The 115,343-nt window shown below is 51.3% G+C and carries 94 protein-coding genes, 6 tRNA genes and 11 pseudogenes (1 of these 111 only partly in view); 67 read left to right on the forward strand and 44 right to left on the reverse strand.

Annotation, left to right across the window (positions count from 1 at the left end):
* Positions 1 to 355 precede the first annotated feature (355 nt).
* Together MON37_RS12360 and MON37_RS00255 are read left to right on the forward strand one after the other, a co-directional pair.
* Positions 356 to 463, forward strand: a pseudogene (locus MON37_RS12360) (IS5/IS1182 family transposase); the annotation flags it as partial.
* 201 nt (positions 464 to 664) lie between these two features.
* Complete coding sequence (locus MON37_RS00255) at positions 665 to 1,285, forward strand: NAD(P)H-binding protein (protein WP_039409362.1); 621 nt, start codon at positions 665 to 667, stop codon at positions 1,283 to 1,285.
* Positions 1,286 to 1,671: 386 nt separating this feature from the next.
* Here MON37_RS00255 and MON37_RS00260 read toward each other — a convergent pair whose 3' ends face one another.
* Positions 1,672 to 2,952, reverse strand: coding sequence for a LysM peptidoglycan-binding domain-containing protein (locus tag MON37_RS00260; protein WP_009312686.1), 1,281 nt, complete (start codon positions 2,950 to 2,952; stop codon positions 1,672 to 1,674).
* 282 nt (positions 2,953 to 3,234) lie between these two features.
* On the opposite strand from MON37_RS00260, the gene def reads away from it, so the two are divergent.
* The 3 genes from def (at position 3,235) to MON37_RS00275 (ending at position 5,665) form a co-directional block, all read left to right on the forward strand.
* Complete coding sequence (def, locus tag MON37_RS00265; protein WP_029609881.1) at positions 3,235 to 3,738, forward strand: peptide deformylase; 504 nt, start codon at positions 3,235 to 3,237, stop codon at positions 3,736 to 3,738.
* A gap of 145 nt (positions 3,739 to 3,883) precedes the next feature.
* Positions 3,884 to 4,810 (forward strand): methionyl-tRNA formyltransferase, encoded by a 927-nt coding sequence (gene fmt / locus MON37_RS00270; protein ID WP_039409366.1) that lies wholly within the window; start codon positions 3,884 to 3,886, stop codon positions 4,808 to 4,810.
* A gap of 333 nt (positions 4,811 to 5,143) precedes the next feature.
* Positions 5,144 to 5,665: an O-acetyl-ADP-ribose deacetylase gene (locus tag MON37_RS00275; protein WP_039409370.1), complete on the forward strand. Its 522-nt coding sequence runs from the start codon at positions 5,144 to 5,146 to the stop codon at positions 5,663 to 5,665.
* Positions 5,666 to 5,796: 131 nt separating this feature from the next.
* Here MON37_RS00275 and MON37_RS00280 read toward each other — a convergent pair whose 3' ends face one another.
* A complete protein-coding gene (locus MON37_RS00280) occupies positions 5,797 to 6,081 on the reverse strand; it encodes a PepSY domain-containing protein (protein WP_003760535.1) in 285 nt (94 codons plus the stop codon).
* A 172-nt stretch (positions 6,082 to 6,253) separates the two neighbouring features.
* On the opposite strand from MON37_RS00280, the gene rsmB reads away from it, so the two are divergent.
* The 9 genes and pseudogenes from rsmB (at position 6,254) to MON37_RS00320 (ending at position 17,049) form a co-directional block, all read left to right on the forward strand.
* Positions 6,254 to 7,513, forward strand: coding sequence for a 16S rRNA (cytosine(967)-C(5))-methyltransferase RsmB (gene rsmB / locus MON37_RS00285; protein WP_039409374.1), 1,260 nt, complete (start codon positions 6,254 to 6,256; stop codon positions 7,511 to 7,513).
* Positions 7,479 to 8,072, forward strand: coding sequence for a DUF4390 domain-containing protein (locus MON37_RS00290; protein ID WP_003742625.1), 594 nt, complete (start codon positions 7,479 to 7,481; stop codon positions 8,070 to 8,072). Before rsmB ends, MON37_RS00290 begins: the two co-directional genes overlap by 35 nt.
* A gap of 3 nt (positions 8,073 to 8,075) precedes the next feature.
* The gene (locus tag MON37_RS00295; RefSeq protein ID WP_039409376.1) at positions 8,076 to 10,199 is read left to right on the forward strand and encodes a sensor histidine kinase; all 2,124 of its coding nucleotides are present in this window, start codon (positions 8,076 to 8,078) and stop codon (positions 10,197 to 10,199) included.
* Entirely contained in the window at positions 10,192 to 11,475 is a 1,284-nt protein-coding gene (locus MON37_RS00300) for a sigma-54-dependent transcriptional regulator (protein ID WP_003763191.1), read from the forward strand. The genes MON37_RS00295 and MON37_RS00300 overlap by 8 nt, the downstream gene beginning before the upstream one ends.
* Positions 11,476 to 11,852: 377 nt before the next feature.
* Positions 11,853 to 12,783, forward strand: a pseudogene (gene dprA, locus MON37_RS00305) (DNA-processing protein DprA); the annotation flags it as partial.
* Between the two features lie 134 nt (positions 12,784 to 12,917).
* Positions 12,918 to 13,073: pseudogene (locus MON37_RS12365) on the forward strand (DprA-like winged helix domain-containing protein); the annotation flags it as partial.
* Positions 13,074 to 13,098: 25 nt separating this feature from the next.
* Positions 13,099 to 13,554: a Smg family protein gene (locus MON37_RS00310; protein WP_003742632.1), complete on the forward strand. Its 456-nt coding sequence runs from the start codon at positions 13,099 to 13,101 to the stop codon at positions 13,552 to 13,554.
* 84 nt (positions 13,555 to 13,638) lie between these two features.
* On the forward strand, positions 13,639 to 15,945 hold the full coding sequence (gene topA, locus MON37_RS00315; RefSeq protein ID WP_039409382.1) for a type I DNA topoisomerase: 2,307 nt from the start codon (positions 13,639 to 13,641) through the stop codon (positions 15,943 to 15,945).
* A gap of 138 nt (positions 15,946 to 16,083) precedes the next feature.
* Entirely contained in the window at positions 16,084 to 17,049 is a 966-nt protein-coding gene (locus tag MON37_RS00320) for an IS30 family transposase (protein WP_242883583.1), read from the forward strand.
* 54 nt (positions 17,050 to 17,103) lie between these two features.
* On the opposite strand, the gene MON37_RS00325 is transcribed toward MON37_RS00320, so the two are convergent.
* Complete coding sequence (locus MON37_RS00325; RefSeq protein ID WP_003742639.1) at positions 17,104 to 17,325, reverse strand: hypothetical protein; 222 nt, start codon at positions 17,323 to 17,325, stop codon at positions 17,104 to 17,106.
* A gap of 270 nt (positions 17,326 to 17,595) precedes the next feature.
* Between MON37_RS00325 and rsmD the strand changes: the two genes are divergently transcribed.
* The 21 genes from rsmD (at position 17,596) to MON37_RS00430 (ending at position 38,834) form a co-directional block, all read left to right on the forward strand.
* Positions 17,596 to 18,162: a 16S rRNA (guanine(966)-N(2))-methyltransferase RsmD gene (gene rsmD / locus MON37_RS00330; RefSeq protein ID WP_039410333.1), complete on the forward strand. Its 567-nt coding sequence runs from the start codon at positions 17,596 to 17,598 to the stop codon at positions 18,160 to 18,162.
* Positions 18,163 to 18,283: 121 nt separating this feature from the next.
* On the forward strand, positions 18,284 to 18,535 hold the full coding sequence (locus MON37_RS00335) for a YfhL family 4Fe-4S dicluster ferredoxin (protein WP_003679513.1): 252 nt from the start codon (positions 18,284 to 18,286) through the stop codon (positions 18,533 to 18,535).
* Between the two features lie 99 nt (positions 18,536 to 18,634).
* Positions 18,635 to 18,718, forward strand: a tRNA-Tyr gene (locus tag MON37_RS00340).
* 36 nt (positions 18,719 to 18,754) lie between these two features.
* A tRNA-Gly gene (locus tag MON37_RS00345) sits at positions 18,755 to 18,828 on the forward strand.
* Between the two features lie 11 nt (positions 18,829 to 18,839).
* Positions 18,840 to 18,914, forward strand: a tRNA-Thr gene (locus tag MON37_RS00350).
* A 40-nt stretch (positions 18,915 to 18,954) separates the two neighbouring features.
* A complete protein-coding gene (gene tuf / locus MON37_RS00355) occupies positions 18,955 to 20,139 on the forward strand; it encodes an elongation factor Tu (protein WP_003742643.1) in 1,185 nt (394 codons plus the stop codon).
* Between the two features lie 6 nt (positions 20,140 to 20,145).
* Positions 20,146 to 20,221 (forward strand) — tRNA-Trp (locus tag MON37_RS00360).
* A gap of 119 nt (positions 20,222 to 20,340) precedes the next feature.
* Entirely contained in the window at positions 20,341 to 20,613 is a 273-nt protein-coding gene (gene secE, locus MON37_RS00365) for a preprotein translocase subunit SecE (protein WP_003779769.1), read from the forward strand.
* Positions 20,614 to 20,615: 2 nt separating this feature from the next.
* On the forward strand, positions 20,616 to 21,149 hold the full coding sequence (gene nusG / locus MON37_RS00370) for a transcription termination/antitermination protein NusG (protein WP_003760509.1): 534 nt from the start codon (positions 20,616 to 20,618) through the stop codon (positions 21,147 to 21,149).
* Positions 21,150 to 21,255: 106 nt separating this feature from the next.
* A complete protein-coding gene (gene rplK, locus MON37_RS00375) occupies positions 21,256 to 21,690 on the forward strand; it encodes a 50S ribosomal protein L11 (protein ID WP_002220151.1) in 435 nt (144 codons plus the stop codon).
* Positions 21,690 to 22,385: a 50S ribosomal protein L1 gene (rplA, locus tag MON37_RS00380; protein WP_003742647.1), complete on the forward strand. Its 696-nt coding sequence runs from the start codon at positions 21,690 to 21,692 to the stop codon at positions 22,383 to 22,385. The genes rplK and rplA overlap by 1 nt, the downstream gene beginning before the upstream one ends.
* A 227-nt stretch (positions 22,386 to 22,612) precedes the next feature.
* Positions 22,613 to 23,113: a 50S ribosomal protein L10 gene (gene rplJ, locus MON37_RS00385; protein WP_003760504.1), complete on the forward strand. Its 501-nt coding sequence runs from the start codon at positions 22,613 to 22,615 to the stop codon at positions 23,111 to 23,113.
* A gap of 58 nt (positions 23,114 to 23,171) precedes the next feature.
* Positions 23,172 to 23,543, forward strand: a complete 372-nt coding sequence (gene rplL / locus MON37_RS00390; RefSeq protein WP_003677916.1) for a 50S ribosomal protein L7/L12 — start codon at positions 23,172 to 23,174, stop codon at positions 23,541 to 23,543.
* A gap of 187 nt (positions 23,544 to 23,730) precedes the next feature.
* Positions 23,731 to 27,909, forward strand: coding sequence for a DNA-directed RNA polymerase subunit beta (gene rpoB / locus MON37_RS00395; RefSeq protein ID WP_039409753.1), 4,179 nt, complete (start codon positions 23,731 to 23,733; stop codon positions 27,907 to 27,909).
* A gap of 165 nt (positions 27,910 to 28,074) precedes the next feature.
* Entirely contained in the window at positions 28,075 to 32,250 is a 4,176-nt protein-coding gene (rpoC, locus tag MON37_RS00400) for a DNA-directed RNA polymerase subunit beta' (RefSeq protein WP_003760500.1), read from the forward strand.
* Between the two features lie 457 nt (positions 32,251 to 32,707).
* A complete protein-coding gene (gene rpsL / locus MON37_RS00405; RefSeq protein WP_002218431.1) occupies positions 32,708 to 33,079 on the forward strand; it encodes a 30S ribosomal protein S12 in 372 nt (123 codons plus the stop codon).
* A 117-nt stretch (positions 33,080 to 33,196) separates the two neighbouring features.
* Positions 33,197 to 33,667 (forward strand): 30S ribosomal protein S7, encoded by a 471-nt coding sequence (rpsG, locus tag MON37_RS00410; RefSeq protein WP_003745196.1) that lies wholly within the window; start codon positions 33,197 to 33,199, stop codon positions 33,665 to 33,667.
* Between the two features lie 18 nt (positions 33,668 to 33,685).
* A complete protein-coding gene (fusA, locus tag MON37_RS00415; RefSeq protein WP_003760496.1) occupies positions 33,686 to 35,791 on the forward strand; it encodes an elongation factor G in 2,106 nt (701 codons plus the stop codon).
* 88 nt (positions 35,792 to 35,879) lie between these two features.
* Complete coding sequence (tuf, locus tag MON37_RS00420) at positions 35,880 to 37,064, forward strand: elongation factor Tu (protein ID WP_003742643.1); 1,185 nt, start codon at positions 35,880 to 35,882, stop codon at positions 37,062 to 37,064.
* A 17-nt stretch (positions 37,065 to 37,081) separates the two neighbouring features.
* A complete protein-coding gene (gene rpsJ / locus MON37_RS00425; protein WP_002642322.1) occupies positions 37,082 to 37,393 on the forward strand; it encodes a 30S ribosomal protein S10 in 312 nt (103 codons plus the stop codon).
* Positions 37,394 to 37,826: 433 nt separating this feature from the next.
* Entirely contained in the window at positions 37,827 to 38,834 is a 1,008-nt protein-coding gene (locus MON37_RS00430) for an IS5 family transposase (protein WP_242883552.1), read from the forward strand.
* Between the two features lie 73 nt (positions 38,835 to 38,907).
* Here the strand turns inward: MON37_RS00430 and MON37_RS00435 are convergent.
* Positions 38,908 to 39,853 (reverse strand): annotated as a pseudogene (locus MON37_RS00435) (hypothetical protein).
* 254 nt (positions 39,854 to 40,107) lie between these two features.
* Here MON37_RS00435 and ubiG point away from each other — a divergent pair.
* The gene (ubiG, locus tag MON37_RS00440) at positions 40,108 to 40,827 is read left to right on the forward strand and encodes a bifunctional 2-polyprenyl-6-hydroxyphenol methylase/3-demethylubiquinol 3-O-methyltransferase UbiG (protein WP_039408409.1); all 720 of its coding nucleotides are present in this window, start codon (positions 40,108 to 40,110) and stop codon (positions 40,825 to 40,827) included.
* Between the two features lie 168 nt (positions 40,828 to 40,995).
* On the opposite strand, the gene MON37_RS00445 is transcribed toward ubiG, so the two are convergent.
* The 8 genes and pseudogenes from MON37_RS00445 to MON37_RS00480 all read right to left on the reverse strand — a co-directional run.
* Positions 40,996 to 41,484, reverse strand: a complete 489-nt coding sequence (locus tag MON37_RS00445; RefSeq protein WP_039408411.1) for a TlpA family protein disulfide reductase — start codon at positions 41,482 to 41,484, stop codon at positions 40,996 to 40,998.
* The gene (locus MON37_RS00450; RefSeq protein WP_039408413.1) at positions 41,481 to 41,867 is read right to left on the reverse strand and encodes an acyl-CoA thioesterase; all 387 of its coding nucleotides are present in this window, start codon (positions 41,865 to 41,867) and stop codon (positions 41,481 to 41,483) included. The genes MON37_RS00445 and MON37_RS00450 overlap by 4 nt, the downstream gene beginning before the upstream one ends.
* Positions 41,867 to 42,229, reverse strand: coding sequence for a hypothetical protein (locus MON37_RS00455; protein WP_019270038.1), 363 nt, complete (start codon positions 42,227 to 42,229; stop codon positions 41,867 to 41,869). Before MON37_RS00455 ends, MON37_RS00450 begins: the two co-directional genes overlap by 1 nt.
* Before the next feature lie 190 nt (positions 42,230 to 42,419).
* Positions 42,420 to 44,529: pseudogene (locus tag MON37_RS00460) on the reverse strand (TonB-dependent receptor).
* 262 nt (positions 44,530 to 44,791) lie between these two features.
* Positions 44,792 to 45,298, reverse strand: coding sequence for a pantetheine-phosphate adenylyltransferase (gene coaD, locus MON37_RS00465; RefSeq protein WP_039408415.1), 507 nt, complete (start codon positions 45,296 to 45,298; stop codon positions 44,792 to 44,794).
* A 129-nt stretch (positions 45,299 to 45,427) separates the two neighbouring features.
* On the reverse strand, positions 45,428 to 46,114 hold the full coding sequence (locus MON37_RS00470; protein WP_003741466.1) for a Bax inhibitor-1/YccA family protein: 687 nt from the start codon (positions 46,112 to 46,114) through the stop codon (positions 45,428 to 45,430).
* Between the two features lie 176 nt (positions 46,115 to 46,290).
* Positions 46,291 to 47,256, reverse strand: a complete 966-nt coding sequence (locus MON37_RS00475) for an IS30 family transposase (protein WP_242883703.1) — start codon at positions 47,254 to 47,256, stop codon at positions 46,291 to 46,293.
* A gap of 170 nt (positions 47,257 to 47,426) precedes the next feature.
* Positions 47,427 to 47,594, reverse strand: a pseudogene (locus MON37_RS00480) (IS5/IS1182 family transposase); the annotation flags it as partial.
* Between MON37_RS00480 and pyrE the strand changes: the two are divergent.
* The 4 genes from pyrE to MON37_RS00500 all read left to right on the forward strand — a co-directional run bounded on the left by pyrE (position 47,553) and on the right by MON37_RS00500 (position 50,488).
* Positions 47,553 to 48,194 carry an orotate phosphoribosyltransferase gene (pyrE, locus tag MON37_RS00485; RefSeq protein WP_003741470.1) on the forward strand — a complete coding sequence of 214 codons (642 nt, stop codon included), beginning with the start codon at positions 47,553 to 47,555 and terminating at the stop codon, positions 48,192 to 48,194. The pseudogene MON37_RS00480 and the gene pyrE sit on opposite strands and share 42 nt — an antisense overlap.
* 111 nt (positions 48,195 to 48,305) lie before the next feature.
* Positions 48,306 to 48,791: an MJ0042-type zinc finger domain-containing protein gene (locus MON37_RS00490; RefSeq protein ID WP_003759233.1), complete on the forward strand. Its 486-nt coding sequence runs from the start codon at positions 48,306 to 48,308 to the stop codon at positions 48,789 to 48,791.
* The gene (gene argA, locus MON37_RS00495) at positions 48,788 to 50,098 is read left to right on the forward strand and encodes an amino-acid N-acetyltransferase (protein WP_039407103.1); all 1,311 of its coding nucleotides are present in this window, start codon (positions 48,788 to 48,790) and stop codon (positions 50,096 to 50,098) included. The genes MON37_RS00490 and argA overlap by 4 nt, the downstream gene beginning before the upstream one ends.
* Before the next feature lie 314 nt (positions 50,099 to 50,412).
* Positions 50,413 to 50,488, forward strand: a tRNA-Thr gene (locus tag MON37_RS00500).
* 58 nt (positions 50,489 to 50,546) lie between these two features.
* Here the strand turns inward: MON37_RS00500 and MON37_RS00505 are convergent.
* The 8 genes and pseudogenes from MON37_RS00505 to MON37_RS00555 all read right to left on the reverse strand — a co-directional run bounded on the left by MON37_RS00505 (position 50,547) and on the right by MON37_RS00555 (position 60,260).
* Positions 50,547 to 52,013 (reverse strand): KAP family P-loop NTPase fold protein, encoded by a 1,467-nt coding sequence (locus MON37_RS00505; RefSeq protein ID WP_039407155.1) that lies wholly within the window; start codon positions 52,011 to 52,013, stop codon positions 50,547 to 50,549.
* Between the two features lie 700 nt (positions 52,014 to 52,713).
* Positions 52,714 to 53,007, reverse strand: a pseudogene (gidA, locus tag MON37_RS00510) (tRNA uridine-5-carboxymethylaminomethyl(34) synthesis enzyme MnmG); the annotation flags it as partial.
* A gap of 160 nt (positions 53,008 to 53,167) precedes the next feature.
* Positions 53,168 to 54,523, reverse strand: a complete 1,356-nt coding sequence (locus MON37_RS12280; protein WP_052242822.1) for a tetratricopeptide repeat protein — start codon at positions 54,521 to 54,523, stop codon at positions 53,168 to 53,170.
* 140 nt (positions 54,524 to 54,663) lie between these two features.
* Positions 54,664 to 56,559 (reverse strand): tRNA uridine-5-carboxymethylaminomethyl(34) synthesis enzyme MnmG, encoded by a 1,896-nt coding sequence (mnmG, locus tag MON37_RS00535; protein WP_039407107.1) that lies wholly within the window; start codon positions 56,557 to 56,559, stop codon positions 54,664 to 54,666.
* Between the two features lie 427 nt (positions 56,560 to 56,986).
* Positions 56,987 to 57,706: a UMP kinase gene (gene pyrH, locus MON37_RS00540; protein ID WP_003686859.1), complete on the reverse strand. Its 720-nt coding sequence runs from the start codon at positions 57,704 to 57,706 to the stop codon at positions 56,987 to 56,989.
* Positions 57,707 to 58,137: 431 nt separating this feature from the next.
* Positions 58,138 to 58,992, reverse strand: coding sequence for a translation elongation factor Ts (tsf, locus tag MON37_RS00545; protein WP_039407120.1), 855 nt, complete (start codon positions 58,990 to 58,992; stop codon positions 58,138 to 58,140).
* Between the two features lie 123 nt (positions 58,993 to 59,115).
* Positions 59,116 to 59,844, reverse strand: coding sequence for a 30S ribosomal protein S2 (rpsB, locus tag MON37_RS00550; protein WP_003759405.1), 729 nt, complete (start codon positions 59,842 to 59,844; stop codon positions 59,116 to 59,118).
* A gap of 173 nt (positions 59,845 to 60,017) precedes the next feature.
* Positions 60,018 to 60,260 carry a hypothetical protein gene (locus MON37_RS00555; RefSeq protein ID WP_019270049.1) on the reverse strand — a complete coding sequence of 81 codons (243 nt, stop codon included), beginning with the start codon at positions 60,258 to 60,260 and terminating at the stop codon, positions 60,018 to 60,020.
* Positions 60,261 to 60,337: 77 nt separating this feature from the next.
* Here MON37_RS00555 and MON37_RS00560 point away from each other — a divergent pair, with 77 nt between their 5' ends.
* From MON37_RS00560 to MON37_RS00570, 3 genes are all read left to right on the forward strand, one after another.
* The gene (locus MON37_RS00560; RefSeq protein ID WP_039407125.1) at positions 60,338 to 60,928 is read left to right on the forward strand and encodes a 5-formyltetrahydrofolate cyclo-ligase; all 591 of its coding nucleotides are present in this window, start codon (positions 60,338 to 60,340) and stop codon (positions 60,926 to 60,928) included.
* A gap of 95 nt (positions 60,929 to 61,023) precedes the next feature.
* Complete coding sequence (locus MON37_RS00565; protein WP_039407128.1) at positions 61,024 to 61,611, forward strand: GNAT family N-acetyltransferase; 588 nt, start codon at positions 61,024 to 61,026, stop codon at positions 61,609 to 61,611.
* A gap of 375 nt (positions 61,612 to 61,986) precedes the next feature.
* Positions 61,987 to 63,462 carry a malate:quinone oxidoreductase gene (locus MON37_RS00570; RefSeq protein ID WP_039407131.1) on the forward strand — a complete coding sequence of 492 codons (1,476 nt, stop codon included), beginning with the start codon at positions 61,987 to 61,989 and terminating at the stop codon, positions 63,460 to 63,462.
* Positions 63,463 to 63,800: 338 nt separating this feature from the next.
* Here the strand turns inward: MON37_RS00570 and amgK are convergent, their stop codons facing one another.
* Entirely contained in the window at positions 63,801 to 64,805 is a 1,005-nt protein-coding gene (gene amgK / locus MON37_RS00575; RefSeq protein ID WP_039407134.1) for an N-acetylmuramate/N-acetylglucosamine kinase AmgK, read from the reverse strand.
* 69 nt (positions 64,806 to 64,874) lie between these two features.
* On the opposite strand from amgK, the gene MON37_RS00580 reads away from it, so the two are divergent.
* The 5 genes from MON37_RS00580 to MON37_RS00600 all read left to right on the forward strand — a co-directional run bounded on the left by MON37_RS00580 (position 64,875) and on the right by MON37_RS00600 (position 71,749).
* Complete coding sequence (locus MON37_RS00580; protein WP_167333225.1) at positions 64,875 to 67,283, forward strand: LPS-assembly protein LptD; 2,409 nt, start codon at positions 64,875 to 64,877, stop codon at positions 67,281 to 67,283.
* Positions 67,280 to 68,266 carry a peptidylprolyl isomerase gene (locus tag MON37_RS00585; RefSeq protein WP_039407140.1) on the forward strand — a complete coding sequence of 329 codons (987 nt, stop codon included), beginning with the start codon at positions 67,280 to 67,282 and terminating at the stop codon, positions 68,264 to 68,266. The genes MON37_RS00580 and MON37_RS00585 overlap by 4 nt, the downstream gene beginning before the upstream one ends.
* 983 nt (positions 68,267 to 69,249) lie before the next feature.
* Positions 69,250 to 69,750 (forward strand): phosphatase PAP2 family protein, encoded by a 501-nt coding sequence (locus tag MON37_RS00590; protein ID WP_242883707.1) that lies wholly within the window; start codon positions 69,250 to 69,252, stop codon positions 69,748 to 69,750.
* On the forward strand, positions 69,750 to 70,700 hold the full coding sequence (locus MON37_RS00595) for a YheT family hydrolase (RefSeq protein ID WP_039407146.1): 951 nt from the start codon (positions 69,750 to 69,752) through the stop codon (positions 70,698 to 70,700). The genes MON37_RS00590 and MON37_RS00595 overlap by 1 nt, the downstream gene beginning before the upstream one ends.
* A 74-nt stretch (positions 70,701 to 70,774) precedes the next feature.
* Positions 70,775 to 71,749 (forward strand): S49 family peptidase, encoded by a 975-nt coding sequence (locus MON37_RS00600; protein WP_039407148.1) that lies wholly within the window; start codon positions 70,775 to 70,777, stop codon positions 71,747 to 71,749.
* Positions 71,750 to 72,136: 387 nt separating this feature from the next.
* Here the strand turns inward: MON37_RS00600 and dnaJ are convergent.
* Positions 72,137 to 73,272 (reverse strand): annotated as a pseudogene (gene dnaJ / locus MON37_RS00605) (molecular chaperone DnaJ).
* Positions 73,273 to 73,633: 361 nt separating this feature from the next.
* On the opposite strand from dnaJ, the gene leuS reads away from it, so the two are divergent.
* From leuS to MON37_RS00625, 4 genes are all read left to right on the forward strand, one after another.
* Positions 73,634 to 76,444, forward strand: coding sequence for a leucine--tRNA ligase (leuS, locus tag MON37_RS00610; protein WP_039407160.1), 2,811 nt, complete (start codon positions 73,634 to 73,636; stop codon positions 76,442 to 76,444).
* A 637-nt stretch (positions 76,445 to 77,081) separates the two neighbouring features.
* A complete protein-coding gene (locus MON37_RS00615) occupies positions 77,082 to 77,432 on the forward strand; it encodes a helix-turn-helix domain-containing protein (protein ID WP_039406616.1) in 351 nt (116 codons plus the stop codon).
* Positions 77,336 to 78,232: an IS3 family transposase gene (locus MON37_RS00620; protein ID WP_242883710.1), complete on the forward strand. Its 897-nt coding sequence runs from the start codon at positions 77,336 to 77,338 to the stop codon at positions 78,230 to 78,232. The genes MON37_RS00615 and MON37_RS00620 overlap by 97 nt, the downstream gene beginning before the upstream one ends.
* Positions 78,233 to 78,391: 159 nt before the next feature.
* A complete protein-coding gene (locus MON37_RS00625) occupies positions 78,392 to 79,303 on the forward strand; it encodes a helix-turn-helix transcriptional regulator (protein ID WP_039406506.1) in 912 nt (303 codons plus the stop codon).
* 107 nt (positions 79,304 to 79,410) lie between these two features.
* Here MON37_RS00625 and MON37_RS12370 read toward each other — a convergent pair.
* Together MON37_RS12370 and adhE are read right to left on the reverse strand one after the other, a co-directional pair.
* Positions 79,411 to 79,519 (reverse strand): annotated as a pseudogene (locus tag MON37_RS12370) (IS5/IS1182 family transposase); the annotation flags it as partial.
* Positions 79,520 to 79,730: 211 nt separating this feature from the next.
* Positions 79,731 to 82,346, reverse strand: a complete 2,616-nt coding sequence (gene adhE, locus MON37_RS00630) for a bifunctional acetaldehyde-CoA/alcohol dehydrogenase (RefSeq protein ID WP_039406503.1) — start codon at positions 82,344 to 82,346, stop codon at positions 79,731 to 79,733.
* Between the two features lie 450 nt (positions 82,347 to 82,796).
* Between adhE and MON37_RS00635 the strand changes: the two genes are divergently transcribed.
* Positions 82,797 to 83,774, forward strand: a complete 978-nt coding sequence (locus MON37_RS00635; protein WP_242883714.1) for an IS30 family transposase — start codon at positions 82,797 to 82,799, stop codon at positions 83,772 to 83,774.
* Between the two features lie 45 nt (positions 83,775 to 83,819).
* On the opposite strand, the gene MON37_RS00640 is transcribed toward MON37_RS00635, so the two are convergent.
* Entirely contained in the window at positions 83,820 to 84,827 is a 1,008-nt protein-coding gene (locus MON37_RS00640; protein WP_039410361.1) for a lysozyme inhibitor LprI family protein, read from the reverse strand.
* A 124-nt stretch (positions 84,828 to 84,951) separates the two neighbouring features.
* Positions 84,952 to 86,172 carry a sodium/glutamate symporter gene (gltS, locus tag MON37_RS00645; protein ID WP_039410363.1) on the reverse strand — a complete coding sequence of 407 codons (1,221 nt, stop codon included), beginning with the start codon at positions 86,170 to 86,172 and terminating at the stop codon, positions 84,952 to 84,954.
* Between the two features lie 408 nt (positions 86,173 to 86,580).
* Here gltS and MON37_RS00650 point away from each other — a divergent pair, with 408 nt between their 5' ends.
* A complete protein-coding gene (locus MON37_RS00650) occupies positions 86,581 to 87,531 on the forward strand; it encodes a bile acid:sodium symporter family protein (RefSeq protein ID WP_009312770.1) in 951 nt (316 codons plus the stop codon).
* 231 nt (positions 87,532 to 87,762) lie between these two features.
* Here the strand turns inward: MON37_RS00650 and MON37_RS00655 are convergent.
* The 4 genes and pseudogenes from MON37_RS00655 to rpmE all read right to left on the reverse strand — a co-directional run.
* A pseudogene (locus MON37_RS00655) lies at positions 87,763 to 88,362 on the reverse strand (glycosyltransferase family 39 protein); the annotation flags it as partial.
* Position 88,363: 1 nt separating this feature from the next.
* A protein-coding gene (locus MON37_RS00660; protein WP_242883587.1) for an IS630 family transposase occupies positions 88,364 to 89,211 on the reverse strand; the annotation gives its coding sequence in 2 pieces (ribosomal slippage) (positions 88,364 to 88,896 and positions 88,896 to 89,211; 849 coding nt in all).
* Positions 89,212 to 89,259: 48 nt separating this feature from the next.
* Positions 89,260 to 90,318, reverse strand: a pseudogene (locus MON37_RS00665) (ArnT family glycosyltransferase); the annotation flags it as partial.
* A gap of 169 nt (positions 90,319 to 90,487) precedes the next feature.
* Positions 90,488 to 90,703, reverse strand: coding sequence for a 50S ribosomal protein L31 (rpmE, locus tag MON37_RS00670; RefSeq protein ID WP_003741450.1), 216 nt, complete (start codon positions 90,701 to 90,703; stop codon positions 90,488 to 90,490).
* Between the two features lie 282 nt (positions 90,704 to 90,985).
* Between rpmE and MON37_RS00675 the strand changes: the two genes are divergently transcribed.
* Positions 90,986 to 91,501 (forward strand): acyltransferase, encoded by a 516-nt coding sequence (locus tag MON37_RS00675; RefSeq protein WP_070636022.1) that lies wholly within the window; start codon positions 90,986 to 90,988, stop codon positions 91,499 to 91,501.
* Between the two features lie 239 nt (positions 91,502 to 91,740).
* Here the strand turns inward: MON37_RS00675 and cysS are convergent, their stop codons facing one another.
* From cysS to MON37_RS00700, 5 genes are all read right to left on the reverse strand, one after another.
* Positions 91,741 to 93,162 carry a cysteine--tRNA ligase gene (cysS, locus tag MON37_RS00680; RefSeq protein ID WP_039408547.1) on the reverse strand — a complete coding sequence of 474 codons (1,422 nt, stop codon included), beginning with the start codon at positions 93,160 to 93,162 and terminating at the stop codon, positions 91,741 to 91,743.
* 13 nt (positions 93,163 to 93,175) lie between these two features.
* Entirely contained in the window at positions 93,176 to 94,078 is a 903-nt protein-coding gene (locus tag MON37_RS00685; protein WP_039408550.1) for a NotI family restriction endonuclease, read from the reverse strand.
* Between the two features lie 2 nt (positions 94,079 to 94,080).
* A complete protein-coding gene (locus MON37_RS00690; protein WP_039408553.1) occupies positions 94,081 to 95,238 on the reverse strand; it encodes a DNA cytosine methyltransferase in 1,158 nt (385 codons plus the stop codon).
* Between the two features lie 89 nt (positions 95,239 to 95,327).
* Complete coding sequence (gene obgE / locus MON37_RS00695; RefSeq protein WP_039408556.1) at positions 95,328 to 96,482, reverse strand: GTPase ObgE; 1,155 nt, start codon at positions 96,480 to 96,482, stop codon at positions 95,328 to 95,330.
* A 195-nt stretch (positions 96,483 to 96,677) separates the two neighbouring features.
* Positions 96,678 to 97,376: a thiol:disulfide interchange protein DsbA/DsbL gene (locus MON37_RS00700; protein WP_039408558.1), complete on the reverse strand. Its 699-nt coding sequence runs from the start codon at positions 97,374 to 97,376 to the stop codon at positions 96,678 to 96,680.
* Positions 97,377 to 97,575: 199 nt separating this feature from the next.
* Between MON37_RS00700 and murJ the strand changes: the two genes are divergently transcribed.
* Positions 97,576 to 99,117 (forward strand): murein biosynthesis integral membrane protein MurJ, encoded by a 1,542-nt coding sequence (gene murJ, locus MON37_RS00705; protein ID WP_039408559.1) that lies wholly within the window; start codon positions 97,576 to 97,578, stop codon positions 99,115 to 99,117.
* A gap of 76 nt (positions 99,118 to 99,193) precedes the next feature.
* On the opposite strand, the gene MON37_RS00710 is transcribed toward murJ, so the two are convergent.
* The gene (locus MON37_RS00710; RefSeq protein WP_039408560.1) at positions 99,194 to 100,198 is read right to left on the reverse strand and encodes a quinone-dependent dihydroorotate dehydrogenase; all 1,005 of its coding nucleotides are present in this window, start codon (positions 100,196 to 100,198) and stop codon (positions 99,194 to 99,196) included.
* Positions 100,199 to 100,350: 152 nt separating this feature from the next.
* On the opposite strand from MON37_RS00710, the gene MON37_RS00715 reads away from it, so the two are divergent.
* Positions 100,351 to 101,004, forward strand: coding sequence for an HAD-IA family hydrolase (locus MON37_RS00715; RefSeq protein ID WP_204827804.1), 654 nt, complete (start codon positions 100,351 to 100,353; stop codon positions 101,002 to 101,004).
* A 99-nt stretch (positions 101,005 to 101,103) separates the two neighbouring features.
* Here MON37_RS00715 and MON37_RS00720 read toward each other — a convergent pair whose 3' ends face one another.
* Entirely contained in the window at positions 101,104 to 101,934 is an 831-nt protein-coding gene (locus tag MON37_RS00720; protein ID WP_039408566.1) for an ATP-grasp domain-containing protein, read from the reverse strand.
* A gap of 412 nt (positions 101,935 to 102,346) precedes the next feature.
* Between MON37_RS00720 and MON37_RS00725 the strand changes: the two genes are divergently transcribed.
* The 5 genes from MON37_RS00725 (at position 102,347) to MON37_RS00745 (ending at position 107,856) form a co-directional block, all read left to right on the forward strand.
* Complete coding sequence (locus MON37_RS00725) at positions 102,347 to 103,462, forward strand: ABC transporter substrate-binding protein (protein ID WP_039408567.1); 1,116 nt, start codon at positions 102,347 to 102,349, stop codon at positions 103,460 to 103,462.
* Between the two features lie 674 nt (positions 103,463 to 104,136).
* Positions 104,137 to 105,183 (forward strand): FecCD family ABC transporter permease, encoded by a 1,047-nt coding sequence (locus MON37_RS00730; RefSeq protein WP_003779571.1) that lies wholly within the window; start codon positions 104,137 to 104,139, stop codon positions 105,181 to 105,183.
* Positions 105,184 to 105,253: 70 nt separating this feature from the next.
* Positions 105,254 to 106,477 carry an ABC transporter substrate-binding protein gene (locus MON37_RS00735; protein WP_003755726.1) on the forward strand — a complete coding sequence of 408 codons (1,224 nt, stop codon included), beginning with the start codon at positions 105,254 to 105,256 and terminating at the stop codon, positions 106,475 to 106,477.
* A 12-nt stretch (positions 106,478 to 106,489) separates the two neighbouring features.
* A complete protein-coding gene (locus MON37_RS00740; protein ID WP_003779566.1) occupies positions 106,490 to 107,257 on the forward strand; it encodes an ABC transporter ATP-binding protein in 768 nt (255 codons plus the stop codon).
* A gap of 167 nt (positions 107,258 to 107,424) precedes the next feature.
* Positions 107,425 to 107,856, forward strand: a complete 432-nt coding sequence (locus tag MON37_RS00745) for a plastocyanin/azurin family copper-binding protein (RefSeq protein WP_003743313.1) — start codon at positions 107,425 to 107,427, stop codon at positions 107,854 to 107,856.
* A 79-nt stretch (positions 107,857 to 107,935) separates the two neighbouring features.
* Here the strand turns inward: MON37_RS00745 and MON37_RS00750 are convergent, their stop codons facing one another.
* Positions 107,936 to 108,832, reverse strand: coding sequence for a LysR family transcriptional regulator (locus tag MON37_RS00750; RefSeq protein WP_039408571.1), 897 nt, complete (start codon positions 108,830 to 108,832; stop codon positions 107,936 to 107,938).
* A 122-nt stretch (positions 108,833 to 108,954) separates the two neighbouring features.
* On the opposite strand from MON37_RS00750, the gene MON37_RS00755 reads away from it, so the two are divergent.
* Positions 108,955 to 109,356 (forward strand): DoxX family protein, encoded by a 402-nt coding sequence (locus MON37_RS00755; RefSeq protein ID WP_003755717.1) that lies wholly within the window; start codon positions 108,955 to 108,957, stop codon positions 109,354 to 109,356.
* A gap of 96 nt (positions 109,357 to 109,452) precedes the next feature.
* A complete protein-coding gene (locus MON37_RS00760) occupies positions 109,453 to 110,058 on the forward strand; it encodes a nitroreductase family protein (RefSeq protein ID WP_039408573.1) in 606 nt (201 codons plus the stop codon).
* Between the two features lie 79 nt (positions 110,059 to 110,137).
* Here MON37_RS00760 and MON37_RS00765 read toward each other — a convergent pair whose 3' ends face one another.
* Entirely contained in the window at positions 110,138 to 110,410 is a 273-nt protein-coding gene (locus MON37_RS00765; RefSeq protein ID WP_029609564.1) for an oxidative damage protection protein, read from the reverse strand.
* A 219-nt stretch (positions 110,411 to 110,629) separates the two neighbouring features.
* Here MON37_RS00765 and MON37_RS00770 point away from each other — a divergent pair.
* The 3 genes from MON37_RS00770 (at position 110,630) to MON37_RS00780 (ending at position 113,424) form a co-directional block, all read left to right on the forward strand.
* Positions 110,630 to 110,705: transfer RNA gene (locus MON37_RS00770), tRNA-Phe, on the forward strand.
* 430 nt (positions 110,706 to 111,135) lie between these two features.
* On the forward strand, positions 111,136 to 111,876 hold the full coding sequence (locus MON37_RS00775) for a Slam-dependent surface lipoprotein (RefSeq protein WP_039408576.1): 741 nt from the start codon (positions 111,136 to 111,138) through the stop codon (positions 111,874 to 111,876).
* Positions 111,877 to 111,984: 108 nt separating this feature from the next.
* Positions 111,985 to 113,424: a surface lipoprotein assembly modifier gene (locus tag MON37_RS00780; protein WP_039408579.1), complete on the forward strand. Its 1,440-nt coding sequence runs from the start codon at positions 111,985 to 111,987 to the stop codon at positions 113,422 to 113,424.
* 136 nt (positions 113,425 to 113,560) lie between these two features.
* On the opposite strand, the gene MON37_RS00785 is transcribed toward MON37_RS00780, so the two are convergent.
* The 5 genes from MON37_RS00785 to argG form a co-directional block, all read right to left on the reverse strand.
* The gene (locus MON37_RS00785; protein ID WP_039408582.1) at positions 113,561 to 114,190 is read right to left on the reverse strand and encodes a DUF421 domain-containing protein; all 630 of its coding nucleotides are present in this window, start codon (positions 114,188 to 114,190) and stop codon (positions 113,561 to 113,563) included.
* 12 nt (positions 114,191 to 114,202) lie between these two features.
* On the reverse strand, positions 114,203 to 114,652 hold the full coding sequence (locus tag MON37_RS00790) for a DUF3290 family protein (protein ID WP_003677016.1): 450 nt from the start codon (positions 114,650 to 114,652) through the stop codon (positions 114,203 to 114,205).
* Positions 114,653 to 114,747: 95 nt separating this feature from the next.
* The gene (locus MON37_RS00795; RefSeq protein ID WP_003677014.1) at positions 114,748 to 114,963 is read right to left on the reverse strand and encodes a hypothetical protein; all 216 of its coding nucleotides are present in this window, start codon (positions 114,961 to 114,963) and stop codon (positions 114,748 to 114,750) included.
* Complete coding sequence (locus MON37_RS00800; RefSeq protein WP_003765071.1) at positions 114,956 to 115,171, reverse strand: DUF4177 domain-containing protein; 216 nt, start codon at positions 115,169 to 115,171, stop codon at positions 114,956 to 114,958. The genes MON37_RS00795 and MON37_RS00800 overlap by 8 nt, the downstream gene beginning before the upstream one ends.
* A 71-nt stretch (positions 115,172 to 115,242) precedes the next feature.
* A protein-coding gene (gene argG / locus MON37_RS00805) for an argininosuccinate synthase (RefSeq protein WP_003765076.1) crosses the window boundary here: on the reverse strand, positions 115,243 to 115,343 show its end. The gene runs 1,243 nt beyond the window's last position; the window shows 101 of its 1,344 coding nt (coding positions 1,244-1,344); the start codon falls outside the window, past its right edge; the stop codon is at positions 115,243 to 115,245.

Genomic DNA, 115,343 nt, shown 5'->3' on the forward strand with positions numbered 1-115,343 from the left:
CCACAAAGTAAGCTCGCGCTTACCGCCCTCTCCCTAACCCTCTCCCACGGGGAGAGGGGATAGAGGATACTGAAATCCAACCATTTTTGGCTTCTCTGCCACTTGGAGTTTACCCGCCACCCCATCCCCTCTCCCCGTGGGAGAGGGCTAGGGAGAGGGCAAAGCACAAACCAGTAAGTCAATTCCGCGGGCAAAACCCATGCTACGACTGAAATCCAACCATTTTTGGCTTCTCTGTCGCTTGGATTCTCCCTACCAACCCATCCCCTCTCCCCGTGGGAGAGGGTCAGGGAGAGGGCACGACCCCAAACCGGTAAGTTAATTCCGCAGACAAAACCCATGCTACGGCTATTGTTATAGTGGATTAAATTTAAATCAGGACAAGGCGACGAAGCCGCAGACAGTACAGATAGTACGGCAAGGCGAGGTAACGCCGTACTGGTTTAAAGTTAATCCACTATATAAAACTCGTTTTGCCTGTTTTTCAGACAATCTCAGTTCTGTCGCAAGAGAAAACCGAAAAAAGGCAGCGTGGGCTTTGCCCACGACCACGCAGCATCAAACACAACAAAGTCGTCTGAAAATCAACCAGCCTGTCCCAACCACTCAACAAAGTAAACAGATTATTGAACCCCTAACCATCCAACACACAAAGGAGCTCCCCATGCAACTCATCTTCGGTGCCAACGGCTCGTCCGGCCGCGCGTTCATCAGCACACTCACCCATCCTGCCGACACCGTCGCCGTATTAAGAAAGCCGCCTGAAGACTCGTTCTTTAGCGAACACCGCATTCAGACGGCCACCGCCGACGCGCTCGATGCCGACGCGCTCGACAAAGTGTTCGCACAATACCGCCCCGACAGCGTCATCAGCTTCGTTGGCGGCAAAAACGAACAAGGTATACGCAGCGACGCACTGGGCAACATCAACATCATTGCCGCCACCCAGGCTACCAACCCGCAAGCCCGTTTCATCCTGATTACCAGCATGGGCTGCGGCGAACAATGGGACATGATGAGCGAACCCTTCAAACAAGCCCTCGGCGAAGCCGTCCGCGCCAAAACCGAAGCCGAAATCTACCTCAAACAAAGCAGCCTGAACTGGACCATCCTCCGCCCCTGCGGATTGGACAACAGCGAAGACAACCGCCACATCCTGACCGACCACCCCGACGGCATCCCTAAAAACTACATGAGCCGAAACGGACTCGCCGCCGCCGTCGCCGCCGTCCTGCAAGACCCCGAAAGCATCGGTAAGGTTTACACCGTCGGTTCAGGCAGTTAACACAGCGCCCATAGCCAAACAGGTCGTCTGAAAAGGTTTCAGACGACCTGTTTGGCGCATGACTGATTCGATAGGTAACAATATATCCGCTTATGACTTGGTAGAGATGAGCGGCAGAAGTTTATCGGCACATTCAAGAAACAAGTTATCTTGAGGATAAAGCGGATTGGGCAGATAGAGCGGGCGATAGCAAGAAATATCGACATTGTCATTCCCGCGCGGGCGGATATTTGGAGGTTTGAGATTACGGCAATCTTCATAATTTTTTGAAAAACTCAGGATCAGACTCACGCTGATTAGGAATGACGGTACGGCGTTGCTTATTCAAATTTTTATAAAAAACGTCGTCTGAAATTTTCAGACGACGTTTTGTTGTCGGCAATCGATCAATATTTATTGATATTGCTGTGGATATTGTATTGGTTGTGTTCCGTATCGTGGGAATCTTGCGGCTCGTTGCGGACGTGCGGTTTGTCGTCAGACATGTTGTCCAAGTCGCGGCCGGGTTCGGATACGGTGTCGCCGATGTTGATGCTGGTCAGGTTTTCCAAAATGATGGCGGACGAGAGATGTTCGCCGGTGCGGTATACCATGGCCAATGCGGTTTCTTCGGCAGGGATGGAAACATATTTAACGATGTTCTTACGGCCTTTTTTGCCTTCTTCCAAATCGACTTTCACTTGGCGGTCGCGTTTGTAAATGCTCAAGACCGTGCCTTTGTCCAAGCCGTCGGCGGAACCTTTGTTCAGGGTAACGGTTTGGAATTGTCCGGCTTCGTGTACGCCGTCGAGGATGGAGATGACTTTACCGTCGATGTGTTGCGTCGGCGCGTGCGGCATGATTTGGAAAGGCTCGGTTTCGCCGTCCATTTTCAGCAGGAAATCGCCTTTGCGGATTTCGGAAACGGCTTCTTCCACAATCATAGGCTGCGCGGTTTGGGTCGGCACTTTCGCCAGCGGGTGCAGGCGGGTGTAGTATTCGCCGTCTTTCAGGTATTTGCGGTCTTCGTCAGAAGCAGAGTCCAGCGCGCTGTTGGTGTAGGGCAGGGTGCTGACGATACCGCTGAAGACGACTTCTTGACCGAGGTATTTACGGGTATCGGGATCGGTCAGGTCTTTGACGGCGCGGTAAACCAGATAGCGGCCGGGTTCGGTAACCCCGTAGGCGTACACGCGTTCGCCTTTGCTGTACATGATGCGGTTGTCAGGACCGTCGATCAGGCGCGGTGCGTCTTGGGTCTTCATTTGGTCGATGAACTGCGGATGTTGCATGAACATGCGGTAGAAGTTCACGTTGACGGTTTGGATGCCGTAGCCTGAAGAGGTTTCGCGGACGCGCGGGCTGAGTTTGATGACCGGAATGCCGTCATTGCCTGCGGAGCCGTTTTCGAAGCCCAGTTGCGGGCGGCCGTTGACGTAGCGCAAAACCAACACCTGACCCGGATAAATCAGATGCGGATTGCGGATTTCGCCGCGGTTTGCGCCCCAAAGGCGGTTCCACTGCCACGGGCTGTACAGATATTTGCCGGAGATGCCCCAGAGTGTGTCGCCGTTTTTCACGACGTAGCGTTGCGGCGCATCGGGGCGCACTTTTAATGAAGCTGCTTGAGCGTGGGCGGAAATTGCCATGCCCGCGACACAAAGCAGGGTTATAATACGTTGTTGCATAACCGTTCCCCTTGAAATTGATTCGGTTTGTCTTTAAATGATAAACGGAGAAAATGAAATGGCCGGGAGTTTGCAAAAAAACCGCCGTCCCCCTTTAAAAAACGTCAATAGGCGTTTCGTGCGCATTGAACAGAAATTCATTGACGCATATTTTATCATTGAATGTTAGTGTCATCACGGGAATTGTGAAGACAGGCGCAAAATTTGTATGAAAACACACACAATCTGCTGCCGGACGCGTTTGAATGCGCGTCCCAAGTATTGAAAAACGAAGAGAAAATTATGGCTTTACTGAATATCCTGCAATATCCCGACGAGCGTCTGCACACCGTGGCGAAGCCTGTCGAGCAAGTCGATGAGCGCATCCAAAAGCTGGTTGCCGATATGTTTGAAACCATGTACGAAGCGCGCGGCATCGGGCTGGCGGCGACGCAGGTCGATGTGCACGAGCGCGTCGTCGTGATGGATTTGACCGAAGACCGCAGCGAGCCGCGCGTGTTCATCAACCCCGTCATTGTTGAAAAAGACGGCGAAACCACTTACGAAGAAGGCTGCCTGTCCGTGCCGGGCATTTACGACACCGTTACCCGCGCCGAGCGCGTCAAGGTTGAGGCTTTGAACGAAAAAGGCGAGAAATTCACGCTGGAGGCGGACGGGCTGTTGGCGATTTGCGTGCAGCACGAGTTGGATCACCTGATGGGCATCGTTTTTGTCGAACGCCTGTCGCAGCTCAAACAGGGTCGGATTAAGACCAAACTGAAAAAACGTCAGAAACACACCATCTAAAAGCCGAATGATACGGTCGAACAGGTCGTCTGAAAGAGGGGAAGCGGCAGCAAGCCGTTGTTTTTCAAACTTTCAGACGACCTGTCGCAATGTTTGCCGTTGCGCTATATAGGTCGTCTGAAACCCATTTCCAAGGAGTTTCCCCATGAAAGTCATCTTTGCCGGTACGCCCGATTTTGCCGCTGCCGCCTTAAAAGCCATAGCCGCCGCCGGTTTTGAAATCCCGCTGGTGTTGACCCAGCCCGACCGTCCTAAAGGACGCGGGATGCAGCTTGCCCCGTCTCCCGTGAAGCAGGCCGCATTGGAGTTGGGTTTGCGCGTGGCGCAGCCTGAAAAACTGCGCAACAACGCCGAAGCCCTGCAAATGCTCAAAGAGGTTGAAGCCGACGTGATGGTCGTTGCCGCCTACGGACTGATTCTGCCGCAAGACGTGTTGGATACGCCGAAACACGGCTGCCTCAACATCCACGCCTCGCTGCTACCCCGTTGGCGCGGCGCGGCGCCGATTCAGCGGGCGATTGAAGCGGGCGATGCCGAAACGGGCGTGTGCATCATGCAGATGGACATTGGTTTGGACACCGGCGATGTGGTCAGCGAACACCGTTACGCCATTCAACCGACCGATACGGCGAATGAAGTACACGATGCGCTGATGAATCTCGGTGCGGCGGCGATTGTTGCTGATTTGCAACAATTAAAAACAGAAGGCCGTCTGAAAAGCGTCAAACAGCCTGAAGAAGGCGTGACTTATGCACAAAAATTAAGCAAAGAAGAAGCGCGTGTCGATTGGAACGAAAGCGCGGCAGTGATTGAACGCAAAATCCGCGCCTTCAACCCCGTCCCCGCTGCATGGGTGGAATATCAAGGCAAGCCGATGAAAATCTGGCGGGCTGAAGTAGTCGCGCAACAAGGCAGGGCGGGCGAAGTGTTGTCTTGCTCGGCTGACGGCTTGGTTGTCGCCTGTGGCGAGAACGCGCTGAAGATTACCGAATTGCAGCCTTCGGGCAGCAAACGGATGCCGATTGCGGCGTTTGCGGCAGGGCATAAGATTGAGGTTGGGACGGTTTTATAGAAGCCGTTTCGTAAACTAATTTAGAGCCAGCCCATCCCCCATTTCTTAGCTGCCATGCCTTCCCCGCCTACGCGAGAATGAGCTATGGCGGGAATCCATTGGAAAATCCAAGAAACGGATGCTCGAAAAGCGTTGTTGAAGTTCAAAGATGGATTCCCGCCTGCGCGGGAATGACGGTTGGCGGTAGGTGCTGTATCAAAAAACAGCGGGCCGGTTATCAATTTTCAGACGACCTTTCTTCTGATGATTCAGAGGTCGTCTGAAAATATCGGGCAGGGAAACGTTTGGTTTTGTTGAACTGACGACAAGATTCCCCACGTTTAGGAGCAGATCATGGCAGTGTTTGAAGTAGTCGAAGGCGATATTACAAAACTTGAAGTCGATGCCATCGTGAACGCCGCCAATTCCTCGTTGTTGGGCGGCGGAGGCGTGGACGGCGCGATTCACCGCGCGGCGGGACGGGAATTGTTGGAAGCGTGCAGAAAGTTGAACGGCTGCCGCACGGGCGAAGCGAAAATCACCCAAGGCTACCGGCTGCCGGCGAAATTTGTGATTCACACCGTCGGGCCGGTTTGGTTCGGCGGACACCGCAGCGAAGCGGTCAAGCTGGCGGAGGCGTATCAAAATTCCCTGCTGTTGGCGCAAGAACACGGCATCCGCAGCATCGCCTTCCCCTGTATCAGCACGGGCGTGTACCGTTTCCCCGCCGACTTGGCTGCCGAGACTGCTTTGGCGATTTTGAAAAAAACCTTGCCGCAGTGTCCGTCTGTCGAAAAAATCATTTTCTGTTGCTATTCGCCGCAGGATGCCGAACGCTATCGGGCATTGTTGGAACGGGACGGGGCGGTCGTCTGAAATTCCCGAATCAGGCAAAACGGCAGATTAAATGTTTTTCAGACGACCTTAGGCAAGCTTGGGGTCGTCTGAAAACAGAAAAGCCGGACAGACAGTCCGGCTTCCTATAAGAATCCATTATCAAGAATCGATTAATCGTCGCAGTGGTTGTCGGTGTCCACTTTGATGACGCGGCCGCTTTGTGAGGAAACGTCGACATCGTATTCGGTACAGCCTCTGCGGATTTCGATTTCCCAGCGTCCGTCGCTGTGGTCGATGTCGGTAACGCGGCCGCCGCCGACGCGTTTCTTGGCGATTTTGACGGCTTGCGCTTGGGAGATGGCGCGGGAATGTTTGTGCGGTGCCGCCGCGGCGGTCAGGCTGCCGGAAACGAGTGCGGCGGAAACGGCAAGCAGGGAGAGGGCGCGCAAAGTCATGATGAATCCTTATGTGTGTTGAAAAGAACGGACTATATGGATATTGTCATGAGCGGGCAATCGGATTAACACAATTTGAATTTTGCCCCGAACACCGCCCGAACCGCTTGTAAGGCGTTTACATTTTTAACGAACAAATCGAACCGAAGCAGGTATTTAAGGAATTGAATTTATGAGTATGTCCCTCGCCCAAAAACTCGCCGCCGACAGCATTGCGGCGGTCGCCGAAGGGCACAACCTTCAGGATGTGTTGGCGCAAATCCGCGCGGCGCATCCCGAGCTGACGGCGCAGGAAAACGGCGCGCTGCAGGATATTGCCTACGGCTGCCAGCGTTATTTGGGCAGTTTGAAGCATATGCTCGCGCAGATGCTGAAAAAGCCGATTGACAATCCGCAGCTCGAAAGCCTGCTTTTGGCGGCGATGTACCAACTGCATTACACGCGCAACGCGCCTCATGCGGTGGTCAACGAGGCGGTCGAGAGTATCGCGAAAATCGGGCGCGGGCAGTACCGTTCGTTTGCCAACGCGATTTTGCGGCGTTTTTTGCGCGAACGCGACAAGCTCGCGGCTTCGTGCAAAAAAGACGATGTGGCGAAGCACAACCTGCCGCTGTGGTGGGTGGCATACCTGAAAAACCATTATCCGAAACATTGGCACAACATCACCACCGCGCTGCAATCGCATCCGCCGATGACGCTGCGGGTCAACCGCCGCCACGGCAATGCCGAATCGTATTTGGGAAAGCTGGCGGCGGAAGGGATTGCGGCTAAGGCGTTGGACGAATATGCGGTTACGTTGGAAGAAGCTGTGCCGGTGAACCGGCTGCCCGGTTTTGCCGAAGGGCTGGTGTCGGTGCAGGATTTCGGGGCGCAGCAGGCGGCGTATCTGTTAAACCCTAAAGACGGCGAACGGATTTTGGACGCGTGCGCCGCGCCGGGCGGGAAGACGGGGCATATGTTGGAACTGGCGGATTGTCATGTTACCGCTTTGGATATAGATGAAGGTCGTCTGAAAAGGGTGAAGGACAATCTCGACCGCTTGGGGTTTCAGACGACCGCTCTGGCTTGCGCCGATGCGCAGGACTTGGCGGCGTGGTATGATGGAAAGCCTTTCGACGCCATCCTTGCCGACGTGCCGTGTACCGCTTCGGGGGTGGCGCGGCGCAATCCCGACGTGAAATGGCTGCGCCGTCCGACCGATGCCGCCAAAACCGCCCGTCAGCAGGAGGCATTGCTGGACGCGCTTTGGCAAACCCTGACGAAAAACGGCAGAATGCTGCTTGCCACCTGCTCGGTGTTCGTCGAAGAAAACGACGTTCAGTTGCAAAAATTCCTCAACCGCCACGCCGATGCCGAGCTGATCGAATCGCGTGTGCTTTTACCGAACAAACATCAAGATGGCTTTTATTACGCGCTTATCAAAAAGCAGTAAACGGCTGTTTGGAACGCTGTTGCTCGCCCTGTCGCTGAATGCGGCGGCGGAGGGTATCAGCGTGACCCGCTCCGAGGCGAAACTGACCGAAACCGGGCAGCTTTCCGTCAGCAGCCGTTTCCGCACCGATTTGCCCGACCAGCTCAAACAGGCGCTCCGGCAGGGCGTGCCGTTGAATTTCACTTTGAGCTGGCAGCTTTCCGCGCCTTCCATGCCGTCTTACCGCTTCAAGTTTGACCAGCTGCTCAACAGCGACAACACCATCCACTACAAACTTTCCTTCCATCCGCTGACCAACCGCTACCGCATAACCGTCGGCACGTTTTCCACCGAATACGACACGCTTGAGACCGCCTTGCGCGGCGTAGGGGCGGTCGCCAACTGGAAAGTGCTGTCCAAAGGCGCGTTAAGCGGCGTCGCAGCGAAAGACACACAAGCCGAAATCCGCCTGCTGCTTTCAACAGCGAAGCTGCCCAAACCCTTCCAAATCAACGCATTGACTTCTAAAAACTGGCACTTGGATTCCGGCTGGAAGTCTCTGACCATCTCTCAGGAGTAAACCATGCGCCGCTTTCTCCTGATTGCCGTGTTGGCGGCGGTGGGACTGCTCTACGGACTGACCATTGCAACGGGCAGCACCAGCCCGCTGGCGGAATATTTCTGGTGGATTATCGCCCTGTGTGCGCTGCTGATGCTGGTGTTGGCATCGGTTTTGACGCGCTACGTCCTGCTCCTCATGCGCGACAAAAGCAAGGGTGTGTTCGGTTCGCAGATTGCGCGGCGGCTGTCGGGGATGTTTACGCTGGTGGCGGTATTGCCGGGCGTGTTTCTGTTCGGCATTTCCGCGCAGTTCATCAACGGCACGATTAATTCGTGGTTCGGCAACGATACCCACGAAGCCCTCGAACGCAGCCTGAACTTGAGCAAATCCGCGCTGAATCTGGCAGTGGACAACGCAGTCAGTAATGCTACGCCGGTGCAAATCGACATGATCAGCACCGCGTCTGTGGACGGCGATTTGGGCAAGGCGCTGAAAAATGCCGCCAAATCGGGCGGCTTTACCCAGCTTTCGCTCTATGATGTCAAAACCCACAAAACCGAGAAAAGTGTCAATCCGCTGAAACTAAACCAACCCGAACTCGACAAAGAAGGATGGGAGAAGCTGGAGCAGACCGGCTCGATACGCAGTTTGGAAAACATAGAAAATGTCTTGTACGCGCAAGGCTGGATGTTGATCGGCGCGCACAACGGACGCGATTATGCCTTGTTTTTCCGTCAGCCCATCCCGCAGGATGTGGCGCAAGACGCGACGCTGATTGAAGCGGCGCGGGCGAAATACGCCGAATTGAGCTACACCAAACAAGGCCTGCAAACCTTCTTCTTGGCGACTTTGCTGGTTGCCGCTCTGTTGGCGATTTTCCTTGCCTTGGTAATGGCGCTGTATTTCGCCCGCCGCTTCGTCGAGCCGGTATTGTCGTTGGCAGAAGGCGCAAGGGCGGTGGCGCAGGGCGATTTCAGCCAGAAACGCCCCGTGTTCCGCAATGATGAATTCGGCAGGTTGACCCAGTTGTTCAACCACATGACCGAACAGCTTGCCATCGCCAAAGAAGCCGACGAGAACAACCGCCTGCGCGAAGAAGCGGCGCGCCACTATCTCGAATGCGTGTTGGAAAGCCTGACCACGGGCGTGATTACTTTGGATGCCGAAGGTCGTCTGAAAACCTTCAACAAAGCAGCCGAACGGATTTTGGGCATTGAATTGGTGCCGCTGTGGGGTAGCAACTGGCACGACTGGCGCGGACAATCGCCGCAGCAGACCCTGCTTGCCGAAGTGTTTGCCGCCATTGAAGAAACCGCCAATGCCGCCAAGCCCGTCCAAGTCGAATACGCCGCCCCCGACGATGCGCGGATTCTCTTGGGCAAAGCCACCATCCTGCCTGACGACAACGACAACGGCGTGGTGATGGTGATCGACGACATCACCGTCCTTATCCGCGCCCAAAAAGAAGCCGCATGGGGCGAAGTGGCGAAACGGTTGGCGCATGAAATCCGCAATCCGCTCACGCCTATCCAACTTTCCGCCGAGAGATTGGCATGGAAATTGCATGATAAATTGGACGAACAACACGCCCAAATCCTCAGCCGTTCGACCGACACCATCGTCAAACAGGTGGCGGCATTAAAAGAAATGGTCGAAGCCTTCCGCAATTACGCCCGCGCCCCGTCGCTGAATTTTGAAAAACACGATTTGAACCGTTTGGTCGAAGAAGTGTTGCTGCTGTACGAGGGCGGGGCGTGCCGCTTTGTTCCAAACTTGTCCGACAAACCGCAGCCGATTTCCGCCGATACCACCGCCATGCGGCAGGTGTTGCACAATATTTTCAAAAACGCGGCAGAGGCGGCGGAAGAGGCAGAAGTTCCTCAAGTGAATGTCAGCGTCGGTGAAGATAACGACGGACAGGTTTTATTGACCGTTTGTAACAACGGCAAAGGTTTCAGCAAGGAAATGCTGCATAATGCCTTCGAGCCGTATGTTACCGACAAGCCGACAGGTACGGGACTGGGATTGCCCGTTGTGAAGAAAATCATCGAAGAGCACGGCGGCCGCATCAGCCTGAGCAATCAGAACGAAGGCGGCGCGTGTGTGAAAATAGCCTTACCCCGATTGGTAGAAACTTATGCGTAGCAGTGATATTTTAATTGTAGATGACGAAGTAGGTATCCGCGACTTGCTCTCGGAAATCCTCCAAGACGAAGGTTATTCCGTGGCTTTGGCGGAGAACGCCGAAGAGGCGCGCCAACTGCGCCACCAGACCCGTCCCGCCATGGTGTTGTTGGACATCTGGATGCCCGACTGCGACGGGATTACCCTGCTCAAAGAGTGGGCGAAAAACGGGCAGCTCAATATGCCCGTAGTGATGATGAGCGGACACGCCAGCATCGACACCGCCGTCGAAGCCACCAAAATCGGCGCGCTCGACTTTCTGGAAAAACCGATTGCCCTGCAAAAGCTGCTCTCTACCGTCGACCGCGCCCTCAAACACGGCGAAATGCAGATGGCGGCGGGCTTGTCCTTCGATAAACTCGGCAACAGCCCCGCCATTCAAGAATTCAAGCAACAACTTGAGCCTGCCGTGAAAAAAAGCGGCCCCGTGCTGCTCAGCGGCGAAACCGGTTCGCCGTTTGAAATCGTTGCCCGCTATTTCCACAAAAGCGGCACGCCTTGGGTCGGACTCAGCCGCGTCGAACTCATTGCCGATGCGCCTTTGGAACTGCTGCAAAAAGCATCGGGCGGCACGCTCTATCTCGGTGATGCCGCGCAGTACAGCAAAAACATCCAAAACGGCATCAGTTTCATCCTCGGCAAGGCAGACCGTTACAACGTGCGCGTCATCGTCGCCGGCAGCCATGCCGCCGATGAAAGCCCGGCAGACGCCATAGCCGATGCCAAGTTGTCCGAACTGCTTTCCGGCAACGTCATCAGCATCCCGCCGTTGCGTAGCCAATCCGAAGACATCGCTTTCTTGGTCAACCAAGTCATGACCGAATTGGCGGACAGCGAAAAAATCCAGCCCGTCAAATTCAGCAACGGCTCGCTGACCGTCCTCTGCCAATACAACTGGCCGGGCAATTTCGACCAGCTCCGCAGCGTCGTGAAAAACCTGATGCTGGAAGCGGACGGACAGGAAGTCCACGAGCAGGCGGTCGTTGCCGCATTGGGGCAAAAACGGGCGACAGTCGCCACCGAAATCGTCGGCGGTTTCAACTTCAATATGCCTTTGCGCGAACTGCGTGAAGAATTGGAACGCCGCTATTTCGAGTACCACATCGCCCAAGAAGGGCAAAACATGAGCCGCGTCGCCCAAAAAGTCGGCCTGGAGCGCACACACCTCTACCGCAAACTCAAACAATTAGGCATCAGCGTTTCCCGCCGCAGCGCAGCGGAAAAAGCAGAAGAGTAGGGCGGTAGTAGGATAAGAGGTCGTCTGAAAGCATACGGCACGCTGCGGTATGTTTTCAGACGACCTTGTTTGCCATTAATCTGTTCGCTTTTGCCGTAGAGCCGACTCACTTTTGACACAATGGGCGACAACCATTCAAATGACAGATTTTCCTGCCGTATCGTGTAGAATATAAAAATATTACAAAAGTTACTAACGGGCTGTCGGCTGTTTGGCAGCATCCGCATGACGGTGAACAGGTACGAAACCGGAATCAGGTGTGGGAACGCCGTATCGGTTTAAAGTTCGCCGGCTTTATCGTTAAATACTGACATTTATCTGTTTTCAGACGACCTCCCGAACAAAGGTCGTCTGAAAACAACAAGGGGACACAATTAATGACGGAAAACGACCGCCTTGCCTGGCTGCAACTGGCGTTTACGCCTTATGTCGGCGCGGAGGGCTTCTTGCTCCTACTACAACGTTTCGGCAGCGCGAAAGCCGCGCTGGATGCTCCTGCGGAGCAAATCGCCACGATAGTGCGCCACAAGCAGGCAGCCGAATCTTGGCGCAACGGCGAAAAACGGGCGTTGGCGCAAAAGGCTGCGGAAGCGGCGCTGCAATGGGAAAAGCAGGACGGCTGCCGTTTGTTGCTGCTGCAAGATGATGATTTTCCTGAAATGCTGACGCAGGGCATTACCGCGCCGCCGGTTTTGTTCTTGCGCGGTAACGTGCAACTGCTGCACAAACCTTCCGCCGCCATTGTCGGCAGCCGCCATGCCACGCCGCAGGCGATGCGGATTGCCAAAGATTTCGGCAGAGCGTTGAGTGAACAGGATATTCCCGTCGTGTCGGGTATGGCTTCGGGTATCGACACCGCCGCCCACCAAGGCGCATTGCAGGCGGGCGGCGACACCATCGCCGTATGGGGGACGGGCATAGACCGCATTTACCCGCCGTCCAATAAAAACCTTGCCTATGAAATCGCCGAAAAAGGATTGATTGTCAGCGAGTTTCCTTTGGATACGCGGCCGTTTGCGGGCAACTTTCCGCGCCGCAACCGCCTGATCGCCGCGTTGTCGCAGGTTACGCTGGTGGTCGAGGCCGCGTTGGAATCCGGTTCGCTGATTACTGCCAAGCTGGCGGCGGAGATGGGACGTGAGGTGATGGCGGTGCCCGGTTCGATAGACAATCCGCACAGTAAGGGCTGCCACAAGCTGATTAAAGACGGCGCGAAATTGGTGGAATGTTTGGACGACATCCTTCACGAATGTCCGGGGCTATTGCAAAATGCGGCAGTTCCATCATATTCTATAAATAAGAAAAACAAAAAAACGGAAAAACGCACTGCCGTCAGAGAGACGTCGTCTGAACCTGTTTTACCGTTTTCAGACGACCTTCATGTCCGAAAACAGCCGGCGCAAGCCAATACGGTTGCCGCGCCGACAGCGGAAGATGGGCTGCTGGACGCCATGGGTTACGACTCCGTTCATCCCGATATATTGGCGCAGCAAACCGCATGGGCGGCGGCAGACGTTTACGCTCGACTGCTGGAATACGAACTCGACGGCATCGTCGCCGCCTTGCCGGGCGGACGCTATCAGCGCATAAAAGCATAATTGATTCATTCATTAAGGAACCAGCATGACAGAAGTCATTGCCTATCTCATCGAACACTTCCAAGATTTCGACAATTGTCCGCCGCCGGAGGATTTGGGCCGCCTGTTGGAAGATGCGGGTTTTGACGTAACGGAAATCGGCAATACGCTGATGATGATGGAAGTGTTGTTCAACACGTCCGAATTCGCCGCCGCACCGTTCGACAGCCATGCCCTGCGCGTGTATTGCAACGAGGAAGTGGAAAATCTGCCGCAGGAAGTCATGGGGCTGATGCAGTATCTGGTTGCCGAACGCGCCATCACTTACGAGCAGCGCGAAATCGTCATCCACGCCCTGATGCACATCCCGCCCGAAGAAATCACGCTCGATACGGCGAAAGTGCTGGTGTTGCTCTTGTTGTGGGCGCACAAAAGCGAATTGCCCGTCTTAATCGGTGACGACCTGATGGGCGCGCTCAACGGCAAAGCAACCATGCATTAAACCTTTTCAGACGACCTTTTGACGCAGCTTGTTCAGAAAGGTCGTCTGAAACGCATCATCCAATACATTAAAAGAGAACAAACAATGGCGAAAAACCTCTTAATCGTCGAATCACCGTCCAAAGCCAAAACCCTGAAAAAATACCTTGGCGGCGATTTCGAAATTCTGGCCTCCTACGGCCACGTCCGCGACCTCGTCCCCAAAAACGGTGCCGTCGATCCCGAACACGACTTCGCCATGAAATACGAGCTGATCAAACGCAACGCCAAACACGTCGATGCGATTGTCGCGGGAGCCAAAGAAGCCGAAAACATCTACCTCGCAACCGACCCGGATAGGGAAGGCGAAGCGATTTCCTGGCATCTTTTTGAAATCCTCAAATCCAAACGCGGTCTGAAAAACATCAAGCCGCAGCGTGTCGTGTTCCACGAAATCACCAAAAACGCCGTGCTCGATGCCGTCGCCAACCCGCGCGAAATCGAAATGGACTTGGTTGATGCGCAACAAGCCCGCCGCGCTTTGGACTATCTGGTCGGTTTCAACCTCTCGCCATTGTTGTGGAAAAAAATCCGACGCGGTTTGAGCGCGGGCCGTGTGCAAAGCCCCGCCCTGCGTTTGATTTGCGAACGCGAAAACGAAATCCGCGCGTTTGAAGCGCAGGAATATTGGACGGTGCATCTCGACAGCCACAAAGGCCGCAGCAAGTTCACCGCCAAACTCGCCCAATACAACGGCGCGAAACTCGAACAATTCGACCTGCCGGACGAAGCCGCGCAAGCCGACGTGTTGAAAGAACTCGAAGGCAAAGAGGCCGTCGTTACCGCCATCGAAAAGAAAAAGCGCAGCCGCAATCCCGCCGCGCCATTTACCACTTCTACCATGCAGCAGGATGCCGTGCGCAAACTCGGCTTCACCACCGACCGCACCATGCGTACCGCCCAGCAGCTTTACGAAGGTATAGACGTAGGGCAGGGTGCCATCGGTCTGATTACCTATATGCGTACCGACAGCGTGAATTTGGCCGATGAAGCGTTAACCGAAATCCGCCATTACATCGAAAACAAAATCGGCAAAGAATATCTGCCGAGTGCCGCCAAACAATACAAAACCAAATCCAAAAACGCCCAAGAAGCGCACGAAGCCATCCGTCCGACTTCCGTGTACCGCACGCCCGAAAGCGTCAAACCCTTCCTGAGCGCAGACCAGTTCAAACTCTATCAAATGATTTGGCAGCGCACCGTCGCCTGTCAGATGACGCCCGCCAAATTCGACCAAACCACCGTCGATATTACCGTTGGCAAAGGCGTATTCCGCGTAACCGGACAAGTGCAAACCTTCGCAGGCTTCCTCAGCGTTTACGAAGAAAGCAGCGACGATGAAGAAGGCGAAGACAGCAAAAAACTGCCCGAAATGAGCGAAGGCGACAAATTGCCCGTGGACAAACTCTACGGCGAGCAACACTTCACTACCCCTCCGCCGCGCTACAACGAAGCCACGCTGGTTAAAGCCCTCGAAGAATACGGCATCGGCCGCCCCTCGACCTACGCCAGCATCATCTCCACGCTCAAAGACCGCGAATACGTTACCCTTGAGCAAAAACGCTTCATGCCCACCGACACAGGCGACATCGTCAACAAATTCCTGACCGAACACTTCGCCCAATACGTCGACTACCACTTCACAGCCAAACTCGAAGACCAGCTCGACGAAATCGCCGACGGCAAACGCCGCTGGATTCCCGTGATGGACAAATTCTGGAAACCGTTCATCAAACAAGTGGAAGAAAAAGAAGGCATCGAACGCGCCAAATTTACCACGCAGGAACTCGACGAAACCTGCCCGAAATGCGGCGAACACAAACTGCAAATCAAGTTCGGCAAAATGGGCCGCTTCGTCGCCTGCGCCGGCTATCCCGAGTGCAGCTACACGCGCAACGTCAACGAAACCGCCGAGGAAGCCGCCGAGCGCATCGCCAAAGCGGAAGCCGAGCAAGCGGAACTCGACGGACGCGAGTGCCCTAAATGCGGCGGTCGCCTAGTGTACAAATACAGCCGCACTGGCAGCAAATTCATCGGCTGCGCCAACTACCCCAAATGCAAACACGTCGAGCCGCTGGAAAAACCGAAAGATACCGGCGTCCAATGCCCGCAGTGCAAAAAAGGCAACCTCGTCGAGCGCAAATCCCGCTACGGCAAACTGTTTTACAGTTGCAGCACCTATCCCGACTGCAACTACGCCACCTGGAACCCGCCCGTCGCCGAAGAATGCCCGAGCTGCCATTGGCCGGTCTTGACCATCAAAACTACCAAACGCTGGGGCGTGGAAAAAATCTGCCCGCAAAAAGAATGCGGCTGGAAAGAACAGATTGAACCGCCTGCACCGAAAGAGTGAGATTAGGTTGGTTTAAAGAGAAAAGGTCGTCTGAAAAAATTTCAGACGACGGCGGATTCGCATTTGAAGTGCAACTTTCCATAACAGAAAAAGGCCAGTATGCGGTAGCATACGGCCTTTCCTGCAAGAAAGATTGCCATGAGCTACACACAACTGACCCAAGACGAACGATACCATATCCAATACCTGTCCCGCCACTGCACCATCGCCGAAATCGCCAAACAGCTCAACCGCCACAAAAGCACCATCAGCCGAGAAATCAAGCGGCACTGCATCCAAGGACAGCAATACAGCGCCGAAAAAGCACAGAAGCAAAGCCGGCTGACCAAACAGCACCGGCGAAAACCCTATAAGCTCGATTCGCAGCTGGTTCAACACATCGACACCCTTATCCGCCGCAAACTCAGTCCCGAACAAGTATGTGCCTACCTGCATAAACACCACGGGATCACACTCCATCACAGCACCATTTACCGCTACCTTCGCCAAGACAAAAGCAACGGCGGCACTTTGTGGCAACACCTCAGAATATGCAGCAAACCCTACCGCAAACGCTACGGCAGCACATGGACCAGAGGCAAAGTGCCCGACCGCGTCGGCATAGAGAACCGACCTGCTATCGTCGACCAGAAAACCCGCATCGGCGATTGGGAGGCCGACACCATCGTCGGCAAAAATCAGAAAAGCGCGTTATTGACCTTGGTCGAACGCACTACCCGCTACACCATCATCTGCAAATTAAAGAACTTAAAAGCCGAAGACACTGCCCGGGCGGCCATTAGGGTATTAAAGGCATATAAAGCCAGAGTCCACACCATCACCATGGATAACGGCAAAGAGTTCTACCAACACACCAAAATAGCCAAAGCCTTGAAGGCGAAAACCTATTTTTGCCGCCCTTACCATTCTTGGGAGAAAGGGCTGAATGAGAACACCAATGGACTCATCCGGCAATATTTCCCCAAACAAACCGATTTCCGAAACATCAGCGATCGGGAGATACGCAGGGTTCAAGATGAGTTGAACCACCGGCCGAGAAAAACACTTGGCTACGAAACGCCAAGTGTTTTATTCTTAAATCTGTTCCAACCACTGGTACCCTAGTGTTGCACTTGAAATCCGAATCCAAGGACCTTTTCAGTTTCATTAGGAAGGGATTTAACGCCTTGCAAAAACCAACGTGGCAAGAAAGAACAAGCTGACAATCAAAGCAACGGTTTTGCCGATCAAGGGCAGGCAAAAGACGAACCAAAGCAGACCGCGCCCCAAGTTCGGAATCAATCCCAAGTGGCGGTAATATTCGTCAAAAAAATGGGCGTGGGCGGTGAAGGCAATCACGCCGCCGATATAAACACCCAAAATAATTTTCCAAAGCGGCATTGTCAGCCATCCATATTTTCATTAAGTATTATGGCCAATAGACTGAAAAAGCGGTGGGAAAGTTCTAATGGCGGACGTAAGCGACCTTTTTATTTGAGAAAATATTTTATGATTTATAAAATTTTGTAAGTTTAGCATCATAAAAAATAAAATTTCACGATGCGTCAATTTGTTTTCATGCTGCCTTAAATGAAAAAAACGCTGCGGTATAATGGCTGCTTTGTCATTCTTTAGAGGTCGTCTGAAACTGTTGGACGATTCGTTTTAATCATGAGCAAACACAGCAAACATTCAAATCAAGTCCGCATCATCGGCGGGCAATGCAGGGGACGGAAACTGGTTTTTGCAGATGCGGACGGTCTGCGGCCGACGCCTGACAGTGTCCGCGAAAAACTTTTTAATTGGCTGGGTCAGGATTTGACCGGTCTGAATGCGTTGGATTTGTTTGCTGGAAGCGGCGCGTTGGGATTTGAGGCCGCGTCCCGTAACGCGAAGAGGGTGGTGCTGGCGGATAATAATCGCAAAACTGCCGATATGCTGCGGCAAAACGCCAGAGCATTGGGTTTGGATAAACTGGAAATCCTCAATACCGATGGCCTTGCGTATCTGCAGAGGTCGTCTGAAAAGTTTGATGTGGTCTTTTTGGATCCGCCGTTTGCGTGGCGGGATTGGGAAAATTTGTTTGCTTCTTTGAAAAACAGCTTGAAAAACGGGGCAATGGTCTATATTGAAGCAGGGGAGCTGCCCGATTTCCCCGAGTGGCTGGAGCCTTATCGCGAAGGACGGGCGGGTAAGAGCGGTTTTGTGCTCTTGCAGTTTGTCCAAGTAGCTGAATAGTAAGAGATTTGAGAATCATTACCAGGGTGTAAACATTCGCCTAAACGGATTGTTTTTGACGCGTTTGTGCTATAATCCGCGCCCAATCGGTTTTGATAATTTAAATGAAAAAGGAAAAGAAATGTCGCTCTTTATTACAGATGAGTGCATTAACTGTGACGTTTGCGAGCCGGAGTGCCCCAATGACGCCATCTCGCAAGGCGAGGAAATTTACGAAATCAACCCTAATTTGTGTACGCAGTGCGTAGGCCATTACGATGAGCCGCAATGTCAGCAGGTATGCCCCGTGGACTGCATCCTGATTGATGAAGAGCATCCGGAAACGCACGAAGAGCTGATGGCAAAATACGAAAAAATCATTCAGTTCAAATAAATTCTTTTTTAAAGCAATAAATTGAGTGATTTTAAGAAAACAAAATTAAAAAAGAACTTGACGAAAATCTGAGTCACGAATAAACTTGCGTTCTCTTTTGGTGGGATTCCCGAGCGGTCAAAGGGGGCAGACTGTAAATCTGTTGCGAGAGCTTCGAAGGTTCGAATCCTTCTCCCACCACCAAATTCCAATGTGTTGGGGCATTGATGCAGTAAGTCTGCGGGTGTAGCTCAATGGTAGAGCAGAAGCCTTCCAAGCTTACGGTGAGGGTTCGATTCCCTTCACCCGCTCCAATAGTCTATTGGCCCATGTAGCTCAGGGGTAGAGCACTCCCTTGGTAAGGGAGAGGCCGGCAGTTCAAATCTGCCCATGGGCACCAAATACCATTTTCTCAGTATTTTAAAGATAGGAAATTTGCCATGGCAAAGGAAAAATTTGAACGTAGCAAACCGCACGTAAACGTTGGCACCATCGGTCACGTTGACCATGGTAAAACCACTCTGACTGCTGCTTTGACTACTATTTTGGCTAAAAAATTCGGCGGTGCTGCAAAAGCTTACGACCAAATCGATAACGCTCCCGAAGAAAAAGCCCGCGGTATTACCATCAATACCTCACACGTAGAATACGAAACCGAAACCCGCCACTACGCACACGTGGACTGCCCGGGCCACGCCGACTACGTTAAAAACATGATTACCGGTGCCGCACAAATGGACGGCGCAATCTTGGTATGTTCCGCTGCCGACGGTCCTATGCCGCAAACTCGCGAACACATCCTGTTGGCCCGCCAAGTAGGCGTACCTTACATCATCGTGTTCATGAATAAATGCGACATGGTTGATGATGCCGAACTGCTGGAACTGGTTGAAATGGAAATCCGTGACTTGCTGTCAAGCTACGACTTCCCAGGTGACGACTGCCCGATCGTACAAGGTTCTGCACTGAAAGCCTTGGAAGGCGACGCCGCTTACGAAGAAAAAATCTTCGAACTGGCTGCCGCATTGGACAGCTACATCCCGACTCCAGAGCGTGCCGTGGACAAACCGTTCCTGTTGCCTATCGAAGACGTATTCTCCATCTCCGGTCGCGGTACCGTAGTAACCGGCCGTGTAGAGCGCGGTGTCATCCACGTTGGTGACGAGATCGAAATCGTAGGTCTGAAAGAAACCCAAAAAACCACTTGTACCGGTGTTGAGATGTTCCGCAAACTGCTGGACGAAGGTCAAGCAGGTGACAACGTAGGCGTATTGCTGCGCGGTACCAAACGCGAAGAAGTGGAACGCGGTCAAGTATTGGCTAAACCGGGTACCATCACTCCGCACACCAAATTCAAAGCGGAAGTGTACGTATTGAGCAAAGAAGAGGGTGGCCGTCATACTCCGTTCTTCGCCAACTACCGTCCTCAATTCTACTTCCGTACTACCGACGTGACCGGCGCGGTTACTTTGGAAGAAGGTGTAGAAATGGTTATGCCTGGTGAGAATGTAGCCATCACTGTAGAACTGATTGCGCCTATCGCTATGGAAGAAGGTTTGCGCTTTGCGATTCGTGAAGGTGGCCGTACCGTAGGTGCAGGTGTGGTTTCTTCTATCATCGCTTAAGTTTAGAGGCCAATAGCTCAATTGGTAGAGTATCGGTCTCCAAAACCGAGGGTTGGGGGTTCGAGACCCTCTTGGCCTGCCAAATAAAAAATTAACCGGCCCTGTGCCGGTTAATTTTTTTGCATTTCTTTTTTAGTAATTAATTTAAACCATTGCATGAGTGAGATAGCGCGACTTTGATGCTGTGGTGAGTGAGTAAAGATGACTGAACATACATCTGAACATAAAGCAGAAAAGTCGGGTCAGCTTGTAACATCCGGCAATCATTCTACGCCGCCTAAGCGAGAAGGGCTGCTTTCCTATTTTAAAAACTCATGGTCTGAGTTTAAAAAAGTTGTTTGGCCTACGCGGGATGATGCAGTTAAGATGACGATCTTCGTCGTTATATTTGTAGCAATCTTGGCAGTATTTATTTACGCGGCAGACAGTGCTATTTCTTGGCTGTTTTTTGATGTGTTGTTGAAGAGGGGGTAAAAATGTCAAAACGTTGGTATGTTGTGCAGGCTTATTCCGGCTTTGAGAAAAATGTCCAGAAGACCCTAAAAGAGCGTATCGCTCGCGAAGGCATGGAAGGTTATTTCGGTCAGATTCTTGTTCCGGTTGAAGAAGTGGTCGATATTAAAAATGGTCGTAAAACCATTAGCGAGCGTAAGTTCTATCCGGGCTATGTTTTGGTCGAAATGGAAATGACCGATGATTCATGGCATTTGGTGAAAAGTACCCCTCGAGTTTCAGGCTTTATTGGTGGTACGGCAAATAAGCCTACTCCGATTTCTCAAAGAGAGGCTGATGCGATCTTGCAACAGGTTCGTTCTGGGGTTGAGAAGCCTAAACCTAAAGTTGAATTTGAAGTGGGGCAGCAAGTTCGTGTAAACGAAGGGCCTTTTGCTGACTTCAACGGTATTGTGGATGAAGTGAATTATGAGCGTAATAAATTGAGGGTTTCTGTTCAGATTTTTGGTCGTGAAACTCCGGTTGAGTTAGAGTTTGGGCAAGTGGAAAAGATTTAAGCTTTTAAATCCCTTGAAAAAAAATCTCTAAGTAAATATAATACTGAATTCTTTTTTGGGAAGCGGAAATGGTTCCGCGCTATACCCGTTTTTAGGAGTCCTATAAGTGGCAAAGAAAATTATCGGCTATATCAAACTGCAAATTCCTGCAGGTAAAGCCAATCCATCTCCCCCAGTTGGTCCTGCTTTGGGTCAACGTGGTCTGAATATTATGGAATTCTGTAAAGCATTTAATGCTGCAACTCAAGGCATGGAGCCTGGTTTGCCGATTCCTGTTGTGATTACTGCATTTGCGGATAAGTCATTCACTTTTGTGATGAAAACTCCCCCGGCCTCTATTCTGTTGAAAAAAGCCGCTGGTCTGCAAAAAGGTAGTTCTAATCCTCTGACAAATAAAGTGGGTAAATTGACCCGTGCTCAGTTGGAAGAAATTGCTAAAACTAAAGAACCTGATTTGACTGCTGCTGATTTGGATGCCGCTGTTCGCACTATTGCTGGTTCTGCTCGTTCAATGGGTTTGGATGTGGAGGGTGTTGTATAATGGCTAAAGTATCTAAACGCTTGAAAGCTTTGCGCTCTTCTGTTGAAGCCAATAAATTATATGCAATTGATGAAGCAATTGCTTTGGTAAAAAAAGCAGCGACTGCTAAATTTGACGAGTCTGTTGACGTATCTTTCAACTTGGGTGTTGATCCGCGTAAATCTGACCAAGTTATCCGTGGTTCAGTTGTTCTGCCTAAAGGTACCGGTAAAACAACCCGCGTAGCAGTATTCACTCAAGGTGCAAATGCTGATGCAGCTAAAGAAGCTGGTGCTGATGTTGTCGGCTTTGAAGATTTGGCTGCTGAAATCAAAGCAGGTAATCTGAACTTTGACGTTGTTATTGCATCTCCTGATGCAATGCGTATCGTTGGTCAGTTGGGTACTATCTTGGGTCCGCGTGGCTTGATGCCAAACCCTAAAGTGGGTACTGTTACTCCTAATGTGGCTGAAGCAGTTAAAAATGCAAAAGCAGGTCAAGTGCAATATCGTACAGACAAAGCTGGTATCGTTCATGCAACTATCGGTCGTGCTTCGTTCGCTGAAGCTGATTTGAAAGAGAACTTTGATGCGTTGCTGGACGCTATCGTTAAAGCCAAACCCGCTGCTGCTAAAGGTCAGTACCTGAAAAAAGTTGCTGTATCCAGCACTATGGGTTTAGGTGTTCGCGTTGATACATCAAGCGTGAATAACTAATCTAAGAAATTTTCAAGCAACTCTATTTTTGAGTTGCTTGAATTTGGGCTACTTAGAATTAAGTAGATGTCCAAGACCGTAGGGATCGCAAGATTTAATCGTAACTGCCCTACGCAGACGGTAGTCCTGAAACACATTACAAGATTGCTTGTAAGATGTCTTTTTAGGTTACCGCGCTGGTGGGATATCATTCCGATATCCTGTTTATAAACAGTGGGAGGTAGACCTTGAGTCTCAATATTGAAACCAAGAAAGTAGCCGTAGAGGAAATCAGCGCAGCAATTGCTAACGCTCAGACTCTCGTGGTTGCTGAATATCGCGGTATCAGTGTTTCCAGTATGACTGAGCTTCGTGCAAATGCGCGTAAAGAAGGCGTTTACTTGCGCGTTCTGAAAAACACATTGGCTCGTCGTGCAGTAGAGGGTACTTCATTCGCAGCTTTGGCTGATCAAATGGTTGGTCCATTGGTTTATGCTGCTTCTGAAGATGCTGTTGCTGCTGCTAAAGTGTTGCACCAATTCGCGAAAAAAGATGACAAGATTGTAGTTAAAGCCGGTTCTTACAATGGTGAAGTAATGAATGCTGCTCAGGTTGCTGAGTTGGCTTCTATTCCGAGCCGCGAAGAGCTGTTGTCCAAACTGTTGTTCGTTATGCAAGCTCCTGTATCAGGCTTTGCACGCGGTTTGGCTGCTTTGGCAGAGAAAAAAGCAGGCGAAGAAGCCGCTTAATCAATTTTGTTTCTGTTAATCAATTATTTTTTAATACAATATTTGGAGTATAAATAGCATGGCTATTACTAAAGAAGACATTTTGGAAGCAGTTGGTTCTTTGACCGTAATGGAATTGAACGACTTGGTTAAAGCTTTTGAAGAAAAATTCGGTGTTTCTGCTGCTGCTGTTGCAGTTGCAGGTCCTGCTGGTGCTGGTGCTGCTGCCGCTGAAGAAAAAACTGAATTTGACGTAGTATTGGCTTCTGCCGGTGACCAAAAAGTTGGCGTGATTAAAGTAGTCCGCGCAATTACTGGTCTGGGTCTGAAAGAAGCTAAAGACATCGTTGATGGCGCGCCTAAAACTCTTAAAGAAGGTGTTTCTAAAGCTGAAGCTGAAGACATCCAAAAACAATTGGAAGAAGCCGGCGCTAAAGTCGAAATCAAATAATTTGATGCTTCCTGTGAAGGCTGGCAGTTCTCTGCCAGCCTTATTTTGCTTATTGTTATTAGGTTGATTTGTTATTTACATTTATTTGCAATTTATTCGCAAGTTAAGTTTAAATAAATGTAAATAATACAAACAATAGGCGTTATTTCAGACGACCTCTTTTTTAAAATTGCTTTTCGGAGTGTATATGAACTATTCGTTTACCGAGAAAAAACGTATCCGTAAGAGTTTTGCAAAACGAGAGAACGTATTGGACGTTCCCTTTTTGTTGGCAACACAAATTGATTCTTATGCGAAATTTCTGCAATTAGAAAATGCTTTTGATCAGCGCACTGACGATGGTCTGCAGGCAGCATTTAATTCTATTTTCCCTATTGTAAGCCACAATGGTTATGCGCGTCTGGAGTTTGTGCATTACACGTTGGGTGAGCCTTTGTTCGATATTCCTGAATGTCAATTGCGCGGAATCACTTATGCAGCCCCTTTGCGCGCGCGTATCCGACTGGTTATTTTAGACAAGGAAGCGTCTAAACCGACAGTCAAAGAAGTTCGTGAAAATGAAGTGTACATGGGCGAAATCCCATTGATGACTCCAAGTGGTTCGTTTGTCATTAACGGTACCGAACGTGTAATTGTTTCTCAGTTGCACCGTTCTCCCGGTGTGTTTTTTGAGCATGACCGCGGCAAGACCCATTCCTCCGGTAAATTGTTGTTCTCTGCTCGAATCATTCCTTACCGTGGTTCATGGTTGGATTTCGAATTTGACCCGAAAGATTTGTTGTATTTCCGTATCGACCGTCGCCGTAAGATGCCGGTTACGATTTTGTTGAAGGCTTTGGGCTACAACAATGAGCAGATCTTGGATATTTTCTACGATAAAGAAACGTTCTATCTGTCTGAAAATGGTGTTCAAACCGATTTGGTTGTAGGTCGTCTGAAAGGTGAAACTGCCAAAGTTGATATCTTGGATAAAGAAGGCAACGTATTGGTTGCTAAAGGTAAACGCATTACCGCAAAAAATATCCGTGATATTAGCAATGCGGGATTAACCCGTTTGGATGTGGAGCCGGAAAGCCTGATTGGCAAAGCTTTGGCCGCGGATTTGATTGACCCTGAAACGGGTGAAGTATTGGCTGTAGCCAACGATGAAATCACTGAAGAATTATTGGCAAAATTTGATATTCATGGTGTAAAACAACTTACTACGCTTTACATTAATGAATTGGATCAAGGTGGCTATATTTCCAATACTCTTCGTACTGATGAGACTGCTGATCAGCAAGCTGCACGTGTTGCGATTTACCGCATGATGCGCCCGGGCGAACCGCCTACCGAAGAGGCTGTCGAGCAATTGTTTAACCGCTTGTTCTTTAGCGAAGACAGCTACGATTTGTCTCGCGTAGGCCGTATGAAATTCAATACGCGGACTTATGAACAAAAATTGTCTGAAGTACAACAGCAGTCTTGGTATGGCCGTTTGTTGAATGAAACTTTCGCAGGTGCTGCCGAAAAAGGCGGTTATGTTCTGAGCGTCGAAGATATTGTCGCCTCAATTGCTACTTTGGTTGAATTGCGTAACGGTCATGGCGAAGTAGACGATATTGACCACTTGGGTAACCGTCGCGTGCGTTCGGTAGGTGAGTTAACTGAAAACCAATTCCGCAGCGGTTTGGCTCGTGTGGAACGTGCCGTAAAAGAACGCCTGAATCAAGCGGAATCAGAAAACTTAATGCCGCATGATTTGATTAATGCGAAACCTGTTTCTGCTGCCATCAAAGAATTCTTCGGCTCAAGCCAGTTGAGTCAGTTTATGGACCAGACCAATCCCTTGTCTGAAGTAACCCATAAACGCCGTGTATCTGCGTTAGGCCCGGGTGGTTTGACCCGTGAACGTGCCGGTTTCGAGGTGCGAGACGTGCATCCGACCCACTATGGCCGCGTATGTCCGATTGAAACACCTGAAGGTCCGAACATCGGCTTGATTAACTCATTGTCCGTTTATGCGCGTACCAATGATTATGGTTTCTTGGAAACTCCTTACCGCCGCGTTATCGACGGCAAAGTAACCGAGGAAATCGATTACTTGTCTGCTATCGAAGAAGGCCGCTATGTGATTGCACAGGCGAATGCTGATTTGGACAAAGACGGTAATTTGATTGGTGACTTGGTAACTTGTCGTGAAAAAGGCGAAACCATTATGGCAACGCCTGATCGTGTCCAATATATGGACGTGGCAACCGGACAAGTGGTATCTGTAGCGGCATCTCTGATTCCTTTCTTGGAACACGATGATGCGAACCGTGCATTGATGGGTGCCAACATGCAACGTCAGGCCGTACCGTGCCTGCGTCCTGAAAAACCGATGGTTGGTACCGGTATCGAACGTTCTGTTGCTGTTGACTCTGCTACTGCAATCGTTGCCCGTCGTGGCGGTGTAGTTGAGTATGTCGATGCCAACCGTGTTGTGATTCGTGTTCATGACGATGAAGCGACTGCCGGTGAAGTGGGTGTCGATATTTACAACTTGGTTAAATTCACTCGTTCTAACCAATCTACCAATATCAACCAACGTCCTGCCGTCAAAGCCGGCGACGTTTTGCAACGCGGCGATTTGATTGCTGACGGTGCATCCACTGATTTGGGCGAATTGGCTTTGGGTCAAAATATGACTATCGCCTTCATGCCGTGGAACGGTTATAACTATGAAGACTCGATTCTGATTTCCGAAAAAGTAGCTGCAGACGACCGCTATACTTCGATTCACATTGAGGAATTGAATGTCGTTGCCCGCGATACCAAGCTGGGTGCGGAAGATATCACCCGCGATATTCCGAACTTGTCCGAACGTATGCAAAACCGTTTGGATGAATCCGGTATCGTTTATATCGGTGCGGAAGTGGAAGCCGGCGATGTGTTGGTTGGTAAAGTAACGCCTAAAGGCGAAACCCAACTGACTCCGGAAGAAAAACTGTTGCGCGCCATCTTCGGCGAAAAAGCATCCGACGTAAAAGACACCTCTTTGCGTATGCCTACCGGTATGAGCGGTACGGTTATCGACGTTCAAGTCTTTACCCGCGAAGGTATCCAACGCGATAAACGTGCCCAATCCATTATCGATTCCGAGCTGAAACGTTACCGTCAAGACTTGGGCGACCAGTTGCGTATTTTTGATAACGACGCATTCGACCGTATTGAGCGTATGATCGTCGGCCAAAAAGCCAACGGCGGTCCGATGAAGCTGGCTAAAGGCAGTGAAATCACTACCGAATATCTGGCGGGTTTGCCTAGCAAACACGATTGGTTCGATATCCGTTTGGCTGATGAAGATTTGGCCAAACAATTAGAACTGATTAAATTGAGTCTGCAACAAAAACGCGAAGAAGCGGACGAATTGTACGAAATCAAGAAGAAAAAACTGACCCAAGGCGACGAATTGCAGCCTGGCGTACAAAAAATGGTGAAAGTCTTTATCGCCATCAAACGCCGTCTGCAAGCCGGTGACAAAATGGCGGGCCGCCACGGTAACAAAGGTGTGGTATCACGCATTCTGCCGGTGGAAGACATGCCTTACATGGCGGACGGTCGTCCTGTGGACATCGTACTGAACCCGTTGGGCGTACCTTCTCGTATGAACATCGGTCAGATTTTGGAAGTTCACTTGGGTTGGGCGGCAAAAGGTATCGGCGAGCGTATCGACCGTATGCTGAAAGAGCAACGCAAAGCCAGCGAGCTGCGCGAGTTCTTGAACAAACTCTACAATGGCAGCGGTAAGAAAGAAGATTTGGATGCCCTGACTGATGAAGAAATCATCGAACTGGCTTCCAATCTGCGTAAAGGTGCATCTTTCGCATCGCCGGTATTTGATGGTGCGAAAGAATCTGAAATCCGCGAAATGCTAAATTTGGCTTATCCGAGCGATGATCCTGAAGTCGAAAAACTGGGCTTTAACGACAGCAAAACCCAAATCACACTGTATGACGGACGCTCTGGCGAACCGTTTGACCGCAAGGTAACAGTAGGTGTGATGCACTATCTGAAACTGCACCACTTGGTTGACGAAAAAATGCACGCGCGTTCTACCGGTCCGTACAGTCTGGTTACTCAGCAGCCTCTGGGCGGTAAAGCTCAGTTCGGTGGCCAACGTTTCGGTGAGATGGAGGTTTGGGCGCTGGAAGCATACGGTGCAGCCTACACACTGCAAGAGATGCTGACCGTGAAGTCCGACGACGTAACAGGCCGTACCAAAATGTACGAGAACATCGTCAAAGGCGAGCACAAAATCGATGCCGGTATGCCTGAGTCCTTCAACGTATTGGTTAAAGAGATTCGCTCACTGGGCTTGGATATCGATTTGGAACGTTACTAAACAGAAGTTTTCAGACGACCTCTCTAGGTCGTCTGAAAAAGCGGTTGCAGAATAAGAATGAATGAATCGAAATCTGAAAATATCAGGTCGTCTGAAACCGTAACGTACCGTTTCCAATATTGAAAATCCGCCATGCGGTAAAAATACTTCCTTCAAGGAGCAAAAATGAATTTGTTGAACTTATTTAATCCGTTGCAAACTGCCGGCATGGAAGAAGAGTTTGATGCCATCAAAATCGGCATTGCTTCTCCCGAAACCATCCGTTCATGGTCTTACGGCGAAGTTAAAAAGCCTGAAACCATCAACTATCGTACGTTCAAACCTGAGCGTGACGGTCTGTTCTGCGCCAAAATCTTTGGTCCGGTCAAAGACTACGAATGCTTGTGCGGAAAATATAAACGCTTGAAATTTAAAGGTGTAACCTGTGAAAAATGTGGCGTGGAAGTGACTTTGTCCAAAGTACGCCGTGAACGCATGGGTCATATCGAATTGGCCGCACCTGTTGCACACATTTGGTTCTTGAAATCCCTGCCTTCTCGTTTGGGCATGGTGTTGGACATGACTTTGCGCGACATCGAGCGCGTATTGTACTTTGAAGCATTTGTTGTGACCGACCCCGGCATGACTCCGCTGCAACGCCGTCAATTGCTGACTGAAGATGACTACTACAACAAACTGGACGAATACGGCGACGATTTCGATGCCAAAATGGGTGCAGAAGGTATCCGCGAATTGTTGCGCACCTTGGATGTAGCAGGCGAAATCGAAATCCTGCGCCAAGAGCTTGAATCGACCGGTTCAGATACCAAAATCAAAAAAATCGCCAAACGCTTGAAAGTGTTGGAAGCCTTCCACCGTTCCGGTATGAAACTGGAGTGGATGATTATGGACGTGCTGCCGGTATTGCCGCCTGATTTGCGTCCTTTGGTTCCGTTGGATGGCGGTCGTTTTGCCACTTCCGATTTGAACGATTTATACCGTCGCGTCATCAACCGTAACAACCGTCTGAAACGCCTGCTGGAACTGCACGCTCCTGACATCATCGTCCGCAACGAAAAACGTATGTTGCAAGAAGCGGTTGACTCGCTGTTGGATAACGGCCGTCGCGGTAAGGCCATGACCGGTGCCAACAAACGTCCGCTGAAATCATTGGCAGACATGATTAAAGGTAAGGGTGGTCGTTTCCGTCAAAACCTGCTGGGTAAACGTGTGGACTACTCCGGTCGTTCCGTGATTACCGTAGGTCCATACCTGCGTCTGCACCAATGCGGTTTGCCGAAAAAAATGGCTTTGGAACTGTTCAAACCGTTCATTTTCCATAAACTGGAAAAACAAGGTCTGGCCTCTACCGTTAAAGCAGCAAAAAAATTGGTAGAACAAGAAGTACCGGAAGTATGGGACATCTTAGAAGAAGTCATCCGCGAACATCCGATTATGCTGAACCGTGCGCCGACCCTGCACCGTTTGGGTATTCAAGCGTTTGAACCTATCCTGATTGAAGGTAAAGCCATTCAGCTGCATCCGTTGGTATGTGCCGCGTTTAACGCCGACTTTGACGGTGACCAAATGGCGGTACACGTTCCATTAAGCTTGGAAGCGCAAATGGAAGCGCGTACCCTGATGCTGGCTTCAAACAACGTATTGTCTCCTGCCAACGGCGAACCGATTATCGTACCTTCCCAAGACATCGTATTGGGCTTGTACTACATGACCCGCGACCGCATCAATGCTAAAGGTGAGGGCAGTCTGTTTGCTGATGTGAAAGAAGTGCATCGTGCATACCATACCAAACAGGTTGAGCTGGGTACGAAAATCACCGTACGTCTGCGTGAATGGGTGAAAAACGAAGCCGGTGAATTTGAGCCAGTCGTTACCCGTTACGAAACGACAGTCGGTCGTGCATTGTTGAGCGAAATCCTGCCTAAAGGCCTGCCGTTCGAATACATCAACAAAGCGCTGAAGAAAAAAGAAATTTCCAAACTGATTAACGCATCGTTCCGCCTGTGCGGCTTGCGCGATACGGTTATTTTCGCCGACCACTTGATGTATACCGGTTTCGGATTCGCAGCCAAAGGCGGTATTTCCATTGCTGTTGACGACATGGAAATTCCGAAAGAAAAAGCAGCCTTGTTGGCTGAAGCCAATGCCGAGGTTAAAGAAATCGAAGACCAATACCGTCAAGGTTTGGTAACCAACGGCGAACGCTACAACAAAGTGGTGGATATTTGGGGTCGTGCCGGCGATAAAATCGCTAAAGCGATGATGGATAACTTGTCCAAACAGAAAGTTATCGACCGTGATGGTAATGAAGTCGATCAAGAGTCATTCAACTCCATCTATATGATGGCGGACTCTGGTGCCCGTGGTTCTGCGGCTCAGATTAAACAGTTGTCTGGTATGCGTGGCTTGATGGCAAAACCAGACGGCTCGATTATTGAAACGCCGATTACCTCAAACTTCCGCGAAGGTCTGACTGTATTGCAATACTTTATTGCGACCCACGGTGCGCGTAAGGGTTTGGCGGATACCGCATTGAAAACCGCGAACTCCGGTTACCTGACCCGTCGTCTGGTAGACGTAACTCAAGACTTGGTCGTTGTTGAAGACGATTGTGGTACTTCAGACGGCTTTGTTATGAAAGCGGTCGTACAGGGCGGTGATGTGATTGAAGCATTGCGCGATCGTATTTTGGGTCGTGTTACCGCGTCTGACGTTGTCGATCCGTCAAGTGGCGAGACCTTGGTTGAAGCCGGTACGTTGTTGACGGAAAAACTGGTGGATATGATTGATCAATCCGGTGTGGATGAGGTCAAAGTCCGTACCCCGATTACTTGTAAAACCCGCCATGGCTTGTGTGCGCACTGTTACGGTCGCGACTTGGCACGTGGCAAATTGGTCAATGCCGGTGAAGCAGTTGGCGTGATTGCCGCTCAGTCTATCGGTGAACCGGGTACCCAGCTGACCATGCGTACGTTCCACATCGGTGGTGCGGCATCCCGTGCGGCAGCAGCCAGCCAAGTTGAAGCCAAATCCAACGGTACCGCACGATTCAGCAGCCAAATGCGTTATGTTGCTAACAACAAAGGCGAATTGGTTGTCATCGGCCGCTCTTGCGAAGTCGTTATTCATGATGACATCGGTCGTGAACGTGAACGTCACAAAGTGCCTTACGGTGCGATCTTGATGGTTCAAGATGGTGAAGCCATTAAAGCCGGTCAAACGTTGGCAACTTGGGATCCGCATACCCGCCCGATGATTACCGAACACGCAGGTTGGGTGAAATTCGAAAATGTTGAAGAGGGTGTAACCGTTGCCAAACAAACTGACGATGTAACCGGTTTGTCCACTTTGGTGGTTATTGACGGCAAACGCCGCTCCGGCAGTGCATCCAAACTGCTGCGTCCTACTGTAAAACTGTTGGATGAAAACGGTCTGGAAATCTGCATTCCAGGTACCTCCACCCCGGTATCTATGGCATTCCCTGTGGGTGCAGTGATTACCGTGCGCGAAGGTCAGGAAGTTGGTAAAGGCGACGTATTGGCGCGTATCCCGCAAGCCTCTTCCAAAACCCGCGACATTACCGGTGGTCTGCCGCGCGTTGCCGAGTTGTTTGAAGCACGCGTGCCGAAAGATGCAGGTATGTTGGCAGAAATCACCGGTACCGTTTCATTCGGTAAAGAGACTAAAGGCAAACAGCGTCTGATTATCACTGATGTAGACGGCGTAGCATACGAGACTTTGATTTCCAAAGAGAAACAAATTCTGGTGCACGACGGTCAAGTGGTAAACCGCGGTGAAACCATCGTAGATGGAGCGGTTGATCCGCATGATATTCTGCGTTTGCAAGGTATCGAAGCACTGGCACGTTATATCGTTCAAGAAGTGCAAGAGGTTTACCGTCTGCAAGGTGTGAAGATTTCCGATAAACACATCGAAGTCATTATCCGTCAGATGCTGCGCCGTGTGAATATTGTCGATTCAGGTGAAACCGAATTCATTACCGGTGAGCAAGTCGAACGCGGTGATGTCATGACAGCCAATGAAAAAGCTTTGGAAGAGGGCAAAGAACCGGCACGTTACGAAAACGTATTGTTGGGTATTACCAAAGCCTCCTTGTCAACCGACAGCTTCATTTCTGCCGCATCGTTCCAAGAAACGACCCGCGTTCTGACCGAAGCCGCCATTATGGGCAAGCAAGACGAGTTGCGCGGTCTGAAAGAGAACGTAATCGTAGGTCGTCTGATTCCTGCCGGTACCGGTTTGACCTACCACCGCAGCCGTCGCCAGCAATGGCAGGAAGCAGAGCAAGAAGCTTCCGAAATCGAAGCAACAGATGAATAATCCGTAGGATGTTTGTTTGAAAGAAAACCGCAAGGCAATATCACTTGCGGTTTTCTTTTTCAGACGACCTGTGTGGATTATAGTGGATTAACTTTAAACCAGTACGGCGTTGCCTCGCCTTGCCGTACTATCTGTACTGTCTGCGGCTTCGTCGCCTTGTCCTGATTTAAATTTAATCCACTATATCAATGCCGTTGTGAAAAGTACGGTAGGAAGGGTGGCTCTAATGGAGTTGCGAACTGACTTATTTTTGATAAAGGTCGTCTGAAATAGGGAGTGCAGAGTTTGAGAACTCTTTATCCATTTCAGACGACCTCAGTTGTTAAATAGTTCTTAGTAAATACAAAATACCAACTTTTCTCTACCGTTTGCTTGACTAAACTCTTGCAATAAAAATATAATTTCACTCTTGCCGACATGGTGTCGGCAAGTATTTAACTCAACAGGACGAGAAAATATGCCAACTATCAACCAATTGGTACGCAAAGGCCGTCAAAAGCCCGTGTACGTAAACAAAGTGCCTGCACTGGAAGCCTGCCCGCAAAAACGCGGCGTGTGCACCCGTGTATACACGACTACCCCTAAAAAACCTAACTCTGCATTGCGTAAAGTATGTAAAGTTCGCCTGACCAACGGTTTTGAAGTCATTTCATACATCGGTGGTGAAGGCCACAACCTGCAAGAGCACAGCGTCGTACTGATTCGCGGCGGTCGTGTAAAAGACTTGCCGGGTGTACGTTACCACACTGTACGTGGTTCCTTGGATACTGCAGGTGTTAAAGACCGTAAGCAAGCCCGTTCTAAATACGGTGCTAAGCGTCCTAAATAATTACAGGGACTTAAATAGGCACGTCGGCCGCCTAAGCTGAACAACGGCCGAGTAAGTGAATACTCTATTGGGTATTCATGGGAATTGACCCGACTGAATAGATTAAAGGAAATTAAAATGCCAAGACGTAGAGAAGTCCCCAAGCGCGATGTATTGCCTGATCCTAAATTCGGCAGCGTCGAGCTGACTAAATTCATGAACGTATTGATGATTGACGGTAAAAAATCTGTTGCCGAGCGTATCGTTTACGGTGCATTGGAGCAAATCGAGAAAAAAACCGGCAAAGCAGCAATCGAAGTATTCAACGAAGCCATTGCAAACGCCAAACCTATCGTGGAAGTGAAAAGCCGCCGTGTAGGTGGTGCAAACTACCAAGTTCCTGTTGAGGTTCGTCCTTCACGCCGTCTGGCTCTTGCAATGCGCTGGGTTCGCGATGCGGCCCGCAAACGTGGTGAGAAATCCATGGACCTGCGTTTGGCAGGCGAGTTGATTGATGCGTCCGAAGGCCGCGGCGGTGCGTTGAAAAAACGTGAAGAAGTACATCGCATGGCTGAAGCCAACAAAGCATTCTCTCACTTCCGTTTCTAATTTTGAAAGGCTAATAAAATGGCTCGTAAGACCCCGATCAGCCTGTACCGCAACATCGGTATTTCCGCCCATATTGACGCGGGTAAAACCACTACTACAGAACGTATTTTGTTCTATACCGGTTTGACCCACAAATTGGGCGAGGTACATGATGGCGCGGCTACTACCGACTACATGGAACAAGAGCAAGAACGTGGTATTACCATTACCTCCGCTGCCGTTACTTCCTACTGGTCCGGTATGGCGAAACAATTCCCAGAACACCGCTTCAACATTATCGACACACCAGGACACGTTGACTTTACCGTAGAGGTAGAGCGTTCTATGCGTGTATTGGATGGTGCGGTAATGGTTTACTGCGCGGTGGGTGGTGTTCAACCGCAATCTGAAACCGTATGGCGTCAAGCCAACAAATACCAAGTGCCACGCTTGGCGTTTGTAAATAAAATGGACCGTCAAGGTGCTAACTTTTTCCGCGTTGTCGAGCAAATGAAAACCCGTTTGCGCGCAAACCCAGTACCTATCGTCATTCCGGTAGGCGCAGAAGACAGTTTCACCGGTGTTGTTGACCTGCTGAAAATGAAATCCATCATTTGGAATGAAGCCGATAAAGGTACAACCTTTACCTATGGCGACATTCCCGCTGAATTGGTTGAAACTGCTGAAGAATGGCGTCAAAACATGATTGAAGCCGCAGCTGAAGCCAGCGAAGAATTGATGGACAAATACTTGGGCGGCGACGAGCTGACCGAGGAAGAAATCGTAGGCGCATTGCGTCAACGTACTTTGGCAGGCGAAATTCAGCCGATGTTGTGCGGTTCCGCATTTAAAAACAAAGGTGTTCAACGTATGTTGGACGCAGTTGTAGAATTGCTGCCTGCTCCTACCGATATTCCTCCGGTTCAAGGTGTTAACCCTAACACTGAAGAAGCCGACAGCCGCCAAGCCAGCGATGAAGAGAAATTCTCTGCATTGGCGTTCAAAATGTTGAACGACAAATACGTTGGTCAGCTGACTTTCATCCGCGTTTACTCTGGCGTAGTGAAATCCGGTGATACCGTATTGAACTCTGTAAAAGGCACTCGCGAACGTATCGGCCGTTTGGTACAAATGACTGCTGCAGACCGTACTGAAATTGAAGAAGTACGCGCTGGCGATATCGCAGCCGCGATCGGTCTGAAAGACGTTACTACCGGTGAAACCTTGTGTGCGGAAAGCGCGCCGATTATCTTGGAACGCATGGAATTCCCTGAGCCGGTAATCCATATTGCCGTTGAGCCGAAAACCAAGGCCGACCAAGAGAAAATGGGTATCGCCCTGAACCGTCTGGCTAAGGAAGACCCTTCTTTCCGTGTCCGTACAGACGAGGAATCCGGTCAAACCATTATTTCCGGTATGGGTGAGCTGCACTTGGAAATTATTGTTGATCGTATGAAACGCGAATTCGGCGTGGAAGCGAATATCGGTGCGCCTCAAGTGGCTTACCGCGAAACCATCCGCAAAGAAGTTGAAGCCGAATACAAACACGCCAAACAATCCGGTGGTAAAGGTCAATACGGTCACGTTGTGATCAAAATGGAACCTATGGAGCCGGGTGGTGCAGGCTACGAATTTATCGACGAAATTAAAGGTGGTGTGATTCCTCGCGAATTCATTCCGTCTGTCGATAAAGGTATCCGCGATACCCTGCCTAACGGTATCGTTGCAGGTTACCCAGTAGTTGACGTACGCGTACGTTTGATCTTCGGTTCTTCACACGACGTCGACTCCTCTCAACTGGCCTTCGAATTGGCTGCTTCCCAAGCCTTCAAAGAAGGTATGCGTAAAGCCAATCCTGCTCTGCTTGAGCCAATCATGGCAGTTGAAGTGGAAACCCCTGAAGAATACATGGGTGACGTAATGGGCGACTTGAACCGTCGTCGCGGCGTCGTATTGGGTATGGATGATGACGGTATCGGCGGTAAAAAAGTCCGTGCCGAAGTACCTTTGGCAGAAATGTTCGGTTATTCTACCGACCTGCGTTCTGCAACCCAAGGCCGCGCTACTTACTCTATGGAGTTCAAGAAATATTCTGAAGCTCCTGCCCACATAGCTGCTGCTGTAACTGAAGCCCGTAAAGGCTAATCAGGCAAATAGGTCGTCTGAAAGGCTGAAATGATTTTTCAGACGGCCTCTGTTCTTTAATCGATCTTTAATGTAAAGGAATTAGCTCATGGCTAAGGAAAAATTTGAACGTAGCAAACCGCACGTAAACGTTGGCACCATCGGTCACGTTGACCATGGTAAAACCACCCTGACTGCTGCTTTGACTACTATTTTGGCTAAAAAATTCGGCGGTGCTGCAAAAGCTTACGACCAAATCGACAACGCTCCCGAAGAAAAAGCCCGCGGTATTACCATCAATACCTCACACGTAGAATACGAAACCGAAACCCGCCACTACGCACACGTAGACTGCCCGGGACACGCCGACTACGTTAAAAACATGATTACCGGTGCCGCACAAATGGACGGCGCAATCTTGGTATGTTCCGCTGCCGACGGTCCTATGCCGCAAACTCGCGAACACATCCTGTTGGCCCGCCAAGTAGGCGTACCTTACATCATCGTGTTCATGAATAAATGCGACATGGTTGATGATGCCGAACTGCTGGAACTGGTTGAAATGGAAATCCGTGACTTGCTGTCAAGCTACGACTTCCCAGGTGACGACTGCCCGATCGTACAAGGTTCTGCACTGAAAGCCTTGGAAGGCGACGCCGCTTACGAAGAAAAAATCTTCGAACTGGCTGCCGCATTGGACAGCTACATCCCGACTCCAGAGCGTGCCGTGGACAAACCGTTCCTGTTGCCTATCGAAGACGTATTCTCCATCTCCGGTCGCGGTACCGTAGTAACCGGCCGTGTAGAGCGCGGTGTCATCCACGTTGGTGACGAGATCGAAATCGTAGGTCTGAAAGAAACCCAAAAAACCACTTGTACCGGTGTTGAGATGTTCCGCAAACTGCTGGACGAAGGTCAAGCAGGTGACAACGTAGGCGTATTGCTGCGCGGTACCAAACGCGAAGAAGTGGAACGCGGTCAAGTATTGGCTAAACCGGGTACCATCACTCCGCACACCAAATTCAAAGCGGAAGTGTACGTATTGAGCAAAGAAGAGGGTGGCCGTCATACTCCGTTCTTCGCCAACTATCGTCCTCAATTCTACTTCCGTACTACCGACGTAACCGGTGCGGTTACTTTGGAAGAAGGTGTAGAAATGGTTATGCCTGGTGAGAACGTAGCCATTACTGTAGAACTGATTGCACCTATCGCTATGGAAGAAGGTCTGCGCTTTGCGATTCGCGAAGGTGGCCGTACCGTAGGTGCAGGTGTGGTTTCTTCTATCATTGCTTAATTGAAGGATATCGATAAATGGCAAACCAAAAAATCCGTATCCGCCTGAAAGCTTATGATTACAGCCTGATCGACCGTTCTGCTCAAGAAATCGTTGAAACTGCAAAACGTACCGGTGCCGTTGTAAAAGGTCCGATTCCGTTGCCGACTAAAATCGAACGTTTCAACATTCTGCGTTCTCCACACGTGAACAAAACTTCTCGTGAACAATTGGAAATCCGCACCCACTTGCGCCTGATGGACATCGTGGACTGGACTGACAAAACTACCGATGCACTGATGAAACTGGACTTGCCAGCCGGTGTTGATGTAGAAATTAAAGTTCAATAATTGTTGCTTTTATGAAACCGAACGGGTATCCCGTTCGGTTTTTTGTTATCCATGTGTGTTGTAAAAATTAACAGCACTGTTACACTTTCGGCTTTTGTTTGAAGATCTGATTGGGAAGTGATTCGGTATTATCAAGAATGTCGATAGACGTAGGAAACACGCTCTGTTCTTGACAACGCTGGATAGTTTTTAAAGGAACATTTAAGCAAAAACAAAAGCTGTCCGAGGTAGAAAAAAGTATAAACAACATGACAATTTCCTATATCTAAGGTCGTCTGAAAGCCATTTATATCTTTCAGACGACCTTTATGGATTTAACCAAAAGGAGTCGGTTTTTAACGATTTTCGGGAGGCTGGAGTTTCTCTACCTGAGACCTTTGCAAAATTCCCCAAAATCCCCTAAATTCACACCAAGACATTTAGGGGATTTTCCATGAGCACCTTCTTCCGGCAAACCGCACAAGCCATGATCGCCAAACACATCGACCGCTTCCCATTATTGAAGTTGGATCAGGTGATTGATTGGCAACCGATCGAACAATACCTGAATCGTCAAAGAGCCCGTTACCTTCGAGACCACCGCGGCCGTCCCGCCTATCCACTGTTGTCCATGTTCAAAGCCGTCCTGCTCGGACAATGGCACAGCCTCTCCGATCCCGAACTCGAACACAGTCTCATCACCCGCATCGATTTCAACCTATTTTGCCGTTTTGACGAACTGAGCATCCCCGATTACAGCACCTTATGCCGCTACCGCAACTGGCTGGCGCAAGACGACACCCTGTCCGAATTGCTGGAACTGATTAACCGCCAACTGACCGAAAAAAACCTAAAAGTAGAGAAAGCATCCGCCGCCGTCATTGACGCCACCATTATTCAGACCGCCGGCAGCAAACAGCGTCAGGCCATAGAAGTCGATGAAGAAGGACAAGTCAGCGGCCAAACCACACCGAGTAAAGACAAAGATGCCCGCTGGACAAAGAAAAACGGTCTCTACAAACTCGGTTACAAACAACATACCCGTACCGATGAGGAAGGCTATATCGAGAAACTGCACATCACCCCCGCCAATACCCATGAGTGCAACCACCTGTCGCCTTTGCTGGAAGGCATTGCCGAAGGTACGACCGTCTATGCCGATAAAGGCTACGACAGTGCGGAAAACCGGCAACATCTGAAAGAACATCGGTTGCTGGACGGCATTATGCGCAAAGCCCACCGCAACCGTCCGCTGACGGAAGCGCAAACCAAACGCAACCGATATTTGTCGAAGACCCGTTATGTGGTCGAGCAAAGCTTTGGTACGCTGCACCGTAAATTCCGCTACGCCCGGGCAGCCTATTTTGGTCTGCTCAAAGTGAGTGCGCAAAGCCATCTGAAGGCGATGTGTTTAAACCTGTTGAAAGCGGCTAACAGGCTAAGTGTGCCTGTTGCCGCCTAAAAGGCGGCCCGGATGCCTGATTATCGGGTATTCGGGGAGGATTAAGGGGATATTTGGGTAAAATCAGGAGCAATTAGGGGCGGAAATAGACGAAAACCTGTGTTTGGGTTTCGGCTGTCGGGGGGAAGGGCTTTTTTGCAAAGGTCTCTACCTGAATGTCTTTTGGATGGTCAGCGATAAATGATTTGGTCGCTTTGAGAATTGCTTGGATGTGAGGATCAGTCCATGGGACGATTTTATTGTATTCATCACGTTTGTCAGACCAGATAATCACACCATCAGTATATTTTTACTGATTTCCAGCATTTTCTTCCAACGTTCGGCATCGATAAATTGTTTGAAATACGGGCTGTTGCTTGCGGAATAATATTGCGGCCAGAGGTGGCCGATGATTTTTTTGTCGGGATAACGTTTTCTAATCTCGGCGACGGTGGTTTGGACGTCTTTTTCCCATTGCGCCAAATTGGGCGTGGTGATGTAGAACACGGGATTGGCTAATCGCTAATGGCTGCACTCATCTGACGGCGTTTGCTGAACTGCCGCCATTTTGCCAATACTACTTCATTGTCCGCCTGAGTTTGGTAGTAGCGGATGGCGTGTAAGTGTTCGTCGGGCAAGCCGTAGTTGCTGATGTAGGCGCGGGGATTTTCTTCTTTGAAAATCTGGTACATACGGGCAAAGTCGGCTTTAAGTTCCTGAGGCGTGAGGATTTGTCCGTCTTTTTCGGCAAACCAGGTTTCGATGTCGGTGGAGATGGTGCGGTAGCCTTCGCGATAGGACTGGCGCGCCAATTCGCGAGTGCGTTTTTCGTTCAATATGCCGTGTTTGCGCTTGCCGGCAGGATCGGGCATCACCAGCTCGGATTCGTAAATCAAGAATACTTTGGACAATTTGTCGGCGGTCAGGTCGGGTTTGCCGACGTAGTCCATGCGGTCGTAAATGATAAAGTCTTTGCCGGAGGCAAGCGCGGAGGCGGCGGCAAGGAAGAATAGGGATGCGGCGCAGATGAATGGTTTCATTGGATTTTCTTTTGAATGTAGAATGGGGGCGTTTGCTGCTTCGGCAATGCGTGGGCAAGTTTATATAAATTAATGGGAAAGGTCGCGGCAAACAAGGCGGAAGGGGTAAAAACAAGTCAAAGGTCGTCTGAAAAGGGGAAGCGGCGTTTTCAGACGACCTTTTGGCGGCTGGCGGCGGTTTGTCTCTGTTCCATCCTGCCGCTTTGCTATAAAATCAAAACCCTCTTCAACCCGAAATCCAAATCAGGAAAATCATGATGGAAGCAGCCGGACAACACAACGTCGATGCGGACGAAATCGCTAAATTCAGCCAAATTGCGGATAAATGGTGGGATAAAAACGGCGAGTTCAAACCTCTGCACGACATCAATCCGCTACGCTTGGGCTATATCAATTCATTCGCTCAGTTGGTGGGCAAACGTGTTTTGGATGTCGGCTGCGGCGGTGGGATTTTGTCGGAAAGCATGGCAAAACGCGGCGCGGCGCACGTTACCGGCATTGATATGGCGGAAAAATCGTTGCAAACCGCCCAAGCCCATGCCGCTGCCGAAGGAGTGGACAATATCGATTACCGCTGCATCCGCGTCGAAGACCTTGCCGCCGAACAGCCGCACAGTTTCGATGTTGTAACCTGTATGGAAATGATGGAACACGTTCCCGATCCCGCCGCCATCGTCAAAGCCTGTTCGGAGCTGGTGAAGCCTGACGGCAGGGTGTTTTTCTCCACCATCAACCGCAACCCTAAATCTTATCTCCATCTGATTGTCGGCGCGGAATATGTGTTGAACGTCGTTCCCAAAGGGACGCACGATTGGCAAAAATTCATCACGCCCGCCGAGCTGGCGCGAATGTGCAGGCAGGCAGGTTTGGACGTTATCGACACCAAGGGCATGACCTACAATCTTTTGACCCGCCGCTATTCTTTATGCGACTCGACAGAAGTGAATTATATGATTGCCTGCCGCCCGGTTTGAGAAGGTTCTTTGTCCGAATCATGATAAAAGGTTATGAAGAAAGGCACACAAAAACAATATTGCTGAAACTGCTACCGTTTTCACACCAATCAGCATTTGCGAGAAAAGGAATCCACACGTTATCCCAATAAATACATAAGGGTGCATCATTGCGCCCTTTTTTGATTGCTACTTCGCCAATTCTTTGTCGATTTCCTGATAAAGCGCGGCGAAGTCGGGTTCTCCGACAAAGGTTTTCAGGATTTCGCCTTTTTTATTGATCAAGAAAGAAGTCGGGTAAACCTGCGTACCGAACGCTTGGGCGGCGGCTTTATCGGCATCAAACATGACGGTAAAAGGCAAGCCGTATTCTTTGACGTATTGGTTTACGCTTTCCAGCGGGTCTATCGGCTGGGCAATACCGAGGACTTGGAAGTCTTTTCCTTGGTAGTCTTTGGACATTTTGATGACTTTGGGCATTTCGCTGACACAGCCCGGGCAGGAGGGAAACCAGAAATTGATGAAGCTGACTTTGCCTTGCAAATCGGCATTGGACACCGGTTTGCCTTGCAGGTCAGACAAAGAGAATGCGGGAGTAGGTTTGTTATCCGGAATGAGGACAATGGCGAGCAGCGCGCCGATAATGGCGACGGAGGCAATGGTAATGAGTTTTTTCATGCTTCGGCGTATTGTTTTAAAAGGGTAAAGAGAGGTTCGGGAATGCTGATGCTTCGCCCGCTTTCTGCGCTAACGACCATCAAAGTGATTTCAGCTTCGACAGCATTTTTACCGCTGGGCAAAACGATGTTTTGAGTAAGGATAATATGGCGTGAGGTCAGCTCTTTCAGACGACCTTCAAAACGCAATATGTCGCCATCGACGGCGGCGCGGCGATAACGGATGTCGGTGCGGACAACCACCAGCATCAAGCCGTCGATTTCGGACAATAAACCGTGTTCCTCAAAAAACGCCCAGCGCGCTTCTTCGAGAAATTCGAGATAGCGCGCGTTATTGACATGACCGTAGCCGTCAAGATGGTAATTGCGGACGCGGACGTTCATCAGTTCAGATTAAAGGGTTGAAAGGCTTCACGGGCGAGCGGTTCTTGCTCGAGGTCGGTAATGACGGTAGAAAGCTGGATGTCGAACCATTCGTTGAAAATATCTGCATCCAAATCAGGCCATTCGCTTTCATCTTCGCACCAATCGGCAAGTTCGGCAGCGAAAATGTCTTCAAACCGCGCTTCGATTTCATCCCATACTTCGTCGGCGGTTTCACACGGACGGACGAGATAAGAATTGGCATCGGCTTGAATATCTTCAAGCGTCAAACCGTCAAGATGATTGCCGGGCAGGGTTTGCAGCCAGTTCCAAAAAGGATCGAGCGGGATGAGCAGGAAGACGCTGCGGTTGACTTCGTACATGATGTTTTCCTTGGTTTCAGATAAGGGAATGATATAGCAAAGGCCGCGCAAACGCTATCTTTGCGGACTGCCACATTCTTTGCAGACTTAAGCGCCCCGCCTTATTCATGAGCGTATAGAAGGTAAAAGGTCGTCTGAAAACTCGAAACACGAGTTTTCAGACGACCTTTGTTCCATTTCCTGCCTGGAATTAGAAACTGTAATTCACCCGCGCCGTATAAGTGCGCGGCGCGCCGGGCATGGCGTCGGAACGCCAGTATTTTTGATTGAACAGATTGCCGACGGCGAAAGTGAGGTTCAGATTTTTGCGGTTCCAGCCGAACATGGCGTCGGTGCGGACGAAGCCGGGAAGCGTGGTAACTTCTTTGTTTCTTGAATCGTAGCCGTAGCGTTTGCCCGTACCGGTTACGCCGATTTCGCCGTAGAGGTTTTCGGTCGGCGTGTAACGGAAGAACAGGTTGCCGGTAACGTTGCTGGTGTTGTCCAAATGGATGCCCACTCGGTCGGGATTTTCTTTGTCTTCAACGACTTTCGCCTGCATCACGCCCAACGAGCCGCGCAGATAGAGTTTTTTGGGGATGATTTGTCCGATGGCGGACAGTTCCACACCGCGCGAACGGTGTTTGCCGCCGACAGCCCAAGTGTAGGGATCATTTTGCGCGTCGGGACGGTAGCGGATATTGAAGCGTTCGATTTGGTAGGCGGACAATGTGGTGCTGAGTCGGTCGTCCAGCCAACTGCTTTTGACACCGGTTTCGTATTGGCGGGTGTATTCGGGGTCGGCGTTGAACACGGCGGAAGACGAAGTGTCGATGCTCAAATAGCTGCCGCGTCCGCCATAAGGTGCGAAGCCTTTGTTATATGAGGCGTAGAGCGTGTGGGCAGGCGTTACGTTCCACACTGCGCCGATATTGGGGCTGAACGAGTGGCCGCTGTATTGGCGGCTGCTGCCGGTGAGTTTGTTTTCGGAATTAAAGGTGTATTTGTCGTAACGGCCGCCAAGGACGAATTTCAAATCGGGCGTAGCGGAGAAGATGTTTTGCACGAAAATGCCGTAGGAGTCGGCTTTGTGGCGGTTTTGGGTGAGGACGGGCTGCAATCTGCCCGAAGCCGGCCAGCTTGCGCGGTCGTAGGGGTCGATGGAGGCGGAGAAGGCGCGGTTGTAACCCAATGTCGGGTTGCGGTGTTCGCGGCTGTAATCCAAGCCTACGGTCAGGTGGTTTTCAAAACGGCCGATGTTGTAGTCGCCGTTGAGCGTGAAGTTGGACGACAGGGTTTTGTTATCGGTCTGCTGCCAGGCGTAATTGCGCTTGATTAGGCTGCCGTTTTCGCTGCCTGCATAGAAATGGTCGAAATCCTGCGCCGGCGTGCGGTGGGCGAGCTGCCATTGGGCGCGCCATTTGTCGTTGAAGGCGTATTCGAGGTCGGAACGCCAAACTTGCAGCTTGTCTTTGACAAAATCGTTCGGGTGGGCGAAACCCATGCGGTAAGGCAGTCCGAAGCGGTCATACACGGACTTGGTCGGACTGCGGTCGGGCGTGCGCTCCACGTTGTCGTAGGTGTATTGCCCCGTCCACTTCAAGCCGTTGTCGAGTTTGACGGTAATGCTGGGCGAAACCATGACGTTTTTGCTGTCTATGCCGCTGCGGAACGAATTGGCGCGTCCGACTTCGCCGGTGAGGCGGATGGCGACGTTTTTGTTCAGCACTTCGTTGATGTCCATATTCAGGCTGCGGTTTGCCCACGAGCCGTAAACCGCACCGATGTTGCGGCTTTGTTTGAAGTTGGCGTATTTGCTGACCATATTGATGACGCCGCCGCCGTTGGTGCGGCCGTAAAGCACGGAAGACGGACCTTTCAGGATTTCCACGCGCTCGATGTTGGCGGTGCTGCGGCGGACCTGCCCGCTTTCGCGCACGCCGTCGCGGTAAATGTCGGATGCGTCGGCTTGAAAACCGCGCAGGAAAATGCTTTCGCCGCGCATATCGTAGGCAGCGTCAATACCGGCGTTGCCTTCGAGGATAGAACTCAAATCGTTCGTGCCGTAGTTTTTGTTTTTCTGGATGTTGAGCGTATCGGACGGTTTGCGGCGTTTCTTTGATGAGCTGGCCGTTGCGGGTAACGGCGGCTTCGTCGTAGTTGATGTAGCCTTTGAGTACGCTGGTGTCGGACTGTCCGACCACGGTAACGGTGGGCAGGGTGGCGGTGTAATGTTCGCTATCGGTGGTATCGGCGGCATACAGCGGGAAGGCGGAGGCAATCAGGGCGGGAAGCAGGGAAAGGCGGGCAGAATATTGCATGTTCAACTCGAAAGGTGAAGGGATGCGGCATTATAGGAAATATTTTTGCTTAATCGAAATAATTGATAATAATTATCTTTATTTATGACAAACCGTGTTTATATTTTGCAACAAATCAGCCACCAAAAATTATATTTAAATTGAATTTAATCATTTGATTATTCAATGTGAATTTAGAATTACACAAACACTGCCATAAATCGAAAGATCGTCTGAAAACCCATATCAAGCTTTCAGACGACCTTTTCATCAACCACAGATTTCAAGTTTCATAATCCTGCACGATTTTTTCGTACACGGCTTCGGGCAGGTAGCGGCGTATTATGTCGTGCCAACCATCGGGGCCGACCAGGCCTTTGACCATAGTGGAAGACACTTCGGCGATTTCGCGCGGTGGCATCAGGAAAACCGTCGAAATTTCGGGTGCAAGGTCGCTGTTGATATAGCGCATGGAGCGTTCGTATTCATAGTCGGCGGCAGAACGGATACCGCGAACGATAAACCCTGCTCCGATTTCGCGCGCGTAGCGAACCAGGAAGCGGTTTTCAAATACGCTGATGCGGACATTGGGAAAGCCTTCCGTAATCGCTTCGAGCATATCGCGGCGTTCGTCTATGGTGTAGGTATTGTGTTTTTCAGGATTGATGCCGATGGCGACGACGAGTTCGTCAAAAAGAACCTGGGCTTCTTGTATCATCCAAAGATGGCCGAGGGTCGGCGGGTCGAAGCTGCCTGCGTAAACGGCACGGCGCGGGGGGATAGTGTTCATGGGTAGTGGTGTGAGTGATGGCAGCCGTCAGGATAGCGGGCGGGGAATGGAATGTCAAAAAGGTCGTCTGAAAATCAGAAAACCTGTTTTCAGACGACCTTTGAATTCTTTCGTCAGATGCGCAAACGGTTAATCATCGCCGCTGAACGCCAGCAAAATACGCAGCAGGCTGCTGAAGATATTGTAGATGGAGATGAAGATGGTCAGAGCCGCGCTGATATGGCTGTCTTCGCCACCGTCAATCACCGTGCGTACCTGCCACATAATCATCAGCGAGCTAAACAGGACAAACGCTGCCGAAACGGCGAGGCTCAATGCCGGGATTTGCAGGAAGAAGTTGGCAATCATCGCGATCATCAACACCACCGCGCCGACGGTCAGGAAGCGGCCTAGCGAATTCATATTGACATTGGTGCGGCGCGCCATTGCAGACATGGTGAAGAATACCCCGGCAGTCATGGCGGCAGCGATGCCGACGATTTGCGTACCGTTTGGAATAGCGAGCGTATATTGCAGAAGCGGGCTGATCAGCACACCCATGCCGAAAGTGAAGATCATCAGGAGGGTTGCGCCGACATTGCTGTAACGGTTTTTCTCAATGAGGAAAGTCATGCCGTAGAAGAACACCAGCACGGCAACCAGCCCCATCCAGCCCTGACCGAACAGAGAGAATAGATTCAGTCCGAACTGACCGCTGAAATATGCGCCGGCGACGGCGGGAATGAAAGACAGACCGAGCAGGCGGTAAGTTTTTTGCAGGACGGTATTTTTAGCAACCTGTCCCGTGGCGGTATAGTCGTAAACGTCGTTTCGCATGGCGTTTGCTCCTGAAAATGGTTTGAAAACAAATAAATTCGGATTCTAACAGTAAATCATCGGCTTGGGCATATCAAGTATGCCGCCGTCGCCGCTTACCGATAGATAATGGCGGATGGCAGATTTTAAAGGGCTTGAATGAAAGAGGTCCTTGGATTCGGATTTCAAGTGCAACACTAGGGTACCAGTGGTTGGAACAGATTTAAGAATAAAACACTTGGCGTTTCGTAGCCAAGTGTTTTTCTCGGCCGGTGGTTCAACTCATCTTGAACCCTGCGTATCTCCCGATCGCTGATGTTTCGGAAATCGGTTTGTTTGGGGAAATATTGCCGGATGAGTCCATTGGTGTTCTCATTCAGCCCTTTTTCCCAAGAATGGTAAGGGCGGCAAAAATAGGTTTCCGCCTTCAATGCTTTGGCTATTTTGGTGTGTTGGTAGAACTCTTTGCCGTTATCCATGGTGATGGTGTGGACTCTGGCTTTATATGCCTTTAATACCCTAATGGCCGCCCGGGCAGTGTCTTCGGCTTTTAAGTTCTTTAATTTGCAGATGATGGTGTAGCGGGTAGTGCGTTCGACCAAGGTCAATAACGCGCTTTTCTGATTTTTGCCGACGATGGTGTCGGCCTCCCAATCGCCGATGCGGGTTTTCTGGTCGACGATAGCAGGTCGGTTTTCTATGCCGACGCGGTCGGGCACTTTGCCTCTGGTCCATGTGCTGCCGTAGCGTTTGCGGTAGGGTTTGCTGCATATTCTGAGGTGTTGCCACAAAGTGCCGCCGTTGTTTTTGTCTTGGCGAAGGTAGCGGTAAACGGTGCTGTGATGGAGTGTGATACCGTGGTGTTTATGCAGGTAGGCACATACTTGTTCGGGACTGAGTTTGCGGCGGATAAGGGTGTCGATGTGTTGAACCAGCTGCGAATCGAGCTTATAGGGTTTTCGCCGGTGCTGTTTGGTCAGCCGGCTTTGCTTCTGTGCTTTTTCGGCGCTGTATTGCTGTCCTTGGATGCAGTGCCGCTTGATTTCTCGGCTGATGGTGCTTTTGTGGCGGTTGAGCTGTTTGGCGATTTCGGCGACGGTGCAGTAGCGGGACAGGTATTGGATATGGTATCGTTCGTCTTGGGTCAGTTGTGTGTAGCTCATGGCAATCTTTCTTGCAGGAAAGGCCGTATGCTACCGCATACTGGCCTTTTTCTGTTATGGAAAGTTGCACTTCAAATGCGAATCCGCCGTCGTCTGAAACCAGAAAACCTGTTTTCAGACGACCTGCATTTTCCTCATGAATCCTTTATAATCTCTTCCTTTATAAATCAATATAGTGGATTAACTTTAAACCAGTACGGCGTTGCCTCGCCTTGCCGTACTATCTGTACTGTCTGCGGCTTCGTCGCCTTGTCCTGATTTAAATTTAATCCACTATATCTTTTGAAAGAAGCAAAATGTCCGATTTCCGTCAAGATTTCCTTAAGTTTGCGCTGGCGCAGAATGTATTGAAATTCGGTGAATTTACGACCAAGGCAGGTCGTCAGTCGCCTTATTTTTTCAACGCCGGACTGTTTAACGACGGCGCATCGACGCTGCAACTGGCGAAGTTTTACGCGCAGGCGATTATTGAGAGCGGCGTAAAATTCGACATGCTGTTCGGCCCTGCTTACAAAGGCATTATTTTGGCGGCGGCGACGGCGATGATGCTTGCGGAAAAAGGCGTGAACGTGCCGTTTGCCTACAACCGCAAAGAAGCGAAAGACCACGGAGAAGGCGGCGTATTGGTCGGTGCGCCGCTCAAAGGCCGCGTATTGATTATCGACGACGTGATTTCTGCGGGAACATCTGTGCGCGAATCGGTCAAACTGATTGAAGCGGAAGGCGCAACGCCCGCCGCCGTCGCCATCGCGCTCGACCGCATGGAAAAAGGCACGGGCGAATTGTCCGCCGTTCAGGAAGTGGAAAAACAATACGGCTTGCCCGTCGTCGCCATTGCCAATCTGAACGACCTGTTCACGCTCCTGCAAAACAATGCGGAATTCGGCGGCTTCCTCGAGCCGGTCAGAGCCTACCGCGAACGCTACGGCGTTGCCTAAAATCCGATAAACAAAAGGTCGTCTGAAAACGGGCAATCCCTTTTCAGACGACCCAACCCAATCAAACACACATTAAAACAACACATTCCACACTTTACACGGAAAACCCCTATGCCCGCCTGTATCTGCCCACACTGCAAAACCTCACTTTGGGTCAAAGACACCCAGCTCAACGTCGCACAAGGCTTTGTCGTTTGCAATAAATGCGAAGGCCTGTTCAAAGCCAAAGACAGCCTGGCGCCGTCTTCCGCCCCCGCCAATCCCGACACGCTGCCCAACGCCGTTACCGACGTTCGCCTCGTACACGACATGGGCGGCAACATCCGCAACCGCAAACAACTCTCCCGCCACGAAATCGCCAGCCTGCTCGACAGCGCCGAACGTGCCAAAAAAGCCAAAGAAGAGGCGGCACGGCGCACCGAAGAGGAAAAGCGACGGGCAGAAGAAGAAAAACGGCGGACTGAAGAATTCCAAGCCCTGATGGCGGCAGCCGCTGCCAAACCCGCCAAATCCGAAGAAGGCTTCAACTGGACGCTGGCGGTACTGGTCGCGCTGACCGTCCTCATCATGCAGCTTTTCTATCTGGTCTTGCTATGAACACATCTCCGGGCTTTGTCGCCGATTTTCGCGAAGCCGCGCCCTATATCCACTACCTGCGCGGCAAAACACTGGTTATCGGCATCACCGACAGCCTGCTCGAAGGCGACACCCTGAACCGGCTCGCCGCCGATTTCCACCTGCTCGCCGGCTTGGGTGTACGGCTCGTGTTGGTACACGGTACGCGCCATTTTCTCAACTGCCTCGCCGCCGACAGACAATTCGTTCCGCAATACCACCGCAACCGCCGCATTACCGACGATACCACCCTGCGCGACGCCAAGCAGGCAGTCGGCATGATACGCAGCGACATCGAAGCCGCCCTGTGCAGCAGTGCATCCGCGCCCTTACGCAACAAACCGATTCCCACCGCTTCGGGCAATTTCCTCACTGCCCGTCCGCTCGGCGTCATTGACGGCATAGACATGGGCTACACCGGCATCGTCCGCAAAACCGACACAGACTCCATCAACCGCCGCCTCGACGACGGCGCCATCGTCCTCATCAGCCCGCTCGGACACTCCTACGGCGGCAAAACCTTCAACCTCAGCATGAGCGAAGCCGCCGAAGCCGTCGCCGTCGCCCTTCAAGCCGAAAAACTCGTGTACCTGACCGAAGAAGCCGGCATTTGCAACGCCGACGGCGTCCTCATGTCCACCCTGTCCTCAGGCGAAGTCCGCCACCTGATAGAAACCGCGCACAACGTCCCCGTGCGCCTGCTTCAAGCCGCCGTCAACGCCGTCGAAAACGGCGTCAGCCGCGTTCAAATCCTCAGCGGGCGCGAAGACGGCGGACTGTTGCGCGAACTCTTCACCCGAGAAGGCTGCGGCACCGCCATCGCCCGCGATTCCTTCGTCTCCATCCGCCAAGCCCACAGCCGCGACATCCCCCGCATCATCGCCCTGATCCGCCCGTTGGAAGAACAAGGCATCCTGTTGCACCGCAGCCGCGAATATCTCGAAAACCACATCTCCGGCTTCTCCGTCCTCGAACACGACCGCAACATCTACGGCTGCGTCGCCCTCAAAACTTTCGACGACCCCGAAATCGGCGAACTCGCCTGCCTCGTCGTCTCCCCCGAAGCCCGCGACGGCGGCTACGGCGAAATGCTGCTCGACCACCTCTTCCAAAAAGCCCGCGCCATGGGCATCCGCCGCCTGTTCGCCCTCTCCACCCACACAGGCGAATGGTTTGCCGAACGCGGTTTTCAGACGACCTCTCCCGACGCATTACCCGAAGAACGCCGCCGCGACTACCTCGCCAACGGCCGCAATTCGCAGGTGTTCGTCCGCCATCTTGAACCTTGATGCAACACACTTTGCTCCCCCCGTTCATCCAACCTTGCAGGCGAACCTATCATCCAGATTTAGCTTGTTCACTGTTAAATATTATATTCGGACGGAGGCTGACAGTTTGCCGATTCCGGATAAACCTGCCCAACCCATTGCCGTTTCCGTGCGTGCGGAAAGTGGAAAAGTCAAACAACAAAACACTATCCCCATACGGCCTTTTTAAAAGAGGTCGTCTGAAAACACGGCATATATTTTCACCGAGCAACAACCTTATCGGGAAATGCGAACTTGCCGAACATCCCGTTTATGTATATGATAACGAACACCGTGCCGGTGTAGCTCAGTCGGTAGAGCAGCGCATTCGTAACGCGAAGGTCGGGGGTTCGATTCCCTTCTCCGGCACCAGATTGGATAAAGAAAGGTCGTCTGAAAACTTGGTTTTGGGTTTTCAGACGACCTTTCTTTATTGTGGTGTTTGTTCAAGGCTGAGGACTCGGAAGGTGTCTTTTAAAATAGTAAGAACTCCATCTATTCTATATGGATAAATATTTTCGTTATCAAGAAAATCTTTATTTATCTGCTCTTGCCATGATCTTCTATCATGAAGGGTACTAACGTCAAAATGTATATTTGCAGTGCCATATAGAATGAGCATCATAGCAATTACATTTGTATTTGTATGAACCACACCAAAACTATTATTTGGAATATTCGCCAAAGACTGAATATTAAACAATCGAGCAAAATCTTTGCTATCAGTACGATTTTTATTAATATCGTCCATTAAACTCGGATAGAAGCAGAAGATAAATACACCTGTAATGCGAAGCAAGGCATATTGCCAGATTACCTTATTAAGTCCACCACTTAAAGAATGATATATCTCTAAAAATCGGACTAGTCGTTCCGTTTCTCTAAGCGATATATTGTTCCGTTCTATCATATCGCTGATAAAACCTATTATTGTTGGGGAACGTTCATCAATTAAAGCCTGAAGTTCACTAGCCATACGACTTTTTCGTATCAACTGTTTGAAATGTTCAACTGCAACCAAAGCCCGGTCTTCCTCGAACCGAGCCACAACTTTATCCGGCAAAGCAAAGCTGTACTTCAAAAACTTATCCAAATATTTTTGCGCATCTACTTCCATCCCATACCGATGATTAATCGCCGCACGCAGTTGCTTGGTGTTTGTCACCAGCACGACTTTGACGTTTTCAACATCAAAGACATGTTTGATGACTTCCAGCATATCGACGGCGTAATCGGGACGGCAGCGGTCGAGTTCGTCGATAAACAGGATAATCGGTTTTTCCGCTGCCAATTCTTTCAGGCAGGCTTTGAGCGTTTCCAGATTTTTTTCCGCTTCGATTTGCTCTTTCAACAAGGCTTCGACGGTTGCATCGATGGTATGGCTGGCGATTGTGGCAGCAGCATCGGTTACGGTTTCGGCCAAACTGTCTGCTTCTTGGTCGTCATTCATTATCTGTTGAAGCTCTTCTGCCAAATCGTCTGTATTTTGCTTTAGAACATGACCAACCGCTGCCTTGGCAACGGTTTTCATCAAGAATCCTGCGGCTTTCGTGATTCTCCTAATGCGATCTTTATGTTCTTCAATAAGCTTTTCGTCAGAACCTTCAGGCGTACATGCTTTGATGATTTCGGCAAGCAATGCCAGCAGAGGCTCTCCGCTGTGGTCTGAACGGAAGGCGTCGATATAGACGGGCCGGTAATCGGGATGCTGCTCCTGCATGAGTCGAATCAGCTTTTGGCAAAATTCGGTTTTACCCGTTCCCCAGCCGCCGTCGATGACCATAGGGGAAAGGTCGATATCTGAGGTAAGCAGCCTGATGATGTTTTCAGCTATCGGCTTACGCTTGAATTCGTCTTGTGTAACGAAAGTGGTTTTTTCTGAAGTTTGGGTTTCCATGTCATCCCTTTGTTTAATCATAAATTCAAATAAGAATACCCGTATCGTCATTCCCGCACAGACGGGAATTCAGACCGCAATCATTCAACCGTAGGCCGGATACTTGTATCCGACACAGTCGTCCAAGATGTCGGATTCAAGAATCCGACCTACGACTACTTTAATTAAATTTATTTGCGCAATGAATCATAATTAAATTAAATTTATCATTATTCATATTTACATAAGAAAGCACAATTTAACCTTTGTTTCTAGTATGATTAGAAATAGAATTTGAGAACACAATATTCCTTTGGTTTATTGCATATCTCTCCTTCCAATTTTTGAATGTTTCAAAAACTTTAGTATCTCATTTGATCTTTTGGAATCTTCTTTGAAAGTAGAGTTGGAGGTAAAGATGAAAAGTTTAATTACTTATGCAATGGGACTCTACGGTTATGTGGGGGAGTGAGATTATACCAAAGAGATGTGTACAAAGCCGTATCGGTGAGAACCGATGTCCCCTACCAATAACATAAAGACCGTTTGAAAACTATGTTTTGTTTTTAGACGGTCTTTATTCTGTTTTTCTATTAGCCAATTATAGGTTGGATTTTGTATCCGATAATTGGACATAACATGATCGTAAGTCGGATACCCTCCGACTTACGATTTATTTTTCAGACGGCCTTTCCACATTTTGCGCTATCGGCAGACAAGCCTACTTCGCCCCCTTAAACCCGCGCTTCAAATGCACCATCAGCAACGCCACCGCCGCAGGGGTGACGCCGGAAATTCGGCTTGCCTGTCCAACGGTTTCGGGTTTGTGCTGGTTGAGCTTTTGCTGCACTTCGGCGTATAAACCTTTGACTTTGCTGTAATCGATATCCTCGGGCAGCTTTAAGGTTTCGATGTCGCGGCGGCTGTCGATTTCTTCGTTTTGGCGGTCGATATAGCCTTGGTATTTGACTTGGATTTCGACTTGCTCAATCACGTTTTCAGGCAGCCTGCACTGGCCGAATGTCAAACGGACTAAGGCGGTTGAAGAAGCCCTCAACCGCTGGACGAGAAAAGCATTGGATGATGAGATGTCGGGTGATTTGTTTTTAGTGGCGCTCGCCAATAGCATTTAAGCATTGCGCTTGAATTGCGAATACAAGGGCATCACAAGCCGTTCAATAACCTTTCTGATTTAAATAGCGGTATTGGTTGCAGGCTTCTTGAACTCCACCATCACATGCTTTACCGAACCATTCCTTGCTAAGATGCAAATCTTGGCGCACGCCTTGTCCGATGTGATACATCTCACCCAAATTATATTGGGCTTCGGCATGTCCCTGTTCCGCCGCTTTACGAAACCATCTGAACGCTTCGGCATCGTCTTGGCGTACGCCTTGTCCGTTGTCATACATAACACCCAAATTAAATTGAGCATCGGCATCCCCCTGTTCCGTTGCTTTGCGAAACCATCTGAGCGCTTCAGCATAGTCTTGGTGCACGCCATATCCGTTGTAATACATCGCCCCTAGATTATTTTGGGCATCGGCATTCCCCTGATCCGCCGCTTGGCGATACCATTTGACTGCTTCGGCATAGTCTTGGCGCACGCCATATCCGTTGTAATACATCGCCCCTAGATTATTTGGGGCATCGGCATTCCCCTGTTCTGCTGCTTTGCGAAACCATCTGAGCGCTTCAGCATAGTCTTGGCGCACGCCATATCCGTTGTAATACATCGCCCCTAGATTATTTTGGGCATAGGCATCCCCCTGTTCTGCCGCTTGGCGATACCATTTGACTGCTTCGGCATAGTCTTGGCGCACGCCTTGTCCGTTGTCATACATAACACCCAGATTATATTGGGCTTTGACATACCCCTGCTCCGCCGCTTCGCGAAACCATCTGAATGCTTCGGCATAGTCTTGGCGCACGCCTTGTCCGATGTGATACATCAGACCCAAATTATATTGGGCTTCAGCATGTCCCTGTTCCGTCGCTTTGCGATACCATCCGAGTGCTTCGGCATGGTCTTGGCGCACGCCTTGCCCGTTGTTATACATCACACCCAGATTATATTGGGCTTTGACATACCCCTGATCCGCCGCTTGGCGATACCATTTGACCGCTTCGGCATAGTCTTGGCGTACGCCTTGTCCTTTTTCATACATAACACCCAAATTATATTGGGCATAGGCATCCCCCTGTTCTGCTGCTTTGCGATACCATCTGAGTACTTCGGCATAGTCTTGGCGCACGCCTTGTCCGTTGCCATACATAACACCCAAATTAAATTGGGCGTCGGCAAACCCCTGCGCTGCCGCTTGGCGATACCATTTGACCGCTTCGGCATAGTCTTGGCGTACGCCTCGTCCGTTTTCATACATCACACCCAAATTATATTGGGCATAGGCATATCCCTGTTCCGCCAACTGCAGGGTTTGCCGGAAATCCAATGCGTCATCCGCCCAAACTGCCTGATTCAAACCCAAAGCCAGCAATGCGGTTGCCAGTAATTTTGTCAAATGCTTCATTTTAATTCTCTTATGGTTTTAAAAACGTTCATGTATGGGCGCGTGGTATGTGCTCGAAATCTTCATACCGTCTGAAAAACGGATTTCATTCCTATTGTTTCATGACGGCTATTTGTGTGCAGCCTGCACTTTCAAGCAGCCTACTTCGCCCCCTTAAACCCGCGTTTCAAATGCACCATCAGCAACGCCACCGCCGCAGGCGTTACGCCGGAGATGCGGCTGGCTTGGCCGACGGTTTCGGGTTTGTGCTGGTTGAGCTTTTGCTGCACTTCTGCCGACAAGCCTTTGACTTTGCTGTAATCGATGTCGTCGGGCAGCTTTAAGGTTTCGATATCGCGGCGGCTGTCGATTTCTTCGTTTTGGCGGTCGATATAGCCTTGGTATTTGACTTGGTTTTCGACTTGTTCGACCACTTCGGCAGACAGGTTTTCAGACGACCTTGCGCCTTCGAGCGTCATCAGTGTGGCGTAGTCGAGGTTCGGGCGGCGCAGGAGGTCGTGCAGGTTGGCTTCGCGGCTGAGTTTTTGGCCGAATACGCGGATTTGTTCATCTTCGGCGAGTTTTTGCGGCGTGTACCACGTTGTTTTCAAACGTTGGATTTCGCGTTCGATGGCTTCGCGTTTTTCGTTGAACATGCGCCATTGTTCTTCACCCACTAAGCCGATTTTGTAGCCGTCTTCGGTCAGGCGCATATCGGCGTTGTCTTCCCTAAGTTGCAGGCGGTATTCGGCGCGGCTGGTGAACATGCGGTAGGGTTCGTTCACGCCTTTGGTGATGAGGTCGTCCACCAATACGCCGAGATAGGCTTGTTCGCGGCGCAGCAGGAGCGGGGCTTGTTCGCGGACGTATTGCACGGCGTTTGCGCCTGCAAGCAGGCCTTGTGCGGCGGCTTCTTCGTAGCCGGTGGTACCGTTGATTTGTCCGGCGAAAAAGAGGCCTTGGATGGTTTTGGTTTCGAGGCTGGCTTTGAGGTTGCGCGGGTCGAAGTAGTCGTATTCGATGGCGTAGCCGGGGCGCAGGATATGGGCGTTTTCAAGGCCTTTCATGCTGCGCACGAGCGCGATTTGGATGTCGAACGGCAGGCTGGTGGAAATACCGTTGGGGTAGTATTCGTTGGTGGTCAGACCTTCGGGTTCAAGGAAAATCTGATGGCTGTCTTTGTCGGCGAAGCGGTTGATTTTGTCTTCGATAGACGGACAGTAGCGCGGACCAACGCCTTCGATTTTGCCGGTGAACATGGGGCTGCGGTCGAAGCCTGAGCGGATGATATCGTGGGTTTGCAGGTTGGTATGCGTAATCCAGCAGGACACTTGGCGCGGGTGCATATCGGCGTTGCCGCGCACGGAAAAGACGGGCACGGGCGTGTCGCCGGGCTGTTCGGTAAGTTGGGAGAAATCAATCGTGCGCCCGTCGATGCGCGGCGGCGTGCCGGTTTTCAGACGACCTTGCGGCAGGTTTAATTCACGCAAACGTCCGCCCAGCGATTTGGCAGCGGGGTCGCCGGCGCGGCCGCCTTCGTAGTTTTCCAAACCGATGTGGATTTTGCCGGACAAAAACGTGCCTGCGGTTAGCACGACGGCGCGGGCTTTAAATTCCACGCCCATCGCGGTGATTACGCCTGAAATGCGGTCGCCGTCGAGCGTTACGTCGTCAACCGACTGCTGGAAGAGGTCGAGGTTTTCTTGGTTTTCCAGCATTTCGCGGATGGCGGCTTTATAGAGAATGCGGTCCGCCTGCGCGCGCGTGGCACGAACTGCCGCGCCTTTGCTGGCGTTCAGGCGGCGGAACTGGATGCCGGATTTGTCGGTTGCCAACGCCATCGCGCCGCCGAGCGCGTCGAGTTCGCGTACGAGATGGCCTTTGCCGATGCCTCCGATGGAAGGGTTGCACGACATTTGTCCGAGCGTTTCGATGTTGTGTGTGAGCAAAAGCGTCTGCGCGCCCATGCGTGCGGCGGCGAGCGCGGCTTCCGTGCCTGCGTGTCCGCCGCCGACGACGATGACGTCGTAGGTTTTGGGGTAAATCATGTGGGTCATGTGTGTCAACGTGCCTAATGGTTTCAGACGACCTCTTTTCTCTGACGGAGGTCGTCCGAAAATATAATGAATTCAAAAATAAACGTGGGATTGTACGCTTTTTCGGGGGGATTTGACAGGTGGAAAGGCGCTTGCGGGTACGGGATGGGAAAAAGGTCGTCTGAAAATCCGGCTTCACCGAAATGAAAACGGATAAAACGGGTTTGACCAAATCTCAAATCCACAGTTTTTTGGAAGAATTTAGATGAATTTTGCAGACAACGAATGCGTTACGTTGCCGCACGCAATCTTTGGATTTCCGACCATCCGTTACCATACATAGGGGAGAGGATATTGAGAAAAAAGAAGGTCGTCTGAAAACCAAGTTTCGGTTTTTGAGACGACCTTTTGCTTGATCAAATCACTTCAATGCATTGCCCGATGGGAATCAGCAGTGAACCAGCGTGCCTTCGTCTTCGCCGGTAATGACGCGTTTGAGCGAGCCTTGTTTGGCGATGCCGAAGACGACGATGTTGAGTTTTCGTTCGCGGCAGAGGGCGAAGGCAGTCGCATCCATGACCTTGAGGTTTTTGTTCAAGGCTTCGTCAAAGGTAATGGTTTCGTAGCGTGTAGCGGACGGGTCTTTTTTCGGGTCTGCGGTATAAACGCCGTCCACATTGGTGGCTTTGAGCATGACGTCGCAGTTCATTTCGGCTCCGCGCAGGGCGGCGGCGGTGTCGGTGGTGAAGAACGGGTTGCCCGTACCGGCGGCGAAGATGACGACTTTGCCTTCTTCGAGGTATTGGATGGCTTTGGGGCGGGCGTAGGTTTCGGCGATTTGCTGCATGGAAAGTGCGGATTGCACGCGCGCTTTGATGCCGAGGGTTTCGAAAGCATCTTTGAGGGCGAGCGCATTCATGACGGTCGCCATCATGCCCATGTAGTCGGCGGTAGCGCGGTCCATGCTGCCTGCCTGGGCGGATACGCCGCGGAAGATGTTGCCGCCGCCGACGACGATGCCGACTTGTACGCCCATTTTGACGATTTCGGCGATTTCACCGACGGTTTGGACGATGGTGTCGTGGTTGATGCCGAAAGGGTCGGAACCCATCAGGGATTCGCCGGAGAGTTTCAGTAATACGCGTTTGTATTTGATTTGCTGTGTCATGGGATACCTTGCTTTCTTTGGGTGGATAGCGCCGAGTGAGCAGGGCGAACTGACTATTCGATAACGGTGGTATTTTGCTCCGTAAACGGCATATTCTGTGTTAAAAATACTCGCAAGATGTCCAATCTTGTTGCGCTTTTTGCCTTGAATCTGCCGTTTTCTGTACCAAAAACTGACTCGTTCCAAACGATCAGTTCACCCTGTGGCGCTGCTTCAATTCGGGGAAAGGGCGTTTGATTTTTCAGACGACCTTTCGGGATGTTTGGCTGACAGGATAACGCGTTTTCCGTAGGTGTATGGGTTTGGATAAATTATTAAGTGTTGATTCTGATGAAATATTTTCTGTTCGACAGTATTTTAAACAGTGTAACTCTCAAAAAAAAGCACCCTGATTCGTTTGGAATCCAGGTGCTTTCTTTTTCATTTCTGCCTTACACTTTAGCAGCAGCGGCAACTTCGGCTGCGTAGTCGACAACGGCTTTTTCGATACCGTCGCCTACTTTGTAACGTACGAAGCTGATGATTTCAGTGCCGTTTTCTTTAGCGAATTGGGCAACAGTTTGGTCAGGGTTCATTACGAATGCTTGGCCGTTCAGGGTGATTTCGGCCAAGAATTTGCGGATACGGCCTTCAACCATTTTAGCGGCGATGTCGGCAGGTTTGCCGGAAGCGATGGCTTGCTCGGTGTAGATGTGGCGTTCTTTTTCGATGGTTTCGGCATCTACTTCGGCTTCGGTTACGCATTGCGGTTTGGCGGCAACGATGTGCATACCGATTTTACGCGCTACGTCTTCAGAGCCTTTGAACTCAACCAATACGCCTTCGGTAGCCAATGCACCGTGGATGTAGGCAACCAGTTGGTTAGCGGTATCGATCACTTGGAAGCGGCGGACAGACATGTTCTCGCCCAATTTGGCGATGATTGCTTTGCGTTCTGTTTCAACCAGTTCGCTCAGTTCTTCAACGGTAGCCGGTTTTTTCTCGGCAGCGGTTTTCGCAACGAAGTTGGCGAATTCTACGAAGCCTGCGTCTTTGGCAACGAAGTCGGTTTCGCAGTTTACTTCAACCAATGCGCCGACATTGCCGTTGATGGCGTAAGCCAATACGCCTTCGGCAGCGGTACGGCCAGCCAGTTTGCCGGCTTTCGCGCCGGATTTGATGCGCAGGATTTCTTCGGCTTTTTCGAAGTTGCCTTCGGCTTCAACCAAGGCTTTTTTGCATTCCATCATGCCCAGGCCGGTAGCGGCGCGCAGGTCGGCAACCATTTTTGCAGTAATTTCTGCCATTTTGAATCTCCTAGATTTTGGGGAAACGCGGGGTATCCGCGTTTGGGAATGGGGTCGTCTGAAAAGGCTTTTCAGAACGGGATTTGAGAAAAGGGGCATAACGCCCCTCTTCGGTTTGCCGGATTACTCGGCAGCAGCTTCTTGGGCAGCGGCTACGGTTTCTTGCAGCGCTTGGTTTTTGCCTTCCAAAACTGCGTCGGCGATGCCGCGGCAGTACAGGCGGATGGCTTTGGCGGAGTCGTCGTTACCAGGGATGACGTATTTCACGCCGTCAGGGCTGTTGTTGGTATCGACTACGGCGATAACGGGGATGCCCAGTTTTTCAGCCTCGACCAAAGTACCTTTTTGGTAGCCGGTATCGATAACGAAAATCGCGTCAGGCAGGCCTTTCATGTTTTTGATACCGCCCAAAGAACGTTCCAGTTTTTCAACGTCGCGTTGCATTTCCAGAATTTCTTTTTTGTTGAAACCGCCTTCGGCAGCGTTTTCCAAAGCGGCGGTTTTTTCTTCCAGGCGTTTGATGGATTGCTTAACGGTTTTGTAGTTGGTCAGCATGCCGCCCAACCAACGGTGATCGACGAAAGGCATACCGGCGCGGGTAGCTTCTTCGCGGATGATTTCACGCGCTTGACGTTTGGTGCCGACAAACAGCACGGTGCCTTTGTTGGCAACCAGACGGCGTACGGCTTCTTGCGCTTCTTGGAACATCGGCAGGGTTTTTTCCAGGTTGACGATGTGGATTTTATTGCGCGCACCGAAAATGTATTGTGCCATTTTCGGGTTCCAGAAACGGGTTTGGTGGCCGAAGTGAACGCCGGCTTCAATCATCTGACGCATAGTAATTTGAGACATTTTATTTCCTTGAAAGGGTTAAGAGCACACATTCAATCGCATAGAACTTGATAGGCTGCGCCTATTGTCAAGCACCCTTCGGCGAAAGTGGGCATAAGTTTTAAAAAATAGTGTGTTTCCGAAATGGAAAACTGACGGATTATAGCGGATAAGGGGTCGTCTGAAAAGGGATTTTATGCACTGCCGTCCTGTTTGCCGCCTTCTTGTCCGGATGCGAGGCGGCTTTGTTCGAATGCTTCCTTTTCCTGCTGCTTCATCAGGCGGTTGCGGCGGCGGATGGTGACGGTGAAAACGGTAAACGCGACGGGCAGGACTGCCCAAAAAACCAAATAAATCAAAGCGCGCGCGATGCTGGGCTGGGCGGCGGAATACATGACGGCGACGAAGAGGTAGCCGATAAGGACGATATGCCACATGGCGGAATCCTGTTTTGATGTTAACGGAGCGTTTATAATCGCCGTATTCTACAACAACACTCAAAAGGTCGTCTGAAATGAGGAATGAGGAAAAACACGCCCTGCGCCGAGAATTGCGCCGCGCCCGCGCGCAGATGGGGCATCAAGGGCGGCTGGCGGCGGGGCAAACGGTTAACCGCCTGCTCAAACGTTATATCAAGAAGGGGCAGAAGATCGGCGTGTATTGGCCGATGGGCAGCGAGCTGCGGCTGGACGGCTTTGTCCGAGCGGCGCAAAAACGCGGCGCCAAACTCTATCTGCCTTATATCGAACCGCGTTCGCGGCGGATGTGGTTCACGCCCTATCCTGCCGACGGAGTGAAACAAGAACGCAAACGAGGCAGGGCGAAGCTGCATGTGCCGCAGTTTACGGGACGCAAAATCCGCGTACACGGTTTATCGATATTGTTTGTCCCGATTGTCGGCATGGACCGCGAAGGCTACCGCTTGGGGCAGGCTGGCGGCTATTACGACGCGACGCTCGCGGCGATGAAATACCGTTTACAGGCAAAAACCATAGGCGTAGGCTTCGCTTGTCAACTGGTTGACACGCTGCCGCGCGAACCGCACGACCTGCCGCTGGACGGGTTTGTATCGGAGTCGGGCGTGCTGGTGTTCAAACATCATTAATCAATAGCTTTCAGACGACCTCAAAGATGCCGTCCGTTAAGACACTATACAAAGGTCGTCTGAAAACTCAAATCTTCAAATACAAAGGAAACCCCATGGCTGATTTTTCATCTGTTCCCGTTTTGTCCTTCGACCGCGTCCGTCTCGAACCTTTGACAGCGGCACACGAAGCCGGTTTGCGCGAAGCAGTTTGCGACGGCGAAGTTTGGAAGCTGAACGTAACCAGCGCACCCGAACCCGACCAAGTGGCGGACTACATCCGCACCGCCACGCAAACCCGCCTCGCCTTTGCCGTCATCGACGAAGACACGGGCAAAATCGTCGGCTCGACCTCACTTTACCACATCGACCCCACCATCCCCCGCCTCTACATCGGTTTCACATGGTACGCCCTGTCGGCACGGCGCACGCGCATCAATACCGCCTGCAAAATCATGTTGCTCGACTACGTCTTTGACACTTTAAACTGCCGCTGCGCCTGTTGGCAGACCGACAACCTCAACACCGCCTCCCAACGCGCCATCGAACGCCTGGGCGCACACCAAGACGGTATCTTGCGCTGCCACAAATTGCGGAAAGACGGCAGCGTGCGCGATACGGTGGAATACAGCCTGCTGCGCGAAGAATGGCCGCAGGCAAGGGTAAAACTGCTCGAAAAAGCGGCAGCTTATGACGCGTCCTGAAAAAACGTTTTCTTCTTCATTTTTTCATCAAAACACGTCCATCTTGCTGACAATCTGAAGTCTTTAAGAAGTGAATGAAATCAGGCTCACCCCCGCCAAACACCTGATAAATAAAGGTCGTCTGAATGTTTCAGACGACCTTTTCAAACTGCGTTTATGTAAATCCAAACAGAAAATCTTTGCAATTCTCAGAAAAATCCACTAAATTCTCAATAACATATTATGAACGGTTTAACATCGGTTCAAAACGTAAAACCCGCGCGCAATCTTCCACGCCAAAAACACCGCGCCAGCAGGTTTTACCGCCGAAACAGGCGTTCGTAATACAACGGATAATCATAAAGGCAGGATATGCCTGTTTCTAGGAGTACAACCATGGCTGAAGCAACAGATGTTGTCTTGGTGGGTGGAGGCATTATGAGCGCGACTTTGGGCGTTTTGCTCAAAGAACTCGAACCGTCTTGGGAAATCACCCTTATCGAACGCTTGGAAGACGTAGCGTTGGAATCGTCAAACGCTTGGAACAACGCCGGCACAGGGCATTCCGCGTTATGCGAGCTCAATTACGCCCCGCTCGGCGCAGACGGCACCATCGACCCGACCCGCGCCCTCAATATTGCCGAACAATTCCACATCAGCCGCCAGTTCTGGTCATCGCTTGTCGAAGAAGGCAAAATCACCGACAACTCCTTCATCCATACCGTCCCGCATATGTCGCTGGTCATGAACACCGACCATTGCGACTATCTGCAAAAACGTTTCGACGCCTTCAAATCCCAAAAACTCTTCGAACGGATGGAATTCTCCACCGACCGCGCCAAAATCGCCGAATGGGCGCCGCTGGTCATCAACGGTCGTAAAGAAGGACAACCCGTCGCCGCCAACTACTCCGCCGAAGGCACAGACGTCGATTTCGGCAGCCTGACCCGCCAAATGGTGCAATACCTGCGCGAAAAAGGCGTCAAAACCGAGTTCAACCGCCACGTTGACGACATCAAACGAGAATCCGACGGCGCATGGGTGCTCAAAACCAGTGACACCCGCAACCCTGACGGACAGCTCACTCTCCGCACCCGCTTCCTCTTCCTCGGCGCAGGCGGCGGCGCACTGACCCTGCTGCAAAAATCCGGCATCCCCGAAGGCAAAGGTTACGGCGGCTTCCCCGTTTCCGGACTGTTCTTCCGCAACAGCAACCCCGAAACCGCCGCGCAGCACAACGCCAAAGTGTACGGACAAGCCTCCGTCGGCGCGCCGCCCATGTCCGTCCCGCACCTCGACACCCGCAACGTGGACGGCAAACGCCACCTCATGTTCGGCCCTTACGCAGGTTTCCGCTCCAACTTCCTCAAACAAGGCTCGCTCATGGATTTACCCCTGTCCATCCACTTGGACAACCTCTACCCCATGCTGCGCGCCGGCTGGGCAAATATGCCCCTGACCAAATACCTCTTGGGCGAATTGCGCAAAACCAAAGAAGAACGCTTCGCCTCCCTGCTGGAATACTACCCCGAAGCAAACCCTGACGACTGGGAACTCATCACCGCAGGTCAACGCGTTCAAATCATCAAAAAAGACTCCGAAAAAGGCGGCGTCCTCCAATTCGGCACCGAAATCGTCGCCCACGCCGACGGCTCGCTCGCCGCACTCTTGGGCGCATCCCCCGGCGCATCAACCGCCGTACCTTTGATGATCAAGCTCATCCACCAATGCTTCCCAAGCCGCATTTCCTCATGGGAAGGTCGTCTGAAAGAGCTTGTTCCCGGCTTCGGCATCAAGCTCAACGACAACCCGCAGCTTGCCGAAGAAATCATCAGCCACAACGCCAAAGTATTGGGTATCCATTATCAATGATGGGAAAGTAATGATGAAAACAGCGTATCCCTGAGATACGCTGTTTTCATGTGTGGATAGAATGGAAATGCCCATCGTTGGCAGTGCCAGCATAAAACCAATAAAGTCAGCTATACATGGCAAACCTGAACAAAAAGGCTCAGCCGTCATTCCCATCTACGCGGGAATGAAGGTACCGATGTTTTGATTGTTGCCGGATCAAGCTTAAATTGGCACAGTGGACAAACCCGAATTCACATATATAAATATAAAGAATATAAAAGGTCGTCTGAAACCCCATTTCAGGATTTTCAGACGACCTCTTTCATCATCAAGAATGGCACAAAGCCATCTGCCTTTTAAAACGTAAACCCGGTTTCCAATTCATCATCGCCGACCAGTTCGACCAACAGCGCATACAACGGAGCAAGCTCGGTGTAGCGGCGGGAGGTGCGGCGCAGGTAGTTGAGGAAACGCGGGATTTCGGGGCGGTATTTGTCTTTGCCGTCGCGGTAGTACAGGCGGGCGAAGATGCCGGCGACTTTCAGATGACGCTGTACGCCCATCCATTCAAACCAGCGGTAAAACTCGTCAAACGCGGCGGGTACGGGCAATCCGGCGGCGCGGGCTTTTTCCCAGTAACGGATGACCAAGTCCAATACGAATTCTTCTTCCCATTCGATGAAGGCGTCGCGCAGGAGGGAAACCAAGTCGTAGGAAATCGGGCCGTAGAGTGCGTCTTGGAAATCGAGTACGCCGGGTCGGTCGGTTGTGAGCATGAGGTTGCGGACGATGAAGTCTCGGTGGACGTACACCTGCGGCTGGGCAAGCAGCGGCGGCAACAGAGTGTCTACGGTTTGCTGCCAAAGCTGGCGTTGTTTGAAGTTGAGTTCGCGTCCGAGTTCTTTGGCGACGAACCATTCGGGGAAAAGGTTGATTTCGCGCAGCATGATGTCGCGGTCGTACTCGGGCAATTCGCCCGCGCGGCTCGCTTTTTGCAGCTCGACCAGTTCGTCTATGGCTTCAAGCAACAGGACTTTGTGTGCATCCGTGCCTTGCTCTTGCTGCATGGCGGTCAGGAAAGTGGTGCTGCCCAAGTCGTTGAGCACCATAAATCCTTGCGCTTCGTCGACGTGCAATACTTGGGGAACGTTAAGCATATTGAAAAGTTTTTGCACTTTTAGGTAAGGAGCGACGCTCATTTTATCGGGCGGCGCGTCCATGCAGATGACGGTCTTGCCGTCGGCAAACGTAGCGCGGAAGTAGCGTCGGAAGTCGGCATCGGCGGCGGCGAAGCTTAATTCGAAGTTTTGTTCGGGATAGACGGCGTGAAGCCAATTTTGTAATTCGGTTTGTCGTTGCATAGCGGTGTCGCGGATTTTCAGGTTAAAATAACCGCTATTCTAACTGGCAAACCGATTTAAGGGGCGATTTTGGCTCGTTTATTTTCACTCAAACCATTGGTTTTGGCGTTAAGCGTCGGCTTCGGCGCGGAAGGGGCATATGCGCAAAATGCATCTTTGCCGCAACCTGCCGATTACGAGCCGGTAAAGGCCACCCCGCCTGCGGTTCAAAGCGTGGAGAACCATCGTCCGGCCGATCAGGACAAATTGTCCTTAGGCGATACCTGCCTGTTTTGCCAGCATCAGGCTTCCGAAGCAAACAAGCAACCTGAAATCAAACGCAGTGGCGAAGAAGCCCTGCCGCAGGATTACACCCGCGTGATTGCGGATAGGGTTGCCGGACAGTCGAAAGTCGCTGTCCGCGCCGAAGGCGATGTCATCATCGAACGCAATCAGGAAGTGTTGAACGCCGATTGGGCGGATTATGACCAAACCAGTGATACCGTCAGGGCGGGCGACCGCTTTAAGCTGTATCAAGACGGCTCAACCGTCAGCGGCGATACTTTGGTGTACAACCTGAAAGACAATACCGGCTCGAGCGAATATGTCCGCGTCGATGCCGAAAAAGACGGCCGCCACCTCCAAAGCGTCAGCGAAAAGGCGGAAATGAAAGGCAAAGGGCTGTACAAGCTCATCAATACCAAATTCAATACCTGCTCGCCCGGCGATGCAAGCTGGTACATCAAAGCGAAAAGCATCGAAACCGATCAGGAAACGGGTATAGGCGTGGCAAAAGACGCGTCGCTGGTGTTCGGCGGCGTTCCCGTGCTTTATACGCCTTGGGCGGATTTTCCGCTCAATGGCCATCGCAAGAGCGGTCTGTTGGTTCCGACGCTGGCAACCGGTTCGGACGGTTTGGAACTCGCCCTCCCTTATTACTTCAACCTCGCCCCCAACTTGGACGCCACCTTCCGCCCCGGCATCATCAGCTCGCGCGGCGTGCAGCTTGGCGGACAGGTCCGCTATCTCGAGCCGAAATTTAACGGCGTCATTGACGGCGATTGGATGCCGCACGATAAAAAACGCCACGAAAACAACCGCTATCAAATCAAGTTTGACCACAACCACCAACTGACCGACAAACTCAGCGGCGGCATCAACTTTAATCAGGTTTCAGACGACAATTACTACCGCGACTTCTACGGACGCGAGGACATTGCCAGCAACGTCAACCTCAACCGCCAACTGTGGCTGAACTACGGCGACAATATCTGGGGCGGCTCTTTTGACGGTGCGTTGAACGTACAGAAATACCAAACCCTTGCCAACCAAAACGGTTACAAAGACGAACCTTACGCCATCATGCCGCGTCTGACCGGACGTTGGCAGAAAACCATAGGCAAGGCGAATATCAACGTATTCAGCCAGTTCACCCGTTTCGTCCACGACAGCAAACAAGACGGCAGCCGTACCGTGCTGTATCCCAGCGTCCGTTGGGATTTCAACAACCAATGGGGCTATATCCGTCCGAAAATCGGCGTACACGCGACTTATTACGACTTAGGCTCGTTCGGCAACCAATCCAGCCGCCGCGTCAGCCGCGTATTGCCGATATTCAACGTCGATACCGGCATGACCTTCGAGCGCAACGCCAATGTGTTCGGCAAAGCCTATCTTCAAACCCTCGAACCGCGCCTGTTCTACAACTACATCCCGACCAAGTCCCAAAACGACTTACCCAATTTCGACACCTCGGAAAACAGCTTCTCTTACAACCAGCTTTTCCGTGAAAACCTGTACGTCGGCAACGACCGCATCAACTCCGCCAACAGCCTGACCGCCGCCGCGCAAACCCGATTCCTCAATCCGAACAACGGTGCCGAGCTGTTCCGTGCCGGCATCGGACAGAAGTTTTATTTCAAAAACGACAACGTATTGCTGGACGGCAGCGTCGGCCGTTATGAACGCAGCCAATCCGACTGGGTCGGCTTCGCGCACGGCAAACTGAGCGACAGCATCCATGCCGGCTTCGATATCCACTACAACCAAAACGAAAGCCGCGCCGAAAGCTACGCCGCGACCGTCCGCTACAATCCCGAGCCGGGCAAAGTATTGAGTGCACGTTACAAATACGGCCGCAACGAACGCATTTACCTGCAATCGGACGGCAACTATTTCTACGACAAAATCCGCCAAATCGATTTGGCGGCGCAATGGCCCATCCGTAAAAACCTTTACGCCGTCGCACGTTACAACTACGAAATCCAAGCCAAGAAACCGCTTGAAATCTTGGTTGGCGCGGAATACAAAAGCGATTGCGGCTGCTGGAGTGCGAGCCTCGTCGGACAACGCTACGTGACCGGCGAAAACAGCCGCAAAAACGCCGTATTCTTCAATCTCCAACTCAAAGACCTGAGCAATCTCGGCAACAATCCATTTGAAAAACTGCGCTTGGCCATTCCTGGCTACAGCAAAACCAACGAGGTAGTTACCCCATGAACGTCAAACCCCTGATTCTTGCCGCCGCACTCGGTCTGGCATTGAACGCACACGCAGCCCCTAAGGCCAAAACAGTAAAAAAATCCGTCAAACCCGTCGCTGTTCAGACGACCGATACCGAAACCCGTTCTGACGGCGTACATCTGAGCGACGGCATTGCCGCCATCGCCGACAACGAAGTGATTACCCGCCGCCAACTGGCGCAGGCAGTCGAACGGGCGCGCCGAACCATCCCTAAAGGCACACAAATCGGCGATAACGAATTGCGCGAACAAGTTCTGGCGCAACTCATCAACCAATCCCTGATTATCCAAGCGGGCAAACGAAAGAATATTCAAGCAGATAACGCAGAAATCGAGGCGGTCATTGCCGCCAATCCTTCACTGAAAAACCCGTCTGCCTCTATCCGCCGTGAAATTGCGGACAGCATCATCGCAGAAAAAGTGCGCCAACAGGCAGTCATGCAGCACAGCCGCGTCAGCGATGCCGAAGTTGCACGCGCCATCGAACAGGCGAAACAGCAAGGCATCGCCCTGCCCGAAGGCGAGCCGCTGCGCCAATACAATGCGCAACACATTCTGATTAAGGCAGACAACGAAAACGCTGCGGCCGGCGCGGAAAGCACCATCCGCAAAATCTACGCACAAGCCCGCAGCGGCGCAGACTTCGCCGGTTTGGCGCGCCAATATTCGCAAGACGGCAGCGCGAGCAGCGGCGGTAATTTAGGCTGGTTCGCCGACGGCATGATGGTTCCGCCGTTTGAAGAAGCCGTCCACAAACTCAAACCCGGCCAAGTCAGCCCACCCGTACGCACACAATTCGGCTGGCACATCATTAAGCTGAACGATGTCCGTGACGCCGGCACGCCCGAAGAGCGCCAACGCAACGCCGTACGCCAATATCTGTCGCGCAAAAAAGCCGAACAGGCGGAAATCAACCTGCTGCGCGAACTGCATGAAGGTGCGCACATCGACATACGCTAAGGCGGATGCAGACGTCGTCTGAAAGTTTTTCAGACGACGTTTTGTTTTGCAGTAAGCGGCATCCATCCGAAATCAAGCCGACCCTAATAATATAGCGAGAGAAAGAAAAAACCGTTTTCGTCGTTACCGTCGCATCCAATCAAATATGAATGATGTTTAAAAAGGTTGTCTGAAACCTCGAAATTCAGATTTTCAGACGACATCGTCCTGAATCTATTCCGTTTGCCGGAATAGGCGGCTGCTTGAATATGAGCCTTTTCAGAATCAATAGATTATCTTCACTCAACCGTTTTTTCTTCGGCAGACAAGGGGCGGGAAACCGTAGTGCAGGTTCCGTCCTCGAAATAGATAAGGCATCATCATTTCGTAGGGCGGGTGGCAGGTTTGACAGGTACTAGGTTCGGTTTATCCCACGCAGACTTCAAATTGATAAAAAAGGTCGTCTGAAAAGCAAAATGTTTTTCAGACGACCTTTTGCGGGACGGCATACGGACGGACTACCAGTCCGATCCGCCTGCCCACAGTATGCCGATGGCGGCGACGGATGCCAGGCCGACAGCCACAATCGCCTCTAAAAACAATACTGACACAGACATAATAACCTCCGAATGTTTAATGAAATTATTATCGGAACCATCCGCCTGCCCTGGAGGGAAACGATACGGATGCCGTTTGGTTTGTACGGTCAGAATAACACTCTCTCGCGGTATCCTTATTCGGTTTACCTGATTTTCCAGAGAGGGAAAAGCAATAATTATCAAAAATTAATGCCAAAGACTATCAGTTCGTCCTTCTTGATTGCGAACGCGGTTTGTTTGTCGGATATTTGATTCAAACCTGATTTTTTTCACTGATTTATGCCTGATTTTTTTCTTTTTTTCCGCCGTTTTGTACAAACTGCCATTGTGGTATTTTTGCCTCTTTCTGTTTATATCGGTGCCTATCTGGCAAATGGCGGGAGTTTTGCATTCGAACGTCCGTTGATGCTTGTCATTCACGAGCAGACGGGACAATGGTTTTTTCCGATTGCGCTGTTGCTTCATTATCTGGGTAAAACCGCCGTCGCCGTATCGCTGGTCTGTTTGGCGGCGGTATGCCTGTGGAGGTTTGACAAACTGCGGGCAGCGGTATTTGTGCCTTTGGCGGCATTGTTGCCGACTTTGAATATGCTTTGGATAAAGGCATGGATACAGCGTCCGCGCCCGTTGCTTTGGCCTCGTGCCGTTGAAGAGGCCAATTTTTCGTTTCCGAGCGGGCATAGTACGTTTTCCGCCGCAGTCGCAGTGATGCTGATTCTATTGTGTTATCGGACTGCATACCGCCGTACCGCTTTTGCCGTCGGCATCTTATTTGCCTTGTTGACGGGGTTTTCACGGGTTTATTTAGGCGTACATTATCCGACGGATGTTTGGGCGGGATGGACGAATGGGACGCTGACGGCTCTATTGGTTTATTATGTTGCTTTCAAAAAGGATTTCGAATAATGGAAACCTTATGCCCGAATACGCCCTTATGGCTGCGCAACGGTCATGCGGATACAATATTTGCCAAATTCATTCAACGCCCCGCCCCTGCCTACCGCCGCGAGCTGCTGCCGGACAGTACGGGACGCACTTTGGTTGCCTGTGATTTTGTCGATGCCGCCAATCCTGATGCGCCTTTGGTGGTTTTGTTTCACGGATTGGAGGGCAGCAGCCGCAGCCATTACGCCGTTGAATTGATGCGCGCGGTCATTGAAAAAGGCTGGAACGGCGTGGTGGTGCATTTCCGCAGTTGCGGCGGCGTGGAGAATACCGCGCCTGTGTTTTATCATTTGGGCGATACGCGGGAAATCGGCTTTATGCTGGAAATGCTGTCTGAACGCTACCGCAGGATTTATGCTGCGGGCGTGTCTTTGGGCGGCAATGCGCTGGCAAAATATTTGGGCGAATACGGCAGTCTGGGCATGGCTGCTGTCCCTTACGCCGCTGCCGCCGTCTCTGCGCCGGTGGATGCGGCAGCGGCAGGCACGCGCTTTGATAAGGGAATGTCAAAACTGCTCTACACCCGCTATTTTTTAAAATCTTTATTGCCCAAAGCCGCCGCAACAGGTTTTCAGGCGACCTCGTTGAAAGAATGCAAAACGCTGGGGGATTTTGACGACAGGTTTACCGCGCCGCTGCACGGTTTCGCCGACCGGCATGATTATTACCGCCGCGCTTCGTGCAAGCCTTGGCTGAAAACCGTACGCACGCCGCTTTTGCTGCTCAACGCCGTCAACGACCCGTTTCTACCGCCGAAAGCCTTGCCGACGGTAGAAGAGGTTTCGTCCGCCGTTACGCTGCTGCAACCCCAATACGGCGGACACGCCGCGTTCGTCAGCCACGACAACGGTCGTCTGAACCTGCAATGGCTGCCGCAAACCCTGCTGGCGTATTTTGAGGCATTCGAGTAAACGGAAGGTTTTTCAGCCGGAAATTTCGTTATAAAATGCCCCGTACCTGATTCATTGAAAAACAAAGGAAAATTATGCAAGAAACCAACGGATACCCCGATAAACGTCCGGACGGCCCGGAAGGCCGCTGGGAGCGGGACGTGTTGCGCGACGTACTGCTTGCCGCCTATAAAGAGCAGCGGCGCGCCCGTTTTTGGCGCAACTTCTGGCGGGTTATCGGTGTCCTGCTGTTTGCCACGTTATGGTTCGGTTCTGACGACGGCACTGCCGGACAAGGGCTGGCCGCAGGCAAAGAGCATACGGCAGTCATCACATTGGAAGGCGAAATCGGTGGCGGCATGGACGACCAAGTCAAAATGCTGCGCGACAGCATGGAGGCGGCTTACAGCAATCCGAATGCAAAAGGCATCGTCATCCGCGCCAACAGCCTCGGCGGTTCGCCCGTTATCTCCAATACCGCTTTTAACGAGATACGTCGTTTAAAAAGCGAACATAAAAACATTCCCGTCTATGTTGTTGCTGAGGATATGTGCGCCTCCGGCTGCTACTACATCGCTGCTGCCGCGGACAAAATTTATGCCAACCCCTCCAGCATTGTCGGCAGTATCGGCGTGATCGGCGGCGGTTTCGACGTAACCGGACTGATGGAAAAATTAGGTATCAAACGTCGTCTGAAAACCGCAGGCAGTAATAAAGGCATGGGCGACCCTTTTACCCCCGAAACGCCCGAACAGGGGAAAATCTGGGAAGGTATACTGTCAGATACCCATCAAGAATTCATCAAGGCCGTCAAGCTCGGGCGTGGTGAAAAATTGAAGGACAAAGAGTATCCTGACGTATTCAGTGGTCGTATTTATGTAGGCCTTGAAGCAAAAAAAGTCGGACTGATTGACGACTTCGGCAGCGTTTACAGCATCGCCCGCGATGTCGTCAAAGCCCCTGAGCTGGTCAGTTATATGCCCGAAGACGATTTCAGAAAAATTCTGAGCCGTCGCTTTGGTGCGCAAGTCAAAGCTGAAGTGGAAAAAACATTGTCGAAAATGTGGTAAGGCAATACAAACAAAATGTCGTCTGAAAAGCTTTCAGACGACATTTTGTTTTGGAGGATATTGATTCTGCGGAAAATGAAGAGAGGAATATCGTAATAGCGGTAAGCGGGTATTTACATCCATTTAGAACCGAATTCCTTCATTCGTAGCATGGGCTTTGCCCACGGAAGAGCTGCCCGAATATCGCGTAGCAGATCAACGTTAAACCGGTATCATGTTGTCTCGTCGTAGTCAAAGAACAATTCCCAAAGGTAACTATGCATCAAGTGTATTGGTTGCAAATTATCCGTTCTATTTTTGGCTTTCTTTAAAACAGGTTGGAGAAAGGTCGTCTGAAAGCCGACGATATCAGCTTTCAGACGACCTTTTACTGTTTTCAAACCCGAATCAGTCAAACAGTTCGCCGACTTTGTCCCAGAACGATTTTTGCGCGGGGTTTGGCTGCGGTCGAGGCCGGTGGAGATTTTTTCGAACTCTTCCAGCAACTCTTTCTGGCGGTCGGTCAGGTTGACCGGCGTTTCCACCACAACGTGGCAGTACAAATCGCCCGTCGCGCTGGAACGCAGGGATTTGATGCCTTTGCCTTTGACGCGCATACGGCGGCCGGTTTGCGTTTCTTTCGGGATGTTCAGTTTGACTTTGCCGTCCAAGGTCGGAACTTCGACTTCGCCACCCAAGGCTGCAACGGCGAAGCTGATGGGCAGCTCGCAATGCAAATCCAAGCCGTTGCGCTCGAAGATTTTGTGTTCTTTGACGCGGACGTTGACGTACAAATCACCTGCGGGCGCGCCGTGCGTACCCGGTTCGCCTTCGCCGCTCAAGCGGATGCGTTGACCGTCGTCGATGCCGGCGGGAATGTTGACCTCAACGGTTTTGCTGGTTTTGGTGCGGCCTTCGCCACGGCATTTGACACACGGGTCTTTGATTTCCTTGCCTGTGCCGTGGCAGGTCGGACAGGTCTGCTGCATTTGGAAAATGGCTTGGCGGACGTGTACCGTACCGGAACCGTGACAGGTCGAACAAGTCGATGCGGACGTGCCGGGTTTTGCGCCGCTGCCGTGGCAGACATCGCATTCTTCGTAGGTTGGGATGTTGATGCGTTTTTTGATGCCTTTGGCGGCGTCTTCCAACGTGATTTCGACGCCGACCTGCAAATCCGCGCCTTGATAGTTTGGCTGACGGCCGCCGCCCCCGCCTCCGCCGAACATTTGGCTGAAGATGTCGGAAAAGTCGAAGCCTTGTGCGCCGCCGAATCCGCCAAAACCGCCGAATCCGCCCGCGCCGCCGCCCATGCCCTGCTCAAATGCGGCATGGCCGTATTGGTCATACATGGCGCGTTTTTCTTTGTCGGACAAGGTGTCGTAGGCTTTTTGAACTTCTTTAAATTTTTCTTCCGCCTCTTTGTCGCCGGGATTGCGGTCGGGGTGGTATTTCATCGCCAGCTTGCGGTAGGCTTTTTTGATTTCGTCGTCGCTCGCACCGCGCGCCACGCCGAGTGTTGCATAAAAATCTTGGTTGCTCATGATAGTGATGGTTGTTGATATGTGTAAAAACTAGACCGGATATATGGGTGGGGTGGGGAAAACTCAAGTGTCTGAATGTGAGGTCGTCTGAAAAATACCGTTCTGTTTTCAGACGACCTTTGTCAAACCGACCTAACGACAACCTGCTATAATCCCTCTTTTATTTTTCTCAGGGCGGACGGGCGATTCGAAACGGGCTGGATTTTGGCACAGAAATGCCGGATTCAAGGCAAAAAACGCAGCAAGATTGGACATCTTGCGAGTATTTTTAACGCAGAAGGCGGCAATTTATGGAACAAAATACCGCCGTTATCGAATCGTCAGCCCGCCCTCACATTTTCAAGCGAAAAACAGAATGACCATGCAAGAACATTACCAGCCCGCCGCCATTGAGCCTGCGGCGCAGAAAAAATGGGACGACGCCCGTATTTTCAACGTCTCCGAAGACGCTTCCAAACCCAAATACTACTGCCTCTCCATGTTCCCTTACCCCAGCGGCAAGCTGCACATGGGGCATGTGCGCAACTACACCATCGGCGACGTATTAAGCCGCTTCAAACGCTTAAACGGCTTTAACGTCATGCAGCCTATGGGTTGGGACGCGTTCGGTATGCCTGCGGAAAACGCGGCGATGAAAAACAACGTCGCCCCCGCCGCTTGGACCTACGACAACATCGAATACATGAAAACCCAGCTCAAAAGCCTGGGTTTTGCGATTGACTGGGAGCGCGAAGTCGCCACCTGCAAACCCGAATACTACCGCTGGGAACAATGGCTGTTTACCAAGCTGTTTGAAAAAGGCATCGTGTATCGCAAAAACGGCACGGTAAACTGGGACCCCGTCGACCAAACCGTCCTGGCCAACGAGCAAGTTATCGACGGGCGCGGCTGGCGTTCGGGCGCGTTGATTGAAAAACGCGAAATCCCGATGTATTACTTCAAAATCACGGATTACGCCGAAGAGCTGCTCAACGATTTGGACAAGCTGGAACACTGGCCGGAACAAGTGAAAACCATGCAGCGCAACTGGATCGGCAAATCACGCGGTATGACCGTGCGCTTTGCCGTTTCAGACGACAGCAAACAAGGCTTGGAAGGCGATTACGCGAAATTCCTGCAAGTTTATACCACCCGCCCCGACACGCTGATGGGCGCAACTTATGTTGCCGTTGCCGCCGAGCATCCGCTGGCAACCGCCGCAGCCGCCGACAAACCCGAATTGCAGGCATTTATCGCCGAATGCAAAGCCGGATCCGTTGCCGAAGCCGATATGGCGACAATGGAGAAAAAAGGCGTGCCGACCGGCCGCTACGTCGTCAATCCGCTCAACGGCGACAAGCTGGAAGTGTGGATTGCCAACTATGTCTTGTGGGGCTACGGCGACGGCGCGGTGATGGCGGTGCCGGCGCACGACGAACGCGATTTCGAGTTCGCGTGCAAATATGGTTTGCCGATTAAATGGGTTGTCAGCAATAAAGTGATTGATGGCGCGGTAGCACGATTACAAAAAATTGCGGCTAAAAATAACTTACCGTTTGATATTGAATATATTTTTGATTATTCAAAGAATCCAACGCAACGTTTTGCAGATAGAGTATTAGAACAAGTCAATAAGGCAGGCCTTGACGATGAACCGTATTTGAGTGAAATCTTCGGGGCATTGGAAACCATCAGATTAAATTGGAATATGCAGTTCCAAAACAATGAAGATAACTTCCTAGTAAACAGCAACGAATTCAACGGCATGGATTTTCAGACGGCCTTTGACAAAATCGGCGAAAAACTGCAAGCAACAGATTCGGGCGAACCGAAAACCCAATACCGCCTGCGCGACTGGGGTATTTCGCGCCAACGCTACTGGGGCTGCCCGATTCCTATCGTCCATTGCGAAAAATGCGGCGACGTCCCCGTCCCTGCCGACCAACTGCCCGTCGTCCTGCCTGAAAACGTCGTACCCGACGGCATGGGTTCGCCGCTGGCAAAAATGCCCGAGTTTTACGAAACCACCTGCCCATGCTGCGGCGGTGCGGCAAAACGCGAAACCGACACCATGGACACCTTCATGGAATCGAGCTGGTATTTCTTCCGCTACATGTCGCCCAAGTTCGCAGAAGGCATGGTATCGGCTGAAGCCGCGAAATACTGGGGCTCGGTCGACCAATACATCGGCGGCATCGAACACGCGATTCTGCACCTCTTGTACGCGCGCTTCTTCACCAAACTGATGCGCGACGAAGGTTTGGTTAATGTTGACGAACCGTTCGAACGCCTGCTCACGCAAGGCATGGTCGTCTGCGAAACCTACTACCGTGAAAACGACAAAGGCGGCAAAGACTGGATCAACCCTGCCGATGTCGAGCTGACTTTCGACGACAAAGGCCGCCCCGTTTCCGCCGTCCTCAAAGCCGACGGACTGCCCGTCGTCATCAGTGGCACGGAAAAAATGTCCAAGTCCAAAAATAACGGCGTCGATCCGCAAGAACTGATTAACGCCTACGGCGCGGACACCGCCCGCCTGTTCATGATGTTTGCCGCACCGCCCGAACAGTCCCTCGAATGGAGCGACAGCGGCGTTGAAGGCGCGCACCGCTTCCTGCGCCGTCTGTGGCGTACCGTTTACGAATACCTGAAGCAAGGCGGCGCAGTCAAAGCATTTGCAGGCAACCAAGACGGTTTATCTAAAGAACTCAAAGACCTGCGCCACAAACTGCACGCCACCATCGCCAAAGTCAGCGACGACTACGGCCGCCGCCAGCAGTTCAACACCGCCATCGCCGCCGTGATGGAACTGCTCAACCAATACGACAAAACCGACACCGGCGGCGAACAAGGCCGCGCCGTCGCCCAAGAAGTATTGGAAACCGCCGTACGCCTGCTGTGGCCCATCGTGCCGCACATCTGCGAAACCCTGTGGAGCGAATTGAACGGCGCGAAACTGTGGGAAGCAGGCTGGCCGACAGTCGATGAAGCCGCCTTGGTCAAATCCGAAATCGAAGTCATGGTTCAAGTCAACGGCAAACTGCGCGGCAAAATCACCGTCGCCGCCGACGCCTCCAAAGCCGACCTCGAAGCCGCCGCCCTCGCCACCGAAGGCGCGGTGAAATTCATGGAAGGCAAACCTGCCAAGAAAATCATCGTCGTACCGGGCAGACTGGTGAATATCGTGGTGTAAAGCCGATTCGGCATTGACCGCTGCAATTAAGATAAGGTCGTCTGAAAACTTGGAAACAGGGTTTTCAGACGACCTTTTTGTATTTTCAGTGGAAGATTTTGGGAGACAGGATACTCGCTGAGATGATGGTAAAAGATTACATTCCGTCATTCCCGCGCAGGCGGGAATACATTGGAAACGCTAGGCGACGGTGGGTTTTAAAAATAACTCACCGTAATGTGGGCTTTGCCCGCGGATTGCTTTTGAAAAAACTGGGATTACTGACGCACAAGGTCGTCTGAAAACCATGCTCTACGGGTGATAGAGAAAATATAAAAACCAATTCCAACGGCTACTTCTTCCGCTGCACATACGTGGGCAAAGCCCACGCTACTCTATAAGCCTAAAAAACAGGTGTTTTAAAAACGGTTGCTGAAATTCAAAAGTGGATTCCCGCCTGCGCGGGAATGACGGCATGGGGAATTTTTGTTTAATTGATGGGCTGTTTTCGCGGAAAAGCCCGCATTACAGGTTGAAAGCCACCCGTAGCGTGGGCTTTGCCCACAGATTATTTTTGGGAAAGCAAAGGTCGTCTGAAAACCTGAACTGCACCCCAAAAGTTGGACATACCCTCCAACTCACAAGGTGCAGTTTTTTTATGAGCAAATATACATTACACTTCAAATACCAAGCCGTACTCCACTACCTGCATATACGCAGCCAACAGCGTACCGCAGACCACTACGGCATTTCCCGAACCCACCTGAGACGATGGATACGCGCCTATCAAGAAGGCGGTATCGGCGCACTCGAACATCCCCAATCCAAAACCATGCCCCAACATCGAAAAAACCCCTTCATCGCAGATAAACCCGACCAAGAAAAAACACAGGCAGAGCTTATTGAAGAGTTGTGCTATATGCGCGCAGAGGTCGCCTACCTAAAGGAGTTAAAAGCCCTCAGCCAAAAGCGGACCGAAAAGGACAAAGCCAAACCGTCCAAACACTGAGGGCGCAACACCCGCTCAAATACCTGCTGCACATCGCAAACCTGCCCAAAAGCAGCTTTTACTACCATCACCAAGACCGACCCGACCCCGACGCAGCCGACAAAGCCCTCCTTGTCGAAACCTACCGGCGGCATAAAGGACGCTACGGACAAAGGCGCATTGCCGCCGCATTAGATTGGAACCGCAAAAAAGCGGCGCGGTTGATGAAGCAGATGGAACTGAAAGCCCTCATACGGGCGAAAAAAGCCTACCGCCATCCCGCCATGGGCGAGATATCGGAACACCTCCTCAAACGCCGGTTCAAAGCCCGAAAGCCCAACGAAAAATGGCTGACCGACGTTACCGAACTCAAAGGGAGCGACGGCAAACTGTACCTCTCGCCAATCTTGGACTTGTTCAACCGGGAAATCGTCGCCTACGCCATGAGCCGCAATGCCAACAGCGAAATGGTGAAGGAAATGCTCGAAAAAGCCGCCCTCCGTCTGACTGCTAAAGGAACGATGCTTCATTCGGACCAAGGTGTGCTGTACCGTACGGCGGGGTATAGGGAATTGCTTGCGGGGCATTCCATGGTTCAAAGCATGTCGCGAAAGGCGAACTGTTGGGACAATGCGCCGATGGAAAGCTTCTTTGCGGTGTTGAAGACGGAGTGTTTCTATAACGCAGGTGAATTGACGGTAGATGAATTGATGAAGCAGATAGATGACTATATGGATTACTACAACCGGGAGCGTTGCAGTTTGAAATTGAAAAAGCTGAGTCCTGTCGCATACAGAACCCAGCTTGCACAGAGCGCCTGAATAGGCTTTTATGAGTGTCCAAGATTTGGGGGCCAGTTCAAACCTGCGTACTGGTTTCAGACGACCTTTTATGGGTTTTCACCGTTTTCCGTCTTTCTGCCATTGTGATAAAGTAGCCCGACCTTTTGTTCAAAATACGCAGATTCCACCACACAGCCTATGGAAACATCCTGTCTTAACAGCCAACAGCTCGTCAACATGGTTCAACAGGGCGAAGGGGGCGACTATTTGGACGGCAGCTACCGTTTTGAAACCTTGTGCAGCGGCATTTCCCTGCACGGTGGCAGCCTGACCGCGCGCAAAACGTTTCAAAGCACGCGCCTGTCGGAGCCATACATCGCGTTTGTCCTGCTGCTCGAAGGCAGTTTGGATTTCGGCATCAATCGCGAACGTTACCGTATTGAGGCTGAAGGCGGACATGTCCTATTGATTGCGTGCGACGAGGGAATCTTGTTCAGCCGTTATTTGTATGAAGGCGGGCATACGGCGAAACTGACGCTCAAGGGAATAGACCGCTGGCTGTCGCGCCCGCAATATGCGGGTTTGCTGCAGGCGGTTTATCGGGAAAAAGTCAGACATTGGCCGCTGGACAGTAGTTTGCGCCGCCTTGCTTTAAGCAGCTTGAAGGGGGCGGAGCACGGCGGATTGGCGGACGACTTACAGCGTGAAGCGGACGTGTTGCAACTTTTGGCTGGACTATGGACGGATTTTCTCAACCGCTATCCCTATACCGAAACCGCCGCCGAACCGCCTCATCCTTCGGAAAGTTTCATCCGTCTGCTCAACCAGGCATTCGATGCGGGCGCGCACCAAGTATCTGAGCTTGCCGACGCGCTGCATATCAGCGAGCGAACGCTGCAACGCCGCCTGAAAGAATCGTTTGGTACGACGGCGAGCGAGTGGCTGCGGCACAAGCATATGCAATATGCACTGTATGCTTTGGGTACGGACAGCGTCAGCATAGGCGAAACAGCCTACCGTTGCGGCTACGCCCATGTTTCGAGCTTTACCAAGGCATTTCGCGAATATTTCGGCTGCACGCCGGCGGAGTTGAGAAAACGCGGCGAGTGATAGGGCAATAGTGAAAGGTCGTCTGAAAACCATGTTTCAGGTTTTCAGACGACCTTTGTTCATATGAACCTATTAGATGCTTGACGGCGTTCGGAGCGGAAAGATTTGAGGTATAGTGGATTAACTTTAAACCAGTACGGCGTTGCTTTGCCGTACTATCTGTACTGTCTGCGGCTTCGTCGCCTTGTCCTGATTTAAATTTAATCCACCATACTTCAAATCGTAGCGTGGGCTATGCCCGCGAAATACAAAATCTTGTCGAGACTATTCCGCCTTATGTGTTCCGTAGGCAAAGCCCACTCTACGGCTGCTAAAAATAAGTGAAGCATTCATAAGCGGGGGACTACATAAAAACAGAGGTCGTCTGAAAACCCGAAATACGGTTTTCAGACGACCTTTTTCTTACGCTTTATGGTTTACACGAACCTTATTCGCCGTAATAGGCTTTGGTCAGGATTTCTTCCATATCGGCGACCAATGCGAGACGCGGGTTGGCGGGGGTGCATTGGTCTTCGAAGGACAGCAGTGCCAGTTCTTTGCGGCCGTCGATGAAGGTTTTTTCGTCGATGCCCTGCTCTTTGAACGACATTTTGATGCCGACGTTGACTGCCAGTTCATGACAGGCGCGGGCGAAGGATTCTACGCCTTCGGCAGGGGTGGCGCACGGCAGGCCTAAGGTACGGGCGATTTCCTGATATTTCAGGTCGGCTTTGTAGTAGTTGTACTTCGGCCAGGTGGCGGTTTTCTGCGGACGCGTGCCGTTGTAGCGGATGACGTGCGGCAGCAGGATGGCGTTGGCGCGGCCGTGCGGAACGTGGTATTTGCCGCCGATTTTGTGCGCCATCGAGTGGTTGATGCCGAGGAATGCGTTGGAGAACGCCATGCCTGCGATGGTGGAAGCGTTGTGCATGTGTTCGCGCGCTTCGGGGTCGGATGCGCCGTGTTTGTAGGAGCGTTCGAGGTATTGGAACACAAGTTTGATGGCTTGCAGGGCGAGGCCGTCGGTAAAGTCGTTGGCGAGCACGGAAACGTATGCTTCTACGGCGTGGGTCAGTACGTCCAAACCGGTGTCGGCGGTTACGCCGGCGGGAACGGTCATGGTAAATGCGGGATCGACGATGGCGATGGTCGGGGTCAGCGAGTAGTCGGCGATGGGGTATTTTTTGTCGCCGTCGCTGATGACGGTAAACGGCGTGACTTCGGAGCCTGTGCCCGATGTGGTGGGGATGCCGATGAATTTGGCTTTGCGACCCAATTCGGGGAAGCGGAAGGCGCGTTTGCGGATGTCCATGAATTTTTGGACAAGGTCTTCAAAATCGACTTGGGGCTGTTCGTAGAAGAGCCACATGGCTTTTGCCGCGTCCATCGGCGAGCCGCCGCCCAGCGCAATGATGGTGTCGGGCTGGAAGCTGCGCATCAAATCCGTGCCTTTATAGACGGTTTGGACGCTCGGATCGGCCTCGACATCGGTGAAAAGCTGGATGGTTACTTTGTTTTTGCGTTGGTGGAGCTGGTGGGTCACTTTATCGACGAAGCCCAAATCGACCATCGAACGGTCGGTCACAATCATGACTTTTTCACAGTCTTTCATATCTTGCAGATATTGGATGGAATCGCGCTCGAAATAGATTTTGGCGGGTACTTTGAACCATTGCATGTTGTTTCTCCGACGGCCTACTTTTTTGATGTTTAACAGGTTGACTGCGCTGACGTTGCCGCCAACGGAGTTTTTGCCGTAAGAGCCGCAGCCCAAGGTCAGGGACGGCAGGAAGGCGTTATAAACGTCGCCGATGCCGCCGAAGGTGGAAGGCGAGTTCCAAATCACGCGCAGGGCTTTGACGCGGGTGCCGAAGGTTTTTGCCAATTCATGGTCGGCGGTATGGATGGCGGCGGAGTGTCCCAAGCCGTCGAAGGCGACCATTTGTTCGGCAAACTGCAAACCTTGTTCGGTGGAATCTGCTTTGAGCATCGCCAGTACGGGCGAGAGTTTTTCGCGGGTCAGCGGCTCGTTGGGGCCGACTTCGCGGCATTCGGCGATGATGATGTTGGTTTTTTCAGGCACTTTAAACCCAGCCTGTTCGGCAATCCACGCCGCCGGTTTGCCCACAACGGCGGAATTGAGTTTCGCGCCGCCGCAGTTGGCGCAGTTTGCCGTAACGCCGAAAATGAAGTCTTCGAGCATGGCTTTTTCTTTTTTGTTGGCGAAGTACACGCCGTAGGATTTGAACTCTTCGACCAGCTCTTTATAAATCTCTTTGTCGGCAATGACGGCTTGTTCGCTGGCGCAAATCATGCCGTTGTCGAACGCTTTGGACATCACGATGTCGTGTGCCGCCTGTTGGATGTTTGCCGTTTTTTCGACATAGGCAGGCACGTTGCCCGCCCCGACGCCGAGCGCGGGTTTGCCGCAGGAATAAGCGGCTTCCACCATCGCATTGCCGCCGGTCGCCAAAATCGTCGCCACGCCCGGATGTTTCATCAGCGCGGAAGTGCCTTCCATAGACGGTTTTTCAATCCACTGGATGCAGTTTTCCGGCGCGCCGGCGGCAATCGCGGCATCGCGCACGATTTGGGCGGCGTGGGCGGAACACTGCTGGGCGGAAGGGTGGAACGAGAAAATAATCGGATTGCGGGTTTTCAGCGCAATCAGGGATTTGAAAATGGTGGTGGAAGTCGGATTGGTGGTCGGCACGATACCGCAGACGACCCCGACCGGATCGGCGATTTCGGTAATGCCGGTTACATCGTCTTCGCTGATGACGCCCACGGTTTTCAAATCGCGCAGGCGGCGCACGACGTTTTCGCAGGCAAACAGGTTTTTGGTCGCCTTATCTTCAAATACACCGCGTCCCGTTTCTTCGACCGCGTGCATGGCGAGTACACCATGTTTGTCCAGCGCGGCAATGGAGGCTTTGGCAACGATATAATCAATCTGCTCCTGATTCAGCTTGCGAAACTCGTCCAACGAGCGCAAACCCTTTTCAACCAAACTGTTGACCTCGGCTACGGCGGGGCTGACGACATTGTCGGCTGATGCGTTCATGGTGTATCTCCTTGATATAAGGTGGCAATAAAGTCGATAAATTTTCACTACGATTACTATAAGTAATTTTGTTACATTTCTCTTTGACTTACATCACAAACCATGCATGCTATTTTCAGACGACCCCTTTCAGGATTTTTCTGTTTTTAATACATTGAAATAAAATCATTTTAACGAGTTTGATAAAAGAGGCTGCCGAGTCTTCCCCCTTTGCCATATCGCTATTGTTTTATCCGCCGTAATTCAAATGAAAACGAAATTTATCGAAATTTGTATCAAAATTACAAATAAATTAAACAAAGCCAAATACAGAAAAAAGGAAAAAGGTCGTCTGGAACCTTGAAGTCAAGATTTCAGACGACGGCGGATTCGCATTTGAAGTGCAACTTTCCATAACAGAAAAAGGCCAGTATGCGGTAGCATACGGCCTTTCCTGCAAGAAAGATTGCCATGAGCTACACACAACTGACCCAAGACGAACGATACCATATCCAATACCTGTCCCGCTACTGCACCGTCGCCGAAATCGCCAAACAGCTCAACCGCCACAAAAGCACCATCAGCCGAGAAATCAAGCGGCACTGCATCCAAGGACAGCAATACAGCGCCGAAAAAGCACAGAAGCAAAGCCGGCTGACCAAACAGCACCGGCGAAAACCCTATAAGCTCGATTCGCAGCTGGTTCAACACATCGACACCCTTATCCGCCGCAAACTCAGTCCCGAACAAGTATGTGCCTACCTGCATAAACACCACGGGATCACACTCCATCACAGCACTATTTACCGCTACCTCCGCCAAGACAAAAGCAACGGCGGCACTTTGTGGCAACACCTCAGAATATGCAGCAAACCCTACCGCAAACGCTACGGCAGCACATGGACCAGAGGCAAAGTGCCCGACCGCGTCGGCATAGAGAACCGACCTGCTATCGTCGACCGGAAAACTCGCATCAGCGATTGGGAGGCCGACACCATCGTCGGCAAAAATCAGAAAAGCGCGTTATTGACCTTGGTCGAACGCACTACCCGCTACACCATCATCTGCAAATTAAAGAACTTAAAAGCCGAAGACACTGCCCGGGCGGCCATTAGGGTATTAAAGGCATATAAAGCCAGAGTCCACACCATTACCATGGATAACGGCAAAGAGTTCTACCAACACACCAAAATAGCCAAAGCATTGAAGGCGAAAACCTATTTTTGCCGCCCTTACCATTCTTGGGAGAAAGGGCTGAATGAGAACACCAACGGACTCATCCGACAATATTTCCCCAAACAAACCGATTTCCGAAACATCAGCGATCGGGAGATACGCAGGGTTCAAGATGAGTTGAACCACCGGCCAAGAAAAACACTTGGCTACGAAACGCCAAGTGTTTTATTCTTAAATCTGTTCCAACCACTGGTACCCTGGTGTTGCACTTGAAATCCGAATCCAAGGACCTTTTGATGATCGAGAAGGAAGATCCGTCTAGTCAATCGAATAGCCGCGCAGGTATTGCGTACGTTCGCGTGTCATGCGGGTATCGCATTGGAGCTTGAGATATTCGGCTTGAGCAGGGTTGTCAGCCTGGGCGGCAGCCTGTTGGCAGTTTTGAATCTTGTTCTGAATCCAAGCACGCTGCTCGGCGAGCAGTTCTTTTTGGACAGTATGCTCCATCCCGTCCCATACCCCTTGGATTTCAGAATCTGCATTACGGTTTTGACGGCGTGCATTGTCCAGATCGTTTTGCGAGAAGGACGGCTCTTCGCGTTTCGCTTCTATATCAGGATGCAGGATTTCGGTTTCCAATCCTGCTGCCTGCGGCACGCCCGATGCTTGGCTGGCGGCATTGTTTTCCAGAATATCTTCCGGAGAAACGACAGGCGGCTCATCGTGTTTGCCTTTTAACAACTTCATAGCATCTTCTTTGCTGACTGCCTTGCCGTCAATCATCACAATACTTTTGACACCGTAGGGCAGCAGCAGCGAGGACAGCGTGCGCGCCGTCATGGAGACAGTGTTGTCTTCCAAAACAGCGTTGCCGTCTTTATCAGGCGTATAACGTACGGAAGTTGAAAGTGTATTGTCGGCAAATTTCAAATTGCTGCCTGTCAGCTTTTGTTCCAGTATTTCGGCTAAAGTCGTTTCGCTGTAAATCAAAGGGCTATTGGTTTCCGCCGCATTAAGGACATCGGCAGGAACTCGGATGCTTAAATCCGCACCGCATATGGTTTTGTTGTCTTCATCAATTTGTTGGGCATTGTTTAAGCCGATTTCCAGTTCGGAACCGGCAGCAATGACTTTGTCCGCATCGACGAATTGGCGGCTGTCGTTGCGGGCGAATGCGCGCGCTTCCTGGCGGATAATGTTTTGGATTTGTGTTTTGATGCTTTGGATGGCGGCGGGATGATTGCATTCCAAAGCCTGCTTGGGCTCATCCTTGCCGCACGCGGCCAATATCAGGACGAGCGGCAAAGCCAGCAGTTTTTTGTTCATAAATATCTCCTTGATGCGGTTGCAGACCAGACCGGACTGCTTTTCAGACGACCATCATAACAAAAGCACTTGCAGCAAGTAAATGTTGCAAGTGCTTTTTCAACGAACCGTTATAAATGCTTACTTATTTGGTGATGACATTTACAAAACCGGAAAGGATTGCCGCGTTAATCAAGTCCACGAAGAACGCGCCGACCATAGGCACAATCAAGAAGGCTTTGTGCGAAGGACCGAAGGTCTGCGTGATGGATTGCATATTGGCAACGGCGGTCGGCGTTGCGCCCAAGCCGAAGCCGCAGTGTCCTGCCGCCAAAACCGCCGCATCGTAGTCGCGTCCCATAAAAACGTAGGTGGCGAATGTCGCGTACAGAATCATCACGACGGTTTGTACGGCGAGGATGATGGTTACAGGACCCGCCAAACCGGTCAATTCCCACAATTTCAGGTTCAAAAGCGCCATTGCGAGGAAAAGCGACAGGGAGGCATTGCCGAATACGTCGATGGCGCGGTCGAACATATTGACTTTAAACGCAGAAGTCAGAATGTTGCGGATGACGACACCGGCAAACAGACACCATACGAATTTCGGCAAATCATACAGATATTCTTTGTCGAAACCGTCCACAATTTCGGCAAATGCCAAACACGCTGCAAACATGGCAAGCGTTTCGACGGCGGATTCGGCGGTGATCAGGCGGGTGCGCTTCGCTTGTTCGAACACGTCGTCGGCATGTTCGTCTGCATTTGCCTTTTGTCCGCTTTGCTCGATGGGTTTGCGTCCCATTTTGTTGATCAGACGGCGCGCAACCGGGCCGCCGATCAGGCCGCCGAATACCAAACCGAACGTGGCGGAAGCCATACCCAATCCGGTAGCGCCGACCAAGCCGAATTTGTTTTCAAAGTCAGGTCCCCATGCGCCTGCGGTACCGTGTCCGCCGGTCAGGGTAATCGAGCCGGTAATCAGGCCGATAAGCGGATTCAAATCCAAAATCTTCGCCAAGCCGACGCCGACAAAGTTCTGCACGATGATAAACGCCCCTACGACAGCGGTGAAAATCACCAACGGCAGACCGCCTGCTTTCAAGCGGGAGAAATCCGCGCTCAAACCGATAGAAGTGAAGAAAATCAGCATGAATGCGTCTTGCAGCGGTTTTTCAAATTTGAAGCTCACGTCGTAAGCTTGATGCAGTGCAAACAGGATAATCGCAGCAATCAAGCCGCCTGCCACAGGCTCGGGAATGTTGAAATCGCGCAGGAATTTGACTTTGTTTACCAAAACCTTACCAATCAACAAAACCAATGTGGCGGCAATCAACGTGTAGTAACTGTTAAATTCCCATTCCATAATTGTTTTACCTCTCAAAATCTCAAAAATGTTTTTCTTAAATCCGCTTTGCGGAATCAAACTGTTGGATATTAGGGGATGGGTTAAAGATTGTCAAAGAATAGTTAGGATTTCAGACATTTTTATACGGAATACCAAGCAAATAAATGAAATATTTTTTTAATCATGGCATTACTTTTGACTACTTATTGATTGTTTGTGAATGGTTTATAGGTGTCAATTAAACATTGTTGACAATATATAAATCGGTTTCTAGAAAAACGTCGTTATCAAAAACAGTACTTTCTTAGTGTTCAGACGACCTTTGGCACACGTCTGTCCATCATTGCCAGGATGATACAGAAAAGTTAATATCCGTTAAATTATGGCAATCGCTGTCATACATAACAACCTACAAAGGAGCAAACTATGAACTTTCTGACTGCCGTCAGCCGGCAAATGACCCGATTCACCGCCCTGATTATCGTCCTTGCCTCTATCGTCGCCTTTATCGAACCCGCTACCTTTTCATGGGTGAAAGGCGACACGCAAGTCGTCGTACTCGGCATCATTATGCTCGGCATGGGCATGACTCTAGGCAAAGAAGACTATCAAATTTTGGCTAAACGCCCGCTCGATATTTTCATCGGCGCAGTTGCCCAATACACCATTATGCCGCTGCTCGCCATCGGTATCGCCAAAGCCTTCAACCTTTCGCCCGGATTGACGCTGGGTCTGGTTTTGGTCGGTACTTGCCCGGGCGGGGTTTCGTCCAACATCATGAGTTTCCTTGCCAAAGGCGATGTTGCCTTCTCAGTCGGCATGACCACCGTCTCTACCGTCCTCGCCCCCGTTATGACGCCGCTGTGGATGACTTACCTCGTGGGACAAACCGTCGAAATGGACGGCTGGGGCATGTTCAAGTTTATGTTGCTCGTTACCCTGTTGCCTGTCGTTATCGGCTCTGCCGCCAATATGTTGCTGCACAAAAAACACTGGTTTGAAGATGTTCGCGCCATCATGCCCGCCGTTGCCGTTGCCGCCTTTGCCTGCATTGTCGGCGGTGTTGCCGCCGTCCACGGCCACCGTTTTGCCGAATCTGCCTTAGTTATGGTGCTCGCCATTGCCGCACACAATATCGGCGGCTACATCCTCGGCTATTACAGCGGCGCGCTAACCGGTATGAACACCGCCAAAAAACGTACCATCGCTATCGAAGTCGGCGTACAAAACGCCGGTCTCGCCACGGGTCTGAGCGCCAAATTCTTCCCGGGTAACGCCGAATCCGCCGTCGCCACCGCCGTCGCCTGCGTCTGGCACTCCGTATCGGGAACCGTCTTGGGCAACTTATTCGCTTGGTGGGATAGGCGTAAACAATAAGCTGCGGTGGTCGATTCAGTTTTCAATAAATAATCAAAAGGTCGTCTGAAAAACAGAGTAGGGTTTCCAACTTTGCTTTTCAGACGACCTTTTGATTTTCATATTGCCGTGGATTCAGTCCTTTCAATCTCTATTGGTACGGCCCGATGGTTTGGACACCAGGTTCAAAATTTTCAGCTTAATTAGGGTATTTCCACTGAACCGGCAATTTTGCTTTTCAGACGACCTTTTTTACTCTTCTCTTTTTAAAAGTGCGAAGCCTTCCACTTTGTTCCTTGGGCGTGCGCCCTGCCAGATTTTCGTCCAGCCCGGCGGCGCGTCGGTATTTTTAGGCTGCTGCACCAGACGGTAGCGGCAGGCAGCATCGTCGATATGGAGTGTCAAGTCGCTGTATTGCGCCCAAGCGATACGGGCGCGGTGGTCTTCGTTGGCGATGCTGATACATTCTAGGTCGTCTGAAAGCCGTTGTTTCAGTTCGGGAGAGAGGGCGGCTTCCGTTTGGAGGACGACGGGCGCGTGGCTTTTGGCGGCGTCGAGCCACGGCAGGAACAGGGTCATCAGCAATGCCCACGCCAGCGTAACGCCTGCCGCCCAGTTGGTCACTGCCTGTCTGCCGCGGATGTTTTTGCGGGTAATCGCCCACAGCCACAGCGGGGTAAACAGCAGGGCGACCGCCATCGGTATCGGGTCGATGTCAGGCGTGTAATACGGACTGAAATAGGCGGCGCGTTCGGCGAGTTTGGCAGGCCAGCCGTAGTTCATGGCGAAGAAGCCCGTCCACAGGAAAATGGCGAAAAGTCCGAACGCCATGACGCCGAACCAGTTGATATAGTCAATTAAAATCAAAATAGGACAGTAACGCATCGTCAAATCGGGCGTAATCAGACAATACGGTTCGCAGATACCGCTTAATATTCGCCCACACCTTCTCAATCGGGTTGAGCTCAGGTGAATAAGGTGCAAGAGGCAATACCTTATGTCCCAATTTTTCCGCCATTTCCCGTAAAACACCCATACGGTGAAATCGTGCATTATCTAAAATAATCACCGATTTTTGAGTCAATGCGGGCAGTAGGCATTGCTGAAACCACGCTTCAAAAAAGACCCCGGTCATCGTATTTTGATAAACCATCGGAGCAATCAGCCGGTTGCCGACTTGTGCGGACACCAGAGATAAGCGTCGGTATCTTTTTCCTCTTATCTGCGCTTTCACTATTTGCCCTTTCGGGCTGCGGGCATAGGGACGGAACAGGTAGCGGTCAAATCCTGTTTCATCCAAATAAACACGTTGGTAGTCGGAAAATTCGGCCAGCTGTGTCAAATAATGCGTTACTTTGGCCGGGTCTTGTTCTTTGTAAGTGGTGGTCTTTTTTTGCGCGTCATCCCCATCTGTTTGAGTGCATAGCAAACGGCGGCTGGCGTACAATCAAAATGTTTGGCGATTTCATGCAGATAGGCATCCGGGTGTTGCCCAACATATTGAGCCAGTTTTTGCCTATCCAATTTGACGGCATTTAGACCGGTAACTTGATGTTTTAGGCTGCCTGTTTGTTTTTTAAGGCGAATCCACAGGTAAAGCGTGTTTCTTGACAAGTTAAACGTTGCTGCGGTTTGGCTGATATTTTTGCATTGTTCGTAATAGTTTAAAGCTTTGTTTCTTAAGTCCGCAGAGTATGCCATGGTTAGACCTTCAAAGTTGAGTATTGTACTATTTTATTTTTAATTGACTATAAACGCCGCCGCGCCGCGCCGCAGTCCGTCCAGTTGCGCCGCGCCGAGCAGGGCGAGCGGGGGCAGCAGCCAAACGAGGTTGTCTTGGAGGCGTTGCGGGCTGACGGCAAGAATGCTGAGGACGATGAGGAACCACGAAATGCACAATACGCTCCAGTTTTTTTCGCGGATGCGGGGGCGGCTTAACGTCCATGCGGCGAGCGGCCACGCGGGCAGGGTAAACCAGAGCAGGTTTTTCAGGTAGTAGAACAGACTGAAGGTCGTCTGAAAACCACCCAAGCCGCCGAATGCGCCGAGCGAGTGGTGTTGCAGCCAGATGGAAAACAGTTCGGGCTGCGTTCTGGAGAAAATGAGCGGGTAAACCGTCAGCAGCGGCAGTCCGATGGCGAACGCGCCGACCAGCGTCAGGTAATAGCGTTTGATGCGCCATTTCTCATCGAGCAGCAGGGCGGGTGCTAAAAACATCAGCGCGGCGGTCATCAGATAGCCCGATGAGAGCGACAGCAACGCCCAGCCGCCGCCCAGCAACAGGGAGGCGGTAATGACGCGGCGTTGCGCCAACGAAAAGCCGCACAATATCATGCTCGACGCGGCAAAGGCGACGGAAGCGGGGTTGAGGAAGTGCGCGACCGAGAGTAGCCCGATGCTGCCGATCAGAATGAGGACGACGCTGCGCCCGTGGTGCCTGCCCAAAAAGTTGAATCCGGCAAAACCGCAGGCGGTCAGCCCGATAATCGTAAAGAAAACGCCCGCAAAACGCGCGGCATCATAAGCGTCCGCCGCCCAAGGCGACAACAGGTGTTTGAACGCCGCCGCCACCCATAAATAGACGGGCGGAATCTGAAAATCCGGCTGTCCCAACACATGGGCAACCAACGGCGTCGCGCCTGCGTCTAAGGCTTCAACGGCGGTAAAGACGGTGGGTTCGGCGGGATTCCACAAGTCGTGCGAAAACACGCCCGGCCACAGCCAGGCAAATGCCATCAGCAGCAAGAGCCAGGGTTTTTCATGGGTTTTGGCAGGTTGTCGCGAATCGGGCGAGGTGTAAGTGAGCATAGCTTTGAGGATGTTGAACGTATTTTCGTGTAGTTTAGCAAAGATTCGGCGGGAGGTCGTCTGAAAGGAGGGATTGGGTTTTTAATCTGGCGAAAATGCATTTTCAGACGACGTATAAAGCAAAAAAGACTGCATAAAATGCAGTCTTTTTATTTCAGTAGAGCGGCGATTAGCGTTTGAACAGGTTGCCGAATTTGTTGTTGAATTTGTCCACGCGACCGGTGGTGTCGACGATTTTTTGAGTGCCGGTGTAGAACGGGTGGCACAAAGAGCAAACCTCGATGTTGAAGTTGTCTTTTTCCAGCGCGGATTTGGTGACGAATTTGTTACCGCAAGAGCAGGTAACGTTGATTTCGTGGTAATTAGGGTGGATACCTTGTTTCATTTTGTTTCCTTTCGGTTAAGCGGGCATAGGGGATGTACCTATGCTTCAGACAAGAGTCGGATTCTCGCTGTTTTTTTCTGTTCCGTCAAGAGGATATTGCCCGAGAGAGGTTGGTCGGCGTTGCTTTTGTGTTCTTGAAATGATGATTGGGATAATAAGATGCTAAATTATTTATCATATTGTTTATTTTGGTAATTTTTTGAGAATTTTTGCTTTATTCTTGAACTTTGTGCAAAATAGGGGTCTGATGACAATATATTTGAAATGAGGAACCGTATAGGGATGAAGGCAAGAGTAAATGGTTTGATTCTGCGAGTAATCGGCGGTTTACTGCCGCCGTCTTATTGCAGCGTTTTGGGTACGCCTGCTAAAAAAGTCCGTGGTTTTTTGGCAAAGAGAGTGTCGCCTCATATCGGTACAAACGTTAATATTGAAAAAGGTGCGTATGTCATGCCGGATACGGTGATCGGCGATAACTCGGGGGTCGGTGTCAATTGCGAAATATGCTACGGTCTGACGATAGGAAATAATGTTATGATGGGGCCGGAATGTTTGTTTTATTCCAATAATCACAAGTTTAATCGTGAGACTTTGAAATATGAGGGCTATACGGAAATCAATCCGATTGTGATTGAGGATGATGTTTGGATCGGACGGCGCGCGATTATTATGGGCGGCGTCCGGGTAGGTAAAGGAGCAGTCATCGGCGCAGGGGCTGTGGTAACCAAAGATGTGCCGCCATATTGCGTCGCCGCTGGGAATCCTGCGGTCATCAAGAAGAACCTGTTAGAAGATTAAAGTACACACATCACGGTTTCCAATCAAATATAGTGGATTAAATTTAAACCAGTACGGCGTTGCCTCGCCTTAGCTCAAAGAGAACGATTCTCTAAGGTGCTTAAGCACCAAGTAAATCGGTTCCGTACTATCTGTACTGTCTGCGGCTTCGTCGCCTTGTCCTGATTTAAATTTAATCCACTATATATAGAGGTCGTCTGAAAATGTTTTCAGACGACCTTTTTTCGTATCAAAGCAAATTAACCGCGCCGCCAAGTCGTGCCGCTGGCGTTGTCTTCCAGAATGATTTTGTGTTCGTTCAGAAGGTCGCGGATGCGGTCGGACTCCGCCCAGTTTTTATCCGCGCGCGCCTGTTTGCGCTGGGCGATTAAGTCTTCGATTTCTTCGTTGGAGAGGCCGTCTGAAACCGCACCGCCTTGCAGGAACTCGGTCGGATCGCGTTGCAGCAGGCCGATGATGCCACCCAAGGCTTTCAGGCAGCCGGCGAGGTGTACATCATTGGTTTTGTTCACTTCGCCTGCCAGTTCAAACAACACGGCAACGGCTTCGACCGTACCGAAATCGTCGTTCATGGCGGCGTAGAAGCGGCGGGTGTAGTCATTGGCGTTTTCGGACAATTCGAACGCGGCGGCAGGGGTGTTTTTCAAGGTGGTGTACAGGCGTGTCAGTGCGCCTTTTGCGTCGTCTAAATGCGCGTCGGAGTAGTTCAGCGGGCTGCGGTAGTGGGCGCGCAGGATAAAGAAGCGCACGACTTCCGGGTCGTATTGTTTCAACACTTCGCGGATGGTGAAGAAGTTGCCCAGCGATTTGGACATTTTTTCGCCGTCCACACGGATAAAGCCGTTGTGTAGCCAGTATTTGACGTGGCTGGCAATGCTTTGCCCGTGGTGAGTTTGCGCGTGGTCATGGCCGCAGGTATGCCCTGTCGCGCCGACACTTTGGGCAATTTCGTTTTCGTGGTGCGGGAACTGCAAATCCGCGCCGCCGCCGTGAATATCGAAAGTATCGCCGAACAGGTCTTCGCTCATGGCGGAGCATTCGATGTGCCAACCCGGACGACCGTTGCCCCACGGGCTTTCCCATGCCGGCTCGCCTGCTTTCGCCGCTTTCCATAAGACAAAATCAAGAGGATCACGTTTAAAACCGTCCACTTCCACGCGCTCGCCTGCGCGCAGGTCGTCCAACGATTTACCTGATAATTGTCCGTAAGCGGCAAACTCGCGCACGGCGTAGTAAACGTCGCCGTTTGCGGCAGGGTATGCCTTGCCGTTTTGAATCAGGGTTTCAATCATCGCAATCATTTGCGGAATGTTTTCCGTCGCCTTCGGCTCGATGTCGGGACGCAATACGCCCAAAGCATCGGCATCTTCGTGCATAGCCTGAATGAAGCGCGCGGTCAGTTCGCCGATGGTTTCGCCGTTTTCAGCCGCACGAGCGATGATTTTGTCGTCGATGTCGGTGATGTTGCGCACATAAGTGAGCGGATAGCCGCACTCGCGCAGCCAGCGGGCAATCATGTCGAACACGACCATCACGCGGGCGTGACCCAAGTGGCAATAGTCGTAAACGGTCATGCCGCAAACGTACATACGCACGTTTTTAGAGTCGATGGGGGTGAAGGGTTCTTTTTGTCGGGTAAGGGTGTTGTAGATGGTTAGCATGGTTTCAATAAATTTATCTGCAATGAAGAATTTCTCTAATTTTTTTGTCTAGAACTTCGCCACTGGGGAGATTTGATCCAGTGATAAATCTAGTGGCGAAATCATCTAATTTAAATTTCAGCGTGCGTTTTTGTATTAATTCCCTTTGCTGACCAGATGGAACTGAAATTCCGAGGTCGTAAGTATGTACAGTTATGACATCATTTGCATCTTGGTCAGTTTTGGGAATATCTGAGCCTATAATTTCTTCAAATTTTTGATAAACAGCCTCAGGAACTATGAAATATAGTCCATGAGTTACTAACTTAGAGCGTGAATATACTAGACTCTTCCGAATAATTTGAGGTATCAATCGTTTATGAACATTTGCCCAGTTCAAACCATGGGCTGAGGCTGGAATAAAAGCTTCTTTATTACGTGCTGCATACCATGCATCTCTATAGTTACCTGTAATATCAATACTTTGAACTTCAATCCCCACATAACCTCGAAGTTCACCATCTTCAATATGTGCAAGAACCCAGTCCATACTCATTTTGCTAAGTTTAACTTCTTTTCCTGAGTTTAGACCTAATGCGACGATACAATTTAAAGTTTCCATTCTTGATTGTGTCGAATAAGTAATATATTCATCGAATAGGAAGAAGGGGATATTTCCAAATACTTCGTTACCTACGCGTTGGATGCTTGAATATTTATTTGCATATAGTCTGTTTGGACAAATAATTACATCATGTCCCGTATTTGATACAGAACAAGTTCCATAACAAATAGTATTGTCATGATTGTATTTGATACATGCTTTACCAATAAAAGGGCAGGCTGATAAATCCCAAAACTTACGTGCTAAAGGTGATGTATCTGTTGGACTATATCCAAATATTTCTATTAGTGATCGTGTTGATTTTTTAGCCATATTTATGATATTAGTTTTTTGATAGTTTCCCCTATAGCTTTTGCCATTAGAGGAGGAACAGCATTCCCAACCTGTTCAAATTGTTCTGTTAAATTTCCTGTAAAAATGTAGTTATCAGGAAAGCTTTGGATGCGAGCAGCCTCTCTCACTGATAATGCACGATCTTGTGTTGGATGAAAGAAGCTTCCCCAATGGGGGTCGCATTTGGTAAGGATAGTTGAGCACATTTCTTGAGGGTGGAGGCGCCCATAACGTTTTGTATGGTCACTTCGACGAGCTTTCTTTAATCCTTCAGGTAATAATTCAAAAGGAATATCTCTCCAGCTCCCTCCTTGAGGTATATGCTTTAATCTTTCTAAATTCAGTTTTCCTAATTTTCCGCAGCTATGATTATAAATTTTGCTAGATCTTTCTCTTAGAATTTGTTGATATTCAGAAAGAGGGGCTGTGGGATATGCAATATTATCTAGACTTTCTCCTAAAGCCAATATCGGTAAGTCGGAAATAGCATCCCAAACAGTCGTTGCTTTTTTTAACTCTTGTGCAAAGAGTGGGGGTATTTTGATACAGAGTTCATTTGCTCCTGCAAAGTTAGTCACAGCTGTAGCAAAATGGCTTGGCTCAGGGAATTCAACTTTATGGTTATCTCTTAGGGCGATAAATATGGTACGGAATCTTGTTTGGGGAATTCCATAATGGCCTGCAAAAAGAATACGATGATCTACAGAATATCCCATTTGTTTTAGTTCAGAATAAATAGCTTCTATAACTGTGCCTTTCCCTAAAGAAACAATACCTGGTACGTTTTCAATTAGAATAGCTCTAGGTTGTAGAATTTTAGCTATTCGGAGATATTCTTTAAATAGATGATTTCTGTGATCATCTAGTGACCGAATTGGTGCATTAATAGAGAATCCTTGACAGGGAGGCCCACCTGCTAATAAGTCTAATTCACCAGTTTTTAAGTTAGTTAAATTTAAAATATCGTATTCTGATAACTTTCTGATATCACTAGTAATTATTTTAGAATCAGGATGATTCTTTGCAAAAGTTTGTGCATAGATTGGATGTATGTCAGAGCCTAGTACGGAATGAAACCCGGCCATATTTAATCCGCATGACAAACCTCCCGCACCAGAAAAAAAGTCAACTAATTTCATTTATATATCTATTAATTATGGGGTCTTCTACTTGATTCATCAGTAGTATTAGGGTTTTTAGAGGGCTTAAAAAGACCATCTGAAATTTCTTACTCCGGTTTAAACACACCAGTATCTGTTTTAGGCTGCTGCTCGGCAATCTCGGTATTTACCGCTGCCTGCTCCGCCTCCGCTTTCTCAGCTTCGATGCGTTTTTTCTCGGTCAGGTATTGGTTGATTTGGTGTACCAATTCCTGCGTGCCTTGGTGGGTCAGCGCGCTGATTTGGAAGAGGCGCGGGGTTTCCATGTCAAATTGGAAGCGGTCGTCTGGTTTGGGGTAATCCCAGCCGATGGCTTCGAGGAAGGCGGCAGTGCACGTTTGGGCTTCTTCTTCGTCGAGCATGTCGAGTTTGTTCAGCACCAGCCAGCGCGGTTTGCCGTAGAGTTCTTCGTCGTATTTGCGCAATTCGTTGATGATGGCGAGTGCTTCTTCGGCGGGGTTGACGGTTTCATCGAAGGGCGCCAAATCGACGACGTGCAGCAGCAGGCCGGTGCGCGATAAGTGTTTGAGGAAGCGGTGACCGAGGCCTGCGCCTTCAGCCGCGCCTTCAATCAGGCCGGGGATGTCTGCCATGACGAAGCTGTGGTTTTCGTCGATGCGCACGACACCTAAGTTCGGATGCAGGGTGGTGAAGGGATAGTTGGCGATTTTGGGACGTGCGGCAGATACGGCGGTAATCAGGGTGGATTTACCGGCGTTGGGCATGCCCAATAAGCCGACATCGGCGAGGACTTTGAGTTCGAGTTGCAGGGAACGGGTTTCTCCTTCTTCGCCGGGCGTGGATTGTTTGGGCGCGCGGTTGACGGAGGATTTGAAGTGGATGTTGCCCAAGCCGCCTTTGCCGCCCTTGGCGAGGCAGACGCGCTGGCCGTGGTAAGTGAGGTCGGCGACAATTTCGTCGGTGTCGAGGTCGCGGATAAGGGTGCCGACGGGCATTTTGAGGACGATGTCGTCCGCCCCTGCGCCGTAGCGGTCGGAGCCGTGGCCTTTTTCGCCGTTTTTGGCTTGGTAGCGTTTGACGAAGCGGTATTCGACGAGGGTGTTGGTGTTTTCGTCGGCTTCTGCCCAGACGCTGCCGCCTTTGCCGCCGTCGCCGCCGTCAGGACCGCCGCGCGGTACGAATTTTTCGCGGCGGAAACTGGTTGCGCCATTACCGCCTTTGCCTGCGGCGACTTCGATTTTTGCTTCGTCGATGAATTTCATGGTGTTCTCTTGTATTTTGGGTTTCAGACGACCTTTTGTGTCGGAGGTCGTCTGAAAAAATGGGAATGGGGGATATTATAAGGGATATGGGGGATGTGCGCCCGTTTCTCTGTCCCGCTTGTTTTTTTGCCTGATGTTTTGTGAAAACAGCCGTCCTGAAATCGCGGTTTCGGACGGCTGTTTGCTTTTTTGGGATTATTTGGCAGTTTTTTGTTCTTCGCGTACTCTGTCTGCAAGCAGGTCTATGGTTTTCATACCTGATTCCCAGTCGGCAAATTCGACTTTGTATTTGCCGCCGACAATGACGGTAGGCGTGCCGTCAATTTTGTAGGTGTTGGTCAGCTCTGCCATTTTGTCTGCGCGGGTTTGGCTTTCGGGGGATTCGTAGGCGGCGAGGACTTTTTTACCGTCAAAAGCGGTTTGCTCGGCCAACCATTTTTTGAGGGTTTCAGGGTCTTGCAGTTTGACTTTCTGATTAACCATAGCATCAAAGATATGGCTGTTTGCAATGTCTTTGGTGTCTGCGACCGCCATATCGACGGCGGCAGCAAGGCGCGCCAACGGTTTCATCTCATCGCCCCAAACAACGTGTTCAGTACGAAGGTAGGTGTCGTCTTTGAAGGTTTTGACGTGTTTGCTCAAAACGGGTTCGAGGTGGGCGCAGTGTGGACAGAAGTAGCCGAAAAATTCGAGGACTTCGACTTTACCTGCCTGCTGTTGGGGAATAGGCGTGCTGAGTGTGGTGTAGTTAAGCCCCTCAACTAAAGCGACAGGCGCAGCGGAGGCTGCTGAAGCCGCAGGCGCACTGTCGGCGGGGACGCTGGTTTGGACTTTGTTGTCGCAGGCGGTCAGGGCCAGCAGAGCGGCGGTAAGCATCAAGGCTTTGAGTTTCATGTTTACTCCGTGATAGTTTGGTTAAATGGGAGATTTTATTGCATTTTGGCGGTTTGATATATGGTTTGATGCGAAAAAGACAGTTTCATGTAGGGAAATGATGGTGTTGAAAGAGGTCGTCTGAAAAAGTGTTCTGTTCGATTCTGTCGTACAATACGCGCTTTCAGACGACATCTGGACTTTTGAAGGAATAAAACGGATGAATTTGTTAGGGGCTTTGGCCAAGGTAGGCAGCTTAACGATGGTGTCGCGCATACTTGGATTTGTGCGCGATACGGTAATTGCCCGAGCGTTTGGTGCAGGTATGGCGACCGACGCCTTTTTTGTGGCGTTCAAACTGCCGAACCTGCTGCGCCGCGTATTTGCGGAAGGGGCGTTTGCACAGGCTTTTGTGCCGATTTTGGCGGAATATAAGGAAACGCGTTCAAAAGAAGCGACGGAGGCGTTTATCCGCCATGTGGCGGGGATGCTGTCGTTTGTCCTGCTTATCGTTACCGCGCTGGGTATTCTTGCCGCGCCTTGGGTGATTTGGGCTTCCGCGCCCGGCTTTGCCAAGGATGCGGACAAATTCCAGCTTTCTATCGATTTGCTGCGGATTACGTTTCCTTATATCTTATTGATTTCGTTGTCTTCTTTTGTTGGTTCGATACTGAATTCTTATCATAAGTTCAGCATTCCCGCGTTTACGCCGACGTTTTTGAATATTTCTTTTATCGTCTTTTCGCTGTATTTCATACCGTATTTTGATCCGCCCGTTACCGCGTTGGCTTGGGCAGTTTTTGTCGGCGGGATTTTGCAGCTCGGTTTCCAACTGCCTTGGCTGGCGAAACTGGGTTTTTTGAAACTGCCTAAGCTGAATTTTCAAGATAGGGCGGTCAACCGCGTGATGAAACAGATGGCGCCTGCGATTTTGGGCGTGAGCGTGGCGCAGATTTCTTTGGTGATCAACACGATTTTCGCTTCTTATCTGCAATCGGGCAGCGTTTCGTGGATGTATTATGCCGACCGCCTGATGGAGCTGCCCAGCGGCGTTTTGGGTGCGGCGCTCGGTACGATTTTGCTGCCGACTTTGTCCAAGCATGCAGCCAATCAGAATACAGAGCAGTTTTCCGGACTGCTCGACTGGGGTTTGCGCCTGTGTATGCTGCTGACCCTGCCGGCAGCGGTCGGGTTGGCGGTATTGTCGTTCCCGCTGGTGGCGACGCTGTTTATGTACCGCGAATTTACGCTGTTTGACGCGCAGATGACGCAACATGCGCTGATTGCCTATTCTTTCGGTTTAATCGGCTTAATCATGATTAAAGTGTTGGCACCCGGTTTCTATGCACGGCAAAACATTAAAACGCCCGTCAAAATCGCCATCTTTACGCTCGTCTGCACACAGTTGATGAACCTCGCCTTTATCAGTTCTCTGAAACACGTCGGGCTTTCGCTTGCCATCGGCCTAGGCGCGTGTATCAATGCGGGATTGCTGTTTTATCTGTTACGCAAACACGGTATTTACCGACCGGGTAAAGGGTGGGGGAGTTTCCTGGGTAAAATGCTGCTGTCGCTTGTCGTGATGGGCAGCGGGCTGTGGGCTGCGCAGGCTTACCTGCCGTTTGAGTGGGTGCATGTCGGCGGTTTGCGCAAAGCAGGGCAGTTGTGCATCCTGATTGCGATAGGCGGCGGTTTATATTTTGTTTCGCTGGCCGCGTTGGGTTTCAGACCGAGAGATTTCAAACGGGTGGAAACGCATTAAATCGGAAGTATGGGGAAGGTCGTCTGAAAACTTTAAATATGGGTTTTCAGACGACCTTTTGTGTTGGAAATCGCGCTTATTTCAACGCTGCCAGACAATCCTTCACTAATGCCGGACCTTTATAAATCATGCCGCTGTACACTTGGACGGCGGTTGCGCCGAGGCGGATTTTTTCGGCGGCATCCTTGCCGTTCATGATGCCGCCTACGCCGATAATCGGCAGCTTACCGTCGATGTGTTCCGCCAACATTTTTAGCACTTGGTTGCTTTTTTCGCGCACGGGCAGGCCGCTTAGGCCGCCCTGCTCGCCTGCGAGCGGATGGCTGCCGAGGCTTGATTTGTCGATGGTGGTATTAGTGGCGATGATGCCGTCCATTTCGACGGATTTGACAACGTGGGCGATGTCTTCGATTTGTGCTTCATCCAAATCGGGGGCGATTTTGACGGCGAGCGGGACGTATTTTCCGTGCGCGGCGGCAAGCTGCGCCTGTTTGTTTTTCAGGGCTTCGAGTAGCGCGCTCAGTTCGTCGCCGCCTTGCAGTGCGCGGAGGTTTTTGGTGTTGGGTGAGGAAATATTGACGGTAATGTAACTTGCGTGTGCGTAGGCTTTTTCGAGGCAGATTAAATAGTCGTCGGCGGCGTTTTCGATGGGGGTTACGGCGTTTTTGCCGATGTTGATGCCCAACACGCCTTGATAACGGCTTTTTTCGATGTTTTGAATCATGGCGTCAATACCGTGGTTGTTGAAGCCCATGCGGTTGATGATGCCTTGGTGTTCGGGAACGCGGAAGAGGCGCGGCTGCGGGTTGCCGGGCTGCGGTTTGGGCGTTACCGTGCCGATTTCGAGGAAGCCGAAGCCGAGTGCGCCCAATGCGTCTATGTATTCGCCGTTTTTATCGAGTCCGGCAGCCAGTCCGACCGGATTCGGCAGGGTAATGTCCATGAGTTTGACGGGCTTGGTTCGGTTGTCGAAAATCGGAAGCAAACCGAGTTTGTATACTTTGTTGAGCGCGTCGAGGGTGAAATGGTGGGCTTTTTCGGCATCGAGTTTGAACAGCAGGCTGCGGGCTAGGGAATACATGGGTTTCTTTCGGATGATTGGCAAACCGCCGTATTTTACCCGAAACTGCCGTATTTTCCTGCTGGCCAAACAAATCTTCAAAGGAAATGCCGTTTTGAACCGTCTTAAAATCCGCTATACAATCATATTGATAACGTCGTCTGAAAGGATTTCTGATGAAGCCTGAACTGATTATTTTCGACTGGGACGGAACGCTTGCCGATACGACTCGCCCGATTATCCGTACGTTCCAACAAAGTTTTGCCGACTGCGGTTTAAAAGCCCCCGATGCGGATGTCATCCGCGCCTTAATCGGTTACAGCCTGCCCGAAATCATCTTCCGCCTTGCGCCTAATGCGGGCGAACACCTGCGCGAAGAATTGGCAGAAACCTATGCCGCGCATTATCTGAATCCGAACAATCACAATATGACCTTGTTCCCCGAAGCCATACCTTGTTTGAACACGTTAAAACAACAAGGCTTTTGGCTTGCCGTAGCGACAGGCAAAGGGCGTACGGGTTTGGACCGTTCTATTATGCAGACGGGGACGGCAGATTTTTGGATGGCAACCGCCTGCGCAAGCGAATATGCGTCCAAACCCGCGCCCGATATGGTTTTTGCCTTATGTTCCGAATTGGGGCTGGAGCCTTCGCAAACTTTGATTGTCGGCGATACGACCCACGATTTGGATATGGCGGCAAATGCGAAAGCCCCTGCCGTTGCCGTACCGACCGGCGCGCATACCGCCGCGCAACTGGCAACGCGACCGCATTTGGCAATCTTGAACGATTTGTCCGAGCTGCCCGGCTTTATCGCGCGTTTATAATGCGAGGTCTTCATTTCGTTTTCTGATTTTGAACAAAGGTCGTCTGAAAACCCGCTACCTTTGTTTTCAGACGACCTTTTTTGCATTGATTCTTTATCATCAACCCGCGATAACGCGCTTTACCGCCTGCACCATATCGGCAACCGCGTTTTCCGCGGTATGCAGGTAAAGGGCGGGTTCGACGAGTTCCAATTCGTTGAGCAGCAACCTGTCGCCGATCAGCGTCCCGTCTATGCGGGCGTATGCCGGTATTTCAGGCAGCATGTCCAATATCTGCCGTGCGGTTTCGATTGCTTTTTCCGGTGGCGCGGCGGGGCTGACGGCGACTCCGTAGGCGGAATTGGCGCGCCATTCGCCTTGGGGTGGCATACGCAGTACGGCATGGCTGAAACGCCCGTCAAAAAACACCAGTGAGGTTTCGCCCGCCGTTTCGATTTCGCGGATATAAGGCTGGACGATGACGCCTTGCGGATAATCCTCCGCCTTCAACGACACTTCTCCCGCCCTGATTTTCGCCACGCCGCGCCCGCTCTGCCCGATAACGGGTTTGACGACCGCTTCCCGCCAGCCCCGATTTTTTAAAATGTCTTCCAATTTTTCTTTTTCAGACGACGTCTGCACGCTCGGAATCACGTCCGCTCCCCATTCTGCCAAATCGCACAAATAACGTTTGTCCATGTTCCAACGCATCAGCCCGACGGGGTTGATAAACCTTTGCCCGTACGCTTCTGCTTCGGTCAGCCACTGCCCAAACGCTTCAGGCTCCGCCACATAATCCCATGCGCACAAAGGCAGGATAAAGGCGGATTTTGGGTGGTTTTGCCAGGGCACGAAGGCGGTGGGGATGTTGTCGCGCGTCAGTGCGTCCGCCAACGGCAGCAGGTTGGACGGCGGCTCGGGGTAGGCGAGGCAGGTGGTAATGGTCAGCATGGCGGACTTTCGAAAAATGAAATGACAGAATATTGACAAGGGGTGATGTCTTTGCTTGATGTTTCAGACGACCTTTTATAGTGGATTAACTTTAAACCGGTACGGCGTTGCCTCGCCTTAGCTCAAAGAGAACGATTCTCTAAGGTGCTGAAGCACCAAGTGAATCGGTTCCGTACTATCTGTACTGTTTGCGGCTTCGTCGCCTTGTTCTGATTTAGTTAATCCACTATATCGGGCAAACGGCAGGCGTCGTCTGAACAATAAACACCATCACGTTTGTAATAAAAACTTCCCTGAATAACGGAACTTTTCCGTTTATTTTAAATCCATTAGGCTCGCATTAAAAATAAGAAAGATTCTTATTCATATATAAATCATATATAACATTATTTATTAAAAGGATTTTACTCTAATGAAACTGTCGCGCTTCTCCTCCCTTGCCCTCGCCGCCGCATTGGCATTCGGCACTGCCGCCGTCCATGCCAAACCGGTTCAGCTTACCGATGTCAACGGCCGCAAAGTAACCGTCGACCTGCCCGCCAAACGCGTGGTTTTGGGTTTTTATTATCAAGACTACATGGCCATCGGCGGTAAAGACGCGCTGAATAATGTGGTCGGCTTCTCCAAAGCGGTTTGGGCCGACTGGGCGCCGCCGAGCTGGGCGGCATTCAGCAAAGCCGTGCCCAAGTTGAACCAGCTTGCCGACGTGGGCGAGGTGGAAGTCGGCACGTTCTCCGTTGAAAAAGTATTGGCATTGAAACCCGATTTGCTGATTTTGGCGGACTGGCAGTATAAGGCTTTGGGTTCAGACCTTGCCCGCATCAACAAAGCGGGCATTCCGATTGTGGTGTTGGACTACAACGCGCAAACGGTCGCCAAACACATCCAATCAACCAAACTCATCGGCACGCTGACCGGCCAGCAACAAAAGGCCGACAAGCTGGCGGCAGACTACAAACGCATCGCCGACACCATCCAAGCGCGCGTGAAAAAAGCCAATCTGCCCAAGCCTAAAGTGTATGTCGAGTTCGGCAACAAAGGCCCGGCGGAACACAGCGTAACCTTCGGCAAGAGTATGTGGGGGTCGATGGCGACGCTGGTCGGCGGCAACAATATCGCCGCTTCTTCGGTCGAGTTCTACGGCCCGATCAATCCTGAAAAAGTCCTCGCCGCCAAACCCGACGTCATCGTGATTACCGGCCGCGAAACCGAATTGAAGAAAAGCCCGACCGCCATGGTGATGGGCTGGGGCATTCCGAAAGCCGAAGCGGAAAAACGCTTGGCCGGTTTTGCCAAACGCGCCGGCTGGGCGAACCTGCCTGCGATTAAAAACAACCGCCTCTACGCCGCCTACCACGCCAACTCGCGCACGCTTTCCGACGGCGCATCGATTCAATTTATGGCCAAAGCGATTTATCCGCAGTTGTTCAAAGACTTCAATCCTGAGAAAACGTATACCGACTTCTACCGCCAAAACCTGCCGGTCGTGCCGAACGGTACGTTCTACCTGTATCCGAAAGGGCAGTAAGGCGGGCTTCTGGGTTTCAGACGACCTTTTTATGCGGAAGCTCGTCTGAAAGCAGCATGGGTTTATACAGAACCGTAGCATGGGCTTTGCCCACGGGTAATGTTTTCAGAAATGATGGCGAATGGTATGGGGTTTCCCTGTTTTCGTGGGCGAAGCCCACGCTACGAATTCCTGTCGTGCCGAGTGGTAAGTTTTACCTGTATCCAAAAAGGCAATAAGGCTGGTTTGCAGGTTTCAGACGACCTTTTTATGCGAAAGGTCGTCTGAAAGCAGCGTGGGTTTTGTACAGAACCGTAGCGTGGGCTTTGCCCACGGGTAGCGTGCAGAAATGATGGTGAACGGTATGAGGGTTTCCATGTTTTCGCGGGCAAAGCCTACGCTACGACTTTCCGTCGTGCCGAGTGGGGAATGTCAGGTGGGTTTGACTGTTGCGGCCCTCTCCCTAGCCCTCTCCCACGGGGAGAGGGGATCAGATAACTGAAGTCCGACCATTGTTTTGATTCCCTGCCATTTGTTCCCTCTCCCCGTGGGAGAGGGCTAGGGAGAGGGCAAAGCCGTTTTGGAACGCCGTTATCCCGATTTTCAAAAAAACCACCCTTCAAAACGGATACAGACAAAAGAGATTGTCGGGCATGGATGTCCGACCTTGTTCCTTAATTTCAAAGGCTTAAAAAATGAATGATTCGGTTGTCGCCGAGATTGTGAAAAACCAGCGCAAGTTGGAAGGCAAGCGTTGGTTGATTGTTTTGATGTTTTTAATCATCGCATCGGTCAGCTTCTTATTCGACATCGCCACCGGTCCGGCGATGACGGACACGCTGCCTGTCGGCGAAGTGGTCAATGTTTTGCTGGGCAAACCCGAAGTCGATGAAATGAACCGCCTGATTGTGATGGATCTGCGCCTGCCGATTGCGGTGATGGCGCTGGTGGTCGGTGCGGCTTTGGGTGTCGGCGGAGCGGAGATTCAGACGTTGTTGAATAATCCGATGGCCAGCCCTTATACGCTGGGTTTGGCGGCGGCGGCGGGTTTGGGCGCGTCGGTGGTGATTGCGTTCGGCGGTTTCGGGCTGCCTGAAACGGTCGCCGTTCCCATCGGCGCGTTTGTGATGACCATGTTGGCTTCGGGCATCTTGTTTCTGTTTGCCTCGGCACGCCGCTTCAATTCGGCGATGCTGGTGTTGGTCGGGATTGCGCTGTTGTTTCTGTTTCAGTCGATTTTGTCGCTGATTCAATTTATCGCCGCGCCTGAGATTTCACAGCAGATTTTGTTTTGGCTGTTTGGCAGCCTGACCAAGGCGACTTGGGAGACTGTCGCGGTTACGGCGGCGGTTACGGCGGTGTGCGTGCTGCTGCTTTCACGCGATGTGTGGAAGCTGACCGCGCTGCGCTTGGGCGAAGAACGCGCCGTCGGGCTGGGCATCAATCTGCAACTTTTGCGCCTGAAAACGCTGGTGCTGGTGGCGGTGATGACGGCGACGGCAATCAGTTTCGTCGGCGTAATCGGCTTTATCGGACTGGTCGCGCCGCATGTGGCGCGGATTCTGCTCGGTGAGGACCAACGCTTTTTCCTGCCCGGCGCGATGCTGACAGGGGCGGCGTTTTTATCGGTCGCCAGCGTGTTGTCCAAGGTGATTATCCCGGGTGCGCTGTTTCCGGTGGGGATTGTTACCGCGTTTGTCGGCGTACCGTTTTTCTTTTGGATTGTATTGTCCAAGCGGTAAGTTTTTTCGGACGGTCTTTTGTTGCGACGGGGTCGTCTGAAACTGTTTTTTTATTTTACAGAGAGAACCAATGAAACCTATTTGCCGTATTTTAACCGCTGCCTTGTTCAGTCTTGCCGTGCAGGGTGTTTGTGCCGAAGTGAAAACGCTTACCGACGTACGCGGGCGCGAAGTGCGGGTCGATGTGCCTGCCAAACGTGTGGTGCTGGGCTTTTATTATCCTGATTATATTGCCGTATCCGGTGTCGATAAATTTGACAATGTGGTCGGTATTTCGCGCGAATTTTGGGAGAAATTCAACTCCGGCAGTTGGTCGCTCTACCGCGCCAAAATCCCTTCGCTGCAAAACATCGGCGACATCGGCAATGTGAACGCCGGTACATTTTCGTTTGAGAAAACCTTGGCAATGAAACCCGATGTGGTGGTGTTGGCGGATTGGCAGTATGACGTGTTGAAAGAAGAAATGCCGCGTTTCGAAAAAGCCGGCATTCCGGTGGTTGTGGTCGATTTCAATGCGCAAACGGTCGAACGCCATACCGCCAGTGCCAAACTTTTCGGCGAAATCGCCGGTACGCCGGAGCGTGCAGGGCAGATTGCCGGCGAATACGCCCAAGGCATAGCCGACATTCAAAAACGCGTGGCCGAAGCGGGCAAGCCCAAGCCGAAAATCTATATCGAGTTCGGAGACAAGGGTCCTGCCGAACATAGCTTTACTTTCGGCAAAAATATGTGGGGTGCGATTGCCGATACAGTGGGCGGCGACAATATTGCCGCAGCCTTCATCAAAGACTGGGGGGCGATTAATCCCGAGCAGTTTCTTGCCGCCAAGCCCGACGTTGTGATTATTTCCGGCACCGAAGCCGGACTGAAGCAGCCGGCGGCAATGGCGATGGGCATCGGCATCGAAGCCGCCGAAGCGCAAAAACGCTTACAGGGTTTTATCCGGCGTGCCGGTTGGGCGGAAATTCCCGCTGTCCGAAACGGCCGTGTGTTCGGCATTTACCATACTGCTTCGCGTTCGCTTTCCGATTTGGCATCCGCCCAATTTATCGCCAAAGCGTTGTATCCCGAAGCCTTTGCCGATGTGAATCCGGAAGAGACCTACCGTGAATTCCACCGTAAATACCTGCCGGTCGAGCCGAAGGGTACTTTCTTTATCCGTTTGGGTTGCGACGGTTTGGAAGACTGCAACAAACAAGCGGCTGCCGACACTGTTGCGGCATCAGCCGAAACCGTCGCCGAACCGTCACTATGGCAACGTATTAAAAACTGGTTTGCCGCCCTCTTTGCTTAAAGGTCGTCCAAAATGCTCCGACTGGAAAACGTACATATCCGACGCGGCGATTATGTGGTCGCCGACAGTATCGATTTGACGCTGGAACAAGGCAAAGTCTATTCCGTGCTCGGCCCGAACGGTACGGGCAAATCCTCGCTGATGAAAACGATTTTCGGCGAAGTGGCGCACAAAGGCACCATCCGCTACGGCGACGAAGCGTTGAGCAAAATCCACCTGCAAAGCTGGCGCAAACGCATAGGCTATATGCCGCAGGACACCGCCGCCGAAGCCTCGCTGACCGCACTGGAAGTCGTGTTGCTCGGCCGCATGGACGCGCTGCACATGCACGTCGGCGACGAACTGCTGCACGAAGCCGCAAGTATCATGGCGGAGCTAGGCATCGGCCATCTGGCGCACCGCGACGTCATGCGGCTTTCCGGCGGACAGCGGCAGCTCGTGATGTTTGCCCAAGTCATGCTGCGCCGTCCCGAAATCCTGATGCTGGACGAACCGGTCAGCGCGCTGGATATGCACCATCAGTTGAACCTCTTGGAGCGCGTGGTGCAATACACGCACGAACACAATCTGGTTACGCTGATGGTCTTGCACGATTTGAGCCTCGCCGCGCAATTTTCAGACGGCGTGATTCTGCTCGGCGAAGGCAAAGTACAGGCGCAGGGCGCGCCGCAGGATGTGTTGCAGGCGGACATGATAGGCAGGCTGTACAAAGTGGACATCGAACTTTTATACGACAGCAAAGGCCTGCCCGTTATCCGCCCGATGCGGCAGAGTGCGTAACTTAACCGCTCCTGAAATGTCGGATTTGAGCATCCGGCCTGCGGACTCCCTGCAACTTATCCCCTCGCCCGCGGGAGAGGGTTAGGGAGAGGGCGGTAAGCCCAAGGCTTGCCTCTCCGACTCATCAGCCCGACCCATATTTTTTATCCTTAGAAAGGACTCCCTCCATGAAAAAATCCCTCTTCCTCCTCATGCTGACCGCTTCCCTCGGCGCATACGCCGCCAACCACGAAGTCAAAATGCTCGACAACGGCAAAGACGGTAGCATGGTGTTCGAACCCGGCTACGTCAACGCCAAAGTCGGCGACACCGTAACCTTCAAAGCCGCCAACAAAGGCCACTGGGTGCAAAGCAAAGCCCTGCCCGACGGTGTTGCCGACTTTCTGTCCGAAGACGGCAAAGACTTCACCCTCAAGCTCGACAAAGAAGGCGTGTACGTCTACACCTGCCCGCCACACCGCATGATGAACATGAGCGGCGTGATTCAGGTCGGCAAACCGGTGAACAAAGCCAAAGCGCAAGCCGTCGTGGACGAACTGGAAAACCGCGCCATGCAGAGCAAGGGTCGTCTGAAAAAATACATGCAGCAGGTCAAATAAACCGCCGCACAAACCAAAAGGTCGTCTGAAACCGTTTCCCGTTTTCAGACGACCTTTTGCCAACCTTCATCCCCAATCCTCATTCCCCTTCCGCCGAAATCTTCTCGTTCAGGAAATCGATAAAACTGCGCACCTTCGCGCTCAAAAACGCCCTGTCCACATAAACCGCGTTTAATTGCTCGGTCCGCACCCGATATTCCGGCAGCAGGCTGACCAACCTGCCTTCCTTCAAATCCTGTCTGGCAGACCACAGCGGCTGATAGGCGATGCCCGCGCCCGCCCTGACCAATTCGCGTATCATCAGCGTATTGTCGCTTTGAATCACCGGATTGAGCGTCAGAATACTTTTTTCGCCCGTTTCCCGATGGGTGATTTCCAAATTGCGCTGGTCGGTGTAGGTCGGCAGGATGGCGGGATGGCGCATGACTTCTTCGGGCGTTTGCGGTTTGCCGTGTTTCGCCAGATATTCGGGCGAGGCAAGCAGGACGAATTGGATTTGCGCCAGCGGCTTGATGATAAGCGACGGCGACAGGGTTTTTGCCACGCGCAAGGCGAGGTCGAAGCCTTCGGCAATCAAATCGACGTGGCGGTTGTCGAGCACTAAATCGAGCGTGACTTCGGGATAGCGTTCGCGGTATTCCGCCAGCCAAGTGCCGATTAAATTGCCCGCGAACCAAAGCGGCATGGTCACGCGCAACATGCCCTGCGGCGTGTCCGCCCCGCCTGCCGCCTTTTGCGCAGCGGTGTCGAGCGTATCGAGCGCGTAGCTGCATTGGCGGTAGTATTCTTCGCCTGCTTCGGTCAGGTGGAGGTTGCGGCTGTTGCGGTGCAGCAGTTTGGCCTTAATCGTATTTTCCAGATGGCTGACGTGTTTGCTCGCCATCGCGGTGGAAATATCAAGCTGCTCGGCGGCGCGGGTGAAGCTGCCGCTTTGGACGACTTGGCGGAAAACTTTGAGGCTGAACAGGGTATCCATGTTTTCTTTTAGGGAAACGTTGTATCAATAAAAGAAGTATATATCTACTGGAAGTAATTATCTATACTGCACAGATAAGATTAGTTTTCATTTAAACCCCGCATTTTGATAAGGAGAACCCCATGTCTGCAACCTGCGCCCGTATCCAACCTATTTTATTGTCCGTTTTGCGTATCGTAACCGCCTACCTCTTCCTCTTACACGGTACGTCGAAATTCTTCGGCTTCCCGACTGCCATGGGCAGCGGTTCGCCCGAAGGCTTGATGCTGGTGGCGGGCATTCTGGAAATCGTCGGCGGCATCCTGTTGATTCTCGGACTGTTTACCCGTCCCGCTGCCTTCATCCTGTCCGGCCAGATGGCGGCTGCCTATTTCATGGCACACGCCTCCCAAGGTTCGGCGCTGTTCCCGCTTGCCAACGGCGGCGAATCGGCAGTATTGTTCTGCTTCGTGTTCCTCTATCTGGCAGCAGCCGGCGGCGGCTCATTGGCATTGGACAACCTGTTCGGCAAAAACAAATCCTGATAGACCCAAAGGTCGTCTGAAAACAAACAAAGCGGGTTTTACGAATAGATTTCTAAACCCGCCAACCGATTAAACTTAAATCAAAGGAAAAACAAAATGACTTATCAAACCTTGCAACAAGCGGCAGAAACTCGCCGTTCCATTTACACACTGAATAAAAACCTGCCTGTCAGCAACGAAGAAATCAGCGAAATCGTCAAACACGCCGTTTTGCACACACCTTCTTCCTTCAACTCGCAATCCACCCGCGTCGTCGTCCTCTTCGGCGAAGAACACGGCAAAGTGTGGCAATTTGTTGAAGACGCTTTGCGCGCCATCGTGCCTGCCGAACAATTCGAGCCGACCGCGCAAAAATTAAACCTGTTCAAAGCAGGCGCGGCGACCATTTTGTTTTTTGAAGACCAAAACGTCGTCAAAGGCCTGCAAGAGCAGTTCCCTTCTTATGCCGCCAACTTCCCCGTTTGGGCGGACCATGCGAACGCAATGACGCAATACGCCGTCTGGACAACGCTTGCCGCCGCCGGCGTGGGCGCGAACCTGCAACACTACAACCCGCTGCCCGACGCCGCCATCGCCAAAGAATGGAACCTGCCCGAAAGCTGGCTTCTGCGCGCGCAAATGGTTATCGGCGGCATCGAAGCGCCTGCCGGCGAAAAAGCCTTTGAACCGGTGGAAAACCGTTTGAAAGTGTTCGGCGCATAATTGCCCGTCAAACAGAAAAAGGTCGTCTGAAAACCAACTTCGGTTTCAGACGACCTTTGTCATTCAAAACAGCTTGCGCTTATTCTTGCGGAGGGACATAACCCTGAACAGCATCCGCGCCGTCTCCGAAGAAATACTGCTCCATCTGTTGCGCCAAATATTCGCGCGCGCGCGGGTCGGCAAGGCTCAGGCGGTTTTCGTTAATCAGCATGGTTTGATGACGCGTCCACGCATTCCAAGCCTCTTGGGACACATTTTCAAAAATACGCTTGCCCAGCTCGTTGGGCAGTGGCGGGAATTTCATACCTTCGGCCTCTTTGCCGAGTTTGACGCAGTGAACCATACGGGTCATGGCGGCTTCCTTCATGATGGTGTTTCAGACAGCGCGTATTTTATCGTATTGCCTATTTATAGGAAAGGCTGCGAAAAACGGGCAAAACCTGCCAAATACGCTGCTTTTTAATCCAATATAAAACATATGTTTATAAAAATAATATATGGCGCATCGAAATAAACCTTGCGTTAAAACGCCGTTTTTGGTTTAATGCACATCTCGCAACGAAACAGCGAAGGCCAGATAGCTCAGTTGGTAGAGCAACGGATTGAAAATCCGTGTGTCGGCGGTTCGATTCCGCCTCTGGCCACCAAAACAAACCGCCTTTGGCGGTTATTTTTTTGCCTATTTCCTAGATATTATTTCTCAATTTTCAAGGTCGTCTGAAACAAATTCTACGGGTTCTGCCGAAAGAAATGTTCAGACGACCTTTCCCCTTCTTTATGAATCATTTCAATTAATCCATCACCAAAACATCTCAATAAGGACAGATTAAATTGCGGCGTGCGGCAACACCAGCCGTGTTTACTATACTTCTTAACTAAAAACAAACATTCTTATCCTATTCTTATCTCATTCCAACGTTCTCCAAAACATCCGCTAATTCTCCTCTAACACTCCCAGCCTAGAATGGTGTTCAGAAAAAAGAAAAACAAGTCTCCTCACATAACGATAGTCTGCTCACACTGACACGGACGGAACATCATTTTCCCCACCATCGTTTTTCCCCTAAGGAGCGTATCATGAAACTGAATCTGCAAAAAACCACCGCTGCTGTTTTGGCTGTTTTGTTCAGCGCAGGCGTATTTGCCGCCAACAATGCCTACAATCCATTTGATTACAGTTACCAAAACCACAAATACGGCAAAAAATGGGGCAAACCCGCATCTGAAGCCGAAGGCGAAAAAGTGATGAAACACGCTGCCTACCGTTCGGGCGTGCACTACACCAACGTCAACCGCATGCCCGGCAATGTAGACCGCAACGGCGTGAAAACCGTACAGGTTAACGACGCATACACCCGTCAAAACCTCGGCCGCTATGCATTCAACACCATCAAGAGCGGCGGCTCTGAAGTGTACTACGGCGAGTGGGTCGGTAAAGAATACGCCAAAGGCACCAACCGCGGTGTTTTCTACTCTGGCGACAAACGCGCTACCTCTATGCCGGTATCCGGTGTAGCCAACTACGCCGTCAAAGGTATCAACAACTACACCGGCAACAACCCGATGGTCGGTACTTTGCGCGCAGACTTCGGTCAACGCGTCTTGGCAGGTTCTATGAAAAACAACGCTGTACAGATGGACATCCATTCCCGCATCAAACCGTCCAGCGCATCGTTTGAAGGCTACGCCCGCGCCAACGGCCACTTCGGTAAAACCGAAGGCCACTTCTTCGGTCACAACGCAAGCGCGCTGGCCGGTGTTGCCAAATTTAAAACCGACCGCAACTTGGATACGGCATTCGGCGGTGTGAAACGCTAAAATCCGTAGTTAAGTAACATAAAGCCTGCTTCACGCAGGCTTTTTTAAACAGCAGCCCGCCAACCTTCTCAAGGTCGTCTGAAACCCGCCGACCGGAAAGCCGACACCATGTACAAACCGTCTGCCTGCCTTCTCCTGTTTCTCGCCGCCCCCGTCCTTGCCGCGCCCCGTTCTGACTTTTCAGACGACCGTACCGCGCAACGCCTGTGGCAAAACACCCGCCAAACCATGCAGGAACAGGAACAAAAAGTGCGCGAATACCGCCTCGACATTCCAGCCGAAAACATCGGGCAGACAGCCGAAACCGACCCCGAAGCCGACCAAGGCGAAGCCCTGTTTAACGCCGTCAACCGCAGCGACTGGCAAACCGTGCGCCCGCTGCTCGAGCGTTATACCCAGCAAACCGAATACGACCCCGACATCGCCCTCTTTGCTCGCGCCTCGCTCGCCCGCGGCGAAGGCAGGTGGAAAGCCGCCAAACAAGACTACGAAACCCTGCTGCAACGCCACCCCGACTTCACGCGCGGACGCCTCGATTACGCCCGCCTGCTCTTTGAAGGTCGTCTGAACCGCGAAGCCACTTCCGAATTTATGCGCCTGCAAAACGAAGACCTGCCCGAAGCCGTCAAAGAAAACATCGGACATTTCCGCGACTCTCTAAACCAACGCCAAAGCTGGCAGGGCAGCCTTTCCGTCGGCGCCGTCCACAACAGCAACATCAACGAAGCCAGCGGCAAAGTGTGGTGTAAAACCGAAATCGACGGCGAATGCTGGGAAGAATTTTCCGGCGACCAGCCCATTTCCGCCAACGGCATCAAATACGAAGCCGCCGCCGTCCGCCGCTGGCAGATTAAAGGACACCACGGCATCGCCGCCCGCGCGCTCGGCTACGGCCGCTTCTACCGCGACCATAAAGACTTCAACGAACACACGCTCAACCTCAGCGCAGGCTACCAGTTTGAAAACCACCGCCACACCTTCGCCCTCGCCCCGCTTGTCGAATGGAACGGCAGCGTCGGCAAAACCCTCAACCGTGCCTACGGCGTGCGCAGCGAGTGGAACCTCGACAAAGGCAGCTGGACGTGGAACACCGAAGCCGAGTGGAAACACCTCTCCTATTCCGACAAAACCCGCCTGCTCGACGGCAGCCTCTTCTTCGTTTACAACACCCTGTCCTACTTCCCGCGCAACGACCTCATGCTCTACGGCGGCATAGACTGGCAGCAGCGCAAAGCCCAAGAGCCGGTGGACAGCTACCGCCTCATCTCCGCACGGCTGGGCGCGGCAAAAATGTTTGAAGCCGGTTTCGACGCCTCCGCCTCCGCCACCTTCGGCATCCGCAGCCACCGCGCAGAAAACGCCGTCCTCGAACAACGCCGCCGCGACAAAGAACAGACCTACCGCCTCAGCATAGGCGCGGACCGCTGGAAATTTGCCGGCATGAAGCCCGTCCTCAGCTACAAACACCGCCGCGTCAAAGGCAACACCGACTGGCTGTACAGCTACAAGCAAAACGAAGTTGGTCTGTCGCTGGTGAAATCGTTCTAACGCGGGACGTAGAAACACAAAGGTCGTCTGAAATTCAGTTTTCAGACGACCTTTTTTCTTTTGACTCTATTCGAGCATTGGATTAACGGTAGGTTTATTGCGAAAACCTATCCAAACACAGCCTTCATTTTCACCATCAAGGATAAGGGTGTGCCACCAATTTCCCGTCGATATATTCGCCGATATAGACTTTCGAAGCATCAAGATGGAGACGGTCAAGTTCCTGCTTCAGCCACTCGTCGTCGCGTTTGATGATTTCTAAGATGTCATGGTCGATTTGCCCGTCGGTAATCAGGGGGTAACGCAGGCTTTCGTCGCCGTACTGAATGACGGCGAGCTGGCCGTTTTGCTCCATGACGGCGCGTTTGACGGCAGAGATTTCGTAGATGCCGGCGGCACGGAGCTTAAACATCAGGTCATGTGCGCTGATGCCGTTTTTCATACATTCTTCGGTTTGGATTTCGCCGTTGACGATGACCCAGACGGATTTGCCGTCAATCACGGATTTGACCCAGTGGTTGTGGTTTTTGATGAATTTCAGACTCAAGACCAACAGCGTCCACAAAATCAGCACGAGGAAAAACTGTAAAAGCCCGACGCTGTCGCTGTAAATCACGCCGCCGATGATGCCGCCGAGAACATAGTTTTGCACTTGATCCATGGCGGAGGTGGGGGCGAGGTTGCCTTTACCTAAAAGGTTGATTTGCAAAACCAAACCTAAAATTCCCATAAGGAGTTTGAGGGCAAGGAGGGAGTATGCTTCCATGAGTGTGTCCTGTTATTCTTTGTCGATAAGTTCGATGTTGTTGTTGACCAGATTGATGGGGGTCAGGGTGTAGGCGGAGAAGTCTTGATTGAAATGGACTTCGTAGTATTGGTTTTTGATGCCGACGATCATGCCGTTGTATAGGTGCGTGCTGTTGACGCTGATGTCGCGCTTTTCCACTTTTTGGTTTTCAATCAGGGTATTGAGAAAACCGACCATGCGCGAGTTGTCCGCGGCGAAGTTTTGGCGTTCGCTGTATGAGAGGTATTGGATGCCGCTGATGAGGATGAGCAGCAGCAGGGCAATAATGCTCAGGTCGCGGTATTTGGTGTCCATGCGGTGGCGCAGGTATTGCGATACGGCGAGCAGCAGGACGACGAGCGCGGCGAAAATGAGGACGTATTTCAAGTAGTCGTTGAAATACATATGGTTTTCAAGATAAAAGTGTGTGAAGAATTTCATGATTTCAAATGATTTGAGGAAATAGTGGGGTCGTCTGAAAACGGTTTTTCAGACGACCTATTATGGTTTGGATGCAGGTTTTATCCGGAGCCGCATCAGTTGATAAACCCGTCGTCTTTCATTTTCTTTTCGGAAAAATACTGACTGCACACCAGCAAGGCAGCGAGGATGATGACAAACAACCCCGCCATGGTCAGGGTAATTTTGAAGAATAATTCTGCCTCGATAAAAGAAAACCAAAGTTGCAGAATCAGCAGCAACACCCAGCCGACAAACAGCCCGAGACAGGCATAAACGCCGAGTTTAAACACGTTCCCGCTCCAAAATGACGACGTAGGCTTCACGTCTGAAAAATAAGAGCATACGGCGTTGATCTTTTTCCATGGTTACGACACGCCAACCTTCGGGAGTTTGGCTGTTGAGGAACGCGCTGAATTTGACGGGATTGACTTTGGCTGCGCCGAAAAACAGGCTGGACAGCAGGTTTTCTTGATAAATGACGACTTTGTATTCTTTCATGGGATTCCTTTTACAAGGGATCATCTTTTCAGACGACCCCTTAAGTTGCCAATGATGCAAAACTGCAAACCTTATTTCTTATTACCCAACTGCGGCAATACCGAACCTTCGCCCAGCGACAGCAAACCGCTTTGCGAGTAGATACCCAGTTTGGCGCGGGTGTCGGTGATGT

The organism is Morococcus cerebrosus (genome assembly GCF_022749515.1).
GTDB lineage: Bacteria > Pseudomonadota > Gammaproteobacteria > Burkholderiales > Neisseriaceae > Neisseria > Neisseria cerebrosa.

What these genes read in the sequence shown, in the direction of transcription:
- MON37_RS00615 (WP_039406616.1), top strand. Translation starts at nt 77,082, where the DNA reads ATGAGCAAATATACATTACACTTCAAATACCAAGCCGTACTCCACTAC.
- gltS (WP_039410363.1), bottom strand. Translation starts at nt 86,172, where the DNA reads ATGGAATGGGAATTTAACAGTTACTACACGTTGATTGCCGCCACATTG.
- rplL (WP_003677916.1), top strand. Translation starts at nt 23,172, where the DNA reads ATGGCTATTACTAAAGAAGACATTTTGGAAGCAGTTGGTTCTTTGACC.
- MON37_RS00735 (WP_003755726.1), top strand. Translation starts at nt 105,254, where the DNA reads ATGAAACCTATTTGCCGTATTTTAACCGCTGCCTTGTTCAGTCTTGCC.
- MON37_RS00335 (WP_003679513.1), top strand. Translation starts at nt 18,284, where the DNA reads ATGTCGCTCTTTATTACAGATGAGTGCATTAACTGTGACGTTTGCGAG.
- tsf (WP_039407120.1), bottom strand. Translation starts at nt 58,992, where the DNA reads ATGGCAGAAATTACTGCAAAAATGGTTGCCGACCTGCGCGCCGCTACC.
- MON37_RS00490 (WP_003759233.1), top strand. Translation starts at nt 48,306, where the DNA reads ATGCCCGCCTGTATCTGCCCACACTGCAAAACCTCACTTTGGGTCAAA.
- fmt (WP_039409366.1), top strand. Translation starts at nt 3,884, where the DNA reads ATGAAAGTCATCTTTGCCGGTACGCCCGATTTTGCCGCTGCCGCCTTA.
- MON37_RS00280 (WP_003760535.1), bottom strand. Translation starts at nt 6,081, where the DNA reads ATGACTTTGCGCGCCCTCTCCCTGCTTGCCGTTTCCGCCGCACTCGTT.
- MON37_RS00325 (WP_003742639.1), bottom strand. Translation starts at nt 17,325, where the DNA reads ATGCCGCTTTGGAAAATTATTTTGGGTGTTTATATCGGCGGCGTGATT.
- fusA (WP_003760496.1), top strand. Translation starts at nt 33,686, where the DNA reads ATGGCTCGTAAGACCCCGATCAGCCTGTACCGCAACATCGGTATTTCC.
- MON37_RS12280 (WP_052242822.1), bottom strand. Translation starts at nt 54,523, where the DNA reads ATGAAGCATTTGACAAAATTACTGGCAACCGCATTGCTGGCTTTGGGT.
- MON37_RS00745 (WP_003743313.1), top strand. Translation starts at nt 107,425, where the DNA reads ATGAAAAAATCCCTCTTCCTCCTCATGCTGACCGCTTCCCTCGGCGCA.
- MON37_RS00320 (WP_242883583.1), top strand. Translation starts at nt 16,084, where the DNA reads ATGAGCTACACACAACTGACCCAAGACGAACGATACCATATCCAATAC.
- MON37_RS00310 (WP_003742632.1), top strand. Translation starts at nt 13,099, where the DNA reads ATGACAGAAGTCATTGCCTATCTCATCGAACACTTCCAAGATTTCGAC.
- MON37_RS00750 (WP_039408571.1), bottom strand. Translation starts at nt 108,832, where the DNA reads ATGGATACCCTGTTCAGCCTCAAAGTTTTCCGCCAAGTCGTCCAAAGC.
- MON37_RS00740 (WP_003779566.1), top strand. Translation starts at nt 106,490, where the DNA reads ATGCTCCGACTGGAAAACGTACATATCCGACGCGGCGATTATGTGGTC.
- ubiG (WP_039408409.1), top strand. Translation starts at nt 40,108, where the DNA reads ATGATGGAAGCAGCCGGACAACACAACGTCGATGCGGACGAAATCGCT.
- MON37_RS00255 (WP_039409362.1), top strand. Translation starts at nt 665, where the DNA reads ATGCAACTCATCTTCGGTGCCAACGGCTCGTCCGGCCGCGCGTTCATC.
- MON37_RS00455 (WP_019270038.1), bottom strand. Translation starts at nt 42,229, where the DNA reads ATGTACGAAGTCAACCGCAGCGTCTTCCTGCTCATCCCGCTCGATCCT.
- MON37_RS00765 (WP_029609564.1), bottom strand. Translation starts at nt 110,410, where the DNA reads ATGACCCGTATGGTTCACTGCGTCAAACTCGGCAAAGAGGCCGAAGGT.
- rpmE (WP_003741450.1), bottom strand. Translation starts at nt 90,703, where the DNA reads ATGAAACAAGGTATCCACCCTAATTACCACGAAATCAACGTTACCTGC.
- MON37_RS00290 (WP_003742625.1), top strand. Translation starts at nt 7,479, where the DNA reads ATGGCTTTTATTACGCGCTTATCAAAAAGCAGTAAACGGCTGTTTGGA.
- MON37_RS00780 (WP_039408579.1), top strand. Translation starts at nt 111,985, where the DNA reads ATGTACAAACCGTCTGCCTGCCTTCTCCTGTTTCTCGCCGCCCCCGTC.
- MON37_RS00650 (WP_009312770.1), top strand. Translation starts at nt 86,581, where the DNA reads ATGAACTTTCTGACTGCCGTCAGCCGGCAAATGACCCGATTCACCGCC.
- topA (WP_039409382.1), top strand. Translation starts at nt 13,639, where the DNA reads ATGGCGAAAAACCTCTTAATCGTCGAATCACCGTCCAAAGCCAAAACC.
- MON37_RS00555 (WP_019270049.1), bottom strand. Translation starts at nt 60,260, where the DNA reads ATGTGGCATATCGTCCTTATCGGCTACCTCTTCGTCGCCGTCATGTAT.
- MON37_RS00725 (WP_039408567.1), top strand. Translation starts at nt 102,347, where the DNA reads ATGAAACTGTCGCGCTTCTCCTCCCTTGCCCTCGCCGCCGCATTGGCA.
- MON37_RS00685 (WP_039408550.1), bottom strand. Translation starts at nt 94,078, where the DNA reads ATGGCTAAAAAATCAACACGATCACTAATAGAAATATTTGGATATAGT.
- MON37_RS00710 (WP_039408560.1), bottom strand. Translation starts at nt 100,198, where the DNA reads ATGTATTCCCTAGCCCGCAGCCTGCTGTTCAAACTCGATGCCGAAAAA.
- MON37_RS00260 (WP_009312686.1), bottom strand. Translation starts at nt 2,952, where the DNA reads ATGCAACAACGTATTATAACCCTGCTTTGTGTCGCGGGCATGGCAATT.
- MON37_RS00300 (WP_003763191.1), top strand. Translation starts at nt 10,192, where the DNA reads ATGCGTAGCAGTGATATTTTAATTGTAGATGACGAAGTAGGTATCCGC.
- MON37_RS00600 (WP_039407148.1), top strand. Translation starts at nt 70,775, where the DNA reads ATGCAAGAAACCAACGGATACCCCGATAAACGTCCGGACGGCCCGGAA.
- tuf (WP_003742643.1), top strand. Translation starts at nt 18,955, where the DNA reads ATGGCAAAGGAAAAATTTGAACGTAGCAAACCGCACGTAAACGTTGGC.
- MON37_RS00730 (WP_003779571.1), top strand. Translation starts at nt 104,137, where the DNA reads ATGAATGATTCGGTTGTCGCCGAGATTGTGAAAAACCAGCGCAAGTTG.
- MON37_RS00565 (WP_039407128.1), top strand. Translation starts at nt 61,024, where the DNA reads ATGGCTGATTTTTCATCTGTTCCCGTTTTGTCCTTCGACCGCGTCCGT.
- rpoB (WP_039409753.1), top strand. Translation starts at nt 23,731, where the DNA reads ATGAACTATTCGTTTACCGAGAAAAAACGTATCCGTAAGAGTTTTGCA.
- MON37_RS00755 (WP_003755717.1), top strand. Translation starts at nt 108,955, where the DNA reads ATGTCTGCAACCTGCGCCCGTATCCAACCTATTTTATTGTCCGTTTTG.
- cysS (WP_039408547.1), bottom strand. Translation starts at nt 93,162, where the DNA reads ATGCTAACCATCTACAACACCCTTACCCGACAAAAAGAACCCTTCACC.
- MON37_RS00785 (WP_039408582.1), bottom strand. Translation starts at nt 114,190, where the DNA reads ATGGAAGCATACTCCCTCCTTGCCCTCAAACTCCTTATGGGAATTTTA.
- MON37_RS00275 (WP_039409370.1), top strand. Translation starts at nt 5,144, where the DNA reads ATGGCAGTGTTTGAAGTAGTCGAAGGCGATATTACAAAACTTGAAGTC.
- argA (WP_039407103.1), top strand. Translation starts at nt 48,788, where the DNA reads ATGAACACATCTCCGGGCTTTGTCGCCGATTTTCGCGAAGCCGCGCCC.
- obgE (WP_039408556.1), bottom strand. Translation starts at nt 96,482, where the DNA reads ATGAAATTCATCGACGAAGCAAAAATCGAAGTCGCCGCAGGCAAAGGC.
- MON37_RS00505 (WP_039407155.1), bottom strand. Translation starts at nt 52,013, where the DNA reads ATGGAAACCCAAACTTCAGAAAAAACCACTTTCGTTACACAAGACGAA.
- rplA (WP_003742647.1), top strand. Translation starts at nt 21,690, where the DNA reads ATGGCTAAAGTATCTAAACGCTTGAAAGCTTTGCGCTCTTCTGTTGAA.
- MON37_RS00625 (WP_039406506.1), top strand. Translation starts at nt 78,392, where the DNA reads ATGGAAACATCCTGTCTTAACAGCCAACAGCTCGTCAACATGGTTCAA.
- coaD (WP_039408415.1), bottom strand. Translation starts at nt 45,298, where the DNA reads ATGAACACTATCCCCCCGCGCCGTGCCGTTTACGCAGGCAGCTTCGAC.
- MON37_RS00635 (WP_242883714.1), top strand. Translation starts at nt 82,797, where the DNA reads ATGAGCTACACACAACTGACCCAAGACGAACGATACCATATCCAATAC.
- mnmG (WP_039407107.1), bottom strand. Translation starts at nt 56,559, where the DNA reads ATGACCCACATGATTTACCCCAAAACCTACGACGTCATCGTCGTCGGC.
- MON37_RS00690 (WP_039408553.1), bottom strand. Translation starts at nt 95,238, where the DNA reads ATGAAATTAGTTGACTTTTTTTCTGGTGCGGGAGGTTTGTCATGCGGA.
- MON37_RS00470 (WP_003741466.1), bottom strand. Translation starts at nt 46,114, where the DNA reads ATGCGAAACGACGTTTACGACTATACCGCCACGGGACAGGTTGCTAAA.
- tuf (WP_003742643.1), top strand. Translation starts at nt 35,880, where the DNA reads ATGGCTAAGGAAAAATTTGAACGTAGCAAACCGCACGTAAACGTTGGC.
- MON37_RS00700 (WP_039408558.1), bottom strand. Translation starts at nt 97,376, where the DNA reads ATGAAACTCAAAGCCTTGATGCTTACCGCCGCTCTGCTGGCCCTGACC.
- nusG (WP_003760509.1), top strand. Translation starts at nt 20,616, where the DNA reads ATGTCAAAACGTTGGTATGTTGTGCAGGCTTATTCCGGCTTTGAGAAA.
- rpsB (WP_003759405.1), bottom strand. Translation starts at nt 59,844, where the DNA reads ATGTCTCAAATTACTATGCGTCAGATGATTGAAGCCGGCGTTCACTTC.
- MON37_RS00590 (WP_242883707.1), top strand. Translation starts at nt 69,250, where the DNA reads ATGCTTGTCATTCACGAGCAGACGGGACAATGGTTTTTTCCGATTGCG.
- MON37_RS00560 (WP_039407125.1), top strand. Translation starts at nt 60,338, where the DNA reads ATGAGGAATGAGGAAAAACACGCCCTGCGCCGAGAATTGCGCCGCGCC.
- amgK (WP_039407134.1), bottom strand. Translation starts at nt 64,805, where the DNA reads ATGCAACGACAAACCGAATTACAAAATTGGCTTCACGCCGTCTATCCC.
- secE (WP_003779769.1), top strand. Translation starts at nt 20,341, where the DNA reads ATGACTGAACATACATCTGAACATAAAGCAGAAAAGTCGGGTCAGCTT.
- MON37_RS00595 (WP_039407146.1), top strand. Translation starts at nt 69,750, where the DNA reads ATGGAAACCTTATGCCCGAATACGCCCTTATGGCTGCGCAACGGTCAT.
- pyrE (WP_003741470.1), top strand. Translation starts at nt 47,553, where the DNA reads ATGTCCGATTTCCGTCAAGATTTCCTTAAGTTTGCGCTGGCGCAGAAT.
- MON37_RS00450 (WP_039408413.1), bottom strand. Translation starts at nt 41,867, where the DNA reads ATGAACGTCCGCGTCCGCAATTACCATCTTGACGGCTACGGTCATGTC.
- MON37_RS00790 (WP_003677016.1), bottom strand. Translation starts at nt 114,652, where the DNA reads ATGAAATTCTTCACACACTTTTATCTTGAAAACCATATGTATTTCAAC.
- MON37_RS00800 (WP_003765071.1), bottom strand. Translation starts at nt 115,171, where the DNA reads ATGAAAGAATACAAAGTCGTCATTTATCAAGAAAACCTGCTGTCCAGC.
- MON37_RS00430 (WP_242883552.1), top strand. Translation starts at nt 37,827, where the DNA reads ATGAGCACCTTCTTCCGGCAAACCGCACAAGCCATGATCGCCAAACAC.
- MON37_RS00675 (WP_070636022.1), top strand. Translation starts at nt 90,986, where the DNA reads ATGAAGGCAAGAGTAAATGGTTTGATTCTGCGAGTAATCGGCGGTTTA.
- MON37_RS00720 (WP_039408566.1), bottom strand. Translation starts at nt 101,934, where the DNA reads ATGCTGACCATTACCACCTGCCTCGCCTACCCCGAGCCGCCGTCCAAC.
- rsmB (WP_039409374.1), top strand. Translation starts at nt 6,254, where the DNA reads ATGAGTATGTCCCTCGCCCAAAAACTCGCCGCCGACAGCATTGCGGCG.
- def (WP_029609881.1), top strand. Translation starts at nt 3,235, where the DNA reads ATGGCTTTACTGAATATCCTGCAATATCCCGACGAGCGTCTGCACACC.
- rpoC (WP_003760500.1), top strand. Translation starts at nt 28,075, where the DNA reads ATGAATTTGTTGAACTTATTTAATCCGTTGCAAACTGCCGGCATGGAA.
- rpsL (WP_002218431.1), top strand. Translation starts at nt 32,708, where the DNA reads ATGCCAACTATCAACCAATTGGTACGCAAAGGCCGTCAAAAGCCCGTG.
- MON37_RS00760 (WP_039408573.1), top strand. Translation starts at nt 109,453, where the DNA reads ATGACTTATCAAACCTTGCAACAAGCGGCAGAAACTCGCCGTTCCATT.
- rpsG (WP_003745196.1), top strand. Translation starts at nt 33,197, where the DNA reads ATGCCAAGACGTAGAGAAGTCCCCAAGCGCGATGTATTGCCTGATCCT.
- MON37_RS00475 (WP_242883703.1), bottom strand. Translation starts at nt 47,256, where the DNA reads ATGAGCTACACACAACTGACCCAAGACGAACGATACCATATCCAATAC.
- MON37_RS00775 (WP_039408576.1), top strand. Translation starts at nt 111,136, where the DNA reads ATGAAACTGAATCTGCAAAAAACCACCGCTGCTGTTTTGGCTGTTTTG.
- MON37_RS00640 (WP_039410361.1), bottom strand. Translation starts at nt 84,827, where the DNA reads ATGAACAAAAAACTGCTGGCTTTGCCGCTCGTCCTGATATTGGCCGCG.
- adhE (WP_039406503.1), bottom strand. Translation starts at nt 82,346, where the DNA reads ATGAACGCATCAGCCGACAATGTCGTCAGCCCCGCCGTAGCCGAGGTC.
- MON37_RS00445 (WP_039408411.1), bottom strand. Translation starts at nt 41,484, where the DNA reads ATGAAAAAACTCATTACCATTGCCTCCGTCGCCATTATCGGCGCGCTG.
- pyrH (WP_003686859.1), bottom strand. Translation starts at nt 57,706, where the DNA reads ATGACACAGCAAATCAAATACAAACGCGTATTACTGAAACTCTCCGGC.
- MON37_RS00570 (WP_039407131.1), top strand. Translation starts at nt 61,987, where the DNA reads ATGGCTGAAGCAACAGATGTTGTCTTGGTGGGTGGAGGCATTATGAGC.
- MON37_RS00295 (WP_039409376.1), top strand. Translation starts at nt 8,076, where the DNA reads ATGCGCCGCTTTCTCCTGATTGCCGTGTTGGCGGCGGTGGGACTGCTC.
- rpsJ (WP_002642322.1), top strand. Translation starts at nt 37,082, where the DNA reads ATGGCAAACCAAAAAATCCGTATCCGCCTGAAAGCTTATGATTACAGC.
- murJ (WP_039408559.1), top strand. Translation starts at nt 97,576, where the DNA reads ATGAATTTGTTAGGGGCTTTGGCCAAGGTAGGCAGCTTAACGATGGTG.
- leuS (WP_039407160.1), top strand. Translation starts at nt 73,634, where the DNA reads ATGCAAGAACATTACCAGCCCGCCGCCATTGAGCCTGCGGCGCAGAAA.
- MON37_RS00585 (WP_039407140.1), top strand. Translation starts at nt 67,280, where the DNA reads ATGAACGTCAAACCCCTGATTCTTGCCGCCGCACTCGGTCTGGCATTG.
- rsmD (WP_039410333.1), top strand. Translation starts at nt 17,596, where the DNA reads ATGAGCAAACACAGCAAACATTCAAATCAAGTCCGCATCATCGGCGGG.